Source organism: Pseudomonas sp. LPB4.O, from assembly GCF_038383825.1.
GTDB lineage: Bacteria > Pseudomonadota > Gammaproteobacteria > Pseudomonadales > Pseudomonadaceae > Aquipseudomonas > Aquipseudomonas putida.
Map to the genome: position 1 here is coordinate 5011554 of NZ_CP151298.1, position 112893 is coordinate 5124446.

General features: G+C 62.9%; 100 protein-coding genes and 1 pseudogene (2 of these 101 running past the window's edge). 48 read left to right on the top strand and 53 right to left on the bottom strand.

All coding sequences use genetic code 11. From position 1 onward, the window contains the following. The 5 genes from bglX to MRBLPB4O_RS22665 form a co-directional block, all read left to right on the top strand. On the top strand, positions 1–1815 hold the 3' portion of the coding sequence (gene bglX / locus MRBLPB4O_RS22645) for a beta-glucosidase BglX (protein WP_341796659.1). Its footprint begins 477 nt before the window's first position; only the last 1815 of its 2292 coding nucleotides appear in the window; its start codon lies beyond the left edge, outside the window; it ends in the stop codon at positions 1813–1815. 85 nt (positions 1816–1900) lie between these two features. After that, positions 1901–3658, top strand: a complete 1758-nt coding sequence (locus tag MRBLPB4O_RS22650; RefSeq protein ID WP_341796660.1) for an ATP-binding protein — start codon at positions 1901–1903, stop codon at positions 3656–3658. Continuing rightward, on the top strand, positions 3652–4986 hold the full coding sequence (locus tag MRBLPB4O_RS22655) for a sigma-54 dependent transcriptional regulator (RefSeq protein ID WP_341796661.1): 1335 nt from the start codon (positions 3652–3654) through the stop codon (positions 4984–4986). The genes MRBLPB4O_RS22650 and MRBLPB4O_RS22655 overlap by 7 nt, the downstream gene beginning before the upstream one ends. A gap of 230 nt (positions 4987–5216) precedes the next feature. Continuing rightward, positions 5217–6536: an MFS transporter gene (locus MRBLPB4O_RS22660; RefSeq protein ID WP_201205935.1), complete on the top strand. Its 1320-nt coding sequence runs from the start codon at positions 5217–5219 to the stop codon at positions 6534–6536. 190 nt (positions 6537–6726) lie between these two features. Then, on the top strand, positions 6727–7866 hold the full coding sequence (locus MRBLPB4O_RS22665; RefSeq protein WP_341796662.1) for a Fic family protein: 1140 nt from the start codon (positions 6727–6729) through the stop codon (positions 7864–7866). Here MRBLPB4O_RS22665 and MRBLPB4O_RS22670 read toward each other — a convergent pair. After that, a pseudogene (locus tag MRBLPB4O_RS22670) lies at positions 7845–8111 on the bottom strand (hypothetical protein); the annotation flags it as partial. The gene MRBLPB4O_RS22665 and the pseudogene MRBLPB4O_RS22670 sit on opposite strands and share 22 nt — an antisense overlap. Positions 8112–8491: 380 nt before the next feature. Between MRBLPB4O_RS22670 and MRBLPB4O_RS22675 the strand changes: the two are divergent. Both MRBLPB4O_RS22675 and MRBLPB4O_RS22680 read left to right on the top strand, forming a co-directional pair. Continuing rightward, positions 8492–8818, top strand: coding sequence for a hypothetical protein (locus MRBLPB4O_RS22675; protein ID WP_341796663.1), 327 nt, complete (start codon positions 8492–8494; stop codon positions 8816–8818). A gap of 118 nt (positions 8819–8936) precedes the next feature. Continuing rightward, positions 8937–9542 carry a flavin reductase family protein gene (locus tag MRBLPB4O_RS22680; RefSeq protein ID WP_341796664.1) on the top strand — a complete coding sequence of 202 codons (606 nt, stop codon included), beginning with the start codon at positions 8937–8939 and terminating at the stop codon, positions 9540–9542. Here the strand turns inward: MRBLPB4O_RS22680 and MRBLPB4O_RS22685 are convergent, their stop codons facing one another. Further along, a complete protein-coding gene (locus MRBLPB4O_RS22685) occupies positions 9543–9776 on the bottom strand; it encodes a hypothetical protein (protein ID WP_041167964.1) in 234 nt (77 codons plus the stop codon). It lies immediately after the preceding gene. 49 nt (positions 9777–9825) lie between these two features. Then, on the bottom strand, positions 9826–10119 hold the full coding sequence (locus MRBLPB4O_RS22690) for an antibiotic biosynthesis monooxygenase family protein (protein ID WP_049278214.1): 294 nt from the start codon (positions 10117–10119) through the stop codon (positions 9826–9828). Positions 10120–10321: 202 nt separating this feature from the next. On the opposite strand from MRBLPB4O_RS22690, the gene MRBLPB4O_RS22695 reads away from it, so the two are divergent. Next, a complete protein-coding gene (locus MRBLPB4O_RS22695; RefSeq protein ID WP_341796665.1) occupies positions 10322–11242 on the top strand; it encodes an AraC family transcriptional regulator in 921 nt (306 codons plus the stop codon). 72 nt (positions 11243–11314) lie between these two features. On the opposite strand, the gene MRBLPB4O_RS22700 is transcribed toward MRBLPB4O_RS22695, so the two are convergent. After that, a complete protein-coding gene (locus MRBLPB4O_RS22700; protein ID WP_341796666.1) occupies positions 11315–12952 on the bottom strand; it encodes a 5-guanidino-2-oxopentanoate decarboxylase in 1638 nt (545 codons plus the stop codon). Between the two features lie 114 nt (positions 12953–13066). Between MRBLPB4O_RS22700 and MRBLPB4O_RS22705 the strand changes: the two genes are divergently transcribed. Next, complete coding sequence (locus tag MRBLPB4O_RS22705) at positions 13067–13942, top strand: LysR substrate-binding domain-containing protein (RefSeq protein WP_341796667.1); 876 nt, start codon at positions 13067–13069, stop codon at positions 13940–13942. A gap of 98 nt (positions 13943–14040) precedes the next feature. On the opposite strand, the gene MRBLPB4O_RS22710 is transcribed toward MRBLPB4O_RS22705, so the two are convergent. Both MRBLPB4O_RS22710 and MRBLPB4O_RS22715 read right to left on the bottom strand, forming a co-directional pair. After that, positions 14041–14655, bottom strand: coding sequence for an NAD(P)-dependent oxidoreductase (locus MRBLPB4O_RS22710; RefSeq protein ID WP_341796668.1), 615 nt, complete (start codon positions 14653–14655; stop codon positions 14041–14043). Positions 14656–14683: 28 nt separating this feature from the next. Continuing rightward, positions 14684–15559 carry an MBL fold metallo-hydrolase gene (locus tag MRBLPB4O_RS22715; protein WP_016498135.1) on the bottom strand — a complete coding sequence of 292 codons (876 nt, stop codon included), beginning with the start codon at positions 15557–15559 and terminating at the stop codon, positions 14684–14686. Between the two features lie 102 nt (positions 15560–15661). Here MRBLPB4O_RS22715 and MRBLPB4O_RS22720 point away from each other — a divergent pair, with 102 nt between their 5' ends. Beyond that, on the top strand, positions 15662–16567 hold the full coding sequence (locus MRBLPB4O_RS22720; protein ID WP_341796669.1) for a LysR family transcriptional regulator: 906 nt from the start codon (positions 15662–15664) through the stop codon (positions 16565–16567). A 252-nt stretch (positions 16568–16819) separates the two neighbouring features. On the opposite strand, the gene MRBLPB4O_RS22725 is transcribed toward MRBLPB4O_RS22720, so the two are convergent. Continuing rightward, positions 16820–17689 carry an oxaloacetate decarboxylase gene (locus tag MRBLPB4O_RS22725; RefSeq protein WP_016498133.1) on the bottom strand — a complete coding sequence of 290 codons (870 nt, stop codon included), beginning with the start codon at positions 17687–17689 and terminating at the stop codon, positions 16820–16822. A gap of 362 nt (positions 17690–18051) precedes the next feature. Between MRBLPB4O_RS22725 and MRBLPB4O_RS22730 the strand changes: the two genes are divergently transcribed. Then, the gene (locus MRBLPB4O_RS22730) at positions 18052–19503 is read left to right on the top strand and encodes an MDR family MFS transporter (RefSeq protein ID WP_341796670.1); all 1452 of its coding nucleotides are present in this window, start codon (positions 18052–18054) and stop codon (positions 19501–19503) included. A gap of 99 nt (positions 19504–19602) precedes the next feature. Here the strand turns inward: MRBLPB4O_RS22730 and ttgR are convergent, their stop codons facing one another. Then, positions 19603–20235: an efflux transport transcriptional regulator TtgR gene (gene ttgR, locus MRBLPB4O_RS22735; RefSeq protein WP_016488872.1), complete on the bottom strand. Its 633-nt coding sequence runs from the start codon at positions 20233–20235 to the stop codon at positions 19603–19605. A 257-nt stretch (positions 20236–20492) separates the two neighbouring features. On the opposite strand from ttgR, the gene ttgA reads away from it, so the two are divergent. The 6 genes from ttgA to MRBLPB4O_RS22765 all read left to right on the top strand — a co-directional run bounded on the left by ttgA (position 20493) and on the right by MRBLPB4O_RS22765 (position 29611). Next, a complete protein-coding gene (ttgA, locus tag MRBLPB4O_RS22740; protein WP_341796671.1) occupies positions 20493–21647 on the top strand; it encodes a toluene efflux RND transporter periplasmic adaptor subunit TtgA in 1155 nt (384 codons plus the stop codon). A gap of 3 nt (positions 21648–21650) precedes the next feature. Then, the gene (gene ttgB, locus MRBLPB4O_RS22745) at positions 21651–24803 is read left to right on the top strand and encodes a multidrug efflux RND transporter permease subunit TtgB (RefSeq protein WP_341796672.1); all 3153 of its coding nucleotides are present in this window, start codon (positions 21651–21653) and stop codon (positions 24801–24803) included. Continuing rightward, positions 24800–26254 carry an AdeC/AdeK/OprM family multidrug efflux complex outer membrane factor gene (locus MRBLPB4O_RS22750; protein WP_016498128.1) on the top strand — a complete coding sequence of 485 codons (1455 nt, stop codon included), beginning with the start codon at positions 24800–24802 and terminating at the stop codon, positions 26252–26254. Before ttgB ends, MRBLPB4O_RS22750 begins: the two co-directional genes overlap by 4 nt. A gap of 318 nt (positions 26255–26572) precedes the next feature. After that, complete coding sequence (locus MRBLPB4O_RS22755; RefSeq protein WP_016498127.1) at positions 26573–27829, top strand: OprD family porin; 1257 nt, start codon at positions 26573–26575, stop codon at positions 27827–27829. A 202-nt stretch (positions 27830–28031) separates the two neighbouring features. Next, entirely contained in the window at positions 28032–28955 is a 924-nt protein-coding gene (locus tag MRBLPB4O_RS22760; protein WP_341796673.1) for a LysR family transcriptional regulator, read from the top strand. Between the two features lie 131 nt (positions 28956–29086). Further along, positions 29087–29611 carry an Mpo1-like protein gene (locus MRBLPB4O_RS22765; RefSeq protein ID WP_341796674.1) on the top strand — a complete coding sequence of 175 codons (525 nt, stop codon included), beginning with the start codon at positions 29087–29089 and terminating at the stop codon, positions 29609–29611. A gap of 113 nt (positions 29612–29724) precedes the next feature. On the opposite strand, the gene pcaC is transcribed toward MRBLPB4O_RS22765, so the two are convergent. From pcaC to pcaR, 7 genes are all read right to left on the bottom strand, one after another. Continuing rightward, positions 29725–30120 (bottom strand): 4-carboxymuconolactone decarboxylase, encoded by a 396-nt coding sequence (pcaC, locus tag MRBLPB4O_RS22770; RefSeq protein WP_016498124.1) that lies wholly within the window; start codon positions 30118–30120, stop codon positions 29725–29727. Between the two features lie 10 nt (positions 30121–30130). Continuing rightward, positions 30131–30922: a 3-oxoadipate enol-lactonase gene (gene pcaD, locus MRBLPB4O_RS22775; protein WP_341796675.1), complete on the bottom strand. Its 792-nt coding sequence runs from the start codon at positions 30920–30922 to the stop codon at positions 30131–30133. Between the two features lie 11 nt (positions 30923–30933). Further along, positions 30934–32286, bottom strand: a complete 1353-nt coding sequence (locus MRBLPB4O_RS22780; RefSeq protein WP_341796676.1) for a 3-carboxy-cis,cis-muconate cycloisomerase — start codon at positions 32284–32286, stop codon at positions 30934–30936. A 9-nt stretch (positions 32287–32295) separates the two neighbouring features. Continuing rightward, positions 32296–33585: an MFS family transporter gene (locus tag MRBLPB4O_RS22785; RefSeq protein WP_341796677.1), complete on the bottom strand. Its 1290-nt coding sequence runs from the start codon at positions 33583–33585 to the stop codon at positions 32296–32298. Positions 33586–33770: 185 nt separating this feature from the next. Beyond that, positions 33771–34973: a 3-oxoadipyl-CoA thiolase gene (gene pcaF / locus MRBLPB4O_RS22790; protein ID WP_016498120.1), complete on the bottom strand. Its 1203-nt coding sequence runs from the start codon at positions 34971–34973 to the stop codon at positions 33771–33773. A gap of 260 nt (positions 34974–35233) precedes the next feature. Beyond that, positions 35234–36580: an MFS transporter gene (locus MRBLPB4O_RS22795; protein WP_016498119.1), complete on the bottom strand. Its 1347-nt coding sequence runs from the start codon at positions 36578–36580 to the stop codon at positions 35234–35236. A 326-nt stretch (positions 36581–36906) separates the two neighbouring features. Next, positions 36907–37782, bottom strand: a complete 876-nt coding sequence (gene pcaR / locus MRBLPB4O_RS22800) for a pca regulon transcriptional regulator PcaR (protein ID WP_016498118.1) — start codon at positions 37780–37782, stop codon at positions 36907–36909. Between the two features lie 473 nt (positions 37783–38255). Between pcaR and MRBLPB4O_RS22805 the strand changes: the two genes are divergently transcribed. From MRBLPB4O_RS22805 to MRBLPB4O_RS22815, 3 genes are all read left to right on the top strand, one after another. Continuing rightward, the gene (locus tag MRBLPB4O_RS22805) at positions 38256–38456 is read left to right on the top strand and encodes a hypothetical protein (protein WP_016488886.1); all 201 of its coding nucleotides are present in this window, start codon (positions 38256–38258) and stop codon (positions 38454–38456) included. A 311-nt stretch (positions 38457–38767) separates the two neighbouring features. After that, the gene (locus MRBLPB4O_RS22810) at positions 38768–40240 is read left to right on the top strand and encodes an inorganic phosphate transporter (protein WP_341796678.1); all 1473 of its coding nucleotides are present in this window, start codon (positions 38768–38770) and stop codon (positions 40238–40240) included. Positions 40241–40400: 160 nt separating this feature from the next. Then, positions 40401–41761 (top strand): IS3 family transposase gene (locus tag MRBLPB4O_RS22815; RefSeq protein WP_341796297.1). Its coding sequence is split into 2 segments (ribosomal slippage): positions 40401–40869 and positions 40869–41761, totalling 1362 coding nucleotides; the frame shifts between segments, so codons are not numbered across the junction. 73 nt (positions 41762–41834) lie between these two features. Here MRBLPB4O_RS22815 and MRBLPB4O_RS22820 read toward each other — a convergent pair. Continuing rightward, positions 41835–43310, bottom strand: coding sequence for a helicase HerA-like domain-containing protein (locus MRBLPB4O_RS22820; RefSeq protein WP_341796679.1), 1476 nt, complete (start codon positions 43308–43310; stop codon positions 41835–41837). Positions 43311–43480: 170 nt separating this feature from the next. Here MRBLPB4O_RS22820 and MRBLPB4O_RS22825 point away from each other — a divergent pair, with 170 nt between their 5' ends. The 4 genes from MRBLPB4O_RS22825 to MRBLPB4O_RS22840 all read left to right on the top strand — a co-directional run bounded on the left by MRBLPB4O_RS22825 (position 43481) and on the right by MRBLPB4O_RS22840 (position 48460). Next, on the top strand, positions 43481–45355 hold the full coding sequence (locus tag MRBLPB4O_RS22825; RefSeq protein WP_341796680.1) for a methyl-accepting chemotaxis protein: 1875 nt from the start codon (positions 43481–43483) through the stop codon (positions 45353–45355). A gap of 237 nt (positions 45356–45592) precedes the next feature. After that, positions 45593–46714 (top strand): glycosyltransferase family 1 protein, encoded by a 1122-nt coding sequence (locus MRBLPB4O_RS22830; protein ID WP_341796681.1) that lies wholly within the window; start codon positions 45593–45595, stop codon positions 46712–46714. Further along, complete coding sequence (locus MRBLPB4O_RS22835) at positions 46707–47471, top strand: DUF2334 domain-containing protein (protein ID WP_341796682.1); 765 nt, start codon at positions 46707–46709, stop codon at positions 47469–47471. The genes MRBLPB4O_RS22830 and MRBLPB4O_RS22835 overlap by 8 nt, the downstream gene beginning before the upstream one ends. Beyond that, entirely contained in the window at positions 47468–48460 is a 993-nt protein-coding gene (locus tag MRBLPB4O_RS22840) for a lysylphosphatidylglycerol synthase transmembrane domain-containing protein (RefSeq protein WP_341796683.1), read from the top strand. The genes MRBLPB4O_RS22835 and MRBLPB4O_RS22840 overlap by 4 nt, the downstream gene beginning before the upstream one ends. Before the next feature lie 187 nt (positions 48461–48647). Here MRBLPB4O_RS22840 and purU read toward each other — a convergent pair whose 3' ends face one another. Then, on the bottom strand, positions 48648–49499 hold the full coding sequence (gene purU / locus MRBLPB4O_RS22845; protein ID WP_063422272.1) for a formyltetrahydrofolate deformylase: 852 nt from the start codon (positions 49497–49499) through the stop codon (positions 48648–48650). A 285-nt stretch (positions 49500–49784) separates the two neighbouring features. Between purU and mvaT the strand changes: the two genes are divergently transcribed. Next, on the top strand, positions 49785–50162 hold the full coding sequence (mvaT, locus tag MRBLPB4O_RS22850) for a histone-like nucleoid-structuring protein MvaT (RefSeq protein WP_016498109.1): 378 nt from the start codon (positions 49785–49787) through the stop codon (positions 50160–50162). A gap of 73 nt (positions 50163–50235) precedes the next feature. On the opposite strand, the gene sbcB is transcribed toward mvaT, so the two are convergent. The 3 genes from sbcB to MRBLPB4O_RS22865 form a co-directional block, all read right to left on the bottom strand. Continuing rightward, the gene (gene sbcB, locus MRBLPB4O_RS22855; RefSeq protein ID WP_341796684.1) at positions 50236–51669 is read right to left on the bottom strand and encodes an exodeoxyribonuclease I; all 1434 of its coding nucleotides are present in this window, start codon (positions 51667–51669) and stop codon (positions 50236–50238) included. A 42-nt stretch (positions 51670–51711) separates the two neighbouring features. Next, positions 51712–52071 (bottom strand): PilZ domain-containing protein, encoded by a 360-nt coding sequence (locus tag MRBLPB4O_RS22860; RefSeq protein ID WP_016498107.1) that lies wholly within the window; start codon positions 52069–52071, stop codon positions 51712–51714. Positions 52072–52194: 123 nt separating this feature from the next. After that, positions 52195–52581, bottom strand: coding sequence for a hypothetical protein (locus MRBLPB4O_RS22865; RefSeq protein WP_016498106.1), 387 nt, complete (start codon positions 52579–52581; stop codon positions 52195–52197). A 179-nt stretch (positions 52582–52760) separates the two neighbouring features. Between MRBLPB4O_RS22865 and pyk the strand changes: the two genes are divergently transcribed. Then, positions 52761–54215: a pyruvate kinase gene (gene pyk, locus MRBLPB4O_RS22870; RefSeq protein ID WP_016498105.1), complete on the top strand. Its 1455-nt coding sequence runs from the start codon at positions 52761–52763 to the stop codon at positions 54213–54215. A 35-nt stretch (positions 54216–54250) separates the two neighbouring features. Here pyk and MRBLPB4O_RS22875 read toward each other — a convergent pair whose 3' ends face one another. Next, positions 54251–55171 carry an iron-sulfur-binding ferredoxin reductase gene (locus MRBLPB4O_RS22875; RefSeq protein ID WP_063422274.1) on the bottom strand — a complete coding sequence of 307 codons (921 nt, stop codon included), beginning with the start codon at positions 55169–55171 and terminating at the stop codon, positions 54251–54253. A 296-nt stretch (positions 55172–55467) separates the two neighbouring features. On the opposite strand from MRBLPB4O_RS22875, the gene MRBLPB4O_RS22880 reads away from it, so the two are divergent. Further along, a complete protein-coding gene (locus MRBLPB4O_RS22880) occupies positions 55468–56991 on the top strand; it encodes a fumarate hydratase (RefSeq protein ID WP_016498103.1) in 1524 nt (507 codons plus the stop codon). 43 nt (positions 56992–57034) lie between these two features. On the opposite strand, the gene MRBLPB4O_RS22885 is transcribed toward MRBLPB4O_RS22880, so the two are convergent. Together MRBLPB4O_RS22885 and MRBLPB4O_RS22890 are read right to left on the bottom strand one after the other, a co-directional pair. Next, a complete protein-coding gene (locus tag MRBLPB4O_RS22885; protein ID WP_341796685.1) occupies positions 57035–57907 on the bottom strand; it encodes a carbon-nitrogen hydrolase family protein in 873 nt (290 codons plus the stop codon). After that, positions 57904–58494 carry a GNAT family N-acetyltransferase gene (locus MRBLPB4O_RS22890; protein WP_016498101.1) on the bottom strand — a complete coding sequence of 197 codons (591 nt, stop codon included), beginning with the start codon at positions 58492–58494 and terminating at the stop codon, positions 57904–57906. The genes MRBLPB4O_RS22885 and MRBLPB4O_RS22890 overlap by 4 nt, the downstream gene beginning before the upstream one ends. Before the next feature lie 115 nt (positions 58495–58609). Here MRBLPB4O_RS22890 and MRBLPB4O_RS22895 point away from each other — a divergent pair, with 115 nt between their 5' ends. Further along, a complete protein-coding gene (locus MRBLPB4O_RS22895; protein ID WP_016498100.1) occupies positions 58610–59008 on the top strand; it encodes a nuclear transport factor 2 family protein in 399 nt (132 codons plus the stop codon). A gap of 126 nt (positions 59009–59134) precedes the next feature. Here MRBLPB4O_RS22895 and MRBLPB4O_RS22900 read toward each other — a convergent pair whose 3' ends face one another. The 6 genes from MRBLPB4O_RS22900 to MRBLPB4O_RS22925 all read right to left on the bottom strand — a co-directional run bounded on the left by MRBLPB4O_RS22900 (position 59135) and on the right by MRBLPB4O_RS22925 (position 63909). Next, a complete protein-coding gene (locus tag MRBLPB4O_RS22900) occupies positions 59135–59713 on the bottom strand; it encodes a DJ-1/PfpI family protein (RefSeq protein ID WP_016498099.1) in 579 nt (192 codons plus the stop codon). Positions 59714–59757: 44 nt separating this feature from the next. Beyond that, on the bottom strand, positions 59758–60915 hold the full coding sequence (locus tag MRBLPB4O_RS22905) for a phosphatidylserine/phosphatidylglycerophosphate/cardiolipin synthase family protein (RefSeq protein ID WP_341796686.1): 1158 nt from the start codon (positions 60913–60915) through the stop codon (positions 59758–59760). A 1-nt stretch (position 60916) separates the two neighbouring features. Further along, entirely contained in the window at positions 60917–61498 is a 582-nt protein-coding gene (locus MRBLPB4O_RS22910; protein ID WP_016498097.1) for a YceI family protein, read from the bottom strand. Between the two features lie 44 nt (positions 61499–61542). Next, entirely contained in the window at positions 61543–61848 is a 306-nt protein-coding gene (locus MRBLPB4O_RS22915) for an amidase (protein ID WP_341796687.1), read from the bottom strand. Then, on the bottom strand, positions 61845–62927 hold the full coding sequence (locus MRBLPB4O_RS22920) for a serine hydrolase (protein WP_341796688.1): 1083 nt from the start codon (positions 62925–62927) through the stop codon (positions 61845–61847). Before MRBLPB4O_RS22920 ends, MRBLPB4O_RS22915 begins: the two co-directional genes overlap by 4 nt. A 94-nt stretch (positions 62928–63021) precedes the next feature. After that, a complete protein-coding gene (locus MRBLPB4O_RS22925) occupies positions 63022–63909 on the bottom strand; it encodes an acyl-CoA dehydrogenase (protein ID WP_341796689.1) in 888 nt (295 codons plus the stop codon). 157 nt (positions 63910–64066) lie between these two features. Here MRBLPB4O_RS22925 and olsB point away from each other — a divergent pair, with 157 nt between their 5' ends. Both olsB and MRBLPB4O_RS22935 read left to right on the top strand, forming a co-directional pair. Then, a complete protein-coding gene (gene olsB / locus MRBLPB4O_RS22930) occupies positions 64067–64822 on the top strand; it encodes an L-ornithine N(alpha)-acyltransferase (protein WP_341796690.1) in 756 nt (251 codons plus the stop codon). Continuing rightward, positions 64822–65610 (top strand): lysophospholipid acyltransferase family protein, encoded by a 789-nt coding sequence (locus MRBLPB4O_RS22935; protein ID WP_341798923.1) that lies wholly within the window; start codon positions 64822–64824, stop codon positions 65608–65610. The genes olsB and MRBLPB4O_RS22935 overlap by 1 nt, the downstream gene beginning before the upstream one ends. A 264-nt stretch (positions 65611–65874) precedes the next feature. On the opposite strand, the gene MRBLPB4O_RS22940 is transcribed toward MRBLPB4O_RS22935, so the two are convergent. After that, positions 65875–66462: an ACP phosphodiesterase gene (locus MRBLPB4O_RS22940; protein ID WP_341796691.1), complete on the bottom strand. Its 588-nt coding sequence runs from the start codon at positions 66460–66462 to the stop codon at positions 65875–65877. Positions 66463–66612: 150 nt separating this feature from the next. On the opposite strand from MRBLPB4O_RS22940, the gene MRBLPB4O_RS22945 reads away from it, so the two are divergent. Then, a complete protein-coding gene (locus MRBLPB4O_RS22945; RefSeq protein ID WP_016498090.1) occupies positions 66613–66915 on the top strand; it encodes a helix-turn-helix transcriptional regulator in 303 nt (100 codons plus the stop codon). 17 nt (positions 66916–66932) lie between these two features. Continuing rightward, the gene (locus tag MRBLPB4O_RS22950; RefSeq protein ID WP_016498089.1) at positions 66933–67982 is read left to right on the top strand and encodes an alkene reductase; all 1050 of its coding nucleotides are present in this window, start codon (positions 66933–66935) and stop codon (positions 67980–67982) included. A 115-nt stretch (positions 67983–68097) separates the two neighbouring features. Here MRBLPB4O_RS22950 and MRBLPB4O_RS22955 read toward each other — a convergent pair whose 3' ends face one another. From MRBLPB4O_RS22955 to MRBLPB4O_RS22965, 3 genes are all read right to left on the bottom strand, one after another. Beyond that, on the bottom strand, positions 68098–68967 hold the full coding sequence (locus MRBLPB4O_RS22955; RefSeq protein ID WP_341796692.1) for an ATPase: 870 nt from the start codon (positions 68965–68967) through the stop codon (positions 68098–68100). An 87-nt stretch (positions 68968–69054) separates the two neighbouring features. After that, positions 69055–70050 carry an NAD(P)-dependent oxidoreductase gene (locus MRBLPB4O_RS22960; protein ID WP_341796693.1) on the bottom strand — a complete coding sequence of 332 codons (996 nt, stop codon included), beginning with the start codon at positions 70048–70050 and terminating at the stop codon, positions 69055–69057. Between the two features lie 49 nt (positions 70051–70099). Then, entirely contained in the window at positions 70100–70990 is an 891-nt protein-coding gene (locus tag MRBLPB4O_RS22965; protein ID WP_016498086.1) for a LysR family transcriptional regulator ArgP, read from the bottom strand. Positions 70991–71089: 99 nt separating this feature from the next. Here MRBLPB4O_RS22965 and MRBLPB4O_RS22970 point away from each other — a divergent pair, with 99 nt between their 5' ends. The 9 genes from MRBLPB4O_RS22970 (at position 71090) to MRBLPB4O_RS23010 (ending at position 84698) form a co-directional block, all read left to right on the top strand. Next, a complete protein-coding gene (locus MRBLPB4O_RS22970) occupies positions 71090–71689 on the top strand; it encodes a LysE/ArgO family amino acid transporter (RefSeq protein ID WP_049273246.1) in 600 nt (199 codons plus the stop codon). A 238-nt stretch (positions 71690–71927) separates the two neighbouring features. Then, on the top strand, positions 71928–72524 hold the full coding sequence (locus tag MRBLPB4O_RS22975; RefSeq protein ID WP_341796694.1) for a Fe-Mn family superoxide dismutase: 597 nt from the start codon (positions 71928–71930) through the stop codon (positions 72522–72524). A gap of 248 nt (positions 72525–72772) precedes the next feature. After that, complete coding sequence (locus MRBLPB4O_RS22980) at positions 72773–74827, top strand: GGDEF domain-containing phosphodiesterase (protein ID WP_016498084.1); 2055 nt, start codon at positions 72773–72775, stop codon at positions 74825–74827. Between the two features lie 158 nt (positions 74828–74985). Further along, entirely contained in the window at positions 74986–76323 is a 1338-nt protein-coding gene (locus MRBLPB4O_RS22985) for an imelysin family protein (protein ID WP_341796695.1), read from the top strand. A 277-nt stretch (positions 76324–76600) separates the two neighbouring features. Continuing rightward, positions 76601–78028: a di-heme oxidoredictase family protein gene (locus MRBLPB4O_RS22990; RefSeq protein WP_016498082.1), complete on the top strand. Its 1428-nt coding sequence runs from the start codon at positions 76601–76603 to the stop codon at positions 78026–78028. Positions 78029–78048: 20 nt separating this feature from the next. Further along, entirely contained in the window at positions 78049–79113 is a 1065-nt protein-coding gene (locus MRBLPB4O_RS22995) for an imelysin family protein (protein ID WP_341796696.1), read from the top strand. Positions 79114–79115: 2 nt separating this feature from the next. Then, positions 79116–80213: a DUF1513 domain-containing protein gene (locus tag MRBLPB4O_RS23000; RefSeq protein ID WP_341796697.1), complete on the top strand. Its 1098-nt coding sequence runs from the start codon at positions 79116–79118 to the stop codon at positions 80211–80213. Positions 80214–80492: 279 nt separating this feature from the next. Then, on the top strand, positions 80493–81641 hold the full coding sequence (locus MRBLPB4O_RS23005; RefSeq protein ID WP_341796698.1) for an efflux RND transporter periplasmic adaptor subunit: 1149 nt from the start codon (positions 80493–80495) through the stop codon (positions 81639–81641). Between the two features lie 12 nt (positions 81642–81653). Continuing rightward, positions 81654–84698: a multidrug efflux RND transporter permease subunit gene (locus tag MRBLPB4O_RS23010; protein ID WP_341796699.1), complete on the top strand. Its 3045-nt coding sequence runs from the start codon at positions 81654–81656 to the stop codon at positions 84696–84698. Positions 84699–84866: 168 nt separating this feature from the next. Here the strand turns inward: MRBLPB4O_RS23010 and MRBLPB4O_RS23015 are convergent, their stop codons facing one another. From MRBLPB4O_RS23015 to colR, 5 genes are all read right to left on the bottom strand, one after another. Further along, positions 84867–85100 carry a hypothetical protein gene (locus MRBLPB4O_RS23015; RefSeq protein WP_341796700.1) on the bottom strand — a complete coding sequence of 78 codons (234 nt, stop codon included), beginning with the start codon at positions 85098–85100 and terminating at the stop codon, positions 84867–84869. Continuing rightward, positions 85100–85798, bottom strand: coding sequence for a lipopolysaccharide kinase InaA family protein (locus MRBLPB4O_RS23020; protein ID WP_341796701.1), 699 nt, complete (start codon positions 85796–85798; stop codon positions 85100–85102). Before MRBLPB4O_RS23020 ends, MRBLPB4O_RS23015 begins: the two co-directional genes overlap by 1 nt. Before the next feature lie 6 nt (positions 85799–85804). Next, positions 85805–86485 carry a class I SAM-dependent methyltransferase gene (locus tag MRBLPB4O_RS23025; RefSeq protein WP_341796702.1) on the bottom strand — a complete coding sequence of 227 codons (681 nt, stop codon included), beginning with the start codon at positions 86483–86485 and terminating at the stop codon, positions 85805–85807. Between the two features lie 108 nt (positions 86486–86593). Next, a complete protein-coding gene (locus MRBLPB4O_RS23030) occupies positions 86594–87898 on the bottom strand; it encodes a HAMP domain-containing sensor histidine kinase (RefSeq protein WP_084966573.1) in 1305 nt (434 codons plus the stop codon). Further along, positions 87888–88571: a two-component system response regulator ColR gene (gene colR / locus MRBLPB4O_RS23035; RefSeq protein WP_016488935.1), complete on the bottom strand. Its 684-nt coding sequence runs from the start codon at positions 88569–88571 to the stop codon at positions 87888–87890. The genes MRBLPB4O_RS23030 and colR overlap by 11 nt, the downstream gene beginning before the upstream one ends. A 183-nt stretch (positions 88572–88754) precedes the next feature. On the opposite strand from colR, the gene MRBLPB4O_RS23040 reads away from it, so the two are divergent. Continuing rightward, a complete protein-coding gene (locus tag MRBLPB4O_RS23040) occupies positions 88755–89483 on the top strand; it encodes a phosphatase PAP2 family protein (RefSeq protein ID WP_341796703.1) in 729 nt (242 codons plus the stop codon). A gap of 185 nt (positions 89484–89668) precedes the next feature. On the opposite strand, the gene groL is transcribed toward MRBLPB4O_RS23040, so the two are convergent. The 5 genes from groL to MRBLPB4O_RS23065 all read right to left on the bottom strand — a co-directional run bounded on the left by groL (position 89669) and on the right by MRBLPB4O_RS23065 (position 94356). Continuing rightward, entirely contained in the window at positions 89669–91312 is a 1644-nt protein-coding gene (gene groL, locus MRBLPB4O_RS23045) for a chaperonin GroEL (RefSeq protein WP_016498071.1), read from the bottom strand. Positions 91313–91360: 48 nt separating this feature from the next. After that, on the bottom strand, positions 91361–91654 hold the full coding sequence (locus MRBLPB4O_RS23050) for a co-chaperone GroES (RefSeq protein ID WP_016488938.1): 294 nt from the start codon (positions 91652–91654) through the stop codon (positions 91361–91363). A 242-nt stretch (positions 91655–91896) separates the two neighbouring features. Continuing rightward, the gene (locus MRBLPB4O_RS23055; RefSeq protein ID WP_341796704.1) at positions 91897–92358 is read right to left on the bottom strand and encodes an FxsA family protein; all 462 of its coding nucleotides are present in this window, start codon (positions 92356–92358) and stop codon (positions 91897–91899) included. Positions 92359–92423: 65 nt separating this feature from the next. Next, complete coding sequence (locus tag MRBLPB4O_RS23060) at positions 92424–93155, bottom strand: DUF2470 domain-containing protein (protein WP_016498069.1); 732 nt, start codon at positions 93153–93155, stop codon at positions 92424–92426. A 190-nt stretch (positions 93156–93345) separates the two neighbouring features. Next, the gene (locus MRBLPB4O_RS23065; RefSeq protein WP_041167566.1) at positions 93346–94356 is read right to left on the bottom strand and encodes a DUF481 domain-containing protein; all 1011 of its coding nucleotides are present in this window, start codon (positions 94354–94356) and stop codon (positions 93346–93348) included. A 151-nt stretch (positions 94357–94507) separates the two neighbouring features. On the opposite strand from MRBLPB4O_RS23065, the gene MRBLPB4O_RS23070 reads away from it, so the two are divergent. Next, on the top strand, positions 94508–94861 hold the full coding sequence (locus MRBLPB4O_RS23070; protein WP_016498067.1) for an MGMT family protein: 354 nt from the start codon (positions 94508–94510) through the stop codon (positions 94859–94861). Between the two features lie 43 nt (positions 94862–94904). Beyond that, positions 94905–96452, top strand: a complete 1548-nt coding sequence (locus MRBLPB4O_RS23075; RefSeq protein ID WP_016498066.1) for an AmpG family muropeptide MFS transporter — start codon at positions 94905–94907, stop codon at positions 96450–96452. A gap of 135 nt (positions 96453–96587) precedes the next feature. On the opposite strand, the gene MRBLPB4O_RS23080 is transcribed toward MRBLPB4O_RS23075, so the two are convergent. From MRBLPB4O_RS23080 to MRBLPB4O_RS23090, 3 genes are all read right to left on the bottom strand, one after another. Further along, positions 96588–97832 (bottom strand): MFS transporter, encoded by a 1245-nt coding sequence (locus tag MRBLPB4O_RS23080; protein WP_341796705.1) that lies wholly within the window; start codon positions 97830–97832, stop codon positions 96588–96590. Between the two features lie 200 nt (positions 97833–98032). Next, positions 98033–98875: a mechanosensitive ion channel family protein gene (locus MRBLPB4O_RS23085; RefSeq protein WP_016498064.1), complete on the bottom strand. Its 843-nt coding sequence runs from the start codon at positions 98873–98875 to the stop codon at positions 98033–98035. 114 nt (positions 98876–98989) lie between these two features. Next, positions 98990–99475, bottom strand: coding sequence for a YajQ family cyclic di-GMP-binding protein (locus MRBLPB4O_RS23090; protein ID WP_016498063.1), 486 nt, complete (start codon positions 99473–99475; stop codon positions 98990–98992). Between the two features lie 100 nt (positions 99476–99575). Here MRBLPB4O_RS23090 and MRBLPB4O_RS23095 point away from each other — a divergent pair, with 100 nt between their 5' ends. From MRBLPB4O_RS23095 to MRBLPB4O_RS23105, 3 genes are read left to right on the top strand one after another with little or no spacing between them, the layout of a single operon-like run. Beyond that, on the top strand, positions 99576–100493 hold the full coding sequence (locus MRBLPB4O_RS23095; RefSeq protein WP_341796706.1) for a putative 2-dehydropantoate 2-reductase: 918 nt from the start codon (positions 99576–99578) through the stop codon (positions 100491–100493). Between the two features lie 38 nt (positions 100494–100531). Then, the gene (locus MRBLPB4O_RS23100; RefSeq protein ID WP_341796707.1) at positions 100532–102556 is read left to right on the top strand and encodes an ATP-binding protein; all 2025 of its coding nucleotides are present in this window, start codon (positions 100532–100534) and stop codon (positions 102554–102556) included. A 1-nt stretch (position 102557) separates the two neighbouring features. Further along, complete coding sequence (locus tag MRBLPB4O_RS23105) at positions 102558–103124, top strand: cob(I)yrinic acid a,c-diamide adenosyltransferase (protein ID WP_016498060.1); 567 nt, start codon at positions 102558–102560, stop codon at positions 103122–103124. A gap of 31 nt (positions 103125–103155) precedes the next feature. Here the strand turns inward: MRBLPB4O_RS23105 and MRBLPB4O_RS23110 are convergent, their stop codons facing one another. The 4 genes from MRBLPB4O_RS23110 to secA all read right to left on the bottom strand — a co-directional run bounded on the left by MRBLPB4O_RS23110 (position 103156) and on the right by secA (position 108932). Continuing rightward, positions 103156–104100, bottom strand: coding sequence for a Nudix family hydrolase (locus MRBLPB4O_RS23110; protein WP_341796708.1), 945 nt, complete (start codon positions 104098–104100; stop codon positions 103156–103158). Beyond that, positions 104097–104729 carry a glutathione S-transferase family protein gene (locus MRBLPB4O_RS23115; RefSeq protein WP_341796709.1) on the bottom strand — a complete coding sequence of 211 codons (633 nt, stop codon included), beginning with the start codon at positions 104727–104729 and terminating at the stop codon, positions 104097–104099. Before MRBLPB4O_RS23115 ends, MRBLPB4O_RS23110 begins: the two co-directional genes overlap by 4 nt. A gap of 54 nt (positions 104730–104783) precedes the next feature. Further along, positions 104784–106001 carry a bifunctional glutamate N-acetyltransferase/amino-acid acetyltransferase ArgJ gene (argJ, locus tag MRBLPB4O_RS23120; RefSeq protein WP_132842384.1) on the bottom strand — a complete coding sequence of 406 codons (1218 nt, stop codon included), beginning with the start codon at positions 105999–106001 and terminating at the stop codon, positions 104784–104786. Between the two features lie 195 nt (positions 106002–106196). Further along, positions 106197–108932, bottom strand: a complete 2736-nt coding sequence (gene secA, locus MRBLPB4O_RS23125; RefSeq protein ID WP_341796710.1) for a preprotein translocase subunit SecA — start codon at positions 108930–108932, stop codon at positions 106197–106199. A gap of 302 nt (positions 108933–109234) precedes the next feature. Between secA and MRBLPB4O_RS23130 the strand changes: the two genes are divergently transcribed. Continuing rightward, entirely contained in the window at positions 109235–109690 is a 456-nt protein-coding gene (locus tag MRBLPB4O_RS23130) for a DciA family protein (RefSeq protein ID WP_043198044.1), read from the top strand. A gap of 47 nt (positions 109691–109737) precedes the next feature. On the opposite strand, the gene lpxC is transcribed toward MRBLPB4O_RS23130, so the two are convergent. From lpxC to ftsA, 3 genes are all read right to left on the bottom strand, one after another. Then, the gene (gene lpxC, locus MRBLPB4O_RS23135; RefSeq protein ID WP_003251873.1) at positions 109738–110649 is read right to left on the bottom strand and encodes a UDP-3-O-acyl-N-acetylglucosamine deacetylase; all 912 of its coding nucleotides are present in this window, start codon (positions 110647–110649) and stop codon (positions 109738–109740) included. Positions 110650–110761: 112 nt separating this feature from the next. Next, complete coding sequence (gene ftsZ, locus MRBLPB4O_RS23140) at positions 110762–111958, bottom strand: cell division protein FtsZ (protein WP_016488958.1); 1197 nt, start codon at positions 111956–111958, stop codon at positions 110762–110764. Between the two features lie 55 nt (positions 111959–112013). Beyond that, positions 112014–112893: the 3' portion of a cell division protein FtsA gene (gene ftsA, locus MRBLPB4O_RS23145; RefSeq protein WP_016488959.1), read on the bottom strand. 383 nt of this gene lie beyond the right edge of the window; only the last 880 of its 1263 coding nucleotides appear in the window; its start codon lies off the right edge, out of view; it ends in the stop codon at positions 112014–112016.

Consider the following 112893-nt stretch of genomic DNA (forward strand, 5'->3'; position numbering starts at 1 on the left):
CCGCGCTGGGGCCGTACCAGCGAAGGCTTCGGCGAGGACACCTACCTGACCTCGAAAATCGGCCAGGTGATGGTGCGGTCGTTCCAGGGCAGCAGCCCGGCCAACCCCGACAGCATCATGGCCATCGTCAAGCACTTCGCCCTATACGGCGCAGTGGAAGGCGGACGCGACTACAACACGGTCGATATGAGCCTGCCGAAAATGTACAACGACTACCTGCCGCCCTACCGCGCCGCGCTCGACGCCGGTGCTGGCGGGGTAATGGTGGCGTTGAACTCGATCAACGGTGTGCCGGCCACCTCCAACACCTGGCTGATGAACGACCTGCTGCGCAAGGAGTGGGGCTTCAAAGGCGTGACCATCAGCGACCACGGCGCTATCCAGGAACTGATCCGCCACGGCGTCGCCCGCGACGGCCGTGAAGCCGCCAAGCTGGCGATCAAGGCCGGCATCGACATGAGCATGAACGACACCCTGTACGGCGAAGAGCTGCCAGGCCTGCTGAAGTCCGGCGAAGTGACCCAGCGCGAACTGGACCAGGCGGTACGCGAAGTGCTCGGCGCCAAGTACGACATGGGCCTTTTCAAGGACCCCTACGTGCGCATCGGCAAAGCCGAAACCGACCTGAAGGACTATTACGGCAACGACCGCCTGCACCGCGAAGCTGCGCGTGACGTGGCACGCCGCAGCCTGGTGCTGCTGGAAAACCGCAACCAGACCCTGCCGCTGAAAAAGGCCGGCACCATCGCCCTGGTCGGCCCGCTGGCCGATGCCCCCATCGACATGATGGGCAGCTGGGCCGCCGACGGTAAACCGGTGCACTCGGTAACCGTGCGCGAAGGCCTGCGCCGCGCCGTGGAAGGCAAGGCCAAGCTGGTCTACGCCAAAGGCTCCAACGTCACGGGCGACAAGGCGATCCTCGATTACCTGAACTTCCTCAACTTCGATGCCCCGGAAATCGTCGACGACCCGCGCCCGCCTGCGGTGCTGATCGATGAAGCGGTCAAGGCGGCCAGGCAAGCCGATGTGGTGGTGGCAGTGGTCGGCGAGTCCCGCGGCATGTCCCACGAGTCGTCGAGCCGTACCACCCTGGAGATCCCGGCCAGCCAGCGCGAGCTGATCAAGGCCCTGAAGGCCACTGGCAAACCGCTGGTGCTGGTGCTGATGAACGGCCGGCCGCTGTCGATCAGCTGGGAGCGCGAGCAGGCCGACGCCATCCTCGAAACCTGGTTCGCCGGCACCGAAGGTGGTAATGCCATCGCCGACGTGCTGTTTGGTGACTACAACCCGTCCGGCAAGCTGGCCATCACCTTCCCGCGCTCGGTCGGGCAGATCCCGATGTACTACAACCACACCCGCATCGGTCGCCCGTTCACCCCTGGCAAACCAGGCAACTACACCTCGCAGTACTTTGAAGAGCCCAACGGCCCGCTGTACCCGTTCGGCTATGGCCTGAGCTACAGCAGCTTCGAGCTGTCGGGCCTGAAGCTGTCGAACAAGGACCTCAAGCGCGGCGACACACTGGAGGCCAAGGTGACGGTGGCGAACACCGGCAAGGTAGCCGGCGAGACCGTGGTGCAGCTGTACCTGCAGGACGTGTCGGCGTCGATGAGCCGCCCGGTCAAGGAACTCAAGAACTTCCAGAAGCTGATGCTCAAGCCGGGCGAGTCACGCACCTTGACCTTCCGCATCAGCGAGGACGACCTGAAGTTCTACAATGGCCAGCTGCAGCGGGTTGCCGAGCCAGGGGAATTCAATGTCCAGGTCGGGCTGGATTCCCAGGCGGTGCAGCAGCAGAGCTTCGAACTGCTGTAACTGAAAGGTCGCCTGTACCGGCCTTTTCGCGGGCTTGCCCGCGAAGAGGCAGGCCCCGATATCACAATCATCCGGATCCGCCCCGATGCCCTTTTCCTTTCGCGCCCTGCGTCTGGGGCTGATCACTCTGCTGATCGTGCTGGGTACCGCCCTCAGTGCTGGTTGGGCCATGCACCAGGCCAAGCGCCAGGCCATGGAAGACGACGCCCAGCGTGCCAGCCAGCAGTTGGGCCTGTACGCCAATACCCTGCACACCCTGATCGACCGCTACCGCGCCCTGCCCGCCGTGCTGGCGCTGGACCCGGAGCTGATCGCCGCCCTGCGTGGCCCGGCCAGCGAAGAGGTGCAGGACGCCCTGAACCGCAAGCTTGAACGCATCAACGGCGCCGCAAACTCCTCCACCCTCGAACTGCTCGACCGCACCGGCCTGGCCATCGCCGCCAGCAACTGGCGGCTGCCCAGCAGCTATGTCGGCTCCAACTACGGCTTCAGGCCCTATTTCAAGCAAACCCGCAGCCAGGGCAGTGGCCGCTTCTACGCCGTGGGCGTGACCAGTGGCGTGCCGGGCTACTTCCTCGCCAGCGCGGTGAACGACGAGCATGGCCGCTTCCTCGGTGCCATGGTGGTGAAGCTGGAGTTCCCGGAACTTGAACGCGAGTGGCGCCAGGGCAGCGACATCCTGCTGGTGAGCGATGCCCGCGGCATCACCTTCATCGCCAACCAGGACGGCTGGCGCTACCGCGAGCTGCAGCCGCTCAGTGGTGCCGACCGTGCCGAGCTTGCCGAAACCCGCCAGTACGACAAACAACCGCTGGTGCCGTTGCAGCATCAGGTGCTGACGCGCTTTGCCGCCAACAGCACCCTGAGCCGCGTGCAAGGCCCTGAGGGCAGCGCCGAATACTTGTGGGAAAGCCTGCCACTGGAAGGCGAAAACTGGACTTTGCACCTGCTGCGCAAACCGCAGGTCACTGCCGACGGCCGCAATGCCGCCTTGGGCGCCGCCGCCGTTTGGCTGAGCCTGGTGTTCGCCGCCCTGTTCGTCAGCCAGCGCCTGCGCCTGGCCCGTCTGCGCCAGCGCAGCCGCGAAGAGCTCAAGCGCCAGGTCGAGGAACGCACTCGCGAACTGCGCACGGCTCAAGAGGGCCTGGTGCAATCAGCCAAGCTGGCGGCGCTCGGGCAGATGTCGGCAGCCATGGCTCACGAAATCAACCAGCCGCTGACCACCCAGCGCATGCAACTGGAAACCCTGCGCCTGCTGCTCGACCATGGCCGCCATGACGAGGCGCGCCAGGCCCTGGAGCCGCTGGAGCAGATGCTGACGCGCATGGCCGCGCTCACCAGCCACCTGAAAACCTTTGCCCGCAACAGCCCGGTCGGCCTGCGCGAGCGCCTCGACCTGGCCACCGTGGTCGACCAGGCCCTGCACCTGCTGGAAACCCGCATTCGCAGCGAAGAGGTAGAGGTGGCCCTGTACCTGGCGCGCCCGGCTTGGGTACGCGGCGATGCCATTCGCCTGGAGCAAGTGCTGATCAACCTGTTGCGCAATGCTCTCGACGCCATGGCCGACAAGCGCTACAAACGCCTGGAGGTGCGCATCGAACCCGAGGGCGAGCGGTGGCGCCTGAGCGTGCTGGACTCGGGGGGCGGCATCCCCGAGGCCAACCTGGCCAAGGTCTTCGACCCGTTCTTCACCACCAAGCCGGTGGGTGAAGGCCTGGGCCTGGGGCTGGCCATTTCCTACGGTATCGTCCACGAGGCCGGTGGCCAGCTGCAGGTCGAAAACCTGCCCGGTGGTGCACGCCTGAGCCTTACCCTGCCCCGTGACCTGGAGCCTGTATGTTGAATTCAGTGATCGTCGTCGATGATGAACCCAGTATCCGCAGTGCGGTCGAGCAATGGCTGAGCCTGTCCGGCTTCAGCGTGCAACTGTTCGCGCGCGCCGAAGAGTGCCTGGCCCACCTGCCGCAGCACTTTCCCGGGGTCATCATCAGCGATGTGCGCATGCCGGGCATGGATGGCCTGCAATTGCTCGAACGCCTGCAGGCGGACGACCCCGACTTGCCCGTCATCTTGTTGACTGGCCACGGCGACGTGCCCATGGCAGTGGAAGCCATGCGCAGCGGTGCCTACGACTTTCTCGAAAAGCCCTTCACCCCGCAGCACTTGCTGGGCAGCCTGCGCCGGGCCTTGGAAAAGCGCCAGCTGGTGCTGGAAAACCGCCGGCTGCACGAACAGGCAGACCTCAAGTCACGCCTGGAAGGCACCCTGCTGGGCATGTCGCAGGGCCTGCAACAGCTGCGCCGACAAGTACTGGAGCTGGCCAGCCTGCCGGTCAATGTGCTGATCCGTGGCGAAACCGGCAGTGGCAAGGAGCGCGTGGCCCGCTGCCTGCACGATTTTGGCCCTCGCGCCGGTAAACCCTTCGTCGCACTCAACTGCGCGGCCATTCCCGAGTCGCTGTTCGAGGCCGAGCTGTTTGGCCACGAAAGCGGCGCCTTCACCGGCGCCCAGGGCAAGCGCATCGGCAAGCTGGAGTACGCCAACGGTGGTACGGTGTTTCTCGACGAAATCGAGAGCATGCCGCTGGCGCAGCAGGCCAAGCTGTTACGCGTGATCCAGGAGCAGAAGCTGGAGCGCCTGGGTGCCAACCAGAGCATCAGCGTCGACCTGCGTGTCATTGCCGCGACCAAGCCCGACCTGCTCGAAGAGGCCCGCGCCGGGCGCTTTCGCGAAGACCTTGCCTATCGCCTGAATGTGGCCGAGTTGCGCCTGGCGCCGCTGCGTGAGCGGCGTGAAGACATTCCTCTGCTGTTCGAGCACTTTGCCCGCGCTGCAGGCGAAAAGCTGGGCCGTGCTGCCCCGCTGCTGTCGGGCGCACAACTGGCACAGCTGCTGTCCCATGACTGGCCGGGCAACGTACGTGAGCTGGCCAATGCGGCGGAACGCCATGCGCTGGGGCTGAGTTCGCCGAACATCGAAGTGGCACCTGCCGGGCAGTCGCTGGGCGAACAGATGGAAGCGTTCGAGGCGCAATGCCTGCGCGCAGCCTTGCGCCAGCATGGGGGCGAGATCAAGTCGGTGATGGAGGCGTTGCAGTTGCCGCGGCGTACGCTTAACGAAAAGATGCAGCGGCATGGGCTGGTGCGCGAGGATTTTGTCGGGCGCGAATGAGCGGATTTCCGCTTACCTGCAATCGCTGATAGGCAAAAATCCGCTTATTTCAGAACGATCATGGGGCTGCTTCGCAGCCCTTCGCGGCGCAAGGCCGCTCCTACAGGCCAGCTATCACGCGGTTCTGCCCTCAAATGAATCAGCCTGCACCCATTTGGCACACCTTCTGCAACCGCCTTGGCAAGCTGCGCCACGGCGCGCTCCACAAAAACAACGAGAAGGTATCCCTGATGGATAACGCCACCTCCCTGCCCGCCGGGGCGGCCACTGCGCCCGCCGCGGAAAAAACCACCGCCAGCCGCCTGAAGTCGATCTTCAGCGGGTCCATCGGCAACATGGTCGAATGGTACGACTGGTACGTCTACGCCGCATTCTCGCTGTACTTCGCAAAGGCCTTTTTCCCGGCCGGTGATTCCACCGCACAATTGCTCAATACCGCCGCGATCTTCGCCGTGGGCTTCCTCATGCGCCCGATCGGGGGCTGGCTGATGGGCCTGTACGCCGACCGCAAAGGCCGCAAGGCCGCGCTGATGGCCTCGGTACTGCTGATGTGCGCAGGCTCGCTGGTCATTGCCCTGACCCCGGGCTACGAAACCATCGGCGTCGCCGCACCGATCCTGCTGGTCATCGCCCGCCTGCTACAAGGCTTGTCGGTGGGTGGCGAGTACGGCACCTCGGCCACCTACCTCAGCGAAATGGCCAGCAAGGAACGCCGTGGCTTCTTCTCCAGCTTCCAGTACGTGACCCTGATCTCCGGCCAGCTCATCGCCCTGGCGGTACTGATTGTCCTGCAGCAGACCCTGACCACAGAGCAGCTGTATGCCTGGGGCTGGCGCGTGCCGTTCGTGATCGGTGCACTGTGCGCAGTGGTGGCCCTGTACCTGCGTCGCGGCATGGAAGAAACCGCCTCGTTCACCAAGAAGGAAAAGGCCAAGGAAAGCCTGATGCGCACCCTGCTGCGCCACCCCAAGGAACTGATGACCGTGGTCGGCCTGACCATGGGCGGCACCCTGGCCTTCTACACCTACACCACCTACATGCAGAAGTACCTGGTCAACACCGTGGGCATGAGCATCAGCGACTCGACCACCATCTCGGCCGCTACGCTGTTCCTGTTCATGTGCCTGCAGCCGGTGATCGGTGGCCTGTCGGACAAGATCGGCCGACGTCCGATCCTGATCGCCTTCGGTGTGCTCGGCACTCTGTTCACCGTACCGATCCTCAGCACCCTGCACACCATCCAGACCTGGTGGGGCGCATTCTTCCTGATCATGGCGGCGCTGATCATCGTCAGCGGCTACACCTCGATCAATGCCGTGGTCAAGGCAGAGCTGTTCCCAACGGAAATTCGCGCCCTGGGCGTTGGCCTGCCGTACGCCCTGACCGTATCGATCTTCGGCGGCACCGCCGAGTACGTGGCCTTGTGGTTCAAGAGCGCAGGCATGGAAAGCGGCTTCTACTGGTACGTCACCGCCTGTATCGCCTGCTCGCTGCTGGTTTACGCGACCATGAAGGACACCAAGCAACACTCGCGGATTACTACTGACTGACGCTGGTTGGCAACACTGAAAGGGGGCGCTCCATTACATGGGCGCCCCCTTTTTCATGACGCACGACAACCTGTGAGCCGATTAGCGGCATTATTCGGCTCACAGTTTGAGCCGAATAGCGCTATTATTCGGCTCACCCAATGAGCCGAATAGCCGGCTTATTCGGCTCACAGGATGGACCGGCACAATCATGAACAGCCCTTTGTGGATCTGGCAGCAACCAGCCTGGCCCCAATTTACCTGGCAAAACGAAGCCATTGCCCCGCTCCTGCGCAACTGCATCAGCATGCAAGGTCGTCTGCTGGGCAAGATCGGCAGCATCGATGGGCTCAGCGAGTGCCAGAACATGCTGGATACGCTGCTGCAGAACATCGTCACCTCCTCGGCAATCGAAGGTGAACAGCTGAATGTGGGCTCGGTGCGCTCTTCTCTTGCCCGTCGGCTGGGCATGGATGAACCGGGAGCCACCAGTGCCCGCAGTGAAGGGCTGGCGGAACTGATGCTGGATGCAACACAAGGGTATGACCGACCACTGACCCTGCAACGCCTGTTCACTTGGCACCAGTGGCTATTCCCGGAAGTACAAGGCGCCTTGAGCAAGGCGGTACTGGTCGGCCGGTTACGTGATGAAGTGCCCATGCAGGTGATCTCCGGCCGTCTCGACAAGCCCACCGTGCATTTCCAGGCACCACCGCGCGAGGGTCTTGAAACACAGCTCGCGGCGTTTCTCGACTGGTTTGCCAACAGCCTCGATATCGCTGGTCTGGATCCGCTGTTACGCGCCGGTATTGCGCACTTCTGGTTTGTCACGCTGCACCCGTTCGATGATGGCAATGGTCGGCTGACCCGGGCGATCACCGACCTGGCGCTGGCCCAAGCTGAGCGCCAGGCCATTCGCTTCTATGCCATGTCCGCCAGCATCCTCGAGGACAGGGCCGGCTATTACCAGGTCCTGGAGAGCAGCCAGAAAGGGGACCTGGATATCACCCGCTGGTTGTCCTGGTTCCTTGCCACATTGCTGCGCAGCCTCGAACAGGCACTGGCAAACATCGACCGGATACTGGCCAAGGCCAGGTTCTGGCAGGCGCATCGCGCAGATGGCTTGCTGCCTGAACAGGTCAAGGTGCTCAACAGGTTGCTTGATGGCGGCCCCCACGGTTTCGAGAAGGGCATCAGCGCCACGCAGTACCAGGCAGTGGCGAAGGTTTCCAAGGCCACTGCGACCCGCCACCTTACCGACCTGCTCGACAAGGCTTGCCTGGTTCGCCTGCCAGGCGGGGGCCGCAGTACCCGCTATCGCATCAACACTCAGGACATCTCCAACGCCTGACGCGGCTCACGGCGCTGGTACCAGGTGGCCATCAGCACGAGCACCAGCAGCACCCCGCCCAGCACGGCCGACGAACCGATTGTGCCGAAGTCCAGGCCGCCCTTTTCATGTGGCTTGGTGAGGAAGTCGCCCAAGGTGGCGCCAAACGGGCGGGTGAGCACGAACGCCACCCAGAACAACACCACGCCGGGGATGCGCGTCCAGTAACGGGCCACGACCACCAATGCGATGGCGCTGCCGATCATGACCCAGAAGGCCAAGGTGATTTGCGGGAGTTTGTTCATTGTTTTGCCGCTCCAGTTTGAGGTGCGGCGATGGTGCTGAGCAGCGTCTGAAAAATCGGTTGGCGATGTATGAAAAAAGCGTGGAGCGGACTTTGAAACAAGATAATTCGCTGTTAACGCCCCATTAATTCCCGACCTTCAAGCTGCAATGGCTGACAAAACGACGATGCGAGGGCTTGCGGCTACTGACTGACACCGCTGCCTGACCCACGCGAAGCCTGCCCAAACACATCGATTTATTCGATTTTTAAACGCTATTTTTTGCGCTTTTTAATCAAATAAATCGGCGTAGGATTAAACCCATAGAAACAAACAACTTCTCGAACCCCGGAGCAACGACCATGAAAAACAAACTGATCCTCACCCTGGCCCTCTCGGTTTTCGCAGCTGGCGCCTTCGCCGAAGATGGCTTCGACCGTACCAGCGCTCACACCTTTGCTGCGGCTCAAACCCAGTCCGCCAGCTACGCTGAAGACGGCTTTGACCGCACCGGAGGCCAACGTTTCGCTGAAGACGGTTTCGACCGCACCAACGGCCAGCGCTTTGCTGAAGACGGTTTCGACCGCACCAACGGCCAGCGCTTTGCTGAAGACGGCTTCGACCGCACCGGCGGCCAGCGCTTTGCTGAAGACGGCTTCGACCGCACCAACGCCCACCGCATCAGCTGATACCTGATGCGAGCACCCAGCCCGGCTTCGGCCGGGCTTGATCATTTGCAGGCGAGCACAGGCTTGGCACACTAGGCACCTTGTCCACCAGGAGGTAGGGCCAACAAGCCCAGCACAGATGTATTACTACGAACCTGCCAAAGGCCACGGCCTGCCCCACGACCCGTTCAACGCCATCGTCGGCCCCCGCCCTATCGGCTGGATTTCCTCGCATGACCGCGAAGGCCGCCTGAACCTGGCGCCCTACAGCTTCTTCAACGCCTTCAACTACATCCCGCCGATCATCGGTTTCTGCAGCGTCGGGCGCAAAGACAGCCTGAACAACATCGAGCAGACCGGCGAATTCGTCTGGAACCTGGCCACCCGCCCACTGGCCGAGCAGATGAACCAGAGCTGCGCGCCGGTTGCTGCCCAGGTGAGCGAGTTCGAGTTGAGCGGCCTTACCGCCACGCCGTCGAGCATCGTCAGCGTGCCCCGCGTAGGCGAAACCCCGGTGGCGTTCGAGTGCAAGGTCAGCCAGATCGTCCAGCTCAAGCGGGCCGACCAGGCACTGGTGCCCAGCTGGCTGATCCTCGGTGAGGTGGTGGCGGTGCACATTGCCGAGCACCTGCTGAAAAACGGCATCTACGATACCGCGGCCGCCGAACCGATCCTGCGTGGCGGTGGCCCGGCGGACTATTTCGAGCTGGGCAACCTGTTCAAGATGGGACGCCCGCCGGCCTGATCACCAGATCAGTTCACCCTCTTCGCTGACGCCTTGCAGGCGCTGCAGCTCGGCCGTGGCCGCTTCGTCGGCGGCCACGGCGCCCTTGAACACCTGCCCGTCCAGGACCTTGTGAAAGCGCGGCGCGCCGCCCATGGCCAAGGCCTTGACCGCAATGGCCGCGTTGTAGCCGCCACCTTCCACCGGCACCATCGCCGATACCGCTTCGAAATGAGTGAATTCCCTACGTGCCATGTTGCTATCCGCGTGGTTGAACAAGGGCGCTACTTTACCTCATCCACCCTCAATCGAAGGTGTGCAAGTCCAGGCTGCTGACCACCTGTGCCTGCACCAGCTCGCCAAACACATCCAGTGTCGGCGAAGCAAAGTAGCCACTCATCGCTTGCTGATCCTGCCAGCTGCCACTGAGCAACCACAGGTCGGCATCGGCCTGGGAGCGCTGTACCGTGAAGCTCAGGCAGCCCGGCGCACGCAGCGAGGGCTCGAGCAGGTCGCGCAGGCGCGCGCCCAGTTCTGCCGAGCGCCCGCTGCTGGCACGGATGAAAGCAAGATGGGTGACCGGTTGTTTTAGGGTCATTGCACAATCTCCTTGAAGCAGGCGGACGAAAAAGCCAGGCTGCCAAGGTTAGGGGCTCACCCGCGCGCCGCGTTAGGCCATTACTGCTCGCCGATTGCCTGATCCTGCTGCGCGGCAGGATCAGGCAAGCGACGTGCAGCTTTCGACTAGCGCCCCTCTTTGCCCAAACCTATGCTGCGTCGGTCAGCAGAGGAAAGCCATCATGACCACCGTCACGTCCATCGACCCGACCCTGGAACTGCAGCGCCTGGAACTGGCCGAGCTGATCCGCCGCCATGCCGGCGACCCCCATGGTCCCGCATCGGCCATCGATGACCTATATCTGGTGCGCTACACCGAGAACGTGCGCTCGGTGCCGACCCTGGCGCAACCGGCGCTGTGCATCCTTGCCCAGGGCAGCAAAAGCCTGTTCCTTGGTGACGAGCAGTACGCCTACGACCCCCTGCACTACATGGTGGTGTCGGTGACCTTGCCGCTGAGCGGGGTGAGGCTCGACGCCAGCCCGGAAAACCCCAGCCTGGGCCTGCGCATGGACCTGGACCCGGCCGAGATCAGCCAGCTGATCGCCGAGAGCGGGCCGATGCTGGTACCCAACCGGCCTTCAGGCCGTGGTTTGTATGTGGAAAGGACCGATGCCGCATTGCTCGACGCCTTGCTGCGGCTGCTACGCCTGCTGGATACCCCGCGCGACATCGCCATGCTCGCGCCACTGTTCCGCCGCGAGATTCTCTATCGCCTGCTGCGTGGGCCGCAGGGTTGCCGGCTGTATGAAATTGCCTTGGCCAACAGCCAGACTCACCGGGTGTGCCAGGCCATTACCTGGCTCAACAACAACTACCAGTTGCCCCTGCGCATCGAGGACCTGGCCCGGGAGGTCAACCTCAGCACTTCGACCTTGCACCATCGCTTCAAGGCCGTGACGTCGATGAGCCCGTTGCAGTACCAGAAGCAGCTGCGCCTGCAGGAGGCGCGGCGGTTGATGCTCAACGACGGGCTAGAGGCGGCGGTGGCAGCCTACAGGGTGGGGTATGAAAGCCCGTCGCAGTTCAGCCGTGAATACAGCCGGCTGTATGGCGCACCACCGATTCGGGATGTGGCGCGGCTGCGGGCTACTGCTGGCTGAGTCCTGTTTTTCCTGTACCGGCCTCTTCGCGGGCTTGCCCGCGAGAGGGCCAGTACAGGCAATAGCTTGACTTCAACCCGCCACGGTTTCCTGCCACTGATTCTGGTCAACCTGGATCAAGGTCGGCCCCTTGCGCTCCACCGCCTGCCCCAGCGCCGCCTGCAGCTGCTTCACGTCGGTCACATGCTCCGCCGCAGCCCCCAGCGCCCGCGCCACGCCGATGAAGTCCGGGGTATGGATATCTACCCCGACCGGCTCGATCGCCCGGTTGACCATGTACTTCTTGATCTCCTCGTACCCCTGGTTATTCCACAGCAGCACGATCAGCGGCACCTGCGCCTCCACCGCACTGGCCAGCTCCGGCAGGGTGAACTGCAAGCCGCCGTCACCAATCAGGCACACCGCAGGCGCGCGCTGGCCGATTTGCTCCGCACTCCCCAACCACGCGCCCATGGCCGCAGGCAGCGCATAACCCAGGGTGCCGTAGCCGGTTGAGGCATTGAACCAGCGACGTGGCTGGTGCATGTCCAGGGTCAGGTTGCCGGTGTACACCGGCTGGGTCGAATCGCCCACCAGCACGGCATTGGGCAGTCGCTCCAGGATCGCGCTCAGCAGACGCGTCTGGCTCAGGGTTGGCTGGTCCCAACCTGCCGCCAGTGTCTGGCGCAGGTTGGACACGCGAGCCACACCCCAGGTGCTTTCGCGCACAGGTTGCGGCTGGGCCTGCAAGGCAGCGAGCAATGCCTCGGCGGCCAGCTCGGCATCGGCTACCAGCGCCAGCTCCGGCAGGTAGTTACGCACGGTCTGGTCCGGATCGATATCGATGCGCAGCAGGCTACCCGGGATCTCGAAGCCACCCTTGAAGGTCACGTCATAATCGGTTTCAGCCAGTTCGGTACCGATCGCCAGCACCACGTCCGCTTCAGCCACCAGCTCTCGAGTAGCCGGCAGTGACTGGGTCGAACCGATCTGCAGCGGGTGGCTGGCCGGGAGCAAACCCTTGGCATTGATGGTCAGGGCCACCGGGGCCTGAAGGTGTTCGGCCAGGCGCGCCAGCGCAGCACCCGCGGCCAACGCGCCACCGCCCGCCAGGATCAACGGCCGCTTGGCACCTGCCAGGCGCTCGGCCATCTGTGCCACGGCCTGCGGCGCTGCCCCTGCCCGGCTGCCACGCACCGGGCGGCCCGGCAGCAGGAAGTCGGCCGGTTCGACCAGCACGTCCAGCGGGATTTCGATATGCACCGGGCGTGGCCGGGCGCTCTCGAACACGGCAAATGCCCGCGCCAGCACCTGCGGCAGGTCTGCAGCACTCATCAAGGTGTGAGAAAACGCGGCCACTCCCGACACCAGCGCCGACTGGTTGGGCAGTTCGTGCAGCTTGCCGCGGCCACCGCCCAGCTGATCACGGGACTGCACACTGGAAATCACCAGCATCGGGATCGAGTCGGCATACGCCTGGCCCATGGCAGTGGTGATATTGGTCATGCCAGGGCCGGTAATGATGAAGCAAACCCCAGGTTTGCCACGGGTGCGCGCATAGCCGTCAGCCATGAACCCTGCACCCTGCTCATGGCGCGGGGTGATGTGGCGAATGGACGAGCCCGCCAGGCCACGGTAGAGCTCAACGGTATGTACACCGGGAATGCCGAAGACATGGTCGACGCCATAGCCTTCAAGGAGATTGACCAGTACTTCGCCGCAGGTTGCCATCGGGTTTCACCATGAATCTTGTTGGAGTATGCCCTTATTGGACCCAAGCCACGGCTATCGCCACAATGCAAAAAAACACATACTAGCCATGTCCTGTCATCATGGCTTAGTGCGATGAAACGCCTCCCGCCCCTGCCCGCCCTGCACACCTTTCTGGTCACCGCCCAGCACTGCAACTTCACCCGTGCAGGGCAACAGCTGCACATCACCCAAGGCGCCGTCAGCCGCCAGATCGCCGCCCTCGAAGAGCACCTGGGTTATGCCCTGTTCCAGCGCCAGGCCCGCGGGCTTAGCCTGACCCGTGAAGGGCAGGACTGGCTGCCTCGGGTGCAGCAGGTGTTCGCGCTCATCGAGCAAGGCGTGCGTGAAGTGGGTGGGCGCAGCACGACCTTGCAGCTCAAGGCCCCGACGTGCGTGATGCGCTGGCTGCTACCGCGCCTGATGGAATGGCAGGCACTGCGCCCGGATGTACCGGTGGAATTGACCACCACGGTGCAGCATGGGGTGGATTTTCGTCGCGAGGGCTTCGATGCGGCGGTGGTCTACGGCGATGCGCCGAACCACGGGCTGCAGGTGCGCAAGCTGTTCGATGAACAACTTACGCCAGTGTGCGCCCCCTCGCTGCGTGAGGGGCCGATACCGTTGCGCCAGGTGGAAGACCTGGCGCGACACATGCTACTGCACCCCTCGCGGGATGAACATGACTGGCAATTGTGGCTACAGGCCGCTGGGGTGACGTTGGCCACTCATGGGCCGAAGCAGCATTTCGAGACACTGGACATGGCGATGGCCATGGCCTCGCAGGGGACAGGCGTGGCCATCGGCGACTGGTCGCTGATTGGCGATGACTTGCGCGGGGGGCGGCTGTGCATGCCGTTTGCGCTGAAGGTGGTGACCGGGAAAGGGTATTACCTGGTGAGCCAGGCCAGAAGCTTGCCGCCGGGGTTGGTGGAGTTACTGGACTGGCTGGAGAGCCAGGCTAGCCAATAAGGGTCTCTTCGCGGGCGCGCCCGCTCCCACAGGTACAGCCAGGGCCTCGGAGTCTGTGCTGTACCTGTGGGAGCGGGCATGCCCGCGAAGCAGGCGACTCAATACCCGACGGTGAACCGCTGCCGCGAATGCGCCGGCTTTTCCAGCTCGTCGAGCATGGCAATCGCATAGTCGGCAAAGGTGATCCAGCTTTTGCCATCCGCACCGATCAGCAGATGATCCTTGCCCACTTTGTAGCGCCCGCTGCGCTCACCTTCAACAAACTCCGCCGACGGCGAGAGGAAGGTCCAGTCCAGGTTCGGGTCGCGCTGCAACGCTTCCAGAAAACGTACCCCGGCCGTGGCCTCGGCCTTGTAGGCTTCCGGGAAGTCCGGGCTATCGATCACCCGATGCCCCGACGGCAGCAACAAGCTGCCGGCCCCCCCCACCACCAGCAGGCGCTTTACCCCGGCCCGCTTGACCGGCTCGATGATGGCATGCGGCTCGATGGTCGAGAAATGCGCCGCGCTCACCACTACGTCCACACCCGTTACCGCCGCTTGCAGGGCGGCACTGTCCTTGGCATCCAGCGCCTTGACGGTCACCCCTTCACGCCCCTGCAGTGGCGAAGGGTCGCGGGCGATGGCCAGCACACTGTGGCCACGGCGCAGGGCTTCTTCCAGCAACTGGCTACCAGCGCGGCCAGTGGCACCGATGATTGCGATCTTGCTCATGGGAACACTCTCCATCAATTGAACGGAATTACCACTTCATCTCGCCCTTGGCGACCTTGGCCCCGAGCTCCAGCGAGCTTTCATCGGCCAGGCCCGGGTAACGCTGCTTCATGGCCTCGATCAGCGCGTTGGCGTCTTTCGCCTTGGCGGTTTCAGCATCGAACCCACGAATGTAGTCTGCAGTGAAGCGAACAGCTTTCAGTGAACGGCTGCTGTCTCCCAGGTAGTGCCCAGGGATGACCGTGCGTGGCCCCAGCGCTTCGATATGCGCCAATGTGCCAAGCCAGTCGGCGTGGGACTTGGCCGATTGAGTATCGGCCATCCACACATGAATGTTCTCGGCCACCACCACGCCACCCACCACCGCCTTGATTGACGGGATCCACACGAAGCTGCGGTCTGGCTGCGGGCCGTCCAGGCCAACCACGTCGAGGGCTTGCCCTTCCAGTGTCAGGCGCTGGCCTTCGAGCACCTGCGGCACCACCAGTCGCGCCGGTTTGTCTGCCCCCATCTGCGGCCCCCAGTACGCCAGCTTGGCATCCATGGTCTGGCGGATATGTGCAACCGTGGCGGCAGAGGCCAGCACCTTGGCGTCGGGGAAGGCCTGGGTCAGGGTGTCCAGGCCAAAGTAATAGTCCGGGTCGCCGTGACTGATGTAGATGGTGGTCAGGTGTTTGCCGCCAGCCTGCAGGCGCTGCACCAGTTGCTGGGCCTGGGCCTTGCCGAACTGGGCATCGACCAGCACGGCATCGTGCTCGCCACTGACAATCACCGAGCTGACCGGGAAAATGGCCGCGTGCCCGGGGTTGTAGACGTCCAGTTGCAACGGTTCGGCAGCCAGCGCCGGGCCGGCCAGGGTCACGCAGGCCAGTAGCAGGCCACGCAGGGGGGTGAACAGGGACATGGGCAAGGCCTTCAGTTGAACGATGCCCAACAGCTTAGTTGCCCGATCCGTCGCAAAAAATGCGATGCTCGAACATAGTTTGTTTCTAAAACCGGGCAAATCATGGACCGTCTCAACGCCATGCGCGTTTTCGTCACCGTCGTCGACCTGGGCAGCCAGTCAGCAGCGGCAGACCATCTGCAGCTGTCTCGCCCCGTGGTGTCGCGTTACCTGGCAGAGCTGGAGGACTGGGTTGGCGCGCGGCTCATGCAGCGCACCACTCGCAAACTCAGCCTCACCGCAGCCGGCCAGGAAACCCTGCCCCGCTGCCGGCAACTACTGGAACTGGCCGGCGACCTGCAGGCCGCAGTGCAGCAGCCGGATGACGCGCCAAAAGGCGCGCTGCGCATCAGCGTCAGCACCTCGTTCGGCCAGGCGCAGCTGGTGGACGCGGTGGCTGCCTATGTGCGGCGCTATCCTGGGGTGAAGGTGGAACTGCAAATGCTCGACCGCACCGTCAACCTGGTGGATGAACGCATCGACCTGGCCATCCGCACCAGCAACGAGCTGGACCCCAACCTGATCGCCCGGCGCCTGAGCGTGTGCCGCTCGGTGGTGTGCGCGTCCCCGGCCTACCTGAGCGAGCACGGCGTGCCGCAACGGGTCGAGGACCTGAGCCGGCACAACTGCCTGACCCATGCCTATTTCGGCCATAGCCTTTGGCAGTTCGAGGTAGCCGGCCAGCCGGTCGCCGTACCGGTCGCGGGAAACATCAGCGCCAACGAAGCAATGACATTGCAGAAGGCGGCACTGGCCGGCGCTGGCATCGCCATGCTGCCGAGCTACCAGACCGCCGACGCCCTGCGCAGGGGCGAACTGGTGCGCCTGCTGCCCGAAGCGCAGCCGCGTACCCTGAACCTGAATGCGGTTTATACGTCGCGCAAGCACATGCCGGCGACCTTGCGCAGCATGCTGGATTTTCTGGTGCAGCGGTTCAAGGACGAACCGGAGTGGGATCGGCATCTGTGACGCTTGAATTGGCCTAAGCTGGAAGGTATCACCTAGCGCTGTAACAGGAGGTGAGTACCATGGGCATCAAGTCCAGAAGAGTCGCTCTCGTCATGGCCCTGACGGCCGTCGCAGGGCTGTACGGTTCTGCCTGCTGGCGCGCCGAGCTGCTACGCAGCCAGCCCAGCGCCGCAGCCAGCTGCGAGCAGGCACATTGCGTGCCTCACACTGCAACCTTGAGCGCCGTCCGTTGAGTTGACGGCGCCCTGCCGGTCACTCTTCGACGCTCATGTATTCCTTGGCCCAGCGGATGTAATCCTCGGGCTGGGTGTAGGTGTGCGAGAGTTCGGTGGCGCTCAGGTTTTCCGACTTGTTCTGCTTGCCACGCTGCAAGCGCAGGCAATCGTAAGTGGCCTTGATCGCAGCGAAGTAGGCGCCATGGCCGTCGACTGCGATACGCACACCCAGGCGCGCCAGGCGTTCATCGTCATGCAGGTTGGGGTTGCCATAGGTGACCAGCATCAGCGGCACCGTCAGGTGCTCGGCAATCTGCTCGAGCTGCTCGAAGTCCTTCACGCCCACCATGCAGATGCCATCGGCACCGGCCTTCTGGTAGCTCTGGGTGCGCACGATGATTTCTTCGGTGGTGAGCACGCCAGCGTTGGTGCGGGCGATGATCGACAACGACGAATCGACCCGTGCCTCCAGCGCCGCACGAATCTTGCCAACGCCTTCCTCGACCGGGATCAGGTCAGTGGACTTGCGCCCGAACTGGGCAGGCAGCAGGGTGTCCTCGATGGTCAGCCCGGCCACGCCGGCGCGCTCCAGTTCGATCACCGTGCGCATCACGTTCAGCGCGTTGCCGTAGCCGTGGTCGGCATCAGCCAGCACGGGCAATTGCGCTACCCGGCCAATACGGGTGGCCTGCTCGACGAACTCGCTGAGGGTAATCAGGGCGAAGTCCGGCGCGGCCAGTACCTGCAACGAAGCGACAGACCCCCCCAGGATGCCGACCTCGAAGCCCAGGTCTGCGGCAATGCGTGCCGACATCGGGTCGAACACCGATGCCGTGTGGTAACAGGAACCTGAAGCGAGCAGTTCGCGGAAGGCAAAACGCAGATCTTGATGGGAAGCCTTGGGCATGATCACTCCGCAAATAAGTTGAAATTTGAACGGTAACTACCGACCCCTGTAATCGGGTCTACCTGACCTGTTCCAACCGTCGCCATCTGGGCGGTCATGCTCGACATGCAGGCAGAGGAATAAAAGGTGTGGGAGACAGCGGGCTGAAAAACCTGCGGCATATTGTTGCACCAAGCTGGTGCAAGCCCCGGATTTCAGCCCCTGTGGCATACCAACGATATCACGCAGCCATGCTGCACTGGATGAATGCGCCAATGCCGATTCGGCATAGGGGATGCAGATAGTACATAGGAAGCTACCTAACTCAGGTTACAATCCGACTTGCCCGCGAAGAGGCCGCCACAGATAAACAAGGTATTCCCGTGACCGCCGCCCTGCCCCCCACCACACTGCGCAATGTGCTGACCGCCCTGATGCTGGCGATCTTCCTCGGCGCACTGGACCAGACCATCGTCGCCGTTTCGCTGCCCGCGATCTCGGCTCAGTTCAACGATGTCGGCCTGCTGGCGTGGGTCATCTCCGGGTACATGGTGGCCATGACCGTGGCCGTGCCGATTTACGGCAAGCTGGGTGACCTCTACGGGCGGCGGCGGATGATCCTGACCGGCATCAGCCTGTTCACCCTGGCCTCGATCGCCTGCGCCCTGGCCCAGGACATGCAGCAACTGGTGCTGGCCCGGGTACTGCAGGGCATTGGCGCGGGCGGCATGGTTTCGGTCAGCCAGGCAATCATCGGCGACTTCGTGCCCCCGCGTGAACGCGGCCGCTACCAGGGCTATTTCAGCAGCATGTATGCAGTGGCGAGTGTCGCCGGGCCGGTGCTGGGAGGATGGTTGACCGAGTACCTGTCATGGCGCTGGGTGTTCTGGATCAACCTGCCGCTGGGGCTGGTTGCCTTGTGGGCGATCCACCGGGCCCTGGGCGGCATGCCGGCGCAGCGCCGCGAGGCACAGGTGGACTACCTCGGCGCCGTGCTGCTGATCCTCGGCCTGGGCAGCCTGTTACTGGGCATCACCCTGGTCGGCCAGGGCCACGCCTGGGTTGACCCGGCCGTAGTGGCCCTGTTCGCCTGCGCCGTGCTTGGCCTGGCGCTGTTCATCGTTCATGAGCGCCGCTGCCCGGAGCCGCTGCTGCCCTTGGGCCTGTTCGGCAACCGGGTGGCGGTGCTGTGCTGGGGCGTGATCTTTTTCGCCAGCTTCCAGTCGATTTCGCTGACCATGCTCATGCCGTTGCGCTACCAGGGCATCACCGGCGCCGGTGCCGACAGCGCCGCCCTGCACCTGCTGCCACTGGCGATGGGGCTGCCCCTGGGCGCCTTCACCGGCGGGCGCATGACCAGCCGCACCGGGCGCTACAAGCCGCAGATTCTGGCGGGCGCACTGCTGATGCCAGTGGCCATTTTTGCCATGGCGCTGACCCCGCCGCAGTCTGGGTGGCTCAGTGCATTGTTCATGCTGCTGACCGGCATTGCCTGCGGGTTGCAGTTCCCGACATCGCTGGTGGGCACGCAAAGCGCGGTGGACAGCAAGGACATCGGGGTGGCCACCAGCACCACCAACCTGTTCCGTTCGCTGGGCGGGGCGATGGGCGTGGCCTGCATGTCCAGCCTGCTGCTGGCGCTGCTGCACCAAGGCGGGTTCGAAATGCTGGGGAATCCATTGCTGGGGAGCCTGAAGGCCGGGGAGGTGGACCTGGTGACGCAGGGCCGGTTGACGGAGACGTTCCGGCATTTGCTGATGGGGAGTGCACTGGTTGCGGTGCTGGGGGTGTTTGCGGCATTTGCGCTGCCCGACCGGCAATTACGCGGCCGCTGAAGGGTGCGCTGTTCCTGTGCTTCGTTCAGGGCACCCCGGAAGTATTAATCCTCTCTTAATACAGACGGGAAACACTCCCTCACAATCCTTAACAAAGTGTCATTTGCGCAGCGCCGGGCTCAAGCGCAGCATATCCAGCCCGGTGTCGACCCATTTTTCGACATCACCCAACAGATCGACACTGTCCGGCAGCAACAACCAGCGCCCGATCAGGCCATCGACATAGGCAAACATGGCCACCGCCGCGCGCTCCACGTCCAGCTCGCCAGGCAACTGGCCCCGGCGCACCGCATTGGCCAACGCCAGGGCAATGCCCTTGTGGCAATCCAGCACTGCGCCCTGGCGCTGCTGGCGAATTTCACACATGTCATCGGTGAACTCGCACTTGTGATGCAGGATTTCATTGATACGCCGGGTTCGGGCATCGAGCACCAGCTCGTTGAACACTTGCAACAGCAGCTTGCGCATGCAGCCAAGCGGGTCGACTTCGTCCTCGCTTTCACTCGCCCGCGCCAAGTGGTCATGGGTTTCGTGCAGGCTGTCGAGCAACGCCTGCACCAGCTCTGCCTTGTTGTTGAAATGCCAGTAGATCGCCCCGCGCGTCACACCCGCCAGCTCGGCGATGTCGGCCAGGGTGGTTCGCGCAACCCCGCGCTTGTAGAAGGCCTTTTCCGCCGCCTCGATGATCTGGGCGCGGGTTTCCTGGGCTTCTTCTTTGGTTCGACGGACCATGGCAGTACAACCTCATCTGGCCCGAACGCGCGGCGCGTGCGGGGGACGCTCCGGGGCTCCTCTGCAGGGAACCTCGCGGATGAGCTAATCAAGAGCTGTGGCAGTACCTGAGTACAACCCAGCGGTATTTACAAACAACCATGAATGTAAGTATATTCCTTAGCAAGCTATTTATCCACCGGATAGCAATTTTTCCAGATCAAGATCTCTTCCATTACTCTTGAGCGTCTCCCTGCTCCAGCGACCCGAGGATCCTCATGCAATTCAAGCCAGCCGTTACCGCTCTGGTTTCCGCCGTCGCCCTGGCAACCCTGCTCAGTGGCTGTAAGAAAGAAGAAGCAGCGCCAGCGGCGCAGGCTCCTCAGGTCGGCGTGGTTACCCTTCAGCCGCAAGCCTTCACCCTGACCTCGGAACTGCCGGGGCGTACCAGTGCCTACCGGGTCGCCGAAGTGCGCCCGCAGGTCAACGGCATCATCCTCAAGCGCCTGTTCAAGGAAGGCAGTGAGGTGAAGGAAGGCCAGCAGCTGTACCAGATCGACCCTGCCGTGTACGAAGCCAACCTGGCCAACGCCCAGGCCAACTTGCAAGCTACTCGCTCCCTGGCCGAGCGCTACAAGCAGCTGATCGACGAACAGGCGGTGTCCAAGCAGGAATACGACGACGCCAATGCCAAACGATTGCAGGCCGATGCTTCGCTCAAAAGCGCCCAGATCGACCTGCGCTACACCAAGGTGCTGGCGCCCATCAGTGGTCGCATCGGCCGCTCGTCGTTTACCGAAGGCGCGCTGGTGAGCAATGGCCAGACCAACGCCATGGCCACCATCCAGCAGCTCGACCCGATCTACGTCGACGTCACCCAGTCCACCGCCGAGCTGCTGAAGCTGCGCCGTGAACTGGAAAGCGGCCAACTGCAGAAGTCTGGCGCCAACACCGCATCGGTTCAGCTGGTGCTGGAAGACGGCAGCCTGTTCAAGCAGGAAGGTCGCCTGGAGTTTTCCGAAGTGGCGGTCGACGAGACCACCGGCTCGGTGACCCTGCGTGCCATCTTCCCCAACCCGGACCACACCCTGCTGCCAGGCATGTTCGTGCATGCGCGGCTCAAGGCCGGGGTCAACAGCCAAGCCATCCTGGCACCGCAACAGGGCGTGACGCGCGACCTCAAAGGCGCCCCAACCGCCCTGGTGGTCAACCAGGAGAACAAGGTCGAACTGCGCCAGCTGAAGGCCAGCCGTACCCTGGGCAGCGACTGGCTGATCGAGGAAGGCCTCAACCCAGGCGACCGCCTGATCACCGAAGGGCTGCAGTACGTGCGCCCGGGCGTCGAGGTCAAGGTCAGCGAAGCCACCAACGTCAAGAAGCCGGGCAGCCCTGATCAGGCCAACGCGGCGAAAGCAGACGCCAAAGCGGAGTAAACCATGTCGAAGTTCTTTATCGATCGCCCGATCTTCGCCTGGGTGATCGCCTTGGTGATCATGCTGGTCGGCGCCTTGTCGATCCTGAAGCTGCCTATCAACCAGTACCCCAGCATCGCGCCGCCGGCCATCGCCATCGCTGTGACCTACCCGGGCGCCTCGGCGCAAACCGTGCAGGACACCGTGGTGCAGGTGATCGAGCAGCAGCTCAACGGTATCGACAACCTGCGTTATGTGTCGTCGGAAAGCAACTCCGACGGCAGCATGACCATTACTGCCACCTTCGAACAAGGCACCAACCCCGACACTGCCCAGGTCCAGGTACAGAACAAGCTGAACCTGGCCACCCCATTGCTGCCGCAGGAAGTGCAGCAGCAAGGTATCCGCGTCACCAAGGCAGTGAAAAACTTCCTGCTGGTGATCGGCCTGGTGTCCGAAGACGGCAGCATGACCAAGGACGACCTGGCCAACTACATCGTCTCCAACATGCAGGACCCGATCTCGCGTACTGCGGGTGTGGGTGACTTCCAGGTGTTCGGTGCGCAGTACGCCATGCGTATCTGGCTCGATCCGGCCAAGCTGAACAAGTTCCAGCTGACCCCGGTCGACGTAAAGACCGCCGTGGCCGCGCAGAACGTGCAGGTTTCGTCCGGCCAGCTCGGCGGCCTGCCAGCCCTGCCTGGTACCCAGCTGAACGCCACCATCATCGGCAAGACCCGCCTGCAAACCGCCGAGCAGTTCGAGAAGATCCTGCTCAAGGTCAACAAGGATGGCTCCCAGGTACGACTGGGTGACGTCGCGCAAGTGGGCCTGGGCGGTGAAAACTACGCGGTCAGCGCCCAGTTCAACGGCAAGCCGGCTTCCGGCCTGGCCGTAAAACTGGCTACCGGCGCCAACGCGCTGGACACCGCCAAGGCACTGCGCGAGACCATCAAAGGCCTGGAACCGTTCTTCCCGCCTGGCGTGAAAGCGGTATTCCCGTACGACACCACCCCGGTGGTCACCGAATCGATCAGCGGTGTGATCCACACCCTGATCGAAGCCGTGGTCCTGGTGTTCCTGGTGATGTACCTGTTCCTGCAGAACTTCCGCGCCACCATCATCACCACCATGACCGTACCGGTGGTGTTGCTGGGTACGTTCGGCATCCTTGCCGCCGCAGGCTTCAGTATCAACACCCTGACCATGTTCGCCATGGTCCTGGCCATCGGCTTGCTGGTGGACGACGCCATCGTCGTGGTGGAGAACGTCGAACGGGTCATGTCCGAGGAAGGGTTACCGCCCAAGGAGGCGACCAAACGTTCGATGGAACAGATCCAGGGCGCCCTGGTGGGTATTGCCCTGGTACTGTCGGCGGTACTGCTGCCCATGGCGTTCTTCGGTGGTTCCACAGGTGTGATCTACCGGCAGTTCTCCATCACCATCGTGTCGGCCATGGGCCTCTCGGTGCTGGTAGCGCTTATCTTCACCCCGGCACTGTGCGCCACCATGCTCAAGCCGCTGAAGAAAGGTGAGCACCACACTGCCAAAGGCGGGTTCTTTGGCTGGTTCAACCGCAACTTCGACCGCAGCGTGAACGGCTACGAGCGCAGCGTGGGCACGATCCTGCGCAACAAGGTACCGTTCCTGCTCGGCTACGCGCTGATCGTGGTCGGCATGATCTGGCTGTTCGCCCGCATCCCTACTGCTTTCCTCCCGGAAGAAGACCAGGGCGTACTGTTTGCCCAGGTACAGACCCCGGCCGGCTCCAGTGCCGAACGTACGCAGGTTGTGGTTGACCAGATGCGTGAGTACCTGTTGAAGGAAGAGGCCGACACCGTGGCATCGGTGTTCACTGTCAACGGCTTTAACTTCGCCGGCCGCGGCCAGAGCTCGGGCATGGCGTTCATCATGCTCAAGCCGTGGGGTGAGCGCTCCAAGGAAAACAGTGTGTTCGCCCTGGCCGAACGTGCCCAGAAGCACTTCTTCACCTTCCGCGACGCAATGGTGTTCGCCTTCGCGCCGCCTGCGGTACTCGAACTGGGTAACGCTACCGGCTTCGACGTGTTCCTGCAGGACCGCGGTGGTGTCGGCCATGCCAAACTCATGGAAGCGCGCAACCAGTTCCTGGCAAAGGCCGCACAAAGCAAGGTGCTCAGCGCCGTGCGCCCGAACGGCCTGAACGATGAGCCGCAGTACCAGCTGACTATCGATGACGAACGTGCAAGCGCCCTGGGCGTGACCATTGCCGACATCAACAACACCCTGTCGATTGCACTGGGTGCCAGCTATGTCAACGACTTCATCGACCGTGGCCGAGTCAAGAAGGTGTACATCCAGGGCGAACCAAACGCGCGGATGAGCCCGGAAGACCTGCAGAAGTGGTACGTGCGCAACGGTGCAGGCGAAATGGTCCCGTTCTCGTCGTTCGCCAAAGGCGAGTGGACGTACGGTTCGCCCAAGCTGTCCCGGTACAACGGTGTCGAGGCGATGGAAATCCTGGGTGCTCCGGCCCCGGGCTACAGTACCGGTGATGCTATGGCCGAGGTGGAACGCATCGCGGGCGAGTTGCCGGACGGTATCGGCTTCTCCTGGACCGGCATGTCTTACGAGGAAAAACTCTCCGGCTCGCAGATGCCGGCACTGTTCGCCCTCTCTGTGCTGTTCGTGTTCCTGTGCCTGGCTGCACTGTATGAAAGCTGGTCGATCCCGATCGCCGTCGTGCTGGTAGTACCGCTGGGTATCATCGGTGCACTGATCGCCACCAGCCTGCGCGGGCTGTCCAACGACACGTACTTCCTGGTCGGCCTGTTGACCACCATCGGTCTGGCGGCGAAAAACGCCATTTTGATCGTCGAGTTCGCCAAGGAACTGCACGAGCAAGGCCGCAGCCTGTACGACGCAGCGATCGAAGCGTGCCGCATGCGTCTGCGCCCGATCATCATGACCTCGCTGGCGTTCATCCTCGGCGTGGTACCGTTGACCATCGCCAGCGGCGCCGGCGCCGGCAGCCAGCACGCCATTGGTACTGGCGTGATCGGCGGCATGATCAGTGCGACCGTGCTTGCTATCTTCTGGGTACCACTGTTCTTCGTCGCAGTGTCGTCGCTGTTCGGCAGCAAAGAGCCGGAAAAAGACGCCACCCCTGAAACTCCACGTTATGAGGCTGGGCAATGACCAAGTCTTTGTTGTCCCTGGCGGTAACCGCTTTCATTCTTGGCGGCTGCTCGCTGATCCCTGACTACCAGACCCCGGAAGCGCCGGTGGCAGCGCAGTGGCCGCAAGGCCCTGCGTACTCGCCGACGCAATCGGCAGACGTTGCTGCCGCCGAACAGGGCTGGCGCCAGTTCTTCCACGACCCGGCACTGCAACAGCTGATCCAGACTTCGCTGGTCAACAACCGCGACCTGCGCGTCGCGGCGCTGAACCTCGACGCTTACCGCGCGCAGTACCGCATCCAGCGTGCCGACCTGTTCCCGGCGGTTTCGGCCACCGGCAGCGGCAGCCGCCAACGCGTACCGGCGAACATGTCGCAAACCGGCGAATCTGGCATCACCAGCCAGTACTCGGCCACCTTGGGCGTCAGCGCTTATGAGCTGGACCTGTTCGGCCGTGTGCGCAGCCTGACCGAGCAGGCGCTGGAAACCTACCTGTCCAGCGAGCAGGCGCGTCGCTCCACGCAAATCGCCCTGGTGGCCAGCGTGGCCAACGCCTACTACACCTGGCAGGCCGACCAGGCCCTGTTCAAGCTGACCGAAGAAACGCTTAAGACCTACGAGCAAAGCTACAACCTCACCCGTCGCAGCAATGAAGTCGGCGTGGCTTCTGCCCTCGACGTCAGCCAGGCGCGCACCGCTGTGGAAGGCGCCCGGGTCAAGTACTCGCAGTACCAGCGCCTGGTCGCCCAGGACGTCAACAGCCTGACCGTGCTGCTGGGTACCGGCGTTCCTGCCAACCTGGCGAAGCCGCTGGAGCTCAACGCCGACCAGCTGGCCGAAGTGCCGGCCGGCCTGCCGTCGGACATCCTCCAGCGTCGCCCGGACATCCAGGAAGCCGAGCACCTGCTCAAGGCCGCCAATGCCAACATTGGTGCCGCCCGTGCAGCGTTCTTCCCGAGCATCAGCCTGACCGCCAACGCTGGCAGCCTGAGCCCCGACATGGGTCACCTGTTCGCCGGTGGCCAAGGCACCTGGCTGTTCCAGCCGCAGATCAACCTGCCGATCTTCAACGCCGGCAGCCTGAAGGCCAGCCTGGACTACTCGAAGATCCAGAAGGACATAAACGTCGCCAAGTACGAAAAAACCATCCAGACCGCCTTTCAGGAAGTCTCCGATGGCCTGGCGGCGCGCAAGACCTTCGAAGAGCAGCTGCAGGCCCAGCGCGACCTGGTGCAGGCGAACCAGGATTACTACCGCCTGGCTGAGCGCCGTTACCGCATTGGGATCGACAGCAACCTGACCTTCCTCGACGCCCAGCGCAACCTGTTCAGCGCCCAACAGTCGCTGATTACCGACCGCCTTTCGCAGCTGACCAGCGAGGTCAATCTGTACAAGGCGCTCGGCGGTGGCTGGTATGAGCAGACCGGGCAGGCCAACCAGCAGGCATCGGTGCAAGCACCGAAAGGCTGATTGAGTTTGTAGCAGCATCGAGCCCACCTTTACGGTGGGCTTTTTGTTTGTCGCTGCCAGTGCAGGGCTCGTAGGCAAGGGTTCATCGAGGCATCGAACCGCCGCGAAACGTCTGTCAAAGCAAAACAATTAACCAGCTGGAACATTCCGTTCGATTATCGCCCCGTTCCGTTTGCGGCGAATTGCCTCACCCCCGCACTACCCCGCAACATCCGCTTACGCAACGTTGCCCAAGTTCATCAAAAAAAAGACCCGCACCTGCAGGCTTGATCCAGCAGTGCACCGGCTCGCCCCATAAAAACAAGAGATCCACGACAGATGAGCACTTTGCAACCCGCACGCCAGCTGCTGCCCGGCCTGTTGGCCATGTCCTGCGCCCTCCCCGTCTTCGCCGCCAACGAAGGTGGTTTCATGGAAGACGCCAAGGCCACCCTCAACCTGCGCAACTTCTATATCAATCGCAATTTCGTCGACCCGGCCAACCCGCAGGGCAAGGCCGAAGAATGGACGCAAAGCTTCATTCTTGACGCCCGCTCCGGCTTCACCCAAGGCACCGTCGGTTTCGGGGTGGACGTGCTGGGCCTGTACTCGGTCAAGCTCGACGGCGGCAAAGGCACCACCAACACACACCTGCTGCCCGTGCATGACGACGGCCGCCCGGCCGATGACTTCGGCCGCCTGGGTGTGGCACTGAAAGCCAAGTTGTCCGAAACCGAGCTGAAAGTCGGTGAATGGATGCCGGTACTGCCCATCCTGCGCTCGGACGATGGCCGCTCGCTGCCGCAAACCTTCCGCGGTGGCCAGTTGACCTCCAAGGAAATTGCCGGCCTGACGCTGTACGCCGGGCAGTTCCGCGGTAACAGCCCGCGCAACGACGCCAGCATGGAAGACATGTCGATGAACGGCAAAGGCGCGTTCACCTCCGATCGTTTCAACTTCGGCGGTGGCGAGTACACCTTCAACGACAAGCGCACCATGATCGGCCTGTGGGATGCCCAGCTCAAGGACATCTACCGCCAGCAATATCTCAACCTGACGCACAGCCAGCCGCTGGGCGACTGGACCCTGGGCGCCAACCTTGGCTACTTCATCGGCAAGGAAGACGGCGCAGAGCGCGCCGGCAAACTGGATAACCGCACCGCCTCGGCCATGCTTTCGGCGCGTTACCAGGGCCACACCTTCTACGTCGGCCTGCAAAAGGTCAGCGGCGACGACGCCTGGATGCGGGTCAACGGTACCAGCGGCGGCACCCTGGCCAACGACAGCTACAACTCCAGTTTCGACAATGCCAAGGAGCGTTCCTGGCAAGTGCGCCATGACTTCAACTTCGCTACCGTTGGCGTGCCTGGGCTGACCCTGATGAACCGCTACATCAAGGGTGAAAACGTCACCGTGGGCAGCGTGGATGATGGCAAGGAATGGGCTCGCGAGACCGAACTGGCCTATGTGGTGCAGTCGGGCAGCTTGAAGGACCTGTCGGTGAAATGGCGCAACTCCACCATGCGCCGGGACTTCAGTACCAACGCCTTTGACGAGAACCGGCTGATCGTGAGTTACCCGCTGAATCTCCTTTGAATGCTTCGCGGGCACGCCCGCTCCCACAGGGATTGCACCAGCCTTGAATTCTGCGCCCTACCTGTGGGAGCGGGAATGCCCGCGAAGAGGCCAGAAGCCCTTTCAAATAACCAAAAGAAATAACCAAATCCATAAACCTTCTTGGACGACATAAGCTGTAACAGCTTGAATAGGGCCCTGATCCCCGCCCCAGAGCCGTGACATGGACCTCCGCCAGCTGCGTTACTTCATCGCCCTCACCGAATACCGCAGTTTCGTCCGTGCCGCCGAGGCCATGGGCATCACTCAACCCGCCTTCAGCCGCGCCATCCAGGGCCTCGAACACACGTTCGGCTGCCCGCTGGTGGACCGCGCCAGCAAAGCCCTGCTGCCAACCCCCGAGGGCCTGGTGGTACTGCAGCACGCCCGCCGCCTGGTGCAGGGTGCCGCGCAACTGAGCAACGAAGTACTGCAAATGACCAAGCTCGACGCCGGCGAGCTGCATTTCGGCAGTGGCCCGGCGCTGGCCGTGCGCCTGGTCCCCGACGCCTTGCGCCATTTCATCGAACGCCACCCGGGCATCCGCACCTCGCTGCTGGTAGATAATGCCGAACGCCTGGGCCAGGCCCTGCGCCGTGAACAGATCGAGTTTTTCGTCGACGATGTCCGACCGTTCGAAGCCGACCCCAATTTCCACACCGAGCCCCTGTCGCCACGGCCCGGCCTGTTCTTCTGCCGGCCTGGCCACCCGTTGCTGGCCAAGGACAGCCTGTCGACCAACGACCTGTTCAGCTACCCGCTGGCCAGCGCCCTGCTCGCCCCCGGCGTGCGCAAGCGCCTGGCCAACCTGAGCGGACGCAGCGACTTCATCCCGCACCTGCAGACCGAGCACCTGGCGATACTGCGCAGCGTGGTGCAGGCCAGCGACGCCATTGGCACGGCCAGCGAGGAGGCCGTGGCCGAAGACCTGGCCACCGGCACACTGGTGCGCCTGCACTGGCGCAACCTGCCGCCGGCGCTGGAGGTACTGAGCGTGCGCTGCGGCGTGGTCAGCCGTAGCGGTTACCGGTTGTCGCCGGCGGCGCGGGCGATGATCGAGACACTGGTGGGGCTGGATACGCCGGTACGGGCTGCTGCCATTCGCTGAGCTGATGATAGTAGTAGCTGCGGGCTATCCTGAGCTATATGGGTTACCAGTGCCGGCCCTTTCGCGGGTTCACCCGCGAAGGGCCGGTACAGGCAATACACCTAGATCAGGCACACCAGGGAGGCACAACAATGAAAACCCTCGTCGACCACCTGAGCCAATACGCCAGCTACCACCGCGACCCACGCAACATCGCCACCCACTTCGTAGGCATCCCGATGATCGTGTTGGCAGTCACCATCCTGCTGTCACGCCCAGGCTGGGAAATAGTTGGCATGTGGCTGTCCCCTGCCCTGCTGGCAGCGGCGGCTTCGGTGTGGTTTTACCTGCGCCTGGACCTGCGCTTCGGGCTGGTGATGGGGCTGTTGCTGGGACTGTGCCTGTGGGTCGGCCAGGTGCTGGCAGTACAGACGACAACACTGTGGCTCAGCGCCGGGCTGGGGGCATTCCTAGTGGGCTGGATCATCCAGTTCGTCGGCCATTACTACGAAGGCCGCAAACCTGCATTTGTCGACGATGTCAGCGGCCTGATCATCGGGCCGCTGTTCGTGGTGGCAGAAGCGGCATTCATGCTCGGCCTGTGCCCGAACCTGAAACACGCCGTAGAAAACAACGCAGGCCCGGTAGCCATGCGTCAGAAGAATACGGTCATGTAAACATTCCATGGCCCTATCGCCGGCAAGCCAGCTCCCACAGGGAGTGCACTGCCCTCAGGCCTGATGCAATCCCTGTGGGAGCTGGCTTGCCGGCGATAGGGCCAGTGCAGGCATTACTGCTGTCGAGACTCTACACCTAGTTCATCCCACACCGACTCAGCCAAGTGGAACGTGGCATTGGCCGCCGGGATGCCGCAATAGATCGCGCTCTGCATCAGCACTTCCTTGATCTCTTCGCGGGTCACGCCATTGTTGGCTGCGGCGCGCAGGTGCAGTTTCAGTTCATCATTGCGGTTCATGCCGATCAGCATGGCGATGGTGATCAGGCTGCGGGTATGGCGCGGCAGGCCGGGGCGGGTCCAGATATCACCCCAGGCGTGGCGGGTGATCATCTCCTGGAACTCGCCGTTGAAGTCATTGAGCTTTTCCAGGCTACGGTCCACGTGGGCATCGCCAAGTACCGCACGGCGCACTTGCATGCCCGCGTCGTAACGTTGTTTCTCATCCATGGCGTTGTCCTCAGTGAGCCAGCAGGAAGTCGAGCACGCGGCGGCTGAACACCTCACCGATTTCGACGTTGGACAGGTGCGCTGCCGGGAAGTCGACGTACTCGGCACCTTTGATACCGGCCTGCATGAAGCGGCCATGTGCAGGGGTGGTGACCACGTCTTCGGTGCCAGCAACGATCAGCGCGGGCACCTGGATGCGGCCCAGTTGCTCACGGTAATCGGCATCACGCACCGCTGCGCAGTTGGCGGCATAACCTTGCGGGCTGGTGTGCGCCAGCATCTGGCAAATGCGCTGGGCTTGCTCAGGCTGGGCCTGGACGAAGCCCGGGGTGAACCAGCGGGCGATAGAGCCATCGCGCAGGTCGACCATGGCCTGCTGGCCACCCTTGAGCACGGTGTCGATACGGGGGTTCCACACCTCGTCACTGGCGATCTTGGCGGCGGTGTTGCACAGGGTCAGGCTGTGCAGGCGCTCACCGGCGTTGATGCCCAACCACTGGCCGATCAGGCCACCCATCGACAGGCCGACGAAATGCGCTTTCTGGATGTCCAGGCCATCGAGCAGGGCCAGCACGTCACCGCCCAGCTGTTCGATGGTGTAAGGGCCTTCGGTGACCAACGATGCGCCGTGGCCACGGGTGTCGTAGCGCAGCACGCGAAAGTGCTGGCTCCACAGCGGAATCTGGGTGTCCCACATGCCCAGGTCGGTGCCCAGCGAGTTGGACAGGACCAGCACCGGGGCGTTTTCCGGGCCATCGATCTGGTAGTTCAAAACGCCATCGGCCAGTTGCAAATGCGCCACAGCAGTCTCCTTCAGGCAGTGAAATGTTGATGTTCGGATACGGCGCGCGCGACCCAGACGCGGGCTTGGCCCAGGTAATGGGCAGGGTCGAGCAGGCGATCAAGTTCTTCGGCAGACAGCTCGGCACTGACCTGTGGGTCATCACCCAGCACCGCACGCAGGTGGCGCTGTTCGGCCACGGCGCGCTGGCAGCATTGTTCCAGCAAGTGGTGGGCACGGTCGCGGCCCAGGCGTTGGGCCAGGACGATACTCACCGCTTCTGCCAGCACCAGCCCTTGGGTCAGGTCGAGGTTACGGCGCATGCGCGCTGCGTCCACTTCCACGCCCTCGGCAATCACCTGGGCCTGGCGCAGCGCGCCGGAGACCAGGCAGCAGATGTCCGGGAGGGTTTCCCATTCGGCATGCCACAGGCCCAGGCTGCGCTCGTGCTCCTGGGGCATGGCGGCGAACAGCGTCGATACCAGCCCCGGCACGCGGGTCGCGGCACCGATCAGCACCGCAGCGCCCACCGGGTTGCGCTTGTGTGGCATGGTCGAAGAGCCGCCCTTGCCTGGTGCGGAAGGCTCGAATACCTCCCCCGCCTCGGTTTGCATCAGCAGGCTGACATCGCGGCCGAACTTGCCCAGGCTGCCGGCCACAAGGCCAAGCACCGAGGCAAACTCTACCAGGCGATCACGCTGGGTGTGCCAGGGTTGCTCGGGCAGGGTCAGCTTCAGTTGCTCGGCCAGGGCCTCGGCCACCGGCATCGCCTTGCTGCCCAGAGCGGCCAGGCTGCCCGAGGCGCCGCCGAACTGCAGCACCAACAGGCGCGGGCGCAGCTCTTGCAGGCGCTGACGGTGGCGGGTCAATGCCCCCAGCACGCCAGCCAGTTTCATGCCCAGGGTCACCGGGGTAGCGTGTTGCAGCCAGGTGCGGCCCACCATTGGCGTATCGGCGTGCTTCAAGGCCTGCTGCGACAGGGTATCGGCCAGTTTGCCCAGGTCCGCTTCGATCAGGTCGAGGGCATCGCGCAACTGCAACACCAGACCGGTGTCCATCGCGTCCTGGCTGGTGGCGCCCAGGTGCACATAGCGCTCGGCCTCGGGCACGCCACTGGCAATCACCCTGCCCAACGCCTTCACCAGCGGGATTGCCGAGTTGCCAGCGGTTGCGATGGCATTGGCCAGCGCCCCCACGTCATAGCGCTCGGCCTTGCATGCCGCCTCGATGGCGGCCACGGCGCTGTGCGGGACCAGCCCCACAGCAGCTTCGGCACGGGCCAGCGCGGCTTCGAAATCGAGCATGCCCTGTAAGCGGCCACGGTCGGAGAAAATCTCGCGCATGGCCGGCGCGGTGAAGTAGGCGTCGAACAGTTGGTTGGTCATGCCACGTCCTTAGTCATCGTGGTGCAGGTACGCGGCCTGCCTCGGCAGGCGCAGGCTGAACAGGAAGGCAATCGCCATCATGGCCGTCACGTACCAGTAGAAAGTGTTTTCCATGCCCAGGGTCTTCAGGCCCAAGGCCACGTACTCGGCGGAGCCGCCAAATGCCGCGTTGGCCACTGCGTAGGCCAGGCCTACACCCAGCGCACGTACTTGTGGCGGGAACATCTCGGCCTTCACCAGGCCGCTGATCGAGGTGTAGAAACTGACAATACACAACGCCAGGCTGATCAGCACGAAGGCCATGAACGGACTGGTGACTGTTTTCAGCGCCATCAGCAGCGGCACGGTGCACAAGGTCCCGAGCGCGCCAAACAGCAGCATCGAATTGCGTCGGCCGATGCGGTCGGACAGCATGCCGAAGAACGGCTGCACCACCATGAACAGGAACAGCGCGCCGGTCATCACGTAGCTGGCGTTTTTCGCCGTCATACCCGCGGTGTTGACCAGGTACTTCTGCATGTAGGTGGTGAAGGTGTAGAAGATCAGCGAGCCGCCGGCGGTGTAGCCAAGCACGGTGATGAAGGCCGCCGCATGGTTGCGGAACAGGCCCTTGATGGTGCCTGCATCTTTGTCGTTGCGGGTTTCGGCGCTGCTGGTCTCGTGCAGCGAGCGGCGCAACATCAACGAGATCAGCGCGGCGATGGCCCCTACCACGAATGGAATGCGCCAGCCCCAGGCACGCAGTTCATCCTCAGTCAGCAACTGCTGCAGGATCACCACCACCAGCACCGCCAGCAACTGCCCACCAATCAGGGTGACGTACTGGAACGAGGCAAAGAAGCCACGCTGCCCACGCAGGGCCACTTCACTCATGTAGGTGGCGGTGGTGCCGTATTCGCCACCCACCGACAGGCCCTGGATCAGGCGGGCCAGCAACAGCAGCGCCGGGGCCCAGGTGCCGATGCTGTCATAGGTGGGCAGGCAGGCGATCATCAGGGAGCCGAAGCACATCATCAGCACCGAGATCATCAGGGAATTCTTGCGACCATGGCGGTCAGCGAGGCGGCCGAAGATCCAGCCGCCGATGGGGCGCATCAAAAACCCTGCGGCGAACACACCAGCCGTGTTCAACAGCTGGACGGTAGGGTCGTCGGAGGGGAAGAAGGCCGGGGCGAAGTAGATAGCGCAGAAGGCGTAGACGTAGAAGTCGAACCATTCCACCAGGTTGCCTGACGAGGCACCGACGATAGCGAAGATGCGCTTGCTGCGTTCTTCGCCGGTGTAATAGGTTGAGGTCATGACGGTTTTACTCCTGGAGGGTCCTAGGTAAGTCTAGACATACCTGGTAACACACTCGTTCCGCTATCTGGCTGGCAATTGGCCTTATGTCGAAGCTACCGGCCCTATCGCGGGCAAGCCCGCTCCTACAGGGAGAGCGTGGTTCCTTGTAGGAGCGGGCTTGCCCGCGATAGGGCCGGTACAGGTCAAACCCGCTCGATGGCCAGCGCCAGACCTTGGCCGACACCCACACACATGGTCGCCAGGCCCTTGCGCCCGCCACTTTTCTCCAGCTGATGCAGCGCAGTCAGCACCAGGCGCGCACCGCTCATGCCCAGCGGGTGCCCCAGGGCGATTGCGCCGCCATTAGGGTTCACCTGCGGCGCATCGTCGGCCACACCCAGCTCACGCAGCACTGCCAGGCCTTGGCTGGCAAAGGCTTCGTTGAGCTCGATCACGTCGAAATCACTTACCGCCACACCCAGGCGCTCGGTCAGTTTACGCACCGCCGGCACCGGGCCAATGCCCATCACCCGTGGTGCAACACCGCCGCTGGCCATGCCCAGTACCCGGGCACGCGGGGTCAGGCCGTGCTTCTTCACCGCTTCTGCCGACGCCAGGATCAGCGCCGCAGCACCGTCGTTCACGCCCGAGGCGTTGCCGGCGGTGACCGTCTTGTCCGGGCCGTTGACCGGCTTGAGCTTGGTCAGCGCCTCCAGCGTGGTTTCCGGGCGCAGGTGCTCGTCACGCTCGACGATGGTTTCGCCCTTCTTGTGGGCAATGCGCACCGGCACGATCTCTTCGGCGAAGAAGCCGGCAGCCTGGGCGGCTGCAGCCTTCTGCTGGCTGCGCAGGGCGAAAGCGTCCTGGTCAGCGCGCGAAACCTGGTAATCATCGGCTACGTTATCGGCGGTTTCCGGCATGGAGTCCACACCGTACTGGCTCTTCATCAGCGGGTTGATGAAGCGCCAGCCGATGGTAGTGTCTTCCAGCTTCATGTTGCGCGAATAGCCGCTTTCAGCCTTACCCATGACGAACGGAGCGCGCGACATCGACTCGACGCCGCCGGCAATCGCCAGCTCCATTTCGCCGCTGGCGATGGCGCGGAAGGCAGTGCCGATGGCATCCATGCCCGATGCGCACAGGCGGTTCAGGGTGACGCCCGGGATGCTCTCCGGCAGGCCGGCCAGCAGCAGCGCCATGCGCGCCACGTTGCGGTTGTCTTCACCGGCCTGGTTAGCGCAGCCGAAGAACACTTCATCAACCTGGTCCCACTGCACCGCAGGGTTGCGCTCGATCAGCGCTTTCAGCGGCACGGCAGCCAGGTCGTCGGCACGCACACCCGCCAGGGCGCCGCCGAAGCGGCCGATGGGGGTGCGGATGGCGTCACAGATAAATACGTCGCGCATTAGGCTTCTCCTGCCACTGGCCATGGGCCGCGGCGGTACGTGTGGAGGCTACTGGTCAGGGTGCTTCGATGAGCTCAGATTAAGGAGAGTAGCGGTAGGCTTACAATCCGATAATCGACTATTTGTGCGATTATCGAACTATTTGTTGCGCTGCTACTTATCTGCAGGCCGGGCTGCTGCGCAGCCCTATCGCGACACAAGGCCGCTCCCTGTAGGAGCAGCCTTGTACTGCGAAGGGTCCACAAAGTGGCCCCCGCTTCTCAGGTCGCGTCGGCGTGGCTGACCAACCCTTTGACGATCACACCTACGGTCGCCAGCGCCGCAGGCACCAGCAACGCGGTCAGCACCTGCTCGAAGTTCCAGCCCAGGCCCAGTAGCGTTGCGCCGCTCCAGGCCCCCAGAATCGCACCAAAGCGGCCGATACCCAGCATCCACGATACACCCGTGGCACGGCCCTGGGTCGGGTAGAAGCGTGCCGCCAGCGACGGCATTGCCGATTGCGCGCCGTTCACGCACATGCCGGCGATCAGCACCAACGTGGCCAACACGGTGATGTTGCCCAGGCTCTGCCCCACGGCGTAGGCGAACACCCCAGCCAGCAGGTAGAAAATGCCGATCACCTTGTGTGGGTTGTAACGGTCCATGGCCCAGCCCACACCCACGGCACTCAGCACGCCGCCGAACTGGAACAACGCACCGATGAATGCGGCCTGCTCCATGCTCGCGCCGCTATCACGCATCAGGGTTGGCAACCAGCTGGTCAGGAGGTAGACGATTACCAGGCCCATGAAGTAGGTCAGCCACAGCAGCATGGTGCCCAGGCCATAAGTGCCGGAGAAAATCACCGCAAACACGCTGCGCGCGGCCACGGCCTTTTGCTCTGGCACGCTAAAGCTGCCCGCCTCGGCCACCACCTGCGGCGCAATGGGCGAGAGGGTCTTGCGGATCTTGTCGGTACCACGGTTGCGCACCACCAGGAACCGCGCCGACTCCGGCAACCACACCATCAACACCAGCGCCAGCAGCAGTGGCAGCACGCCGCCGATCACCAGCAGGCTGTGCCAGCCATAGGCCGGGATCATCTTGGCGGAAATGAAGCCACCACCGGCCATGCCCAGGTTGAAGCCGCAGAACATGCTGGTCACCAGCAGCGACTTGAGGCGTTCGGGGGTGTATTCGGACAGCAGCGTGGTGGCATTGGGCATGCCGGCACCCAGGCCCAGGCCAGTCAGGAAGCGCAGCACCAGCAACTGGTCGACGTTGGTGGCATAGGCCGAGGCCAGGCTGAAACCGCCAAACACCAGCACCGCGCCCACCAGCACACCTTTGCGGCCGAAGCGGTCAGCCAACGGCCCGGAGCCCAGGGCACCGAACACCATGCCGATCAATGCGGCGCTCATCACCGGGCCAAGGCTGGCCCGGTCGATGCCCCACTCCTGCGACAGCGCCGGGGCGATGAAGCCCATGGCGGCCGTGTCCAGGCCGTCGAGGAAGACGATCAGAAAGCACAGCAACACGACCCGCCACTGGTAGCGGGACAGCGGCTGCTGGTTGATGAATGACTGGACGTCGAGGCTTTTGCCGACGCTGTTTTGTGCTTGGTTCATTGTTGTTATCCAGAATGTAGGGCACAGCCAGACCACTGCACACGGGCAACCGGTACAGGGGACGATGATTGGGGAATATGGCCTGCGTCAGCCTGGATACAACGGTACTGCGTGCGGGTGCGGCCGCAGCAATAAGTGGACAGTATTCATGGTAAGTGCCTCTTGTATTTTTTGTTCGGTCGGCTTGGCCGACCGTTGCGAGAGACATTAATCAGCGGGCGGCGGTGGCGCAATTCGCCCGGAGCGACACTGTGCGTTTATCGCACAAGAAACCGTTTTGCCTGTTCTAAATGTGAAAGGGGGCCGCTTGGCGCCCCCCTGCAATCTCAGCCAAACAACTGATGGCAAAGGTCCCGGCTGGCCGCCAGCAGGATCGGCAGGAAGCGCTGTTCCAGCTCGCTACGCGTCACCCGACCCACATGGGTGCTCACGTTCAGCGCCGCCAACACCTGCCCCGACGCGTCGTAGATCGGCACGGCAATCGAACGCAGCCCCTGCTCCAGCTCCTGGTCCACCACGCACCAGCCCTGGGCGCGCACCTGCTGGATGCAGGCGAACAGTGACTCAGGGTCATGCAGCGTACGGCTGGTGCGCGCTTTCAGGTCGGCACGCTCCAGGTATTCACGCAGGCTGGTGTCGTCCATCGCCGCCAGCAGGATGCGCCCCATCGATGTGCAATAGGCCGGCAGGCGCCCGCCCACCGACAAGTCGACCGATATCAGCCGCTCCACCGTGGCCGAACGGGCTATATAAAGAATGTCGTCGCCTTCGAGGGTGGCCATGTTGGCCGCTTCGTGCAGTTGGTCACTGATACGGTCCAGATAAGGCTGGGCAGAAATCGCCAACGGCGTCGACGACAGGTAGGCATGCCCCAACGTCAATACTTTGGGCAGCAGCGAATAGGTACGCCCGTCGGAGGTGGCGTAACCCAGCTTGATCAGCGTGTGCAGGCAACGGCGCACCGCTGCGCGAGGGATTTCGGTGCGGTGGCTGATCTGGGCGATGGTCAGGTGGCGCTTGCGCTCCTGAAAGGCCTGGATCACGGCCAGGCCACGTGCCAGGGAGGTCATGAAGTCGGGATCGCCGGTAAACGCCTGGATGCGCTTGGCCGGGGAAGCCACGATCGGCGGCGCCATGGCGGCCGAAGCGGGTCGCGCCGGCTCTGGATTGACCGGATCGTTGACCAGGGTTTCGTCACTCATCGCACACCTCAAAAAAAACGCCCGTTCGTGCGATTATCGAACAAACGGCCGATAATCGCAATTGACCGCTGACACTTTTGCTTATACCTTTCTCCTGCCACTTGTGGCTTCTTTGGAGAGACTGGTCAGGTACCCACCGTAGAAGTCCCCAGGCAACGGCCTCGCCTTTTGGCGAGGCCGTTTTTCATTCGGGCCTCACCCCGGCGTTGCATCGAACTATCCGCCATGCCTTTCAAACTTGTACGAAACGTCCAAACTGTTTGCCGACACCTGCCACTACTTGCGTCAGATGATGTCAGGGCTGTTAAATAACGATGTTCGGCGAATTATCGGTTGCTATAATCGATTGCGCAGGCCCCGACGCTAGCGTAGTAATGGAACCTTCCGTTGTATCTAGCCGTTGCGGCCAGCGAGGCATGTGCATGCTGCACAATGCATAACAACAGTCATCACACTTAATTCAGGTACTGCATGTGACGAAAGATGAACTGCGCGCAGAACTCGAGCGCCAGGCTGAACGTTACAAGGATGTTTACGGTGGTGAAGTCACCACTTACGCCGCACAACCGGATCCAGAGCGCAAACCTTGGCGCAAACGTGCCAGCGTGCGCGACCAGGCGTTCAACCAGGAACTGGAACGCATTGAAAAGGAACTGCGCAGCGACAATCCCTGACCCTGGACCACGCCAGCGCGTCGTCGCCCGGCCAGCCCGGGCGCGGTCGATCTTTACCATCTGACCGATGATGAAATGGAATTACACAAATTTCATACGCCCGTTTGAATGATGGCGAATCGGCCATTTCTTCGTTTTTCTGCCTGATTTAGCCACGCTTTGCGCTTTTTAGCCGATATTTCCCTGCCTCAGCGCCCCTACGTGCACCGTGCGCTCACCCCATGAAGATTGCCATCGGTCTGTAGCAGGTGCATCGATTGCCAAGGTTTTCTGGCATAATCCCGCCCCCCTATACCCGCCAGACAACCTTCATGATCGATTTATTCAGCGGACTGGATGCCTGGGTGTTGGTGAGCCTGCTGCTCGCCTTGACCTTCGTACTCGCCTTCGAGTTCATCAATGGCTTTCATGACACCGCCAACGCGGTAGCTACCGTCATCTACACCAAAGCCATGCCGCCGCACCTCGCCGTGTTCTTCTCCGGCGTGTTCAACTTCCTTGGCGTTCTGCTCGGCGGTGTCGGGGTGGCCTATGCCATCGTGCACCTGCTGCCGGTAGAGCTGCTGATCAATGTGAACACCGGACACGGCCTGGCCATGGTCTTCTCGTTGCTGGCTGCGGCCATCACCTGGAACCTGGGCACCTGGTACTTTGGTATCCCCGCCTCCAGTTCGCACACGCTGATCGGCTCCATTCTCGGTGTCGGCCTGGCCAACGCCCTGATCAACGACATCCCGCTGGCCGATGGCGTCAACTGGCAGAAGGCGATCGACATCGCGATGTCGCTGGTGGTTTCGCCAATGGCCGGCTTCGCCGTCGCAGCCCTGGTGCTGATCGGCCTTAAGTGGTGGCGCCCGCTGTCGAAGATGCACAAGACCCCCGACCAGCGCCGCAAGCTCGACGACAAGAAGCACCCGCCATTCTGGAACCGCATGGTACTGGTGGTTTCGGCCATGGGCGTGAGCTTCGTGCACGGTTCCAACGACGGTCAGAAAGGCATCGGCCTGATCATGCTGGTGCTGATCGGTATCGTCCCGGCCAAGTTCGTCCTCGACCTGAACAGCACCACCTACCAGATCGAGCGTACCCGCGACGCTACCCTGCACATGAGCCAGTTCTACCAGCGCAACGCCGCCACCCTTGGCGAGTTCCTGGCACTGGGCAAGGCCAAGTCCAACGACCTGCCGGAGCAGTTCAGCTGCAACCCGCAGCAGACCGAGCCGACCATCGCCGCGCTGCAGTCCTCGCTTCAGGGCGTGACCGACTACCACAGCCTGGATACCGACAAGCGCGTTGAAGTGCGTCGCTATCTGCTGTGCCTGGATGACACCGCGAAGAAGGTTGGCAAGCTGCCAGGCCTCGACGCCCGTGAAAAGGCCGACCTGGAAAAACTGCGCAAAGACCTGACCGCCACCACCGAATACGCACCGTTCTGGGTGATCGTGGCCGTCGCCCTGGCCTTGGGCCTGGGCACCATGGTTGGCTGGAAGCGTGTGGTACTTACCGTTGGCGAGAAGATCGGCAAGCAGGGCATGACCTATGCCCAGGGCATGTCGGCACAGATCACCGCGGCCTGCGCCATCGGCATGGCCAACGTGTTCGCCCTGCCGGTATCGACCACCCACGTGCTGTCGTCAGGCGTGGCCGGCACCATGGTCGCCAACAAGAGCGGCCTGCAAGGCGGCACGGTGAAGACCATCCTGCTGGCCTGGATCCTGACCCTGCCGGCCTCGATGGGCCTGGCCGCCGGCCTGTTCTGGCTGGCATCCAAAGCCATTGGCTGAGTGACACTGCTCTCAGTATAAAGGCGCCTTGGGGCGCCTTTTTCATTTGTGCTTTTCTGCACCGGCCTCTTCGCGGGTAAACCCGCTCCCACACGGGCAGCGAGATCCCTGGACTGCCCCCAGGAAGTTGGACACCAATCCAATTTCTTGGGGTGTTCACATGAGCAAGTACTCAGATCAATTCAAGCTCACCGCCGTCCAGGCCTACCTGGAGGGTGGTGAAGGATTTAGAACAGTAGCTCGGCGATTTGCAGTGGACTTCAGCCTGCTGCGGCGCTGGTTCTCCGCTTTCCAGAAGCATGGTCAGTTCAGCCTGCGCAAAACCGGCCAGCGGTACAGCACGGCCTACAAGCGCTCAGTCCTTGAGTACATGCACAAGCATCAGCTTTCCTTGCGCCAGACCGCCGCCCATTTTGGTCTTGGTCAGTCCTCGCAGATAGGCATTTGGGCGCGGCAGCACTACAGTGGGAGTCTGGATTTACCTGCTCCCAAGAGAAGAAAACCCGCTGCCATGTCGAAAAAGCCTTACCCCATAAAACCTACGACGTCCGATGACACCGATAAAAGCCGCGACCAGTTGCTGGCTGAGCTTGAGTGGCTGCGTATGGAGAACGCTTACCTAAAAAAGCTGGAAGAACTGAAGAAGCAGGAGCGAAGTCAGCCCAAAAAGCCCTGATCGTGTCGGCGCTCAAGGACAGGTTTCCCTTGGCCGCCGTTCTGCAACTGGCTGACTTACCTCGCAGCACGTTCTATTACCAACTTCAGGCGCAGGCCAAACCTGACAAGCATGCTGTCCTGAAACAGCTGATTCAGCGTGTCTATCACGAGGAAAAAGGGCTCTACGGTTACCGGCGTGTGACGGCGGTGATCCGCAACGCCGGCACCTTGGTTAACAAGAAGGTCGTAGAACGCTTGATGGTCGCGCTTGATCTTCGCTCACTCGTACGGCCCAAAAAGTATCGGTCGTACAAGGGCGTCGTCGGCACTATCGCGCCTAACCTGCTGGAGCGAAACTTCCTCGCGCAGCGCCCGAATCAGAAGTGGGTGACCGATGTGACCGAGTTTAAAGTAGCTGAGAAAAAGGTCTATCTCTCTCCTGTGATGGACTTGTACAACGCCGAAATCGTGGCATACGAAGTGGCCAGCAGGCCTTGCCTCGGGCTGGTTACCAACATGCTGGACAAGGCCTTCAAGCGCCTGGGAAACAAGCCGAAGCTGGTGCTTCACTCGGATCAAGGGTGGCACTACCAGCACTCCCAGTACCGCCATAAGCTGGCAGAGCGAGGACTGAACCAGAGCATGTCACGCAAAGGAAACTGCCTGGACAATGCGGCAATGGAGAGCTTTTTTGGTACGCTTAAGTCCGAGTTTTTCTACCTGAAGCGTTTCGAGAGCGTTGAAGAACTGAAAGCCGGTCTGGACGAGTACATCCACTACTACAACCATGACCGCATCAAGCTAAAGCTCAATGGCATGAGCCCTGTGGAATACAGGGCCCATGCTGCTGAGTCTGCTAGCTGAAACTGTCCAACTTTTGGGGGGCAGTCCACCCTGTGGGAGCTGGCTTGCCGGCGATAGGGCCGGTACAAGCAAACTACCTTTTCTTGCCCCCCAGCAACGACCCCATCAACCCGCGCACCAGTTGCCGCCCCAACTGGTTGGCGGCTTGGCGCACAGCCGACTTGATAGCCTGCCCCGCCGCACTCTGCAGGAAGTCACCGGCCTTGTCGGCAAAGCTCTCCTCATCCGCCTTCGGCTGCGGGGCTGGCTCCACCGCCTCGCCCTTGCGCTGGGTCAGCATTTCATAGGCCGACTCACGGTCCACCGGCTTGTCATAGCGCCCCGCCAGCGGCGAAGCGGCAATCAGCGCACTGCGCTCGGCCGCACTCAGCGGCCCGATACGCGACTGCGGCGGTGCAATCAGCACCCGCTGCACCATGGCAGGCGTACCCTTCTCTTCCAGTGTCCCCACCAACGCCTCGCCAATCCCCAGCTCGGTCAGCACCGCCAGGGTTTCGAACGCGGGGTTCGGGCGAAAGCCATCGGCCACTGCCCTCAGCGACTTTTGCTCCTTGGCGGTAAAGGCCCGCAGGCCATGCTGAATGCGCAACCCCAACTGGGCCAGCACCGCATCCGGCAAGTCACCCGGTGACTGGGTGACGAAGTACACCCCCACGCCCTTGGAGCGGATCAGCCGCACCACCTGCTCCAGGCGGTCCTGCAGCGCCTTGGGCGTACCGTTGAACAGCAAGTGCGCTTCATCGAAGAACAAGGCCAGTACCGGCTTGTCGGCATCTCCACGCTCGGGCAATTGCTCGAATAGCTCGGCCAGCAGCCACAGCAGGAAGGTTGCGTACACCTTGGGTGCCTCATGCACCAGCCGGCTGGCGTCGAGCAGGTGGATGCGCCCACGGCCATCCGAGCCCGGCCGCAGCAGGTCTTCAAGCTGCAATGCCGGCTCGCCAAACAGCGCCTCGGCGCCCTGCTGCTCCAGGGTCGCCAGCCGCCGCAACAAGGCCTGGGTAGAGGCCGTGGTCATCAGTGCACTGTCTTCACCCAGCAATTGCGGGTTGTCCTTCAGGTGCGCCAGCAGCGCCTTGAGGTCCTTGAGGTCCAGCAGTAACAGGCCCTCTCGGTCGGCAACCTTGAAGGCCGCATACAGCGCCGCCTGCTGGCTGTCGGTCAGCTCCAGGAGGTTGCCCAGCAGCAACGGCCCCATTTCACTGAGGGTAGTGCGCAGCGGGTGGCCGGACTGCCCGGCGATGTCCCACAGGCTTACCGGGTAGGCCTGGGGCGTGTGCCCGAGCCAAGGCATACCGGCGATTCGCTCGGCCACCTTGCCCTGTGGTGTGCCAGCGGCACCCAGGCCACACAAGTCACCTTTGACATCGGCCGCGAATACGGCAACCCCTGCGTCGCTGAACACTTCCGCCAAGTGCTGCAAGGTCACGGTCTTGCCGGTGCCCGTCGCGCCCGCCACCAGGCCATGGCGGTTGGCCAGCCGCATCGCTTGCCCGACTGGCTGGCCATCCGGGCCAGCACCTACAACTATGGTCGATGTTTCCGACATCTCTGTAATCCTCTGCTCAAGCTTTACCTTAATTCGGCCGATACCTTTGGGTGATATTCGCCTTAATTAGAGAGGAACAACCGAAAAGGGACTTTTCGGGATGTTGCACTGCTTTGCGGCTCCACCCGTGCGAACGCCTGATATAACACCTTAGCGGAACCGATTACGCCATGAACAAAAGCCTTCGTTTCAGCCACAAGATTCTTTTGGCAGCATCATTGATCGTGATACTCGCCTTCAGCCTTTTCACGCTCTACAACGATTACCTCCAGCGTAATGCGATCCGCGAGGACCTGGAAAACTATCTGGCTGAAATGGGCGCCTCCACTTCGACCAACATCCGCAACCTGTTCGACGGCCGAATCAAGCTGGTGGAAAACCTGGCACAGAACATTGCCCAGGACCCCACCAACGCCGAAACCCTGATGGCCCAGAACGCGCTCATTTCCAGCTTCCTCACCGTTTACCTGGGCAAGGTGGACGGCGGTTTCAGCGTACGCCCGGACGCAAAAATGCCCGATGGCTACGACCCGCGCACGCGCCCCTGGTACAAGGACGGCATGAGTGCCGCCGGCGCGACACTGACCGAACCGTACATCGACATGACCACCAACAAGATGGTCATTGGCATCCTCAGCAAGGTTTCCAGCAGTGTCGGCGTGGTCGGTGGCGACCTGGCCTTGGACGGCCTGGTGCAGATCATCAACTCGCTGAACTTCGGCGGCATGGGCTACGCCTTCCTGGTCAACGACCAGGGCAAGGTCCTGGTGCACCCTGACAAAGACCTGGTGATGAAGTCGCTGTCGGACCTGTTCCCGCAGCACACGCCAAAACTGACCGGTGAGCTGACCGAAGTGCAAAGCGATGGCCAGGCCCGCCTGCTGACCTTCACCCCGATCACCGGCCTGCCTTCGGCCAACTGGTACATCGGCCTGTCGGTGGACAAGGACAAGGCCTTCTCGATGCTCAGCACCTTCCGCACCTCGGCGGTGATCGCCACGGTAGTGGCGGTGGTGATCATCATCGGCCTGCTCGGGCTGCTGATAAACGTGCTGATGCAGCCGCTGCACACCATGACCCGCGCCATGGAAGACATCGCCGAAGGTGAAGGCGACCTGACGAAACGCCTGCGCATTCACAACCACGACGAGTTCGGCATCCTGGGCACCGCCTTCAACCGTTTCGTCGAGCGCATTCACAGCTCGATCAGCGAGGTGTCCTCGGCCACCGAACAAGTCAACGAAGTAGCCCTGCGTGTCATCAGCGCCTCGAACTCGTCGATGACCAACTCTGACGAGCAGTCCAACCGGACCAACAGCGTGGCGGCCGCCATCAACGAACTGGGCGCCGCCGCACAGGAAATCGCGGGCAACGCCGCCCAAGCGTCGCAACATGCCAGTTCGGCTCGCCTGCTGGCCGAAGAGGGGCAACAGGTGGTCGAGCGCAACATTGCGGCGATGAACCGCCTGTCCGACCTGATCGTCAGTTCCAGCGGGCACATCGAGACGCTGAACAACAAGACCGTCAACATTGGCCAGATCCTCGAAGTGATCACCAGCATTTCCCAGCAAACCAACCTGCTGGCGCTGAACGCCGCCATCGAAGCGGCCCGTGCCGGTGAAGCCGGCCGTGGTTTTGCGGTGGTGGCCGATGAAGTGCGCAACCTGGCGCACCGCACCCAGGAATCGGCGCAGCAAGTGCAGACCATGATCGAAGAGCTGCAGGTTGGCGCCCGCGCGTCGGTCGAGACCATGGACCAGAGCCAGCGCCACAGCCAGGACAGCGTGCAGATCGCCAACCAGGCCGGTGAGCGGCTGGACAGCGTTACCGTGCGCATCAGCGAGATCGACGGCATGAACCAGTCGGTGGCCACCGCCACCGAAGAGCAGACCGCCGTGGTCGAGGCGATCAACATGGACATCAACGAGATCAACATGCTCAACCAGGAAGGCGTGGAGAACCTGCAAGCCACCCTGCGCGCCTGCTCGGACCTTGAGCAGCAGGCCGGCCGCCTGAAGCAACTGGTGGGCAGTTTCCGCATCTGACCGGAGCTACACCCTCCTCTGCAGGAGCAACCTTGTGTTGCGAAGAGGCCAGTACAGGCAGTACTGCCATGTTGCCTTCACCGGCCTCTTCGCAGCACAAGGCTGCTCCTACAAGGATTCCGAACTCCCCCTCTCCTCAAACCGATCGAACAAACTATCCTTCTGAAAGGTCCACCTTTAGGCGCGTCATCGCCGGCAGTTACCGCCGAATGACAGACCGAAGATGATCCCGGAGGGATGCTGATCGTGCACATCGCCGACATCACCATGTTCTACGCCCCGGCCAGCGGCGGCGTACGTACCTATCTTGATGCCAAACACCGCCGCCTTGACGCCATGCACGGCGTACGCCACAGCCTGCTGATCCCCGGTGCCAGTGCACAGCACGCCGATGGCATCTATCAAGTGCCCGCCCCGCCTCTGCCATTCGGCAAGGGTTACCGCTTCCCGGTACGCCTGGCCCCCTGGTGCAGTGAACTGCGACGGCTCAAGCCCGACCTGATCGAAGTCGGCGACCCCTACCTGACCGCCTGGGCAGCGCTGGAGGCACGGCGTCAACTGGATGTGCCGGTGATCGGCTTCTACCATTCCGACCTGCCGTTGCTGGTCAGCAACCGTATGGGCAACTGGTTCACGCCCAATGTCGAGGCCTATGTCAGCAAGCTGTACGGCAATTTCGACCGGGTGCTCGCGCCCAGCCAGGTAATGGCCGACAAATTGCGCCGCTTGGGCGTTCGCGATGTGCATGTGCAGCGCCTGGGCGTGGACCTGGCCACCTTCAACCCCGGCCAGCGCGACCCGCACCTGCGCGCAGAACTGGGCATTGCCGACACCAGCCGTTTGCTGATCTATGCCGGCCGCGGCTCGCGGGAAAAGAACCTGCCGGTGCTGCTCGACTGCATGAAGCAGCTGGGTGCCCCCTACCACCTGCTGCTGGTGGGTTCGAACATGCCGGCCAACGTGCCGCGCAACGTCAGCGTGATCGACCACTTCTGCCCGGCCCCGGAAGTTGCCCGGCTGCTGGCCAGCGCCGACCTGCTGGTGCACGCCGGAGACCAGGAAACCTTCGGCCTGGTCATCCTCGAAGCGATGGCCAGCGCCACCCCCGTGGTGGCCGTGCGCGCCGGCGCCTTCGGCGAAATCGTCAACGAACAGTGCGGGCGCCTGTGCCGCCCCAACGATGGCCAGGCCATGGCAGCGGCCGTGCGCGAAGCGTTCGAGGCCGGCGTACGCTCACTCGGGGCGCAGGCTCGCCGCCACGTGGAGCAGCACTATTCATGGGACAACGTGGTCTGCGGCCTGCTGCAACACTATCAGGCCGTGCTCGGCCACCCGCCGCAGGTGCGCGCTCATGGTTGAGGCACGGCCGGCGTCACGTAGCCTGATGCTGGTGCTGCATGATGTTGCGCCCGAGACCTGGCCGGACTACCAACCCTTCGTCGAAGCCGTCGACAGCCTCGGCGGCGTCCCGATGACCTGGCTTGTGGTGCCGGACTTCCACCAGCGCAACCTGCTGCTGCGTTCTCCCACCTTCTGCCGCTTGCTTGACCGGCGCCTGGGTCAGGGCGACGAACTGGCCTTGCACGGCTATTACCATGCCGACAACGGCCCGCCGCCCCGCACGCCCGGCGACTACTTCATGCGCCGTATCTATACCCACGAAGGTGAGTTCTACGGCCTCGACCAGCAGCAGGCCCTGCAACGGCTGGAGCGCGGCCTGGCAATGTTCCACCAGCAGGGCTGGCCTGTGGCCGGTTTTGTCGCGCCAGCCTGGCTGATGAGCGAGGGCACCCGCCAGGCCTTGCGCCGCCTGCCGCTGCGTTACACCAGCACGCCACAGCACCTGTACCGCTTACCGGACTTCACCGCGATCGAAGCCCCGGGGCTGGTGTGGAGTGCCCGCAGCGCCTGGCGCCGAGGGCTTTCAAGGGTGTTGTGCGACTGGCAATGCCGCCGTTGGCGCGATGCCGAGACCCTTCGCCTGGGCTTGCACCCGGTGGACATGCGCCACCGCACCTCCCGTGAATACTGGCTGAACACCTTGCGCAGCCTGCTGGCTCAAGGCCGCGAGCCACTGACCAAGTCGACCTGGCTGGACCGCCAGGCCAGCGCATGAACCGCCTGGCCTGGCTGGGCCTGGCACTGTTCGCGGCATTGCTGGTGCCGATCCTGCTCGGTGGCAGCGAGCTGCTGCCGAGGCTGCAACGCTTCGACCCTGTGCTGATGCTCACGCTGCTGGGCATGATCCTGCTGTGCTGGGCGATCAACGCCATTCGCTTGCGCCTGTTGCTCGGCCAGCAAGGTGCCAGGCTTGGGCCACTGCGCAGCCTGGGCGTGGTCATGGCCACCGAATTCGCCATCTGCACCACCCCCGGCGGCAGCGGCGGGCCCTTGACCCTCATGGCCCTGCTGGCGCGTGACCGCATCAGCCCGGCACGCAGCGGCGCGGTATTCGCCATGGACCAGTTGAACGACCTGGTGTTTTTCTTCTGCGCAATGCTGGCGATAGCCGGTTACGCACTGTTCCACAGCCTGGCCCGCAGCCAGGAAAGCATGTTGCTGGGCAGTGCGCTGCTACTGTGCACAGCACTGGCCGGGGTGGCCGGGCTGCTGCGCTATCGCCGCCAGGTCATGCGGTTGAACGGCAGGCTGCTGCGGCGCCTGGGCATGAGCCAGCAGCGCAAACGACGCTGGGCACGCAAGCTGTTGCACTTCATGCACGCGCTGGCGCAGACCTGGCAGTTGCCCAAGCGCACGTTAAGCCTGGTGTTCACCTTGACCTGCCTACACTGGGGCCTGCGCTACAGCGTTTTGTATCTGGTATTGAGGGGGTTGGGGGTGGACCTGGCATGGATCCCCAGCTTTCTGGTGCAGATGCTGTCGCTCAGTGCCGGCCAGTTCAGCCTGCTGCCAGGGGGCGCCGGTGCCGCCGAGCTGACTTCGGCCAGCCTGCTGACGCCATGGGTGGGCAGTTCTACCGCAGCGGCGGCGATCCTGATATGGCGGGCGGTTACTTACTACTTTTATCTGCTGGCGGGCGGCCCGGTGTTCGTGTGCCTGCTGGCGCGTCCGTTGCTGGAGCGCTGGCGGCGTCAGGCGGGTTGAGCTGTTGCCAGAGTTCGGCAGCGCCGGGGAAGTCGGTGCCGTCGGTGTCATCCAGGGCTTCGGGGTCGTAGCGGGCCAGGCAACCTTCGCCGAGAGTGGGAGGTGGTGAGGCGGTAGGGGTGTTGCGTTGTTTGGCCATCAGTGTTCCTTTCAAGATTGCCGGGGGCGCTTTGCGCCCCCTGCATCATCAATCGAAAACGACAGTCTTGTTGCCATGCACCAGCACCCGGTCTTCCAGGTGATAACGCAGGCCACGGGCCAGCACCATCTTCTCCACATCACGGCCAAAGCGGACCATGTCCTCGATGCTGTCGGCATGGCTGACACGCACCACGTCCTGCTCGATGATCGGGCCGGCGTCGAGCTCTTCGGTGACGTAGTGGCAGGTCGCGCCGATCAGTTTCACCCCACGCAGGGAGGCCTGGTGGTAAGGCTTGGCGCCGACGAACGACGGCAGGAAGCTGTGGTGGATGTTGATCACCTTTTCAGCAAAGTCCCGGCACAGTTGCGGCGGCAGGATCTGCATGTAACGGGCCAGCACCACCACATCGGCGGCGTGCTCCTGGACCAGGCGCGACACTTCGGCAAAGGCCGGTGCCTTGTCCTTGGGGTCGACCGGTACATGGAAGAACGGAATGCCATGCCACTCGACCATGCTGCGCAGGTCGTCGTGGTTGGAAATCACGCAAGGGATCTCGCAATCCAGTTCATCGGTGTGCCAGCGATGCAGCAGGTCGGCCAGGCAGTGCGACTCACGGCTGGCCATCAGTACCACACGCTTTTTCTGCGCCGAGTCGGTAATGCGCCAGGTCATGGAGAACTCTTCGGCGATCGGCGCAAACGCCTCGCGGAAGGCTTCGATACCGAACGGCAGCGATTCGGCACGGATTTCATGGCGCATGAAGAACCAACCGCTCTGCTCATCAGAGTGGTGGCTGGCTTCGTTGATCCAGCCATTGTACAAGGCCAGGAAATTACTGACTTTCGCCACGATGCCTACACGGTCGGGGCAGGCGATCACGAGACGATAGGTGCGCATGAATGAGACTCCAGAACTTCGCAAAGGCGCCTATTCTAGCGGTCCGCCAGAAAAAACGCAGTATTGATCGCAGCGGCGATGGCGTATGCCGACCCGCATACCCGGCGCAGGCATTGCCTGACAGAGATGACGAAATGCAGGGTTTGTAAGTAAATTTTTGTTCACGTAGCGAAATGTTGTCACAGCTTAATTAACAGTTAATCGCGGAATATCATGTTTACTTGCGAGTATGGCCTGTCTATTATTGCCCCACACATTTCTGAACACGCATTAAAGGAACACTCCATGTCCCTGATCAACGAGTACCGCGCCACCGAAGAAGCCATCAAGGAACTTCAGGCCCGCCTGGCCAACCTGTCGCAGGATGACAAGCTGAAGAAAGAACTGGAGTTCGAAGGCAAACTGCGCACTCTGATGGGCGAGTACTCCAAGTCGCTGCGCGACGTGATTGCCCTGCTCGACCCAGAGTCGAAACTGAGCAAGGCACCTCGCGGCGCGGTCAAACCTACTGCCACCAAACGTGCGCGCAAGGTCAAGCAATACAAAAACCCGCACAACGGTGAAGTGATCGAAACCAAAGGCGGCAACCACAAGACCCTGAAAGAGTGGAAAGCCACTTGGGGTGGTGATGTGGTTGAGAGCTGGGCAACCCTGCTGGACTGATTGTCAGCATTTGCCTTTTGCTTAACGCAACAAAAACGCCGGCACATTGCCGGCGTTTTTGTTTGCGCCGCTGTCAGTCAATTGCAAATTGTGTCTGCAATTGCCGGGCATGCATTTGCCAAGCCTCCAGTACACGCCGGCCAGCCTCGTCAGCGCCTTCCCAGGCTTGCTGACGCGCCTGCTCGAAGTCGCCCAGCGTATTGGGTGCTCCCCACTGCGGGTCACTCAGTCGTTGCTGACAGAAGCCATACCAGCGCTGGCGTTCTTCGCTGGTCAAGGTCTCAGGGAAGTTGCGCGCCCGATAGCGGAACAGCAATTCCGGTAAACGCGGGTCATCGAACATCCACTGGCCACGGCCCAACTGCGCGGGTTCCAGCGCACGCACTTGCTCACATAAGCGGCGGTCTCGGTCCCCCACAAAACCGTCATACAACTGCTGTTCCGGGTCTTCACTCGGGGCGAAGTCTTCCTTGCCGTAGATGTGCTCCAGCTTGTCTTGCCATTGCGCCTGTTGATTAGCCAACTGTTCGCCGCGCAATTGTAACAACGTCAAGTCCAGGCCCAATCGTTGTTGATCGGCCGGGCGCAATACCGACAATGGCGCCAGTACCGGGCAGCGATTGATCTGCACCAATTTGAGCGGCACCGGTAATTCACCCTCGGCCAGCGCATCGTGACGGGTATACAAGCGCTGGCGTAGAACCTCAGCACTTTCCCTCAGTAACGGTAGGGATTCCTGATGCAAGTCGCAGACGATCAGCGCATTGCGATTACGCGGGTGCCAGGCTAATGGCAATACGACACCCAGGTAATTACGCGCCGCCGAAAAGCGCCCGGATATATGCACCAGTGGCTGCAACAAACGGATCTGTTCCATCACCTTATGCTTGCTGCGCAACTGGAAGAGCCAGTCATACAACTTGGGCTGTTTTTGCCGAATCAGACGGGCCAGGGCAATGGTTGCCCGCACGTCGGAAAGCGCCTCGTGGGCATGCCCATGGTCAATGCCATTGGCCTTGCTCAACAGTTCAAGGCGCAGGCTGGTGCGCCCATCCTGTTGTGGCCATTGAATACCGTCAGGACGCAAGGCGTAGGCGGTCCGCACGATGTCGATCAGGTCCCAGCGGCTGTTGCCGCCCTGCCACTCCCGGGCATACGGGTCGAAAAAGTTACGGTACAAACTGTAGCGGGTCACTTCATCGTCGAAGCGCAGGGTGTTGTAGCCAGCGCCACAGGTACCCGGCTGCGCCAGTTGCGCATGCACCCGGGTCATGAACTCGGCCTCGCACAGGCCTTGCTCGGCCAGCAACTGCGGGGTGATGCCTGTCACCAGGCAAGCCGCCGGGTGCGGCAGGATGTCGTCGGAAGGCCGGCAATAAAGGCTGATCGGCTCGTCGATTTCGTGAAGGTCGAAATCGGTGCGCACGCCGGCCACCTGCAGTGGCCGGTCGCAACGCGGGTTGATGCCGGTGGTTTCGTAGTCGTGCCAGAAAATGCTTGAGGTCACGGGGTCTTCCTGTATCAAGGTCGACCCGATTCTAGCGCAGCCTCAGACAGAAGCGTTGGCAGGAAGGAAACTGAAATAATCACGCAGTGAGCGCACGAACTCGTCGAATTCGCGGGGGGCCTGCAACAGCATGAAGCCCGAATCGTAGTGCCCGGGCGTCTGGTCTTCGCGGCACCACAGGCAACTGGCGGTCAGGTTGACGAACTGATGCCCGCCGCCGACCAGCGGCAAGCGCAATTGCAGTTCGTAATCGGGCCCTACCAGCACAGGCAGCTGGCTGATTACCATCAGGCCGTCCTCGGAGGCATTACCCAGCTGGCCGATTTCCTGACCGGTAAAACGGTTGAATACCTTGAGGACACAAGGCAGTTGATGGCGTTCGATGTGGCGCTTGTTGAACATGATCGCGAGTGTATTCCGTACCTGATGCCAGGAATACAAGGTACTGGCGGTTGTTGTAACAGCTGAGTTACAGATTAGCGCAGGGCGCGCCGCAAATCTCGTGAAATAAACCACACCTTGGTGTTATCGCCAAGGTGTGGTCGTCACCGGGTTGGCCACAGCCGCTTCGCCGCTACGGGCATGACCAAGTTTTTCAAGGGTCTGCAGGCGCGCCCGGGCACGATAGGCGTACTCGTTGCCCGGGTATTTCTGGATCAGGTACTGGTAAGTCTGCGCGGCATCCACGTAAAGCGCCTGGCGCTCCAGGCACTGGCCACGCAGCAGCGACACCTCCGGATGGATGAACGGCCGCGAACGGCTGGTGCGATCGACCTGCGACAGCTCCAGCATGACCCGTGCGCAGTCGCCACGATCATAGGCGCGGTAGGCATTGTTCAGGTGGTGGTCCATGGACCAGCGGGTGCAGCCGACGGCGCTGGCCGCCAGGGCTAAAACGATCAGGGCTCGCATGGGGATCTCCTTTGATGCCTGTGTATCGGCCAACGCCAACAAATCTTCACAGGCTTTTGCAAGGATACCCCGACCGTTCAAATGCCACCCTGCCTTGGTCGCAGGTAGTGCAACGGAACAATGACTACAGCGAGATTCAGGAGTAGCCTTTCGCTGCGCTTCACTATAGGAGTCTGTGCATGACCATCCGCCGTACCAAAATCGTCGCCACCCTTGGCCCCGCCAGCAACTCGCCGGAAGTGATCGAGCAACTGATCCTTGCCGGCCTGGACGTGGCACGCCTGAACTTCTCCCACGGCACTCCGGACGAGCACAAGGCCCGCGCCCGCCTGATCCGTGACATCGCCGCCAAGAACGGCCGCCATGTCGCGCTGCTGGGCGACCTGCAGGGTCCGAAGATCCGCATCGCCAAGTTCGCCAACAAGCGCATCGAATTGAAGATCGGTGACAAGTTCACCTTCTCCACCGCCCACCCGTTGACCGAAGGCAACCAGGACATCGTCGGTATCGACTATCCCGACCTGGTCAAGGACTGCGGCGTCGGTGACGAACTGCTGCTCGACGATGGCCGTGTGGTCATGCGCGTCGAAACCGCCACTGCAGACGCCCTGCACTGCGTGGTGATCATCGGTGGCCCGCTGTCGGACCACAAAGGCATCAACCGTAAAGGTGGCGGCCTGACCGCGCCGGCCCTGACCGAAAAAGACAAGGCCGACATCAAACTGGCTGCGGAAATGGACCTGGACTACCTGGCCGTTTCCTTCCCGCGTGACGCCAGCGACATGGAATACGCACGCAAGCTGCGTGACGAGGCCGGCGGCAGCGCCTGGCTGGTGGCCAAGATCGAACGCGCCGAAGCGGTTGCCGACGACGAGACCCTCGACAAGCTGATCGCCGCCTCCGACGCGGTGATGGTTGCCCGTGGCGACCTGGGTGTGGAAATCGGCGACGCCGAGCTGATCGGCATCCAGAAAAAGATCATCCAGCACGCCCGCCGCAACAACAAGGCGGTGATCGTGGCGACCCAGATGATGGAGTCGATGATCCAGAACCCGATGCCGACCCGCGCTGAAGTGTCCGACGTGGCCAACGCCGTGCTGGACAACACCGATGCGGTGATGCTGTCGGCCGAAAGTGCTGCCGGTTCCTACCCGATCGAAGCCGTACAGGCCATGGCGCGGATTTGCCAAGGTGCCGAAAAGCACCCGACCAACCAGAAGTCCAGCCACCGCCTGCACACCACCTTCGAGCGTTGCGACGAAAGCATCGCCCTGGCGGCCATGTACACGGCCAACCACTTCCCGGGCGTGAAGGCGATCATCGCCCTGACCGAAAGCGGCTACACCCCGCTGATCATGTCGCGCCTGCGTTCGCACGTGCCGATCTTCGCCCTGTCGCCGCACCGCGCCACCCAGGCTCGCGTCTCGATGTTCCGCGGCGTCTACCCGATCGCCTTCGACCCGGCCTCGCTGCCGGCCGACAAGGTAAGCCAGGCGGCAGTCGACGAACTGCTCAAGCGCGGCCTGGTGGAACAGGGTGACTGGGTGATCCTGACCAAAGGTGACAGCTACCACACCATCGGTGGCACCAACGGCATGAAGATCCTGCATGTCGGTGATCCGCTGGTCGGCTGATCTACCCCGGGGGCCGCTTTGCGGCCCCTTTTTGTTCAAGCATGCTCGACAAACACATCGGCAAACACCTGGTTCCTGGGCACCCCTGCAATAAACAGCCGCCGTGCAAACTGCTCCACGCTCGCCGGCGAGCCACATACCAGTGCAACCGTCTGCCGTGATGTCGGCCGCAATGCCGCAAGCGCTTCATCCAACTGCTCCGCCAGCACCAGCTCGACACTCACGCCTTCAATCCCCTGCAACGGCTCAGCCAGGTAGTGCTGAACGTGGCCATGCGCCACATGCATCACCTTGATTTCCCCCTGATGCCCCTGCCGCATCGCCTCGCGCAAAATGCCCCACAAAGGCGCAAGCCCGGTACCCGCAGCCAGCAACCAGAGCGGTCGTCCTTGCCAGTCCGGGTCGTAATGCAACGCTCCGCCCCTGAGCTCCCCCAAGCGCATGGAGTCGCCAACCTTGAACCCGCGAGCCTTGCTGCAAAAAGCACCGGGCCGCTCGCAGTCGATATGAAATTCAAGGAAGTCGTCTTCACCCGGCAGGCTTGCCAGGGAATAGGGCCGCGCTACCGCCCCGCTCCACAACACCACATGCTGGCCCGCCTGATATCGCACTGCGCGCTCTGGGCGCAGGCGCAGGCGCAGCACGTCACCGAACCAGTCGAGCGCGCAAACCTGTGCGGGAATGCCATCCTGCTGCGGGTCGAACACCGCCACACGCAGGTCACCTACTACCCGACACTGGCAAGCCAGTCGCCAGCCCTGGGCGTGTTTCTCCAGCGCCAATGCCTCGGGCAAGGCGTCCGCTGGCAGCCCGTCCAGGCAATGCACCAGGCAGGCATGGCAGCTACCGGCGCGGCAACTGTAGGGCACATTCAACCCGGCCTCGTTCAAGGCATCGAGCAGGTTGCTGCCGGTCGGCACCGCCCAGCGGCGCTCGCCCACGCATATTTCGGGCATTGTCAGCTATCTCTCCTGGCTCTATATCTTGCCGGGGCCGCTTTGCGGCCCAATCGCCGGCAAGCCAGCCCCCGTCAAGCATCCTATCTCTTCAGCCAGACAGCAAGAACAGTGCCTGCCCGCGGCCGACCATGGTCCAGACCGGCCGAAGGTGTGCCCGGCACAGATGCGCGCTATACTGCCGCGCCTTTTTCCGCCGGCCTGACCTGCCGGCGCCTTGCAAGGCGTTTCGACATGCTGGTCGGCACCGTCGAGCGTCTTTATGAATGTTCCCGTCTTTAAGAGGAGCGCGCTGCATGACCGTGATCAAGCAAGACGACCTGATTCAGAGCGTCGCCGACGCCCTGCAATTCATTTCGTACTACCACCCCGTCGATTTCATCCAGGCCATGCACGAGGCCTATCTGCGTGAAGAGTCGCCTGCTGCGCGTGACTCCATCGCCCAGATCCTGATCAACTCGCGCATGTGCGCCACCGGCCACCGCCCGATCTGCCAGGACACCGGTATCGTCACCGTGTTCGTGCGCGTGGGCATGGACGTACGCTGGGACGGCGCCACCCTGAGCGTCGACGACATGATCAACGAAGGTGTGCGTCGCGCCTACAACCTGCCTGAAAACGTGCTGCGTGCTTCGATCCTGGCCGACCCGGCCGGTGCCCGCAAGAACACCAAGGACAACACCCCGGCAGTGATCCACTACTCCATCGTCCCTGGCGACAAGGTCGAGGTCGATGTCGCAGCCAAAGGCGGCGGCTCGGAGAACAAGTCGAAGATGGCCATGCTCAACCCGTCCGACTCGATCGTCGACTGGGTGCTGAAGACCGTTCCGACCATGGGCGCTGGCTGGTGCCCGCCTGGCATGCTCGGCATCGGCATCGGCGGTACGGCCGAGAAGGCCGCCGTCATGGCCAAGGAAGTGTTGATGGAGTCCATCGACATCCACGAGCTGAAAGCCCGTGGTCCGCAGAACCGTCTGGAAGAAATCCGCCTGGAGCTGTTCGAGAAGGTCAACCAGCTGGGCATCGGTGCCCAGGGCCTGGGTGGCCTGACCACCGTGCTCGACGTCAAGATCATGGACTACCCGACCCACGCCGCGTCGCTGCCGGTGTGCATGATCCCCAACTGCGCCGCCACCCGTCACGCCCACTTCGTGCTCGATGGCTCCGGCCCGGCCGAACTGGAAGCGCCGTCGCTGGACGCCTACCCGGAAATCGTCTGGGAAGCCGGCCCAAGTGCCCGCCGCGTCAACCTCGACGACATCACCCCGGAAGAAGTCGCCAGCTGGAAACCGGGCGAAACCATCCTGCTCAACGGCAAGATGCTGACCGGCCGCGACGCCGCGCACAAGCGCATGGTCGAAATGCTCAACCGTGGCGAAGAGTTGCCGGTGGACCTGAAAGGCCGCTTCATCTACTACGTAGGCCCGGTCGACCCGGTCGGTGACGAAGTGGTAGGCCCTGCCGGCCCGACCACCGCTACCCGCATGGACAAGTTCACCCGCCAGATCCTTGAGCAGACCGGCCTGTTGGGCATGATCGGCAAGTCCGAGCGTGGCCCGACCGCCATCGAAGCGATCAAGGACAACAAGGCCGTGTACCTGATGGCCGTTGGTGGCGCTGCCTACCTGGTGGCCCAGGCCATCCGCAAGTCGAAGGTCCTGGCCTTCGCCGAACTGGGCATGGAAGCGATCTACGAGTTCGACGTCAAGGACATGCCGGTTACCGTTGCCGTAGACAGCAACGGTGAATCGGTACACATCACTGGCCCTGCCCTGTGGCAGAGCAAGATTGCCGAGAGCCTGGCAGTCGAAGTGAAGTAAGCCTGATGTAACAGTGGCGCATGCTTTGCGGGCGCCACTGTTTTCACAAGACTCTGTCAAACTGCTCCGGCCAGTCCCTGCGGGTAAACACCTGCCCTTCCCGCCTCACCCGCCGCACTTCCTCCAGGTCCACCTCACACACCAGCCACTGGCTGCACGCCGGGCTCAGTGCCTCGCTCAACGCCACCACTCCATCCCCCGGCATCCCGTGATCCGGCGGAACGAACAACCCTGCCCGCCCGATATTCTCGTCCAACGCAGGCGACCATGGCGCATGCCCCACCGTAGGGCTCTGCAACACGGCAATCTGGTTCTCCAGTGCCCGCGCCTGGGCGCCGATACGTACCCGGTGGTAACCCGCCTCGGTATCGGTACAGCTGGGCGCCAGGATCAGGTCGGCACCCGCCTCTGCCAAGCCCCTGGCCAGCATGGGGAATTCGTTGTCATAACAGATCAAAATCCCCAGGCGCCCCAACTCGGTGTCAAACACCTGTAGCCCCTGGCCCGCCGCGATGTCCCACTGCTCTCGCTCGAACCGGGTCATCATCAGCTTGTCCTGGTAACCCAGCACACCCTTGGGGCCGAACAGCCAGGCACGGTTGCGGTACCGCCCATCGCTGTCCAGCACCGGCACGCTGCCCGGTTGCAGGTAGATTCCCCAGCGCCGCGCAAGGCTCTCGCACAGCGCCCTCCACGGCTCGATCAACGGCTGGATGCCGGCAATCGAAGCCTTCAGGTCACCCCGCTGCTCGGCACTCAGTTGGCCGCTCAATACCAGACCGGCGTATTCCGGCAGCAGCAGCAAGCCTGCGCCCGCCTCCACGGCCTCGGCGCACAGGCCCTGCAGGTGGTCGGCGTAGGCGTCCCAGGTTTCATGCAGTTCGATGGCGTACTGGCAGGCCGCCAGGCGGATCATATCGGCAGTTCCTTCAGCCAGAACGACATCAGTTTGTCGGAGCTTTCCTGTTCATCCAGGTCGCGCCAGGCGTAGGTGGTACGCAATGACGGGTCATGCAGGAAGCCGCGGTTGCGCCAGAAACCGTGCAAAGGTTTGTAGTCTGCCGGCCGTCGCGGGTGCACACCTGGCCGCTCCACCGCGCAGAACGCGCAGTAATCGAACTCGGCCAGTTTGTGCGCATAGGACTCGCGTTCGATGAAGAAGCGCACGCCCAGGCCCTGGCCACGGTACTCCGGCAGCACCAGCGACTCACCGAAGTAATACACGCTGGCCGGGTCGCGGCCCTGGGCCAGGAACGGCTGCTGGAACTCGGGGGCGACATCCACCAGCGGCAGGCCGGTGGAAGCGCCTACCACTTTGCCATCGTCCAGCGCCAGCACCACCAGGCTACGCCCGGAGCGCGCATAGGCGGCCAGGTAGTCAGCCTCGTACTCCGGGGTACCGTCATACAGGTAGGGAAACTCGCGGAACACGCTAAGGCGCAGGCGAGCGAGGTCATCGATGTATGGCGCGATAGCGGCGCCGTGCAACAGGCGTATTTCCATGCGTGGCGGTCGTTTTGTCGATGTGGATGACGCGCTCGGCTAAGCCGGGCTTGAAGGGAAACCCTATCATCCGAGGCAGCGACCCGCCTTTTCCCTACACGACAGGTACTGTTCCATGACCGCTACCGAACTGGTAAATGCTTACTACGCCGCGTTCAACGCCGGCGACATGCCGGGCTTTCTCGCCCTGCTGAGCGAGGACGTGATCCACGACATCAACCAGGGCGAGCGGCAAATGGGCAAGGCCCGGTTTGCCGCGTTCATGGACAAGATGAACCGCTGCTACCGCGAACGCCTGGCCGATATCGTGGTGATGCAGAATGCCGACGGCAGCCGCGCGGCGGCGGAGTTCACCGTGCATGGCGAGTATCTGGCGGATGACCAAGGGTTGCCGGCAGCCAACGGGCAGACCTATGTGCTGCCGGCGGGGGCGTTTTTCTATATCCACTGCGGCAAGATTGCCCGGGTGACCAACTACTACAACCTCAATGACTGGGTTGAGCAAGTAGCCTAAGCCTGAGAGAGCTGCATTGCCTGTACCGGCCTCTTCGCAGCACAAGGCTGCTCCTACAGGGCCAGCACAAGCCCTGAGTGTTGTGGGGTCCCTGTAGGAGCAGCCTTGTGCTGCGAAGGGGCCCGGTCAGACGATACGGGTACCCAGCACTTTCAGGAAGGCCGCCAGCCACGCCGGGTGGGCTGGCCAGGCCGGTGCAGTCACCAGGTTGCCATCCACATGGGCCTGGTCCACCGCGATGTCGATGAACGTGCCGCCCGCCAGACGCACTTCCGGCGCACACGCGGGGTACGCGCTGCATTCGCGCCCCTCCAGCACACCCGCCGCCGCCAACAGCTGGGCACCATGGCACACCGCCGCAATCGGCTTGCCGGCCTGGTCGAACGCCCGCACCAGCTCCAGCACTTTCTCATCCAGGCGCAGGTACTCCGGCGCACGGCCACCCGGGATCAGCAGCGCGTCGTAACTCTCGGGCCGCACCCGCACGAAGTCGTAATTCAGGGCAAAGTTGTGCCCCGGCTTTTCGCTGTAGGTCTGCTCACCCTCAAAATCATGGATGGCAGTGCGCACGGTCTGCCCCGCCAATTTCTCCGGGCACACCGCATGCACGGTATGGCCCACCATGCTCAAGGCCTGGAACGGCACCATCGCTTCGTAATCCTCGACGTAGTCGCCCACCAGCATCAGAATCTTCTTCGCCGTCATCGCACCCACTCCTTCGGTAAACAGTCAATGCACGATAGCCGCTGTCAGTCACGGCGGTCGAGCACGTTGACCACCAGTCGGTCGATCCAGCCCCAGATCCGCTGCTTCACCCTGCGCCAGAGGGGGCGGGCATGCCAGTGGTCGAGGTCGACTTCCTGGCTCAAGGCAAAGTCGCGCTCGAAGCTGGCCACCACCGCCGCTGTCAACGGCGGGTCCAGCGCCTCGATGTTGGCCTCAAGGTTGAAGCGCAGGTTCCAGTGGTCGAAGTTGCACGACCCGACGCTGACCCAGTCGTCTACCACGGCCATTTTCAGGTGCAGGAAGCACGGTTGGTATTCAAAAATTCGCACGCCGGCGCGCAGCAGGCGTGGGTAATAGCGGTGCCCTGCATAGCGGACCGACGGGTGGTCGGTGCGTGGACCGGTCAGCAACAGGCGCACATCAAGCCCCTTGCTGGCGGCACGGCGCAAAGAACGGCGCACGCTCCAGGTCGGCAGGAAGTACGGCGTGGCCAGCCATACCCGTTGCTTGCCACTGTTCAGCGCCCGCACCAGCGAATGCAGGATGTCCTGGTGCTGGCGGGCGTCGGCATAGGCCACCCGGCCCATGCCCTGCCCATGGGCCGGCACCTTGGGCAGGCGCGGCAGGCCGAAGCCTTCGGCAGGGCGCCAGGCGGTGCGGCGGTTGTTGGCGGACCACTGGCGATCGAACAGCAGTTGCCAGTCGGTTACCACCGGCCCCTGAATCTGCACCATCACCTCATGCCATTCGCTGGTCGCGTCGCCCGGCTTCCAGAACTCGTCGGTTACGCCCGTGCCGCCCACCACCGCCCAGCGTTCGTCCACCAGCAAAAGCTTGCGGTGGTCGCGGTACAGGTTGCGCAGGCCACGCTTCCAGCGTAGGCGGTTGTACCAGCGCAGGTACACACCGGCTTCCAGCAGGCGCTGGCGCAGGGCGCTGTTGAAGGCCAGCGAGCCATAGTCATCGAACAGGCAACGCACCCGCACACCACGCCGGGCGGCCTGCTCCAGCGCTTCGACCACGGCCTCGGCACAGGCCCCGGCCTCGACCAGGTACAGCTCCAGGTCAACCTGAAACTCTGCACCCACGATTGCCTCCAGCATGCGCGGAAAGAACTCGGGGCCGTCGATCAGCAGTTCGAACTGGTTGCCATCCCGCCAGGGGAAGACCGGCCCCGGCATGTCAGCGGGCGGTGAAAATCAGCACCGCGCTAACCGGCACCGACGGGTTGATGGACTTGAGCCCGGCAAACTTGCGCAGGCTTTCCAGCCCCGGCAGCAAACCGAAATCCTCGGCGCGCAGCAGCAGCGGTTCCAGGGTCACAACCTGGAACCGCCGCGCATCCAGGCGAGTGGCCAGCAGCAAGGCGTTGTAGCTGTGCGACTGGCCATGCAACGTGACCGTCAGCGGCAGGCGCAACTCGATCTGTGCACCATCGGCCAGGTCATTGATCGGCCGCAGATCGATCTGCGCCTTTACCGTGGCCTCGGCGAAGCGCCCGACCTCGAACAGGTTGTCGCGCATTTGCTCATCACGCAGCGGGATGCCGCTGCTGACAGAGTCCATCTCGATGCTCAGCCCCGCCACGCCTTTGCGGTCGACCGTACCGTGCAGCACCAGGAAGCGGTGCACTTCGGCGGTGTCACCGTTCTTGCCGGTAATGAACGACAGGCGCGACGATTCGCCATCGAGGTGCCAATTGGCGTGGGCGGGCAGGCACAAAGCCAGCAACAAGGCGGGCAGTAGACGGGGCAGTTTGAACATGACAAATCTCGTGAAACCAAGCCGCCAACCTTACCCGCCCGCCTTCATGGCAGCAAGCGGCAACCCTCGCGCAGGCCCTGCCAGGCAGCCTGGTTGCGCCGCCCAAGCCCCTCGGCAGTGACTAGCCGCTGCTGGCTGTTTTCCTCCAGCAGGCTCAGCGGCAGCCACTGCTTTACATAACCTTGGCAGTAGGCCTGCTCGAAGCCCATGACGAAGCGGCACGAGCAGTATTCCTTGGCCGAGTAGGCCGAGAGGATGCCGGGAAAATCCGCCAAGGCCTGACGCTCCTGCCAGGCCCAGAACAACAGGCCCAGCAGCATCACCAGTAGCAGCAACAAGGCCCGCTTCATGTGCCCTCCCGGGCCATGGCCGCCAGTACCCGCTTAAGCAGTTCGTCATGCTGGTAACTGCCGTCGCGGTCATCGGCATAGCGCACGACCACCAGCTTTTGCGCGGGCAGCACGTACAGCGCCTGGCCCCAGTGGCCAAGGGCGGCGTAGGTGTCTTCGGGCGCACTTGGCCAAGGCCGCGCGGCGCCGGCCAGCGGCTGGTTGAGCCACCAGTGGCCGCCAGGGTTGGCCTCACCCGGCACAGGCTCGGCATGGTCAAACGCTGTGCGGTTGAAGGCCACCCAGTCCTTGGGCAGCAGTTGCCGGCCTTGCCAACGGCCGTCGCGCTGCATCAGCAAGCCGATACGCGCCAGGTCACGGGCGCTGAGGTACAGATAGGAAGAGCCCACGTAGGTGCCCGCCCGGTCACGCTCCCACACTGCGCTGTCGATACCCAGCGGGGTGAACAGCGCGTGCCAAGGGTAATCGGGATATTGCCCGGCATCCAGCATGCCGCGCAGCGCGGCGGCCAGCAGGTTGCTGTCGCCACTGGAGTAGAGGAATCGCTGACCGGGGCTGGCCGACGCGCCCCGCGCCGCCGTATAGGCCGCCATGTCCTCGCGGCCACGGGTATACAGCATGGCCACCACCGAGGACTTGAGCGGGGCGTATTCGTAGTCTTCCTGCCAGTCCAGGCCACTGGCCCAGTGCAGCAGATCGGCCATGCGTATGCCGGGATGGCCGCGCATGGCGGGGTAGAAACGGGTGACCGGATCTTCGAGCTGGAAGCGCCCTTCGCCTTGGGCCACGCCCATCAGCGTGGCGAGTACGCTCTTGCTTACCGACCAGGTCAGGTGCGCGGTGGCGGCAGTAGTGGGGGCGGTGTAGCGCTCGTGGAGGATACGGCCGTCGCGGATGATCAGCAGCGCGTCGGTGCGGATGCCGCTGCGGTCGGGGGCAGTGCGAGGGGGGAAGGCGTAGGCGTCGACGGCTTGCCAGTCGAACGTGGCAGGGTCGTTCTGCCAGGCAGGGTCAGGCCAGTCCTCGGCTTCGGCGGTTGCCAGGGCCAGGCAAAGAACCAATAGCAGACCTTTCAGCATTGCGTTTCAGGCTCGCAGTTTTGGGGCTGCTGCGCAGCCCATCGCCGGCAAGGCGGCCCCCGGTATCATCGGTTCACAAAAACCTATCAGGCCTTCATGACAATCCCGCAGCAGCCCAAGCCTTGTTCAGCCGCTTCTCTCTCGCCGCCGCGGCCAGCGTCATCACCCCTTGGTCACGCTGCCAGATTTGTGCCCAATGCACCGGCCCTGCCGCCAAGGCCGCATCGATCGCCCCCCGCAATGCCTGGAACTGCGCAAACAACCCGCCCAGCAACAAATGGCAACTCACGCTATCGGCACACTGCCGACTGCCCTCGGCGCACCCTGCCAGCAGCCCAAGCAGCTGCAGCCGTAAATCCTGGGGCCAGGCGCTTTCCTGCCCCACGCCATACAGCCAGGCCGTAAGCGACGTGAGCACATACAAGTCCTCCAGCGAGCGGAACGGCTTCACATAGGCATCCCAGCCGTCACCGGCCAGCAACTCGCACGTCGCCTGCTCCAGCAGCAAGCGCCCGTGGCCCACCTCCGGCATCAGCGGCAGGGTCGGCAATGGCTCCAGCGTCACGCCAGGCTCCCCGGGGTAGACCACCGCCAGGTTCAATTGTGGCGCCGCGCCTGCGGTTTCGCTGCGCGCCGCCACCAGCAGCCACTCCGCCTCCAGCCCGGCTGTGACGAAGTCCTTGCTGCCGCTCAGCCGCAAACCGTCCAGGCGCGTGTGCATGTCCGCCGGCCTTACGCTGCGCCGCTCGGTGGCGCACAGGGCGCCGAGGCTGGGCGGTGCACTGGGCCACAGCACGCGCAAGGCGGCCTGGTAACCCACCAGAAAAGCCAGGCCCGGCGTGGCCATCGCGCGCCCGCCCAGTGCCGCCAGTTCGAAGGGGGCAACCGGGCCGAGGCGCTCGAGCAGCGCGGCATAGGTTTCGCCCAGAGTGCCCGCCGGCGCGTGGCGAAGCGGGTCGTTCAATCGTTGCAACCAGGCCATGGGACGGCTCCTTGCTGGGGCTTTCTGGTCAAGGTTCGGGGGTGTCACGCAAGCATCACCAAAGATTCACAGGGGTGACACCGCGCCTACCTAGGCTGACTTTGCACAACAAAGCCGACCGGCCGCAACCCTCATGGCTGGCTTATGGAGACTCGTAATGACTCGGATCGCTCATTCTGGCGACAACAGCACTGAACGCCGTCTGCAAGCCGAACGCCTGGTTGGCGCCGCGGCGCTGCAAGAGGCCCAGGCCCTGCGTTTCAAAGTGTTCAGCGCAGAATTCAAGGCCAAGCTCAAGGGTGCCGAGCAGGGCCTGGACATGGACGACTACGACGTGCACTGCCGCCATATTGGTGTGCGTGACCTGAGCACCGGCGAGCTGGTGGCCACCACCCGTCTGCTCGACCACCAGGCCGCCAGCAGCCTGGGCCGCTTCTACAGCGAAGAAGAATTCCGCCTGCACGGCCTGTTGCAGCTGCAGGGCCCGATCCTGGAGCTGGGCCGAACCTGCGTAGCCCCCGACTACCGCAACGGCGGCACCATCGCCGTGCTGTGGGGTGAACTGGCCGAGGTGCTCAACGAGGGCCGCTACAGCTACCTGATGGGCTGCGCCAGCATCCCCATGCAGGATGGCGGCATACAGGCCCATGCCGTGATGCAGCGCCTGCGTGACCGCTACCTGTGCAACGAGCACCTGCGTGCCGAACCGAAGAACCCGCTGCCAAGCCTGGCCCTGCCGGGTAACGTCATCGCCGAAATGCCACCGCTGCTCAAGGCCTACATGCGCCTGGGCGCGAAGATTTGCGGCGAACCGTGCTGGGACGAGGACTTCCAGGTGGCCGACGTGTTCATCCTGCTCAAGCGCGACGACCTGTGCCCGCGCTACGCCCGCCACTTCAAGGCAGCGGTGTGATGCCGAAGCTGCGGGTAGTAGCCCGCCTGAGCAGACTGCTGCTGGTACTGTTGCTGGGCATGTTGATGGCCAGCCTTATCGCCCTCGGTGAACGCCTGGGCTTCAAGGCCCCCATCGAACGCCGCCAGCGCTGGACCTGCCTGTTCATGAAACGCCTGGTCGCCGCCCTGCCCTTCGATGTGCGGGTGGTGGGTGAGTTGCCGCAACGGCCGATGCTGTGGGTCAGCAACCATGTCTCGTGGACCGATATCCCCCTGCTCGGCATGCTGCTGCCGCTGTCATTCCTGTCCAAGGCCGAGGTGCGTCATTGGCCGGTGGCGGGTTGGCTGGCGGAAAAAGCCGGCACGCTGTTCATTCGCCGTGGCGGGGGTGACAGCCAGCGCCTGCGCGAACAGATCGCCGGGCAACTGGGGCTGGCCCGGCCGCTGCTGATCTTCCCCGAAGGCACCACTACCAGCGGTCGCACCTTGCGCACCTTCCATGGCCGCCTGCTGGCAGGTGCCATCGATCGCGGCGTGGCGGTGCAGCCGGTGGCTATCCAGTATTTGCGGGATGGCCAGATCGACCCGATTGCGCCGTTCATTGGCGATGATGACCTGGTGTCGCACCTGATGCGCCTGTTTGCCCAGCCGCGGGGCGAGGTGTGCATTCACCTGCTGCAACCTGTCGGCAGCGTGGGCAAGGAACGGGCGGTGCTGGCGTTGCAGGCGCAGCAGGCAATTCACCTGGCGTTGTTCGGGGTTGAGGAAGTTGAAGCAGTGCCAAGGCGGCAGGCGCGGGCTGCCTGAGCCTGGCGTGGGCAAGCTGGCGCCTGCGAGATCGAGCGCCGCCCGCGCGGCGCTTCGCAGCACAAGGCTGCTCCTACATCTGTTTCGGGCCAGTTATTCCTGGGGCATAGGCGCGCGGTCCCTTGGTGTTCACCTCGATATCGTGTCGGACAAACAAGGCGGTCGCGCGCATTGGTACAGGCGTAATTGGCCCGAAACAGATGTGGGAGCAGCCTTGTGCTGCGAAGCGAAGCGACGCGCGGGCGGCGCTCGATCTCACAGGCGCTACAGGTCCTCAGCCCTACGCTGCGCCGCTGCAAAGGCCTGCAGCTGCGGATAGAACTCGCGAAAATCCGCCAGCAGCGGCTCATACAGCCGCTCAAGCTCCCCCATCACCCCCGCCATGCCCTCAGGTCGCGACAAACGCCGGGCAATGCCGTTGAACACATGCTCCAGGGTGGCAAAATCGCCATACGCCCCTAGCCAGTCATCCGCTGCCATGAACGGTGCAATCCGCGCCAGCCGCCCCGGCAGCTCTGGCTCCGCCAGCAGCACCCGATAAAACGCGCCAGTAAACTGCTCAAGGGGCTGCTCGGCGTAGTTGCCCCAATCCCGCGCCAGGCAATGGTCGAAGAATACATCCAGGACGATGCCGGCAAAGCGCCGCCGCTCACGCGGAAAGCGCGCCAGTGCGGCCAGCACCAACGGGTGCCGATCGGTGTAGCTGTCGATATGCCGGTGCAGCCGGATAGCCGCCTCCAGCGCAGGTGGAAAGCGCCCTTCCAGCGAGCCTTTGACGAAGTCGCCATACAGGCTGCCAAGCAGTTGTTGCGGCGCCGGGCCGCCCAGGTGCAGATGTGCGAGGTAGTTCATGGGCGCAGTCTAGCACCGCTCACCAGCATATCGTTATAACGCGATATAGCGATTCGTACTCAGCTCAGAACCTCTTCGTATTTGTGTATCGGGATCGGGCGATTTACATTTCGCCCTATCGCGATATACCGCTACAACGAGCCTCAACCCATGCCTCTCGATCTCGACGAAATCATAAAAGCGCTGGCCCATCCGGTCAGGCGAGAAATCCTCAGCTGGCTGAAAGACCCGGCAACGCAGTTCCCCGACCAGTACCACAGCACCGAAAACGGTGTGTGTGCCGGGCAGATCGACCAACGCTGCGGCTTGTCGCAGTCGACCGTCTCCGCCCACCTGGCCACCTTGCAGCGCGCCGGGCTGATCAGCAGCCAGAAGATTGGCCAATGGCACTTCTTCAAACGCAACGAAGCCACCATCGAGGCGTTCCTCGAACAACTGCGCCAAGCACTTTGACAAGGCAGGTAACCGCTATGACCACGCTTTTCGATCCGATCACCCTGGGCGACCTGCAACTGCCCAACCGCATCATCATGGCCCCGCTCACCCGCTGCCGGGCCGACGAAGGCCGCGTGCCCAATGCGCTGATGGCCGAATACTATGTGCAGCGCGCCAGCGCCGGGCTGATCCTCAGCGAGGCGACTTCGGTCAGTGCCATGGGCGTCGGCTACCCGGATACCCCCGGCATCTGGAACGATGAGCAGGTGCGTGGCTGGAACAACGTCACCAAGGCCGTGCATGCCGCCGGCGGGCGCATCTTCCTGCAACTGTGGCACGTTGGCCGTATTTCCCACCCCAGCTACCTGAACGGCGAGCTGCCGGTTGCCCCTAGCGCGATCCAGCCCAAGGGCCATGTAAGCCTGGTGCGCCCGCTAAGTGACTATCCCACCCCGCGCGCGCTGGAAACCGAGGAAATCAACGACATCGTCGAGGCCTACCGCAGCGGTGCCGAGAACGCCAAGGCTGCCGGTTTCGATGGTGTAGAGATTCACGGCGCCAACGGTTACCTGCTCGACCAGTTCCTGCAAAGCAGCACCAACCAGCGCACCGACCGCTATGGCGGGTCGCTGGAAAACCGTGCACGCCTACTGTTGGAGGTGACCGATGCGGCCATCGAAGTGTGGGGCGCGAACCGCGTAGGCGTGCACTTGGCGCCGCGTGCCGATGCTCACGACATGGGTGATGCCGACCGCGCCGAAACGTTCAGCTATGTGGCTCGCGAGCTGGGCAAGCGGGGCATTGCCTTTATCTGCTCGCGGGAGCGGGAAGCGGATGACAGCATCGGCCCATTGATCAAAGAAGCGTTCGGCGGCTTGTACATCGTCAACGAGCGGTTTGACAAAGCCAGCGCCAATGCGGCCCTGGCCAGTGGCAAGGCCGATGCGGTGGCGTTTGGCGTGCCGTTCATCGCCAACCCCGACCTGCCGGCGCGGCTGGCGGCGGATGCGCCGTTGAACGAGGCGCGGCCTGAGACTTTCTATGGCAAGGGGCCGGTGGGGTATATCGATTATCCGCGGTTGTAATCACGATTGCCGGGGCCGCTTTGCGGCCCTATCGCGACGCTCCTACAGGGGAACGCGATCTCCGGTAGGAGCGGCCTTGTGTCGCGATAGGAGGGCAACGCCCTCCCCTGCCATGTCAGGGCCTGGCACTGATCTGCTGCTGCAAGTTCTGGATCTGGCTCTGCAAGGTATTCAGGTTGCGGGTCATCTGCGCCCGGAAGGCATCGAACTCCTGCACCGACGCACCACCGGACGCTGCCGCAGCCGGGCGGTTGTCGATCTGGCTCTTCAACACAAGGATATCCTGTTCCAGGCCCTGGATTGCCGCGCTCGGGTTGCCCTGCTTCTTCAGTGCCGCCACTTCGCTGCCCAGGCTCTTGAGCTGCCCGTCCAGCTTGCCGCCATCCACCTGCGCGGCCTTCAGCGCGGCAACCTGCTCGTTCAGGCCTTTGAACTGGGCATCCAGCTTGCCGCCATCAACCTGACCCGAACGCAACGCGGCCAGCTCGCCGTTCACCAGCTTCAGCTGCGCCTGCAGCTGGCTTTGCAGCTCGGTCACAGCCTTCTGCTGTTCACGGGTATCAGCCAACACTTGCTCCAGGCGTTTACCCAAGTCACCGGTCTGACCGGCCACACCCTTCTGCAACTGGCGCAACTGCAGCTTCAGCGCCTCGCTACTGCTAGTAACGCCGGATTCGCTGGCCTCCACCTTGCCACTGATCGCCTGCAAACGCCCGGCGGCTTCTTCACTGATGCGGGCAAAGCTCTCCTGGGTCGCCACCAGCTGCTGCTCCATCAGCGAGATCTGCTGGAAGCTCCACCAGCCCAGGCCCGCCAACGCGATGAACGAAGCGCCGAGCAGCGCCCACAACGGCGCCGTGCTGGCCCCGCGGGCGGCTTTCTGGCGGCTGCGCACCACGTGCGCCGGCATCAGTTCGTCATCATCAACGGTGCCCGCCCGCAAGGTAGGCACGTCATCGTAGTCATCGTGAGCATGGTTACGCATGGATACATTCAACCGCGGTAGTCGCAAAGAGGCACGAGTATAAACCGCAAGCGCGGCGTGTTGATGACCATTGTCACGCCAGCGGCTTTACTGCCCAGGCGGCAAATGCTTCCACCAACCGCAGAATTCATCCAGCGCCGTCCACAGGCTGACCTTGGGCTGGTAGTCCAGGTACTGCCGCGCACGGCTGATATCCAGGGTGAAATCACGGCTCATCACCTGCATCCCCAGGCGCGACAGGGTGGGTTGCGGGCGCCCTGGCCACAGCATGCAGGCGGCCTCGTTCACCGCGGCCAGGCTGTAGGCCAGGCCATAGGAACGGTAGCGGGTAACCTGCGGCAGCTGCATCTGGCGCATCACGTAGTTGACCACGTCCCACAGCGGCAACGGCTGGCCATTGCTGATGTTGTAGGCCTGGCCCAGCGCACGGTCATCGGCGAACAAGGCGCTGAGCAGTGCCTCGTTGAGGTTGTGCACGCTGGTGAAGTCGACTTTGTTCAGGCCGTTGCCGATGATTGCCACGCGGCCTTTGCGCTGCATCTGCATCAGCCGCGGGAAGATACTGGCATCGCCGGCACCTGTGACGAAGCGCGGGCGCAGCGCCAGCACTTCAAGGCCGAACTCCTGGGCCCCGAACACTTTTTGCTCCGCCAGGTGCTTGGTTTGCCCATAGTGGTCGTGAAAACGACGCGGCACCTGGTCTTCACGGATGTCCAGGCGCGAGCGGCCATTGAAGTAGATCGACGGCGACGACAGGTGCACCAGGCGCCGCACATGTTCCTTCAGGCAGCCCTCGACCACGTTTTCGGTGACGACCACATTGCCTTGGTAGAAGTCCTGGTAGCGCCCCCAGTTGCCCACCGCGCCGGCACAGTGCACCACAGCCTCCATGCCCTGGCACAGGCGGCGGGCCAGCTCGGGATCACCCAGGTCGCCTGGGATGAACTGGGCGCCGCGCCTGACCAGGTGCTCGACCCCTTCGGCGCGGCGGCCGCTGACCCGCACGTCCAGGCCCTGCTCCAGGGCGAAGCGCGCAAAGCGCCCGCCAATGAAGCCACTCGCGCCGGTGACCAGAATTCGCATGTAAGACTCCGTCTTGCCAAATTTCAGATGCAACTGACGCCAGCCGTGGCTACAAGGGCACCAGCCATTGCTGCGCGGTGTGCCGCAGGTGGTCGGTCAGTTGCGCGAGCAATTGCCCGCCATTGCGCCAATGATGCCAGTACAGCGGCACGTCGATGGGGGTATCGCTGCAGATTTCCACCAACTGCCCGCTGGCCAGCTGCTCCCGAGCCTGCAGTTCGGGCACCAACCCCCAGCCCAGCCCGGCCTCGGTCATGCGCAGGAAGCCTTCGGACGACGGGCACAGGTGGTGCAGGAAACCGTCCTCGATGCCCAGTGATGCCAGGTAACGATGCTGCAGGAAATCATCCGGGCCGTACACGATAGCGGGGGTTCGGGCCAAGCGGCTGGCGACAAAACCCTGGGGGAAATGCCGCGCCATGAAGCCGGGGCTGGCCAACGCCCGGTAGCGCATGGCCCCCAGCAGCAGGCTGCGCGCCCCGGCAACCGGGCGTTCACTGCCACACAGGCAGGCCGCCACCTCGCCGGCACGCATGCGTTTCAGGCCCACTTCCTGGTCTTCTACCACCAGGTCGGTCAGCACGTTCTGCTGCGCACAGAAGTTGCCCACCGCACCCGCCCACCAGGTGGCCAGGCTATCGGCGTTCAGGGCGATGCGCAGGCGCTCCGGCATGCCCTCTTCGTCCAGCGCCGGCACCTGGCGCTGCAAGTCACGTTCAAGCAGGCGCACCTGCTGCACATGGTTGAGCAACTGGCGGCCGACTTCGGTCGGGCTGGGCGGCGTGGCACGCACCAGCACCGGTTGCCCGACCCGCGCTTCAAGCAGCTTGATGCGCTGGGAGATGGCCGACTGCGACAAACCGAGCACTTGCGCGGCACGCTCGAAACCACCCTGTTCGATCACCGCCGCCAAGGCGGCGAGCAACTTGTAGTCGAACATCGATTTTCCTAATGCCTGATCAGCTTTATTTGTTTTTCTTATACAGCGCCAACCACCACAATGGCCAGCATCTTTAGTTTCCTTTATGGAGGGCACGCCATGTGGCAAAGCTATCTCAACGGCATGCTGGTGGCCTTCGGCCTGATCATGGCCATCGGCACCCAGAATGCCTTCGTCCTCGCCCAGAGCCTGCGCCGCGAGCATCACCTGCCGGTAGCGGCGCTGTGCATTGTCTGTGACGCTCTGCTGGTGGCTGCCGGGGTATTCGGCCTGGCCACGGTGCTGGCGCAAAACCCGACCTTGCTGGCCGTTGCGCGCTGGGGCGGCGCGTTGTTCCTCATCTGGTACGGCGCCAAAGCCCTGCGCAGTGCCTTTTCCAAACAAAGCCTGCAGCACCAGGAAGGCCAAGGCATGCGCTCGCGCCGTGCCGTACTGCTCAGTGCGCTGGCGGTAACGCTGCTGAACCCGCACGTCTACCTTGATACGGTGTTGCTGATCGGCTCGCTGGGCGCCCAGCAGACCGAGCCTGGCGCCTATGTGGCCGGGGCGGCCAGTGCCTCGCTGCTGTGGTTCTCGACCTTGGCGATCGGTGCGGCCTGGCTGGCACCGTGGCTGGCCCGCCCGGCGACCTGGCGCATGCTCGACCTGATGGTGGCGGTGATGATGTTCGCGGTGGCGGCGCAATTGATCTTCAACTGAGCTCTGGCCTGCATGGCCCGGCACACATCGGTTGGCCTGGAAACGACCACCACTGGTCGGTACCCGCCAACCGCTGCGGAACCTCTATTCCCTATGTTTGTTGCGTGGTTATGCGCCGGGGCTGGTGCTATGATCGCCCCCTTGCGTCGCAAAGAGTACAAACTCGCCGACGCTCAGAGGGCCGCCCGTGATCGGCCCTGCGCAAACCGCGAACTAGACCTGAATCAGGAGATCCACCATGGCTTTTGAATTGCCGCCGCTGCCGTACGCCCACGATGCCCTGCAGCCGCACATCTCCAAGGAAACCCTGGAGTATCACCACGACAAGCACCACAACACCTATGTCGTGAACCTGAACAACCTGGTCCCAGGCACCGAATTCGAAGGCAAGACCCTGGAAGAGATCGTCAAGACCTCTTCGGGTGGCATCTTCAACAACGCCGCTCAGGTCTGGAACCACACCTTCTACTGGAACTGCCTGTCGCCAAACGGCGGCGGCCAGCCTACCGGTGCCCTGGCTGAAGCCATCAACGCCGCTTTCGGTTCCTTCGACAAGTTCAAGGAAGAGTTCACCAAGACTTCGGTTGGCACCTTCGGTTCCGGCTGGGGCTGGCTGGTGAAGAAAGCTGACGGTTCCCTGGCCCTGGCCAGCACCATCGGCGCCGGTTGCCCGCTGACCAGCGGCGACACCCCACTGCTGACCTGCGACGTCTGGGAACACGCCTACTACATCGACTACCGCAACCTGCGTCCGAAGTACGTCGAGGCGTTCTGGAACCTGGTCAACTGGGCCTTCGTTGCCGAGCAGTTCGAAGGCAAGACCTTCAAGGCCTGAGTCCTTCAGCCCTGAACGTAAAGACCCGGCCATGTGCCGGGTTTTTTTATGCCTGTGCCCGCGCAGAGGCCGGCACGGTTTTGCTTGCTCAGCCCGTATACCGCGCTAACATCAAACCTCTGGAAGATTGACACAGCGCACTCAAGTTGCGGGGTCAGGCAACCGATACACTGCTCATGATCGGCCGGTAGTGTATCGTCATCGTTGATGGCAAAATGATGCCATGCGCATGGATTAAGGAAACCCCATTGAAGCTGGAATTGCGGAACAGCTTGTCGGTCAAGTTGCTCAGGGTCGTGCTGCTGTCGGCGTTGGCGGTTGGCGTCGTGCTCAGCTGTGCGCAAATTGTCTACGACACTTACAAGACCCGCCAGGCCGTGAACAACGATGCCCAGCGCATCCTCGACATGTTCCGCGACCCCTCCACCCAGGCGGTGTACAGCCTCGACCGCGAAATGGGCATGCAGGTGATGGAAGGCCTGTTCCAGGACGAGTCGGTGCGCATGGCGTCCATCGGCCACCCCAACGAAACCATGCTGGCAGAAAAGTCCCGCCCGCTGCAGGACATGTCCATGCGCTGGCTGACCGACCCGATCCTCGGCCAGGAACGCACCTACACCACGCAACTGGTCGGCCGCGGCCCCTACAGCGAATACTACGGCGACCTGAGCATTACCCTGGACACCTCATCCTACGGCGAAGACTTCCTGATCAACGCGGTGATCATCTTCATTTCCGGCGTACTGCGGGCCTTGGCCATGGGCCTGGTGCTGTACCTGGTCTACCACTGGCTCCTGACCAAGCCGCTGTCCAAGATCATCGAGCACCTCACCCAGATCAACCCCGACCGCCCCAGCCAGCACCAGATACCGCTACTCAAGGGCCACGAAAAGAACGAACTGGGCCTCTGGGTCAATACCGCCAACCAGCTGCTGGCATCGATCGAGCGCAATACCCACTTGCGCCATGAAGCCGAAAACAGCCTGCAGCGCATGGCCCAGTACGATTTTCTCACCGGCCTGCCCAACCGCCAGCAACTGCAGCAGCAACTGGACAAGATTCTCGTCGACGGCGGCCGCCTGCAACACCGTGTGGCGGTGCTGTGCGTGGGCCTGGACGACTTCAAGGGCATCAACGAGCAGTTCAGCTACCAGGTCGGTGACCAGTTGCTGCTGGCCCTGGCCGACCGCCTGCGGGCCCACAGCGGCCGCCTGGGCGCTTTGGCGCGGCTGGGCGGTGACCAGTTTGCCCTGGTGCAGGCCAATATCGAGCAGCCCTATGAGGCGGCCGAACTGGCGCAAAGCATCCTCGACGACCTGGAAGTGCCCTTCGACCTCGACCACCACCAGCAGATCCGCCTGCGCGCCACCATCGGCATCACCTTGTTCCCCGAAGACGGCGACAGCACCGAGAAGCTGCTGCAGAAAGCCGAACAGACCATGACCCTGGCCAAGGCCCGTTCGCGCAACCGCTACCAGTTCTACATCGCCAGCGTCGACAGCGAGATGCGTCGCCGGCGCGAGCTGGAAAAGGACCTGCGCGAAGCCCTGCCGCGCAACCAGCTGTACCTGGTGTACCAGCCACAGATCAGCTACCGCGACCACCGCGTGGTCGGCGTCGAGGCGCTGCTGCGCTGGCAGCATCCGGAGCTGGGCATGGTCCCGCCGGACCAGTTCATTCCGCTGGCCGAACAGAACGGCAGCATCATCAGCATCGGCGAATGGGTACTGGACCAGGCCTGCCGGCAACTGCGCGAATGGCACGACCAAGGCTTCAGCGAGCTGCGCATGGCGGTCAACCTGTCCACCGTGCAGCTCCACCACAGTGAACTGCCGCGGGTGGTCAACAACCTTCTCCAGGCCTACCGCCTGCCGCCACGCAGCCTGGAGCTGGAAGTGACCGAGACCGGCCTGATGGAAGACATCAGCACGGCCGCCCAGCACCTGCTGAGCCTGCGCCGCTCCGGGGCGCTGATTGCCATCGACGACTTCGGCACAGGCTATTCGTCGCTCAGCTACCTGAAATCACTGCCGCTGGACAAGATCAAGATCGACAAGAGCTTCGTCCAGGACCTGCTCGACGACGATGACGACGCCACCATCGTTCGGGCCATCATCCAGCTGGGCAAGAGCCTGGGCATGCAGGTGATTGCCGAAGGGGTGGAAACCGCCGAACAGGAAACCTACATCGTTGCCCAGGGATGCCACGAGGGCCAGGGCTATCACTACAGCAAGCCGCTGTCGGCCCGTGAGCTGACCAGTTTCCTCAAGCAGGCGCAGCGGAATCAGGTTTCGATGCTCTGAGCCGGCCTGCCCGGTTACAGGCTGTGACCGGCAATTACATGAATTGCACGCCCGCCCCTTTACAGCAAATGCAAATCTTTCGCATGATGTTGCGGTTTCGCGTGCCACGGCGCACGGTCCACCCCTTGGTCCAACCACACGATGCAGGAAAACCAATAATGATTCGAATGCCTCTGGCCTCCGCCAGTCTGCTGGCCATTGCCATCGCTCTCGCCGGTTGCGGTGAAAAGGACGACAAAGCCGCCGCGCCGCAAGCCCAGGCACCTGCTGCTGCCGCCAGCACCACCGCTGCTGCGCCAGGGGCTGTCGACGAAGCCGCCGGCAAAGCCGTGGTCAAGCACTACGCCGAAATGGTCTACGCCGTGTACAGCGACTCGCTGAGCACCGCCAAGGCCCTGCAGACTGCAGTCGACGCGTTCCTGGCCAAGCCCAACGACGAAACCCTGAAGGCCGCCAAGGAAGCCTGGTTCGCCTCGCGCGTACCGTACCTGCAGACCGAGGCCTTCCGCTTCGGCAACACCATCATCGACGACTGGGAAGGCCAGGTGAACGCCTGGCCGCTGGACGAAGGCCTGATCGACTACGTCGACAAGAGCTACGAGCACGCCTTGGGCAACCCGGCCGCCGGCGCCAACATCATCGCCAATACCGAGATCCAGGTGGGCGAAGAGAAGGTCGACGTCAAGGACATCACCCCCGAGAAGCTGGCCAGCCTGAACGAACTGGGCGGTTCTGAAGCCAACGTCGCCACCGGCTACCACGCCATCGAGTTCCTGCTCTGGGGCCAGGACCTGAACGGCACCGGCCCAGGCGCTGGTAATCGCCCTGCGTCGGACTACCTGGAAGGCCAGGGCGCCACTGGCGGCCACAACGATCGCCGCCGTGCCTACCTGAAAGCGGTCACCGACCTGCTGGTCAAGGACCTCGAAGAGATGGTCGGCAACTGGGCGCCGAACGTTGCCGACAACTACCGTGCCAAGCTGGAAGCAGAGCCTGTCAACGACGGCCTGCGCAAGATGCTGTTCGGCATGGGCAGCCTGTCGCTGGGCGAACTGGCTGGCGAGCGCATGAAAGTTTCGCTGGAAGCCAACTCGCCGGAAGACGAGCAGGACTGCTTCAGCGACAACACCCACTACTCGCACTTCTATGACGCCAAAGGCATCCGCAACGTCTACCTGGGCGAGTACACCCGCCCGGACGGCACCAAGGTGGCCGGCCCGAGCCTGTCGTCGCTGGTCGCCAAGGCTGACCCGGCCGCCGACGCCACCCTCAAGGCCGACCTGGAAGCCACCGAAGCCAAGATCCAGGTGATCGTCGACCACGCCCTCAAAGGCGAGCACTACGACCAGCTGATCGCCGCCGACAACGCAGCCGGCAACCAGATCGTGCGTGACGCCATCGCCGCCCTGGTCAAGCAGACCGGTGCGATCGAGCAGGCTGCAGGCAAGCTGGGTATTGCCAACCTGAATCCGGACACCGCAGATCACGAATTCTGATCTTGCTGTAGCGGTTCTCAGAAAAGGCGGCCTTCGGGTCGCCTTTTTGGCATCTGGCCCTATCGCAGGCAAGCCAGCGCCCACAGGTACTCAACAGGTTTTGAGGCTGGTGGTTTACCTTTGGGAGCTGGCTTGCCGGCGATAGGGCCCGACCAGGCCATCAAAAACACTGGCCAACTGACACCGATTTCATCCAGCAATTGCAAATTGCTCTTATTCAAACACCCCCACTTTGCTAAGCTTGCACGCCGGTTTTCGCTCACGCCCAGGATCCTTGATGTCCTCGTCGCTGTCCCGACTTTCCCCCCTGCTGCTAACCCTTGCCCTCGCCGCCTGTGACGACGCCCCGCGTTTCACCCAGGCCGAGCCCGGCGAAGCGTTGTCGGGTGGCAAGGCGACCGTGCAGCGCAGCGACCGCAACGCCTATTCATTGCCCTCGGCCAACCTCTCGCCCGAGCGGCGCCTGGACTTCGCCGTGGGCAACAGCTTCTTCCGCAACCCCTGGGTGATCGCCCCGTCCACCACCACCGCACGTGATGGCCTGGGCCCGCTGTTCAACACCAACGCCTGCCAGAACTGCCATGTGCGCGATGGCCGTGGCCACCCGCCAGAGCCGGATGACAGCAACGCGGTGGGCATGCTGGTACGCCTGTCGATCCCCGACCAGCCCTACCTGGCCAAAGTCATCGAGCGCCTCGGCGTGGTGCCGGAGCCGGTGTACGGCACCCAGTTGCAGGACATGGCCATCCCTGGCGTGGCGCCAGAAGGCAAGGTGCGGGTGAGTTACACCCAGGAAACCGTGTCGTTCAAGGACGGCCACCAGGTCGAGCTGCGCAAGCCAACCCTGCAGATTACCCAGCTCGGCTATGGCGTGATGCACCCCGACACCCGTTTTTCGGCGCGGGTAGCCCCCCCGATGATCGGCTTGGGCCTGCTCGAAGCCATCCCCGAAGCCGACCTGCTGGCCAACGAAGACCCGGACGACCACAACCGCGACGGCATTCGCGGGCGGGCCAACCGGGTGTGGGACGACGCCCAGGGCAAGACCGTGGTCGGTCGCTTCGGCTGGAAGGCCGGGCAGCCCAACGTCAACCAGCAGAACGTGCACGCCTTTGTCGGCGACATGGGCCTGACCAGTACCCTGCAACCCAAGGACGATTGCACCCCTGCCCAGGCCGACTGCCTGGCCGCGCCCAACGGTGACGGTGCCGATGGCGAAAAGGAAGTCAGCGACAACATCCTGCGCCTGGTCACCTTCTACACCCGCAACCTGGCCGTACCGGCCCGCCGCGATGTGAACGCGCCGCAGGTGCTGGCGGGCAAGAACCTGTTCTACCAGGCCGGCTGCCAGGGCTGCCACACTCCGCAGTTCACCACCGCCGCCGATGCCGCCGAGCCAGAGCTGGCCAACCAGGTCATCCGCCCTTACACCGACCTGCTGCTGCATGACATGGGCCCGGGCCTGGCTGACGAACGCACCGAATTTGCCGCCAACGGCCAGGACTGGCGGACCCCGCCCCTGTGGGGCGTGGGCCTGAACGAAACGGTCAGCGGCCACAGCCAGTTCCTGCACGACGGCCGCGCCCGCAACCTGCTTGAAGCCGTGCTCTGGCATGGTGGCGAAGCCGACGCGGCACGCAACTTCGTACTCACTTTCAATGCCGAGCAGCGCGCCGCGTTGCTGGCGTTCCTGAACTCACTTTAAAACGCGCAAAGGAGCCGGGCATGTTCCGACCCAAACTGTTGTTCACCAGCCTCGCCGCACTCGCCCTCGGTGCCTGCTCGCCGCAGGATCCGCAAGCAGTGACCTCTGCCGCCATCGCCAAACAGGTCATTCTGCCCACCTACAGCCGCTGGGTCGAAGCCGATCGCGCGCTGGCCGCCAGCGCCCTGGCCTACTGCGAAGGCAAGGAAAACCTGGACAAGGCCCGCGCCGACTTCCTCAACGCGCAAAAGGCCTGGGCCGAGTTGCAGCCGCTGCTGGTCGGCCCGCTGGCCGAAGGCAACCGCGCCTGGCAGGTACAGTTCTGGCCCGACAAGAAGAACCTGGTCGGCCGCCAGGTCGAACAGCTGGTCAATGGCGACAAGCCGGTCGATGCCACGACCCTGGGCAAGTCCAGCGTGGTGGTTCGTGGCCTGTCGGCCTACGAGTACATCCTGTTCGACAGCAAGCCGGACATCGCCACGGCCGAGCAGAAAGCCCGCTACTGCCCGCTGCTGGTGGCCATCGGTGAACACCAGAAGGTCCTGGCCGAGGAGATCCTCAAGGGCTGGAACAGCACCGACGGCATGCTTTCGCAGATGACCAAGTTCCCGAACCAGCGCTACGCCGATTCCCACGAGGCAATCGCCGACCTGCTGCGCTCCCAGGTCACCGCCCTGGATACCCTGAAGAAGAAGCTGGGTGCGCCGATGGGTCGCCAGAGCAAGGGCATCGCGCAGCCGCTGCAAGCCGAAGCCTGGCGCAGCCACAACTCGCTGAAAAGCCTGGAGGCCACCCTCAAGGCCGCCGAAACCGTTTGGGTCGGGGTCGACAACCAGGGCCTGCGTGGCCTGCTGCCCAGCGATCAGAAAGCGCTGGCGGACAAGATCGACGCCGCCTACGCTACCTCGCTCAAACTGCTGGCCGACAATCAGAAAACCCTCGGTGAGCTGTTGGCCGACGACGCTGGCCAGCAAACCCTCAACCAGATCTACGACAGCCTCAACGTCGTCCACCGCCTGCACGAAGGCGAGCTGGCCAAGGCGTTGAACATCCAGCTGGGCTTCAATGCCAACGACGGTGACTGATCATGCTGCGACGCCAGGCACTCAAAATCGGTAGCGTATTGCTCAGCGCCCTCACCTTGGGCGGCTGGAGCCTGTTCCGCAACAAAGGCAGCGAACCCTTGCTGCTCTCGGCGCGTGACGATGGCGACGGCAAGCACTATGCCGTCGGTTTCCGCCTGGACGGCACCCAGGTGTTCAGTACCCAGGTCGCACAGCGTTGCCATGCCATCATCCACCACCCCGAGCAGCCGATCGCCCTGTTCGTCGCCCGTCGCCCAGGTACCGAAAGCTACCTGGTCGACTTGCGCGACGGGCGCCTGCTGCAAACGGTAGCCTCGCAGCCGAACCGGCACTTCTACGGCCACGCCGTGGTGCACAAAGGCGGCGAATGGCTGTATGCCACCGAGAACGACACCACCGACCCGGGCCGGGGCGTGCTCGGCGTGTACCGCTTCGAAGGTGAACGCCTTGTACACACCGGCGAGATCCCGACCCACGGCATCGGCCCGCACGAGGTGGCCTGGCTGCCCGATGGCGAAACGCTGATCGTGGCCAACGGCGGTATTCGCACCGAAGCCGAAAGCCGGGTGGAGATGAACCTTGACGCCATGCAGCCGAGCCTGGTGCTGATGCAACGCGACGGCACCCTGCTGAGCAAGGAAACCCTGGCCCAGCAGATGAACAGCGTGCGCCACCTGGCGGTGGGCAGCGATGGCACCATCGCCGCCTGCCAGCAGTTCATGGGCGATGCCGATGAAACTGCCGAGCTGCTGGCGATCAAGCGCCCGGGCGAGCCGTTCAAGGCCTTCCCGGTGCCAGAGCGGCAGTTGCAGGCCATGGCCCAGTACACCGCAAGCGTTGCCATCCACAGCGAACTGCGGCTGGTGGCACTGACCGCGCCCCGGGCCAACCGCCTGTTTGTCTGGGACCTGGACAGCGGCGCAGTTCGCCTGGATGCACCCATGCCTGATTGCGCAGGGGTTGGCGCGGTGAAAGACGGCTTTATCGTCACCTCCGGGCAGGGCCGTTGCCGGTTCTACGATTGCCGCAAGGCCGAACTGGTCGGGCAACCGATGAACCTGCCATCCGGCTTCTGGGACAACCATCTGCATCTCGTCTGATTCCCACAGGCACACTCGGTCGTTGTAGGAGCGGCCTTGTGCCGCGAATGGGCCGCAAAGCGGCCCCAGGATTTCTGCATCTGCGTGTTGCTTTCCGGGGCCGCTATGCGGCCCATTCGCGGCGCAAGGCCGCTCCTACAAGGGGCTGTGCAGGCCGCGCCATCGCAATCCATTTCCCGGCCAGCCAAAAACAGTCAATACTTCCCCCATCCACACGTGGGCAGGATCGCCCGTTGTCGTGTCCAGGCTAATAACAACCGTATCCAAGGAACCGGACCTATGCTGCGCCGCCGCATGCTGATCATGTTGGCCGTGGTTCTGCTGATCGTGCTGGCCCTGGGGGGCTACAAGGCTTTCTCGATCTATCAGCAGATCCAGATGTTCACTGCCCCCAAGCCGCCCATCACCGTAGCGGCAGCCTTGGCCGAACAGCGCCAGTGGCAAGAGCGCCTGCCCGCCGTCGGCAGCCTCAAGGCACTGCAAGGTGTGGAGCTGAGCCTGGAGGTGGAAGGTATCGTCAAATCCTTGCACTTCGACTCGGGCCAGCAGGTCAAGGCCGGGCAACTGCTGCTGCAACTCAACGACGAGCAGGAAACTGCCCTGCTCGGCACCGCCCAGGCCGACCTGGGCCTGGCCAAAGTCGATTTTGGCCGTGGCAGCCAACTGGTCGGCGACTCGGCCATCTCCCGTGGCGAGTTCGACCGCCTTAGCTCCCAGTACCGCCGAAACCAGGCGGTGGTCGAGCAGCTCAAGGCGCAGAAGATCAAGAAGAGCATCAATGCCCCGTTCAGCGGCACTATCGGTATCCGCCAGGTGGACATCGGCCAGTACCTGGCCGCCGGCACGATGATCGCCACCCTGCAGGACACGTCCAGCCTGTACGTAGACTTCAATGTGCCGGAGCAGGCCCTGCCGAAGTTGAGCCTGGGCCAGCAGGTGCTGTTGCAGGTGGCCGCCTACCCGGGCCAGACCTTCCCCGCCAGCCTCAGTGCCATCAACCCCAAGGTCGAGGAAACCACGCGCAACCTGCTGGTGCGTGCCACCTTGGCCAACCCCGACGGCAAGCTGCTGCCCGGCATGTTCGCCAACCTGCTGATCCTGCTGCCCAACCCGCAACCGCAAGTGGTAGTGCCGGAAAGCGCCATTACCTACACCCTGTACGGCAACTCGGTGTACGTCGCCGCGCCGAAGAAGGACAAGGACGGCAAGCCAGAAAACGACGACAAGGGCCAACCCCAGCTGGTCGCCGAACAACGCACGGTCCAAACCGGCGAGCGCCGCGACGGCGTGGTGGTGGTCAGCAAGGGCCTGCAAGCCGGCGAACAGGTGGTCACCGCCGGGCAACTGAAGCTCACCCCCGGCGCCGCGATCCGCATCGGCCAGGACAAAGCCCTCAAGCCCGAACAGGGCGCGGCGGGCAAGGACTGACAGGAGGCTGGCATGGCGTTTACCGATCCGTTCATCCGTCGCCCGGTACTGGCCAGCGTGGTCAGCCTGTTGATCCTGCTGCTGGGCTTCCAGGCCTGGAACAAGCTGCAGATCCGCCAGTACCCACAAATGGAAAACGCCCTGATCACGGTAACCACCGCTTACCCCGGGGCAAACGCCGAGACCATCCAGGGCTACATCACCCAGCCACTGCAGCAAAGCCTGGCAAGTGCCGAAGGCATCGACTACATGACCTCGGTGAGCCGGCAGAACTTCTCGATCATTTCCATCTACGCGCGCATCGGTGCCGACAGCGACCGGTTGTTCACCGAGTTGCTGGCCAAGGCCAACGAAGTGCGCAACAAACTCCCTCAGGACTCCGAAGACCCAGTGCTGAGCAAGGAGGCCGCCGATGCCTCGGCGCTGATGTACGTGAGTTTCTACAGCAAGGAAATGAGCAACCCGCAGATCACCGACTACCTGTCACGGGTCATCCAGCCCAAGCTGGCCACATTGCCAGGCATGGCCGAGGCGGAGATTCTCGGCAACCAGGTGTTTGCCATGCGAATCTGGATCGACCCGGTGAAGCTGGCCGGCTTCGGCCTGTCGGCCACCGACGTGACCAATGCCGTACGCCGCTACAACTTCCTCTCTGCTGCCGGTGAGGTGAAAGGCGAATACGTGGTTACCAGTATCAACGCCAGTACCGAGCTGAAGTCGGCCGAAGCGTTCGCCGCCCTGCCGGTCAAGACCAGCGGCGACAGCCGCGTGCTGCTGGGCGATGTGGCGCGGGTAGAGATGGGCGCAGAAAACTACGACACGGTCAGCTCGTTCGACGGCACGCCATCGGTGTATATCGGCATCAAGGCCACCCCGGCCTCCAACCCGCTGGAAGTGATCAAGGAAGTGCGGCGTATCATGCCTGAGCTGGAAAGCCAGTTGCCCTCGGCGCTGAAGGTGTCGATCGCTTACGACGCCACGCTGTTCATCCAGGCCTCAATCGACGAAGTGATCAAGACCCTCGGTGAAGCGGTATTGATCGTGATCGTGGTGGTGTTCCTGTTCCTCGGTGCCCTTCGCTCGGTGCTGATCCCGGTGGTGACCATTCCCCTGTCGATGATCGGCGTGCTGTTCTTCATGCAGATGATGGGCTACTCGCTGAACCTGCTGACACTGCTGGCGATGGTGCTGGCCATCGGCCTGGTGGTGGACGATGCCATTGTCGTGGTGGAGAACATCCACCGGCACATGGAAGAAGGCAAGTCGCCGTTCGACGCGGCACTGGAGGGCGCCCGCGAGATCGCCATGCCGGTGGTGTCGATGACCATCACCCTGGCCGCCGTGTATGCACCCATCGGCTTCCTCACCGGGCTCACAGGGGCCTTGTTCAAGGAGTTCGCCCTGACCTTGGCCGGGGCGGTGGTCATCTCCGGCATCGTGGCCCTCACCCTGTCGCCGATGATGTGCGCCCTGCTGCTGCGCCAGGAGCAGAACCCCAGCGGCCTCGCCCATCGCCTGGACAAGATCTTCGAGCACCTGAAGGTGCGCTACCAGCGCCTGTTGCACGCCACCCTGGATAGCCGCCCGGTGGTGCTGGTGTTTGCGGTGATCATCCTGTGCCTGATCCCGGTGCTGCTCAAGTTCACCCAGAACGAACTGGCGCCCAACGAAGACCAGGGCGTGATCTTCATGATGAGCAGCTCGCCGCAGCCGGCCAACCTCGATTACCTCAACGCCTATACCGACGAGTTCACCACGCTGTTCAAGGCCTTCCCCGAATACTACTCATCCTTCCAGATCAACGGCTTCAATGGCGTGCAGACGGGTATCGGCGGCTTCCTGCTCAAACCCTGGAACGAGCGCGAGCGCACACAGATGGAGCTGTTGCCACTGGTGCAGGCCAAACTGGAGGAAATCGGCGGCCTGCAGATCTTCGGCTTCAACCTGCCCTCCCTGCCCGGTACCGGTGAGGGCCTGCCGTTCCAGTTCGTGATCAATACCGCAGGTGACTACCCGGCACTGCTGGAAGTGGCCCAGCGCATCAAGACCCGCGCCCAGGAGTCGGGCAAGTTCGCCTTCCTCGACATCGACCTGGCCTTCGACAAGCCCGAAGTGGTGGTCGACATCGACCGGGCAAAAGCAGCGCAGATGGGGGTGTCGATGGACGCCTTGGGCGGCACGCTGGCAACCTTGCTGGGCGAGGCGGAAATCAACCGGTTCACGCTGGAAGGACGCAGCTACAAGGTGATAGCCCAGGTCGAGCGGCTGTACCGTGACAACCCCGGCTGGCTGAACAACTACTACGTGAAGAACGACCAGGGCCAACTGCTGCCGCTGTCGACCCTGATCACCCTCACCGACCGCGCCCGCCCGCGCCAGCTCAACCAGTTTCAGCAGTTGAACTCGGCGATCATCCAGGGCGTGCCCATGGTCAGCCTGGGCGAAGCGCTGAAGACGGTGCAGGACATCGCCCGCGAAGAGGCCCCGGAAGGCTTTGCCTTCGACTACGCCGGCGTGGCCCGCCAGTACGTTCAGGAAGGCAGCGCGCTGTGGGTTACCTTCGGCCTGGCACTGGCGATCATCTTCCTGGTGCTGGCAGCACAGTTTGAAAGTTTCCGCGACCCACTGGTGATCCTGGTGACGGTGCCATTGTCGATCTGCGGGGCGCTGCTGCCGCTGTTCCTGGGTATATCGAGCATGAATATCTACACCCAGGTCGGGCTGGTGACCTTGATCGGGCTGATCAGCAAACACGGCATCCTCATCGTCGAGTTCGCCAACCAGCTGCGTGAGGAACGCGGCCTGAGCGTGCGCGAGGCGATCGAGGAAGCGGCGGCGATTCGCCTGCGGCCAGTGCTGATGACAACGGCGGCAATGGTGTTCGGCATGGTGCCGCTGATTCTGGCGACCGGCGCCGGGGCGGTCAGCCGTTTTGACATCGGGACGGTGATCGCCACCGGGATGTCGATTGGCACGCTGTTTACCTTGTTTGTGCTGCCTTGTATCTACACCCTGTTGGCACACAGGGCGGTGGCTAAAGAACCTGCTGTAGCCTGATCCGGCCCCTTCGCGGGTAAACCCGCTCCCACAGGTACTGCACAGGTTCCGTACCTGAGCTTTACCTGTGCGAGCGGGTTTACCCGCGAAGAGGCCGGTGAGGCAGACACAAAAATGCCAGAGGCCCCGCGATTGCGGGGCCTCTGGCGTTTCTAGCTCACACCGGGTTCAGCCAAATGGCCGCAACCCTTGACGCAGACCGAACAGGAACAACAAAAGGTCCTGATCCGGCGCGACCTTTGCCTGCTGCTGCGGTTTCGCTTCCCGCGGCAACGCGCACTGGTCGGCCATCTCAGCCTTGCTGAACACGGTCGGCCTCGGCTCTTCCCAGGCAGCCACCGCCACGGTGGTCACGGCCAGGCCAGCTACCAGGAACAAAGCTCGAGCTATTTCTAGTTTCATTACCCTAACCCTTTGACAGCGCTGCCAAACGCCATCTTGTAAAAGTAGAGCAGCGTCTGCCATTCCGCGTCATTGAGCGACGAATGGCGGCGCAGCTGGCGCAGGTCGTTACCTGCCGCACGCTGACAACTGATACGCCGCCGGCACTTTTCCAGGTCCAGCAGCGCCACTTCGACGCGCGCTTGCTCGCCTTCGCCAACCACCTTGATGAATACGTGCTTGCCATACAGGCAGCCGTGCTGCCAGTGCCCCAGGTGCATGCGCGCAAGGTTGTCCGCCAGGTCCTTGAGCATGCGCTCATGCACCACCTGCGGGTAACGCTCACGGGCACCTTCGGCATGCCAGTTGTCGAGTTCGATAAACCCGTCCAATGCTTCGCTCACCAGCAGCGCACGCCATTGGTGGTCGGCATCGCGTTCGGCACCACAGAAGACGATGCGCGGTACACGCACGCCCAGTTGCTCGAAGCTGTTCAGCGCATCGAGTTCACGCAATACGGTCGGCCGGCCAAAAGGGTGCAGCAGGCTGCGGTAGATATGCCCGACCTGACGCTTGGCATACAGCAGCTTGCCATTGGCATCGTTGAGACGTTGCACACCACTCTCACCACCGCGGCGCTGGTTAGGTTCCTCCACCCACTCGCCTTGCTGGCGCCAGTAAAAATCAAACCGCGACTCCCCTTTCTGGGCTACAGCCATCAAACACTACCCCTTACGCAATACGTAAACCCGCCACATGGCATAGAACGGCAGGAAGTCGAGGCGTTCCTGGATTCTGAAGCCTGCGGCCCTGAATTCTTCTTCGACCGTTTCGGCCGGTAACACAAAACGGTTCTGGTAATTGTCCTGGTCAGCCTTGGCACTGCGACGCTCTTCGAGTTTTTTTCGGCGCCAGGCCTTGAAGTTGCCATCCACCCACAGGGACAGAATCACACTATCACGGCTAACCCGCTGAAATTCCGAAAGAATGGTCTTTCTGTGGGCGGATTCGCCAATGTGGTGGAACAGTCGCATACAGAAAATGCTGTCCACCGAGTTGTCCGGCAGGTCAATGGCAAACGCAGAAGTCTGCAAAGGGCGTACCCGTGCCACCACTTCTGGCGGTTGGGCGGCGCACGCTGTCTCGATCATCGCCTCGGAGTTGTCGGCGCCGATGATTACCCGATTGGTTTTTTCCGCTAGCAGCGCCCAGAAACGGCCAGCACCGCACGGCAGGTCCAGTACCAGGCCAGGTTCGCCAGCCAATGCCAGGGCGCGACGCGCCAGTTGCTCATCTCGCTTGTGGGAAAGGCGTCGCGCCAGGCCGTCCTGGTGCTTGAGAAAGTACTCACGCGCATGGTCTTTGTCGTACTTCTCGGAAAATTCAAGCTTGATGGGGCTACGCATTGGGCATCTCCTGACTCCAGTGCTGCTCACCTTAGGTAAGCAAGCGTCGGAATCAGGTCATGCCAATGTGAAAAAAATGTTGCGCGCCAATTGACCTGTTACAAACCATTACTCGGCCATGCCGTCGCCTTTGGCAGCGGTATTGCTCAGGTCGACCTGGAAGCGGCAACCATGCGGCAGGGTAGACGTGAGGGTAACGCGCCAGCCCTGGTCATCACAGATCCGCTGCACCAGCGAAAGCCCCAGCCCCAGGCCCTCGCCGCGCCGCTCGTCGCCGCGTACAAATGGCTTGAACATGGCTTCGCGCTGCTCCTCGGGGATGCCCACACCGCTGTCCTCCACACTGAAGCCGTTGGCTTCCAGGCTCAGGCGGATATAGCCGCTGTCGGTGTAGTGCGCAGCATTGCGCAGCAGGTTGCCCATCACCGACTGCAGGAAAGTGGCGTTGTACAGCACCGGGCTCGCGCTGACGCGGCCATCGAAGTACAGGGTCAGGCCCTTTTGCTCAATGGTGTCGCGCCACACGCCGATCAGTTCGTCGGCCACTTCGCGAAGGGTCGCCTGCGAGGCCACCGCGCCCTCATCACGCTGCGCCCGCGCCAGCATCAGGAAGGTCTTGACCAGCTCGCGCATCTCTTCCGTGGCCCGCGCCACGCGCTCTACCTGGCTGCGCGCGCGGGTGTCGAGGTTGGGGTTTTCCATAAGCAGTTCGCAGGACGTTGCCAGCACCATCAACGGCGTGCGCAGCTCATGGCTGACGTCACTGGTGAACAGCCGTTCGCGGGTCAGCGCGTCGCGCAGGCGACCCAGGGTATCGTCGAAGGCCACTGCCAACTGGCCGACTTCGTCTGCGGCATAGTCCGGTGCCAGCGGCGGGGCCAGGCCCAGCAGCTGGTCGCGGTGACGCACCTGGCGGGCCAGGCGGATCACCGGCGCCATCACCCGGCGCGCCACCAGCCAGCCGAGGATGACGGCCAGCACCAGGCTGAGCACGAAGCCCACCACCACCACCGCGAACAGCACGCGCTCGCGCTCTTCGAAGTCGCTCTGGTCCTGCAGCAGTACATACCGGCGGCCATCGACGATCTCGACCATGGCGTGGTACGAGAGCTGGTCGCGAAACACCTCGTGGAAGCCCCGGTCGAGGTGGCGCAGATCCTTGGGCAGCTCGAAGTCGTCACGCCCGCCGCTGAAGTAGAACAGCTGATCGGGGCGTGGCCGGTGGCTCCAGTCGCTGACGCTGTCCATGCGCAGCAGGCGCTGCAGGTCACCGCCCAATACCGAGGAAATCAACCGTTCTTCGACCAGGTGCACAGTGGCAACGATTCCGAAGGCGAACGCCCCGGCCACCAGCGCGCTCATCAAGGCAAAGGCGATGATGATGCGCTGGGCAAGGCTTTGCTTAAACTCCATCGCGGCCCTCGGCGAGGCGATAGCCGACGCCATGGACGGTATGCAGCAACGGTTTTTCAAACGGTTTGTCGATCACCTGACGCAGCTGGTGCACATGGCTGCGCAGGCTGTCGCTGTCAGGGCAGTCGTCGCCCCACAAGGCTTCCTCCAGCACTTCGCGGCGCAGCACGTGCGGGCTTTTCTGCATCAACACTGCCAGCAGCTTGAGGCCGACAGGGTTGAGCTTGAGCAGGCGCCCCTGGCGGGTAACCTCCAGGGTGTCGAGGTCGTAGCTGAGGTCGGACACCTGCAGCGTACGGCGCCCGCCGCCTTGGGCACGGCGCAGCACCGCTTCGATGCGCGCCGCAAGCTCCGACAGCGCGAACGGCTTGAGCAGGTAGTCGTCGGCCCCGGAGCGGAAACCTTGCAGACGGTCGTCCAACTGGTCGCGGGCGGTAAGCATGATCACCGGCGTGTCGCGGCGGGCGTCTTCACGCAGGCGCTTGCACAGGGTGTAGCCATCGATGCCGGGCAGCATGATGTCCAACACGATCAGGTCGTAGTGTTCGGTGGCAGCCAGGTGCAGGCCGGACAAGCCATCCTGGGCGCAGTCAACGGTGTAGCCCTTCATGCCCAGGTAATCGGCCAGGTTGGCCAGGATATCGCGGTTGTCTTCAACCAAAAGAATGCGCATCGGTTTCTCCTGTGCGGCGCTTCTCGCTGTGGTGCGCGGCAGGCGCAGCTTAAGGCCTATACCTGCACGGTGCCAGCCCCCGGAAAAATTCACCGCACTTGACGGTTTTTTCACTGATCCTTCACGGACACAGGATAGCGGGCAGCCGACAATGCCCGATCTTTTTCGTGCCCTGGAGCCGTCATGCCGCAACGAACCCGCCCTCGCCCGATCAACCACTGGCTGTACCTGGGCATACCCTTGGCGACCGCGCTGGCCTTGATCCTGCTGGAGCTGACTTCGGTCGACATGGATGTGGCCAACCTGTTCTTCGACCCCGCTGCCGGACAGTTCATTGGCCGCCACAGCTACCTGCTGGAAAACATCCTGCACGACCGGGTCAAGCAGGTGGTGATCTTGCTCGGGGTGTTGTCGCTGCTGGCGTTTGCCGCCAGTTTCTTCTGGAAGCGCCTGTTCGGCTGGCGCCGCGAGCTGGGCTGCCTGGTGCTGGCACTGGGCCTGTCCACGGCGTTTGTCACGCCGCTGAAAAAAGTCACCCAGGTGCAGTGCCCATGGAGCCTGACCCAGTTTGGCGGCACCGAAACCTACAGCAAGTTGCTGGAGCCGCGGCCAGCCACCGACAAGCCAGGGCTGTGCTGGCCGGGTGGGCATGCAGCGACCGGGTTCTGCCTGTTCGGCCTGTTCTTCATGCTGCGTGATCGCAAGCCACGGTTGGCGCGGGTGGCGCTGGTGGTGGCGTTTGTCGCCGGGTCGGTGCTGTCGGTGGGCAGGATGATGCAGGGGGCGCACTTCCTGTCGCACAATGTGTGGACGGCGGTGTTCTGCTGGTTGATCGGGTTGGGGTCGTATTACCTGGTTCTGTATCGGCGGGGCGTGGTGGAAGCGCCAGCTGTCGAGCGTAGCGTCGCCTGACAGAGGGGCCGCTTTGCGGCCCATTCGCAGCACAAGGCTGCTCCTACAAGGGTACGCGTCGGTGCCGGACTGTACGCGATACCTGTAGGAGCAGCCTTGTGCTGCGAAGAGGCCCTCCCAGAAAACAAAACAGCCCCGGTTCTCACGAACCGGGGCTGTTTTATGGTGCAGGGGGTAAGGCTGGCTTACATCATGCCGCCCATGCCACCCATGCCGCCCATGTCTGGCATGCCGCCGCCAGCTGGGGCTTCGCTCGGAGCGTCAGCAATCATGGCTTCGGTGGTGATCATCAGACCGCCAATCGAAGCAGCAGCTTGCAGGGCCGAACGGGTGACCTTGGCTGGGTCCAGGATGCCCATCTCGATCATGTCGCCGTATTCGCCGGTAGCAGCGTTGTAACCGAAGTTACCCGAACCTTGCTTGACCTTGTCAGCGACAACGCTTGGCTCGTCGCCGGCGTTGGCAGTGATCTGGCGCAGCGGCGCTTCAACAGCGCGACGCAGCAGGGCGATACCGACGTTCTGGTCTTCGTTGTCGCCTTTCAGGTCAACGATCGCGTTCAGGGCGCGAACCAGTGCAACACCACCGCCAGGCACCACGCCTTCTTCAACGGCTGCACGGGTAGCGTGCAGGGCGTCTTCAACGCGGGCTTTCTTCTCTTTCATTTCAACTTCGGTGCCGGCACCGACCTTGATCACGGCAACACCGCCAGCCAGCTTGGCCAGACGCTCTTGCAGCTTCTCACGGTCGTAGTCCGAGGAAGTCTCTTCGATCTGGGCACGGATCTGCTTGACGCGAGCCTGGATGTCATCTTCAACGCCAGCGCCGTCGATGATGGTGGTGTTTTCCTTGGACAGGATGACGCGCTTGGCGTTACCCAGGTGCTCCAGGGTAGCGGTTTCCAGGGACAGGCCGATTTCTTCGGAGATGACCTGGCCGCCGGTCAGGACAGCGATGTCCTGCAGCATGGCCTTGCGGCGGTCGCCGAAGCCTGGTGCCTTGACAGCTGCAACCTTGACGATGCCGCGCATGTTGTTGACTACCAGGGTAGCCAGCGCTTCACCTTCAACGTCTTCGGCAACGATCAGCAGTGGGCGGCCGGCCTTGGCAACGGCTTCCAGAACTGGCAGCAGCTCACGGATGTTGGAGATTTTCTTGTCGACCAGCAGCAGCAGCGGGCCTTCCAGCTCGGCAACCATGGTGTCCGGCTTGTTGACGAAGTACGGCGACAGGTAGCCACGGTCGAACTGCATGCCTTCTACGACGGACAGTTCGTTATCCAGGCCCGAGCCTTCTTCAACGGTGATCACGCCTTCTTTACCGACTTTTTCCATGGCTTCGGCAATGATGTTGCCGATGGAGTCGTCAGAGTTGGCGGAGATGGTGCCTACCTGGGCGATGGCCTTGGAGTCGGCGCATGGCTTGGACAGGTTCTTCAGCTCGGCAACAACGGCGGCGGTAGCCTTGTCGATGCCGCGCTTCAGGTCCATCGGGTTCATGCCGGCAGCGACGGCTTTCAGGCCTTCGTTGACGATGGCCTGAGCCAGAACGGTAGCGGTGGTGGTGCCGTCACCGGCAGCGTCGTTGGCCTTGGAAGCAACTTCCTTGACCAGCTGGGCGCCCATGTTTTCGAAGGCGTCTTTCAGCTCGATTTCTTTGGCGACGGAAACGCCGTCCTTGGTGATGGTTGGCGCGCCGAAGCTCTTGGCCAGTACCACGTTACGGCCTTTCGGGCCCAGGGTCGCTTTTACCGCGTCAGCCAGAACGTTGACGCCAACCAGCATTTTCTTACGAGCGGAATCGCCAAATTTTACGTCTTTAGCAGCCATGATCGTTTAATCCTTGGAATTCTTTGGAGTAACGGGAAGTCGGGGAAATCAGCCTTCGACAACGGCGAGGATTTCGTTCTCGGCCATGACCAGCAGGTCTTCGCCATCGACTTTCACGGTGTTGCTGCCCGAGTAAGGGCCGAATACCACTTTGTCACCCACTTTCACGGCCAGCGCGCGAACTTCGCCGTTGTCCAGGATGCGACCGGTGCCGACGGCAACAACTTCGCCGCGGTTTGGTTTTTCAGCGGCCGAACCCGGCAGGACGATACCGCCAGCGGTTTTCGATTCTTCTTCGCTGCGACGGATGACTACGCGGTCATGCAGAGGACGAAGCTTCATTGTCGATCTCTCCCAAATTGTGGTTTTCATCGGCCGGTATCGACACCGGCGGGTTGATGCTGTCCGGCGTTGCCGGGAAGTGGCCCGCGATGGGCGAACCACTTGTGTAATGTCTGGCGTTGCCACCAGAAACCTTGCGGTGACCACATACATGAGGCCGCCAGATTCAATTACAAGGCTTGATATACAAAATTTTTGATCCGGCTGAAAAGATCGGGGCCGCTTGCGCGGCCCCGGAGGTTTTACTTGTCGCGGCGCTCATACTCGCCTTCGATCACGTTTGGACGGTGGCCCCCCTCACGCGGCTGCGCCTGGAACGGGTCGTCCTGAAACGCACGCTGGCGCATGGCCTGCGCCTCGGCACGCTCGCGCATCTTGCGCGCGGCCAGGCGGCGGGTGAACGGCAGCAGGCACAGCAGGCCCAGCACGTCGCTGATGAAGCCTGGCAGCAGCAGCAGGCCGCCACCGACGGCCAGCATCATGCCCTGGAACATGTCCTCGGCGGGCAACTCGCCGCGCTGCAGGCTTTCACGGGCGCGCAGTGCGGTGGCCAGGCCGGCCACCCGCATCACCAGCACACCCAGGGCGGAGCCAGCGATGATCAGCAGCAGAGCCGGGAAGAAACCGATTGCCGCGCTGACCTTGACGAAGACGAAAAGCTCCAGCACAGGAAAAACCAGAAACAGCAGTAGAAAAGCACGCATCAAGGGTTCCTCGACGGAAGATAACCTTCCAATAAGACCTCAAATGGATGCCGGCGCTCCGGATTTCAACCCTCGACTTGCGTCGCATGCGGCCATTGGTCGGCCCGAGCCAGCAAAACCAAGGCTTCCCGGACTTGTGTCGGCGTGTTGCAAGTAGCCGGAAAAGGCAGCCAGTGCACGGCCTGACCAATGCGAAGGTGCATGCCTTCGCTGTCTACCCCAGCCATCTGCGCCGGTGCATGCCGTGGCAAGTCGGTCAGTTCGACGTAATGAGCAATAGCGTTGGCATGATCGCTGTTCATATGCTCGACCATGCTCGCCTCGGCCTTGCCGGCGAACGGGTTGGCCAAGGTCACCTGATCGAGCCAGTGGATCGCGCCAAAGCCACCAATGTAGCGGTGACGCACTGGCTGCAGCACCCAGAAGTCGAAGTCGTGGGCCTTGTGGTAGTTGGCGGCGTCCGGGAAATAGCGGTAGTAGCGCTCGGCAGCCGCTTCGACAGCAGCCTCGTCGACCAGCTTGTGCGCTTCGGCCATCACGGTCAGGCGCCCTACGGCCTGCACATCCTCAGCCTCGCGCTCACCCACCAGCAGCGAACACTTGGGGTCTTTCTGCAGGTTGTGGGTGTGCTGGGCGATACGGCTGATGAGGATCAGCGGGTTGCCGTTGGCATCGAGGCAATACGGCACGACCGAGCCGAACGGGTAGCCGGGCATCGACTTGGAATGGGTCGAGAGCACGCCGCGGTATTCCTTGAGCAGCAATTCCCGGGCTGGGCGGATGGCGTTGGTACTCACTTGAGGGCGGCTCCTGGCGGCAGACTGGATGGGCACAAGATAGCATTATCAGGCCCACTGCCAATGGGGCTGCTGCGCTGCCCTTTCGCCGGCAAGCCAGCTCCCATAATGACCGCGAAATGGCCAAGCCTGTTCGGTGCCTGTGGGAGCTGGCTTGCCGGCGAAAGGGGCGCAAGGCGCCCCCGGCGATCTACCAGGTAACGCCGAACCCTGCGGTGTAGCGGGTCTTGTCCAGGTCACTTTCACGCGTGCCGGTAATGATGTCCTTCTCGGCCTTGAGGTTGAGCGAGGCCCACTCGGTGACCTTGTAGCGCAGGCCAACCTCGGCATCCAGCGAGTAGTCGGCTACGCCGCCCAGCGGCTTGGCGAACTCGCCATTGGTGAACAGCTGCACGTTCTTGCCGATCAGGTAGCGGGTGTAGTCCCACTTCACCGCCGCGGAATAGAAGTTGTCCTTGCCGCCATCCTGGTATTCGAAGTCGGTACGGTTGATCAGCGAGCCCAGCGAGAACGCCCCCAGCTCATCGTCCCAGAACTGGTAACCCGGGCCGGTACCGACGGTGCGCTGGCGGGCCAAGTCTTCGATGCGGTCACGCTTGTATTCCGCACGCCCCTGCCAGAACCACTTCTCGGTGATGAAGCGGTCCAGGGCGTACTCGGCGCTCCAGTTGTCGGTGGTGGTGACGTCGTCCTTGGTCTCGCGGTTGTATTCACCTTCGGCATTGTGCCGCCAGCGGCCATGGCGAGCGGTGGTCTTGAACCCTACGTCGTAATCGTCGGTGTCGTTCTCGGCACGCTTGTAGTCCAGCGCCACATCGACGTTGCCTTTCCACACGAAGTCCTCGACCAGCGGCTTGGGCTTCATGATCTGCTCGATGCTGGCCAGTTCCACGGTCTTGGGCGCTTCGCCATTGGCCAGCGTTACCTTGCCAGGCTCGGCGGCTTTCAGCGACTTGGCTTTTTCACCGGTGTAGGCGTCTTGCTTGACCAGCATCTCCTGGTCGCTTTCCAGGGTCTGGACCTCTTTCCAGTCCAGCGCGATGGAACCGCCATAGGGGGTTTCCAGCAGCAGCTTACCGCCGTCGAAGACTTTGATCTTGCCGCTGAGCCGGTCACCGTTCTTCATCCACACGGTATCGGCCAACACCGGGGAGGCGCACAAGGAGGCAGCTAGCAGGCACAACAAGGATCTAGAATACATAGGCGGACTACGGGTTCGTTTTGACAAAAAAGCCGGGCATTATCCAGATACCGACGACCAGAGCAAGGACAGACCGGTCATACGGCGTTGAGTTCAACTCTCATTTGCCGGACCATCGGTCCAGTTTCATCTACAGCCCAAGGGGGGCGTGATGTCTGATGGATACGAGCACGCCCTGGACAGCGCCGAGGGCCGACGAACGGTGCTGTATTCGGTACTCGGCCAAGTGCCGCCCGGCAAGGTGGTGAGCTACGGCCAGCTGGCCGAGCAGGCGGGACTGGGCCGCGCGGCACGCTGGGTTGGCCGCACGCTTGGCCAGTTGCCGGCAGATACCCGGCTGCCCTGGCACCGGGTGCTTGGCGCAGGTGGGCGGTTGAGCCTGGCATCAGGGACGCCGTCAGGGGATGAACAACGGGCGCGTTTACGCGCGGAGGGTGTGAATGTAACCAACAATCGTGTGGATATGACGCGCCATGGCTGGCGCCCAATGGAGCACAGCGGTTAGAGTGCGCGCTTTGTTTTCGCAAACTTGAGGCAGATGTTGGCCCATGCCCCGTAAAACCTGGCGCGCTGCGCTTGCTGCCTATGCCAGCCCGTCAACCTTGGTACTTTTGCTGCTTGGTTTCGCCGCCGGCCTGCCCTACATGCTGGTGTTCTCGACCCTGTCCGTGTGGTTGCGCGAAGCTGGCGTTGCCCGTGAGACCATTGGTTACGCCAGCCTGATTGGCCTGGCTTACGCCTTCAAGTGGGTGTGGTCGCCGCTGCTCGACCAATGGCGCCTGCCACTGCTCGGCGGCCTGGGCCGACGGCGGTCGTGGTTGCTGCTGTCGCAAGCGCTGGTGGTGGTCGGGCTGGTTGGCATGAGTCTGTGCGACCCGCAACAGCACCTGTCGTGGTTGATCGCAATGGCGGTGCTAGTAGCGTTCGCCTCTGCCACCCAGGATATCGCCGTCGACGCCTATCGCCTGGAAATCGCCGACGACCAACGCCAGGCCGCGCTCGCCGCCAGCTACATGGCCGGCTACCGGGTGGCAGCGTTGCTCGCCACGGCCGGCGCGCTGTTCTTTGCCGAGTGGTTCGGCTCCACCGGTTTCAGCTACCTGCACAAAGCCTGGGCCGGCACTTATGTCATGTTCGGGGTGATGATGCTCCCCGCCCTGTTCACCACGCTGGTGATGCGCGAGCCGCCAGTGCCCATGCGCACGCAGTTGTCTGCAGCGCGCTACGGCCTGGTGCACCAGTTGGCGTCGGTGTTCGTGCTGATCATCCTGCTGGTGTCGGTACCGGCCAGCTTTACCCAGATGTTCAATACCGGCTGGTCCAGCGTCATTTCCGGTGACGCAACGCCACTCGACCTGCTGCTGGAAGATCGCGCCTTCCTGCGCCTGATCCTTTATGTGCTGCTGAGCTGGGCGTGCCTGTCCAGCCTGGGCCGTCGCGGCCTGGCCCCGGTGCTGACCCCGGTCAACGACTTCATCACCCGCTACCGCTGGCAGGCCCTGTTGCTGCTTGGCCTGATCGCCACGTATCGCATGTCGGACACCGTGATGGGCGTGATGGCCAACGTGTTCTACATCGACATGGGCTTCACCAAGGACCAGATCGCCAGTGTCAGCAAGATCTTCGGCCTGATCATGACCCTGGTCGGCGCCGGGGTCGGCGGCCTGCTGATCGTGCGCTTCGGCATCATGCCGATCCTGTTCATCGGCGGTGTCGCCTCGGCCGGTACCAACATCCTGTTCCTGATGCTGGCCGACATGGGGCCGAACCTGGAAATGCTGGTGGTGACCATCTCGCTGGACAACTTCAGCTCGGGCATGGCCACGTCGGCCTTTGTGGCCTACCTGTCGAGCCTGACCAACCTGAAGTTCTCGGCGACGCAGTACGCGCTGCTCAGCTCGATCATGCTGCTGCTGCCGCGGCTTATCGGCGGGTATTCAGGGGTTATGGTGGAGAAATTCGGCTACCACGACTTCTTCCTGATCACCGCATTGCTGGGCGTGCCTACGCTGATCCTGATCGCCCTGCAGTGGCGTCAGGAGGCTGGTCGGGGTACGCCGGTGGCAGAGGACAGTTCAGCGGCCGAGCGGCCCTGAAAGGCTTCTATAGCCTGTACCGGCCTCTTCGCAGCGCAAGGCTGCTCCTACAAGTACACCACAGCGTTCAAAACCTGTGACGTGCTTGTAGGAGCAGCCTTGCGCTGCGAAGAGGCCGGGACAGGCAATCAAACATTACTGCGCGACAGCCCCCTCATCAGGCCGCCCACCTACCACAAACCACAGCGGCCACAACGCCAATGCCCCCGCCACACCCGCCGCCAGGGCAAAGTGCAGCAAGCTGGCCCCGGCGCCGATCATCGCCAGCACCGCTCCGCCCAACCCCAGCAAGGCAATGGTGATCATCCCCAGCATGGCCGAGACCAGGCCTTTGCTCTGCTCGCTGGAGAACAGCGTCATGCGGTACAGCACCGCGTTGGCCACACCCAGCCCCAGCGCGTACAGCGACATGCCCGCCACCACACTGGTAACGCTCGGCCAGTACCAGGTCGCCAGCACCATCAGGCACAGGCCGGCCAGGTAGGGCCACAGCGCGCCCCGCACCAGGGCAGGCAGCGGGTAGCGATCGGCGATGCGGTTGATGATCAGGTTACCGAGGATCAGCCCGCCAAATACCGGCAGCTGCCACAAGGCGTAAGCCATCGTGCTCAGCCCCTCATCGTGAATGAGCAGCACCGGCGACAGGCCGATCCAGCCAATCAGCGGCAAACCGACCAGGCCCAAGGCAGCGCTGCCCGCGACAAAACGGCGGTTGGCCAGCAACTGACCATAGCCAGCCAGCAGTGGCAGCAGGTGAATCGGCGTAAACGCCAGGCGCGAGCCGTCACGGCGTTCCACACCGAGGGTTTCCGGCATCAGGCGGTACAACAGCCCCCAGACCAGCACTGAGCCGATTGCAAAGGCCACGAACAGCCAGCGCCAGTCCAGCCACTGCAGCAGCAAGGTGCCCACCAGCGGCCCGAGCAGGGGTGACAGCAAGGCGATATTGGCCAGCAAAGCCATCATGCGCACGGCGTCAGCCTCGCTGAAAGCTTCGTTCAGGGCGGGATAGCTGACTGTGACCACAAAGCCCAGGCCGATGCCCTGCAGCAGGCGCAGCAGGTTGAACAGGCCAATGTCGTGGACCCAGAAGCTGGCCAGGCAGGCCAGGCCGAAGAATGCGCAGCCAACCAGCAGGAGCGGGCGCCGGCCATACCGGTCGGCCAGCGGGCCGATCAACCATTGCAGTACCACGCCCCCCAGCAGGTACAGGTTGAGGGCATGGGGAATGTATTCGGGGCTGGCGTTCAGGTCGCTCACCACCACCGGCATGGCGGGCATGACCGCGTCGCTGGCCAGGTAGGTGAGCAGTTCGAACAGGGCCAGGGTCAGGCCGAACAGCAAAGCGCGCAGCGGGGTGATGTACAGCAGTGGTTTCATGATGGCATATCGGGTGTGGCAGGTGGGGCCAGGGTATATGCCAGAAAAGCCGAGCAATTGCTGTGAACAAGTGTAAAAACTGGGGCCGCTTCGCGCCCCTTCGCGGGCTTGCCCGCTCCCACACGGATTGCGGAATCTCTGTGGGAGCGGGCAAGCCCGCGAAGGGGCGCGAAGCGGCCCCGGTCGATGACAAAGCGGTATTACTGCGCTGCAGTCTCTTGCACCACACGGATCACCCGCTGTGGAAACGGAATGTCGATCCCTTCGGCCTTCAACCGGTCACGCGCATGCTCGTTGAGCATGAACATCACGTCCCAGTAATCGGACGTCTTGGTCCACAAGCGCAGCGAGACGGTAATCGAGCTGTCGCCCAGCGTCGCCACTACAGCCTGCGGTGCCGGGTCGGGCAGGACACGCGGATCCTTGGCCAGCTCCAGCAGCACGTTGCGGGCCTTTTGCAAGTCGGCCTCGTAGTCCACACCCACATCGAACACCACCTTGCGCGTCGGCTGGCGGTTGGTGTTGGTGATGATGCCGTTGGACAGGCTGCCGTTAGGCATGATCACAGTCTTGTTGTCACCGGTACGCAGCACGGTGTGAAAGATCTGGATGCTGTCGACGGTGCCGGCAACGCCCTGCGCCTCGATCCAGTCACCGATACGGAACGGGCGGAACATCAGAATCAGCACACCGCCGGCGAAGTTCGCCAGGCTGCCCTGCAAGGCCAGGCCGATGGCCAGACCAGCGGCACCGATGGCGGCAACGAACGAGGTGGTCTCGATGCCGATCATCGACGCCACGCTGACCATCAGCAGCACCTTCAGCACGATGTTCGCAAGGGTGCTGATGAAGCCCTGCAGCGCCAGGTCGGCGTTGCGCAGGCCAACCAGCTTGCCGAGGCGGGCGCTGACCTTGTTGATGATCCACCAGCCGACCGCCAGGGTCAGCAGCGCCAGCAGCACGCGGCTGCCGTACTCCATGATCAACGGGATCCAGGTCTGGGATTGGCGGACGAGCTGATCGACTTCAGCGTTCAAATCCATATTCATCTCCTGATGCCGAGCGGCAAGTACACGGTAGAACAGGCTGCGCGCATTTACACAGTCCCGGCCCCCATGGACATCATTACGCCATCGGGGTTCCGGGCAGCACCTGCATTAGTCGCGGAAGTTGTTGAACTGCAGCGGCATGTCGAATTCCTTGGTGCGCAGCAGAGCAATGGCTTCCTGCAAGTCGTCACGCTTCTTGCCAGTTACACGCACCTGCTCGCCCTGGATGGCGGCCTGTACTTTCAGCTTGCCATCCTTGATGGTGGCAACGATCTTTTTCGCCAGGTCCTTGTCGATGCCTTCGCGGAACTTGGCTTCCTGCTTCTTTTCCTTGCCGGATGGGTACGGGTCCTGGGTTTCCAGGCATTTCACGTCGATCTTGCGCTTGACCAGTGCAAGGCGCAGGATTTCCAGCATCGCTTCGAGCTGAAACTCTTCCTCGGCGGTCAGCAGAACGGTCTGATCTTTTTCCTTGAACTCGAAGGTGCCCTTGCCTTTCAGGTCGTAACGGCGATCAAGTTCCTTGATGGCGTTATCAACGGCGTTCTGCACTTCGTGCTTGTCCAGTTCCGATACCACGTCGAACGAAGGCATGGTTGTTCTCCAAAAAATAAAGCGCGCTCGGTCTGAAGATGGAGCACGCTGAGTTAGACGGTTAAAATGCGGGCTCATTATAACGGGTTGCGAAACGCATATGAGCAGCACCTGGCATATTCTCGGCGCCGGCAGCCTCGGTAGCCTGTGGGCCTGCCGCCTGGCGCGCGCGGGTAAGGCCGTGCGCCTGATCCTGCGTGACGGGCAACGCCTGCACGCCTATCAGCAGTCCGGCGGCCTGACCCTGGTCGAACAGGACCAGCCCCGCCACTACGCCATCCCCGCCGAAACCGCCCAGGCGCAGGGCCCCATCCACCGCCTGCTGGTGGCCTGCAAGGCCTACGACGCGGCGCAGGCCATTGCCGGTGTGGCACCGCGGCTGGCCGAGGGTGCCGAAGTGCTGTTGCTGCAGAACGGCCTGGGCAGCCAGGACGAAGTGGCCGACCTGGTACCCCACGCACGCTGCATCTTCGCTTCCAGCACCGAAGGTGCCTTTCGCGAGGGGGAGTGGCAGGTGCGCTTTGCCGGCCACGGTTTCAACTGGCTGGGCGACCCACGTAACCCTGCAATGCCCGCCTGGTTCGATGACCTGCACGAAGCCGGTATCCCTGCCGAATGGACGGTGGACATCCTCACCCGCCTATGGCGCAAGCTGGCCCTCAACTGCGCCATCAACCCGCTGACCGTGCTGCACGAATGCCAGAACGGCGGCCTGCTGGGGCACCTGGGAGAAGTCGATGCGCTGAGCGCCGAACTGGTCCAGTTGCTGCGGCGCTGCGGCCAGCCGGAAGCGGCAGATGAGCTGAGCGAAGAAGTACAGCGGGTGATCCTTGCCACCGCGGCCAACTACTCTTCCATGTACCAGGACGTCCGCGCGGGCCGACGCACCGAGGTGCACTACCTGCTCGGCCATGCCTGCCGAGCGGCCGGGCGCCATGGCCTGCAATTGCCACTGCTGGAACGCTTGCAACAGCGCCTGGTCGATAACTTGCGCACGCGTGGCTTGCCCTGCGACTGACGCGGCCCTTTCAACCGGATACGGACATTGCCTAGCCCATGACCTTGCGCCAACGCCTGGAAAACCTCCCGGTCGGGCAGAAGCTGCTGGCGGCCCTGCTGGTATTGCTGGTGACCATCCTGCTGGTGGCCAACCTCACCTTCATCAGCGCCGCCTACTGGATCACCCAGGAAAGCATGGCCCCCCAGGCACTGCAGACCATCGGCCGGCTGGTAGCCAACCCGCAGCTTGCCGCCCGCGCCGGCGACACTCCGGAAACCGCCAGCGCCCTGCTCAAGGAACTGGACAGCTACACGCCACTACGCGCCGCCGCCGTCTACGGCGGCGATGGGCGTATGCTGGCGCAGTTGCAGCATGGCGAGCCGCTGGCCCTGCCCAAGCGTTTTCGCAACATCGACGGCTGGCGCCTGATGGAGTTTCGCAGCACCCAGCTGATCCGCATACCGCGCGACGCCAACCCGCCGGCGCACATGCTGCTGGTGGCCAGCAGCGAGCTGCCCACGGCGTTCTACACCGGCACCCTGAGCGCCAGCATGGGCATCCTGGTGTTCAGCATCCTGCTGTGGATTGTGGTCGCCCGGCAGATAAAGCGCCTGATCACCCAGCCGATCAACCAGCTTGAAGAGCTCAGCCGCCAGGTTACCCGCGAAGAGAGCTATGCCCTGCGCGCCAAGCGCGGCAACGACGACGAAATCGGCAGCCTGGCCGAAGCCTTCAACACCATGCTCTCGCGCATCGAAGGCCGCGAGCAGCAGCTGAAACGCGCGCGGGACGAATTCCAGAGCGCCTACGACCAGGCCCAGGGCCTGGCCGAGGAAACCCGCCATACCAACCGCAAGCTTGAGCTGGAAGTGCAGGTGCGCAGCAAGATCGAGAAAAAACTCACAGGCTTCCAGAACTACCTCAACAGCATCATCGACTCGATGCCCTCGGCGCTGATCGCCCTCGACGAACAGCTTTACGTGACCCAGTGGAACCACGAAGCCACGGTGCTTTCCGGTACGCCACTGGACGAAGCGCTGAACCAGCCGGTGTTCATCGCCTTCGAGCCGCTAAAGCCGTTTTTGCCGCAGTTGAAGGAAACCGTGGAAAAGCACCGGGTAGCGAAGATCGAGCGGGTCACCTGGGCCAAGGGCGATGACCTGCGCCACTACGCCCTGACCTTCTACCCGCTGACCGGCGGCGGTGGGCGCGGGGTGGTCATCCGCATCGACGACATTACCCAGCGCCTGTCGCTGGAAGAGATGATGGTGCAATCCGAGAAGATGCTCTCCGTCGGTGGCCTGGCAGCAGGCATGGCCCACGAGATCAACAACCCGCTGGGCGCCATCCTGCACAACGTGCAGAACATTCGCCGGCGCCTGTCGCCCGAGTTGCCGCGCAACCAGGAGCAGGCCGAAGAACTGGACATCGACCTGGCCACGGTCAACCGCTACCTGGAAAGCCGCGAGGTGCCACAACTGCTCGATGGCATTCAGCAGGCAGGCGCCAGGGCAGCGAAGATCGTCACCCACATGCTCAGCTTCAGCCGCCGCAGCAACCGCCAGCTGGCGCCGTGCGACCTGCCGGCACTGATCGACCAGGCGGTGGACATTGCCGGCAATGACTTTGACCTGACCATCGGCTTCGACTTCAAGGGCCAGGCCATCGTGCGCCAGTTCGACCCTGAACTGGGGCCCGTGCCCTGCACGGCCAACGAACTGGAACAGGTACTGCTCAACCTGCTGAAAAACGCGGCGCAGGCCATCCACGTGCGGCCACAGCCCTGCGAGCCCGGGCGCATTACCCTGCGCACCCGGCTAAACCCGCCATGGGCGGAAATCCAGGTTGAGGACAACGGCGTCGGCATGCCCGAGGCCGTGCGCAAACGCACCTTCGAGCCGTTCTTCACCACCAAGGAAATCGGCCAGGGCACTGGCCTGGGCCTGTCGGTTTCGTATTTCATCATCACCAACAACCACAAGGGGCAGATGGAAGTGCAGTCCACGCCCGGCCAGGGCACCTGCTTTACCCTGCGCCTGCCCCTCGTCCAGCCGGCGACGCCGGCCAACACGGAGAAGTGACATGGGCTATCGCCTGTCGAAGATCTACACACGCACCGGCGACAAGGGCGAAACCGGCCTGGGCGACGGACGCCGGGTGCCCAAGGACCACCCACGGATCGAGGCGATTGGCGAGGTGGACAGCCTGAACAGCCAGTTAGGCCTACTGCTGGCGGGCCTGGACGAGCAAGGCCTGGACGAGGTGAGCACCGTGCTGGTGCCGTGTCAGCACCGCTTGTTCGACCTAGGGGGTGAGCTGGCGATGCCGAGCTACCAGGCGTTGACCCTGGCAGAGGTGGAGCGCCTGGAGGCGGCCATCGATGTGTGGAACGAAGAGCTGGGGCCGTTGAAGAACTTCATCTTGCCCAGTGGTTCGGCGCTGGTGGCGCAGGCGCATGTGTGCCGCAGCCTGGCGCGCAGTGCGGAGCGGCGGTGCCAGCAGTTGAATGCCGTGGAGCCACTGGAAGGCGTTGGCTTGGCGTATATCAACCGGCTTTCCGATCTACTGTTCGTGGCGGCGCGGATCATCGGGCGGCGCCAGGGGGTGGCTGAGGTTTTGTGGCAGCCTGCGCCAAAGCCTGAGGGCTGATATTACCGGGGCTGCTTTGCAGCCCCCTTACTCAGGCCTCGGGCCAGAACGCCCGGATACCGGCTACACCCTGTGCACCGGCTTCCCAGGCATGCTCGCGCTCACCCGGCCCTACCCCACCCAGCAGGTAAACCGGCTTGTTGAACCCGGCAATCAACCGCTGCGCCTCATCCCATCCCAACGGCACCGCCTCTGGGTGAGTCTGAGTCGCCTGCAACGGCGACAAAGTGACAAAGTCCACGCCCATCTGTTCAGCAAGCGCCAGCTCCTCGGCGCTGTGGCAGGACGCCGCCAGCCAGCGCTCCTTGGGGAACGGCCGGCCCTTGGCAGCGTACTTGCGCAACTGCGCTGCCGTCAGGTGCCAACCGGCCGACGGGAAATCACCCAGCCATTCCAGCGGCCCCTTTAGCATCAGTTGCGCCTTGCCCCCACACAACCCCACGGCATCCACCGCCACATCACGGTACTTGGGGTCGTACATGTCCGGCGCCCGCAACTGGATCAGGCGAGTACCATTGGCCACCGCCTTCTGGATGCCCTTGAGCATCTGTGGCACTTCCAGGCCATCCGGGGTAATCAGGTATTGGTCCGGCAGACGCGCGGCAGCCACGATCGGCTTGTTGGCCTCGGGGAACTCGTATTGCGCCAGGTCCCGTGGCGACACCCACTCCAGCGGCTGCCCTTCTGCGCCATGAGGCTCGCCCGTGAACGCTTCGACTTCGCGCACGTCCAGCAGCACCTGTTTATCCGGGTAGTCATGGCTGACCTTGATCAGCGCACGCGAGCGGGTCACCTCGATGCCCAGCTCCTCGCGCAACTCACGGGCCAGCGCCGCTTCCACGCCTTCACCCTCTTCCACCTTGCCACCGGGAAACTCCCACAGGCCGCCCTGGTGCTGGGTATCGGCCCTGCGTGCAATAAGAATGCGGCCATCAGTACCGCGAATGACCGCCGCTACAACATGTATCCGTTTCACCCTTCACGCTCCGCCAGGCCGGCCTGCTGCCACGCCTGGAAGGCTGGCCACTGATAAATGGTTTCGATGTAGGCTGCCGCCTCTGCCGGCACCTCCACGCGGTAGGTGCGCAGGCGCACGGCCACCGGGGCGAAGAAGGCATCGGCCAGGCTCGGCTTGCCGAACAGGAACGGGCCGCTGTCCTTGGCCACCACGCGGCATTCGGACCACAGCGCGACGATACGGTCGATGTCGACCTGCACGTCCAGCGGCATATTGTCCAGGGCCTGGTCACGCGACAGGTCGAACGGCATGGCACCGCGCAGGGCGAAGAAACCGCTGTGCATCTGCGCGCAAGCCGAACGGGCCTGGGCGCGGGCGGCTGCGTCGACAGGCCACAGCTGGGCCTCGGGGTGCTGTTCGTTGAGGTATTCGGCGATGGCCAGGGAATCGGCGATCACACCGTGCTCGCTCTTGAGCAGCGGCACCTTGCCGGTGGAGGAAAAAGCGAGGATGCGCTGGCGGGTATCAGGCTGGTTCAGCTTGATCAGGGTTTCTTCGTAGGGCACGCCAGCCAGCTCGAGGGCCAGGGCGCCACGCAGCGACCAGGAGGAATACAGCTTGTCGCCGATGATCAGGTGATAGCTCATTGTTCGGCTCCATCGGTTTGGAATGCTGGGGCTGCTTTGCAGCCCCTTTTTCGATCAGGTACGGTACTCGGCGTTGATCTTCACGTACTCGTGGGACAGGTCGGTGGTCCAGATGGTTTCGCTGCACTGGCCACGGCCCAGCTCGATGCGGATGGTGATCTCTTCCTGGGCCATCACTGCCGAACCCTGCGCTTCGGTGTAGCTCGGGTTGCGGCCGCCTTTGCTGGCGATGCATACGCTGTCCAGGTACACGTCGATCAGGCTGACATCCAGCTCCGGCACGCCAGCGCGGCCAACGGCGGCCAGAATGCGGCCCCAGTTCGGGTCGGAGGCGAACAGTGCGGTCTTGATCAGTGGCGAGTGGGCCACGGCATAGCCGACGTCCAGACATTCCTGGTGGTTGCCACCACCGTTGACCTGCACGGTCACGAACTTGGTCGCGCCTTCGCCGTCACGGACGATGGCCTGGGCCACCTCCATGCACACTTCGAACACGGCCTTTTTCAGGGCTTCGAACAGCGCGCCGCTGGCTTCGGTCACTTCCGGCAGGTTGGCCTTGCCAGTTGCAATCAACATGCAGCAGTCGTTGGTCGAGGTGTCGCCGTCGATGGTGATGCGGTTGAACGACTTGTTGGCGCCGTCCAGCATCAGGTCCTTGAGCACTGCCGGGGCAACCTTGGCGTCGGTAGCGATGTAGCCGAGCATGGTGGCCATGTTCGGGCGGATCATGCCTGCACCCTTGCTGATGCCGGTGACGGTAACAGTCACGCCATCGTGCTGGAACTGACGGCTGGCGCCCTTGGGCAGGGTATCGGTGGTCATGATGCCGGTGGCAGCTTCAGCCCAGTGGTTTTCCGACAGGTTGTCGAGGGCGGCCTGCAGTGCACCTTCGATCTTCTCGACCGGCAGTGGCTCGCCGATCACGCCGGTAGAGAACGGCAGTACCGACTCGGCCGGCACGCCAGCCAGCTCGGCCAGCTTGGCGCAGGTACGTTCGGCGGCGGCCAGGCCTGGCGCGCCGGTGCCTGCGTTGGCGTTACCGGTGTTGGTCAGCAGGTAGCGCACGGTGCCCTGTACACGCTGCTTGGACAGGATCACCGGCGCTGCGCAGAAGGCGTTGAGGGTGAACACGCCAGCCACGCTGGAGCCTTCGGCACAGCGCATGACCACCACATCCTTGCGCCCCGGGCGCTTGATGCCGGCAGAAGCGATGCCGAGTTCAAAACCCGGAACCGGGTGCAGGGTAGGCAAAGGACCAAGACCAACAGCCATTAGAGCGCTCCTAGAAAAACGGTGAAGTGATGATGGAAGAGCGGGGCCGCTTCGCGCCCCATTCGCGGCACAAGGCCGCTCCTACAGGGGCATCGCAACCATTGGGTCGGGCGCGGTCCCTGTAGGAGCGGCCTTGTGCCGCGAATGGGCCGCAAAGCGGCCCCCGGTTTGTGACGTTACAGCAAATGAATCAGATCACTCGATCTGCCCGTGGCAATGCTTGAACTTCTTGCCCGAACCGCACCAGCACGGCTCGTTGCGGCCCAGCTTCTGGTCGTTGCGCACTGGCGCTGCGACGACCGCCGCTTCGGCGCCCTCCTCGCTCAGTTGCTCGCTTTCCAGACCCGGGGCAGGGGCATGCTGGAACTGCATGCGGCTGGCCAGTTCCTCGGCCTCGCGGCGCAGGCGGGCTTCTTCTTCGATCGGATCTTCGCGGCGAACCTGAACGTGCGACAGCACGCGGATGGTGTCGCGCTTGATCGACTCGAGAAGCTCTTGGAACAGGCTGAACGACTCGCGCTTGTACTCCTGCTTCGGGTTCTTCTGCGCATAGCCACGCAGGTGAATACCGTGACGCAGGTGGTCCATGGTCGACAGGTGGTCTTTCCACAGGTCGTCCAGCACGCGCAGCAGAATCTGCTTCTCGAAGGTACGCAGGGCGTCGATACCGGCCTGGTCTTCCTTCTCGGTGTAGGCGGTGGTGATCTCGTTCAGCAGCTTCTCGCGCAGGGTCTCCTCGTAGAGGTGATCGTCCTCGTCGAGCCACTGCTGGATCGGCAGCTTAATGGCGAAATCGCTGGCCAAAGCAGCTTCCAGGCCGACCACATCCCACTGCTCGGGCAGCGACTGCGGCGGGATGTGCTGGCTGATGGTAGCGTCCAGTACTTCCTGGCGGAATTCTGCGATGGTGTCGCCGATGTTCTCGGCGGCCAGCAGGCTGTTGCGCATGTGGTAGATCACCTTGCGCTGCTCGTTGGCCACGTCGTCGTATTCGAGCAATTGCTTACGGATGTCGAAGTTACGGCCTTCGACCTTGCGCTGGGCCTTCTCGATGGCGTTGGTGACCATGCGGTGTTCGATGGCCTCGCCCGACTGCATGCCCAGTGCCTTCATGAAGTTCTTCACCCGGTCAGAGGCAAAGATGCGCATCAGGCTGTCTTCCAGCGACAGGTAGAAGCGGCTGGAACCCGGGTCACCCTGACGGCCCGAACGGCCACGCAGCTGATTGTCGATACGGCGCGATTCGTGGCGCTCGGAAGCGATCACGTGCAAGCCGCCCGACTCGATCACTTGCTGGTGACGTTTCTGCCAGTCCGACTTGATCTGGGCGATCTGCTCGGGTGTCGGGTTTTCCAGGGTGGCCACTTCAGCCTCCCAGTTACCGCCCAACAGGATGTCGGTACCACGACCGGCCATGTTGGTGGCGATGGTCAGTGCGCCTGGCGCACCGGCCTGCGCGATGATCTCGGCTTCCTTCTCGTGGTACTTGGCGTTCAGTACCTTGTGCTCGATGCCTTCCTTGAGCAGCAGGTTCGACATGTGCTCGGAGGTTTCGATGGTGGCAGTACCCACCAGCACCGGGCGGCCGTGGGTCATGCTTTCCTTGATGTCGGCGATGATCGCGGCGTATTTCTCGTCGGCAGTCAGGTACACCAGGTCGTTGAAGTCTTTACGTGCCAGCGGCTTGTTCGGCGGGATCACCATCACGTTGAGGCCGTAGATGGACTGGAACTCGAACGCTTCGGTGTCGGCGGTCCCGGTCATGCCGGACAGCTTGGTGTACAGGCGGAAGTAGTTCTGGAAGGTGGTCGAAGCCAGGGTCTGGCTCTCGGCCTGGATATTCAGGTTCTCTTTCGCCTCGATGGCCTGGTGCAGGCCCTCGGACAGGCGACGGCCTGGCATGGTACGGCCGGTGTGCTCGTCAATCAGCAGGACCTGGCCGTCCTGGACGATGTATTCGACGTTGCGGTGGAACAGCTTGTGCGCGCGCAGGCCAGCGTAAACGTGGGTCAGCAGGCCCAGGTTGTGCGAGGAATACAGGCTCTCGCCCTCGGCCAGCAGGCCGGCCTGGGTGAGCATCTCTTCGATGAACTGGTGACCGGCTTCGTTGAGCTCGACCTGGCGGCTCTTCTCGTCGATGGTGAAGTGGCCTTCCTGGGTGACCTGGCCTTCGACTTCTTCGATGTGCTGGGTCAGGCGCGGGATCAGGCGGTTGATCTCGATGTACAGCTTGGAGCTGTCTTCAGCCTGGCCGGAAATGATGAGCGGGGTGCGCGCCTCATCGATGAGGATGGAGTCGACTTCGTCGATTACCGAGAAGTTGAGTTCACGCTGGAACTTCTCTTCCTGGCTGAACGCCATGTTGTCGCGCAGGTAGTCGAAACCGAATTCGTTGTTGGTGCCGTAGGTAATGTCGGACGCATAGGCGGCGCGCTTTTCTTCCGGCGGCTGGAAGGCCGAAACGATACCTACCGACAGGCCGAGGAATTCGTACAGCGGGCGCATCCAGTTGGCGTCACGGCGAGCCAGGTAGTCGTTGACGGTGACCACGTGCACGCCCTTGCCGGACAGTGCGTTGAGGTACACGGCCAAGGTACCGACCAAGGTCTTGCCTTCACCGGTACGCATTTCTGCGATCATACCCTCGTGCAGGGTCATGCCACCGATCAGCTGCACATCGAAGTGGCGCATGCCCATTACGCGCTTGCCGGCCTCTCGGGCCACGGCGAAGGCTTCAGGCAGCAATTGGTCCAGTGTCTCGCCTTTGGCCAAACGCTCCTTGAACTCTGCGGTCTTGCCCCGCAGTTGCTCGTCGGAGAGGGCCACCATCTTCTCTTCGAAGGCATTGACGATACTCACCGTCTTGAGCATGCGTTTCACTTCACGCTCGTTCTTGCTTCCAAAAAGTTTTTTTAACAAAGGCGCAAACATATCGGCAGGATCTTCCACACGTAGGGATGGAGGGCGGCCCCATGAGTCGCCCGTGCAGCCCTGAGGCCGCATGCGAACGAGCATTCTACCCGGAAACGATGGTGAGGAAAGTGGTGGATTTCCACGATGCTATTACAGCGTTTTGGCAGGGGCCTGTCTTAGATAGGGGCATTTTCCCTGAGTTCAAGCCTTGGCAACATGAAAGCTATCGAGAATTAGTCTTATCTTCTATTACCCGCGAAGAGGCCGGCACAGGCTATAGAGGTGTTAAACTGCTGCCCTTGCAACCTCATGCGTACCCCATGGCCTACAAACCCTCCCCTGCCCAGCCACCCTCCGCACTGCTGCGCCAGGTGCGCCCGTTGCGCCTGCTGCTGAACCAGGCCGAACGCCTGGAGCACCTGCAGCGGCTGCTGGAAAGCCAGCTGCAACCAGCTGCCCGGGAGCACTGCCATGTGGCATCGTGGCGCGATGGCACTTTGTTGCTGGTGGTTACCGACGGCCATTGGGCAACCCGCCTGCGCTACCAGCAGAAGCGCCTGCTGGCAGCATTACAAGCCATGGAAGCATTCGGCAACCTCAGGCGCATCCTCTACAAGGTGCAGCCACCGCTGGTGCCAGCCAAGCGAGGTGGGCATGCTGCAGAGCTGTCGATCAGCGCCGCCGAAAGCCTGCGCGACACCGCCGAGGGCATCACCGACCCCAAGCTGCGCGCAGCGCTGGAACGGTTGGCCGCCCACGCCAGGAACAAGCCATAAAAAAGGCCACCCGAAGGTGGCCTTAATGAACTAGAGAGTGTTCGAACTTACACGGCCGCAACAGGGCGCATGTACGAGATCGGTGCCGTGCTGGCATCTTCGAAAGTGACCACTTCCCAGGCATCGGTTTCTGCAATCAGCTTGCGCAGCAGCTGGTTGTTCAGCGCGTGGCCGGACTTGAAGCCCTTGAACTCGCCAATCAGGCTGTTGCCCAGCAGGTAAAGGTCGCCAATGGCGTCGAGGATCTTGTGCTTGACGAATTCGTCTTCGTAACGAAGGCCGTCCTCGTTGAGCACGCCGTCCTCATCGACCACGATGGCGTTCTCGACACTGCCACCCAGCGCAAGGTTGTGCTTGCGCAGGTACTCGATGTCACGCATGAAGCCGAAAGTACGCGCGCGGCTGACTTCTTTCACAAACGAGGTGCTGGAGAAATCGACGCTGGCGCTCTGGGTCCGGTTGCGAAGCACCGGGTGATCGAAGTCGATCTCGAAGCTCACCTTGAAACCTTCGAAAGGCAGGAACGTGGCGCGCTTGTCGCCCTCTTCCACGGTTACCTCACGCAGGATGCGGATGAACTTCTTGGCTGCGTCCTGTTCTTCCAGGCCGGCAGACTGAATCAGGAATACAAAGGGTCCGGCGCTGCCATCCATGATCGGCACTTCCGAGGCGGAGAGCTCGACGTAGGCGTTATCGATGCCCAGGCCCGCCATGGCGGAGAGCAGGTGCTCGACCGTATCGACCTTGACGTCACCGTTGACCAGCGTCGTCGACATGGTTGTCTCGCCGACGTTGGCCGCACGCGCAGGGATTTCGACCACAGGGTCGAGATCGGCGCGGCGGAAGACGATGCCGGTGTCAACAGGTGCAGGCTTGAGGGTCAGGTAAACCTTCTCCCCGGAGTGCAGACCGACACCTGTGGCACGGATGGTATTCTTCAGGGTGCGTTGTTTAATCATGGCATTGGCCGCTTCAGCGCAAATTGCGAACAGGTATCAACAAAGGCTGGGGATGATAACAGACCCAACCTTTGATGAATACCAATCACCTTTATACCCCTGATAAATTCCATTAATCAGCCTGACGACGCAGGAATGCCGGGATATCGAGGTAGTCCAGGTCATCCTGAGGGTTCAGTTTAGCGGCTGCGGCAGCACCTGCATGCGCCTGGTTGCGCATCACGGTCGGGCGCTCCAGGTCGCGGTAGTTGACCGCTGGCTGCTCCTGGCGCACCGGCGCAGGATTGGACGCTTCGTACGCTTGCTGGGCAGTCTGCAGGGTATTGTCGACCACCTTCACAGGCTTCTCGATGCGCGCGCCCAGACCAGTGGCCACCACGGTCACGTGCAGTTCGTCACGCATGTCCGGGTCGATCACGGTGCCGACCTTGACCATGGCGTGGTCAGAGGCGAAGGCTTCGATGATGCTACCCACATCGGAGTACTCACCCAGCGACAGGTCCGGGCCTGCGGTGATGTTCACCAGGATGCCACGGGCGCCCTGCAGGTTGACGTCTTCCAGCAGCGGGTTGCGAATCGCCGCCTCGGTGGCTTCACGCGCACGGTTCGGGCCGCTGGCACAGCCAGTACCCATCATCGCCATGCCCATTTCACCCATCACGGTACGCACGTCGGCGAAGTCGACGTTGATCATGCCAGGGCGTTTGATGATGTCGGAGATACCGCGAACGGCACCGGCCAGTACATCGTCGGCCTTGGCGAAGGCGGACAGCAGGCTGGCATCCTTGCCCAGGATTGTCAGCAGTTTCTCGTTGGGAATGGTGATCAACGAGTCGACGCTTTCAGCCAGCATGCGGATGCCTTCATCGGCGATCTGCATACGTTTGCGGCCTTCGAACGGGAACGGACGGGTCACCACGGCTACGGTGAGAATGCCCATTTCCTTGGCCACTTCGGCAATGATCGGCGCTGCACCTGTACCGGTACCGCCACCCATGCCAGTGGTGATGAACACCATGTTGGTGCCCTGCAGCACTTCGGCGATGCGCTCACGGTCTTCCAGCGCAGCCTGACGGCCGACTTCCGGATTGGCACCGGCACCCAGGCCCTTGGTCACACCAGTGCCCAATTGCAGGATGGTGCGCGCGCCAATACTTTTCAGCGCCTGGGCATCAGTGTTGGCGCAGATGAATTCCACGCCTTCGATGCTGCTCTTGACCATGTGGTTGACGGCGTTGCCGCCACCACCACCAACGCCGATCACCTTGATGACCGGACTTTGCGGGACGTTGTCTACGAGCTCGAACATTTTCCCTCTCCTTACAGTTCTCTAGTTGTTGCGCCTACCACTACTGCTTTGAAACTTAGAAGTTGCCCTGGACCCACTTCTTGAAGCGCTCAAGCACTGGGGCCTTCGGTTCATCGCCATAGCTGTTGTTGCTGCTGTTGGTGTTACCGGTCAGGATCAGGTCCTCGGACTGCTTCAGCAGACCGTAAGTGAGCAAGCCCACACCGGTGGAATAGATCGGGTTGCGAACCACGTCGCTCAGCCCCCGAACGCTGTGCGGTACGCCCAGGCGTACCGGCATGTGGAAGATTTCCTCGGCCAGTTCCACGGCACCTTCCATCTTCGCGGTGCCGCCGGTGAGGACGATGCCGGCTGGCACCAGGTCCTCGTAGCCGCTGCGGCGCAGCTCGGCCTGGATCAGGGTGAAGAGCTCGTCGTAACGTGGCTCCACCACCTCGGCCAGGGCCTGGCGCGACAGCTCGCGCGGTGGGCGGTCGCCCACGCTCGGCACCTTGATGGTCTCGCCGGCGCCAGCCAGTTTGGCCAGGGCGCAGGCGTAGCGGATCTTGATTTCTTCGGCGTACTGGGTAGGGGTACGCAGGGCCATGGCGATATCGTTGGTCACCTGGTCGCCAGCAATCGGGATGACTGCGGTGTGACGGATGGCGCCCTCGGTGAAGATGGCGATGTCAGTGGTGCCGCCACCGATGTCCACCAGGCACACGCCCAGTTCTTTTTCATCGTCGGTCAGCACCGAGTAGGCCGAGGCCAGCTGCTCAAGGATGATGTCGTCGATTTCCAGGCCGCAGCGGCGTACGCATTTCTCGATGTTCTGCGCCGCGTTGACTGCGCAGGTGACCACGTGGACCTTGGCTTCCAGGCGCACGCCGGACATGCCCAGCGGCTCGCGCACGCCTTCCTGGTTGTCGATCACGTAGTCCTGCGGCAGGGTGTGC

What these genes read in the sequence shown, in the direction of transcription:
- MRBLPB4O_RS22650 (WP_341796660.1), top strand. Translation starts at nt 1,901, where the DNA reads ATGCCCTTTTCCTTTCGCGCCCTGCGTCTGGGGCTGATCACTCTGCTG.
- MRBLPB4O_RS22655 (WP_341796661.1), top strand. Translation starts at nt 3,652, where the DNA reads ATGTTGAATTCAGTGATCGTCGTCGATGATGAACCCAGTATCCGCAGT.
- MRBLPB4O_RS22660 (WP_201205935.1), top strand. Translation starts at nt 5,217, where the DNA reads ATGGATAACGCCACCTCCCTGCCCGCCGGGGCGGCCACTGCGCCCGCC.
- MRBLPB4O_RS22665 (WP_341796662.1), top strand. Translation starts at nt 6,727, where the DNA reads ATGAACAGCCCTTTGTGGATCTGGCAGCAACCAGCCTGGCCCCAATTT.
- MRBLPB4O_RS22675 (WP_341796663.1), top strand. Translation starts at nt 8,492, where the DNA reads ATGAAAAACAAACTGATCCTCACCCTGGCCCTCTCGGTTTTCGCAGCT.
- MRBLPB4O_RS22680 (WP_341796664.1), top strand. Translation starts at nt 8,937, where the DNA reads ATGTATTACTACGAACCTGCCAAAGGCCACGGCCTGCCCCACGACCCG.
- MRBLPB4O_RS22685 (WP_041167964.1), bottom strand. Translation starts at nt 9,776, where the DNA reads ATGGCACGTAGGGAATTCACTCATTTCGAAGCGGTATCGGCGATGGTG.
- MRBLPB4O_RS22690 (WP_049278214.1), bottom strand. Translation starts at nt 10,119, where the DNA reads ATGACCCTAAAACAACCGGTCACCCATCTTGCTTTCATCCGTGCCAGC.
- MRBLPB4O_RS22695 (WP_341796665.1), top strand. Translation starts at nt 10,322, where the DNA reads ATGACCACCGTCACGTCCATCGACCCGACCCTGGAACTGCAGCGCCTG.
- MRBLPB4O_RS22700 (WP_341796666.1), bottom strand. Translation starts at nt 12,952, where the DNA reads ATGGCAACCTGCGGCGAAGTACTGGTCAATCTCCTTGAAGGCTATGGC.
- MRBLPB4O_RS22705 (WP_341796667.1), top strand. Translation starts at nt 13,067, where the DNA reads ATGAAACGCCTCCCGCCCCTGCCCGCCCTGCACACCTTTCTGGTCACC.
- MRBLPB4O_RS22710 (WP_341796668.1), bottom strand. Translation starts at nt 14,655, where the DNA reads ATGAGCAAGATCGCAATCATCGGTGCCACTGGCCGCGCTGGTAGCCAG.
- MRBLPB4O_RS22715 (WP_016498135.1), bottom strand. Translation starts at nt 15,559, where the DNA reads ATGTCCCTGTTCACCCCCCTGCGTGGCCTGCTACTGGCCTGCGTGACC.
- MRBLPB4O_RS22720 (WP_341796669.1), top strand. Translation starts at nt 15,662, where the DNA reads ATGGACCGTCTCAACGCCATGCGCGTTTTCGTCACCGTCGTCGACCTG.
- MRBLPB4O_RS22725 (WP_016498133.1), bottom strand. Translation starts at nt 17,689, where the DNA reads ATGCCCAAGGCTTCCCATCAAGATCTGCGTTTTGCCTTCCGCGAACTG.
- ttgR (WP_016488872.1), bottom strand. Translation starts at nt 20,235, where the DNA reads ATGGTCCGTCGAACCAAAGAAGAAGCCCAGGAAACCCGCGCCCAGATC.
- ttgA (WP_341796671.1), top strand. Translation starts at nt 20,493, where the DNA reads ATGCAATTCAAGCCAGCCGTTACCGCTCTGGTTTCCGCCGTCGCCCTG.
- ttgB (WP_341796672.1), top strand. Translation starts at nt 21,651, where the DNA reads ATGTCGAAGTTCTTTATCGATCGCCCGATCTTCGCCTGGGTGATCGCC.
- MRBLPB4O_RS22750 (WP_016498128.1), top strand. Translation starts at nt 24,800, where the DNA reads ATGACCAAGTCTTTGTTGTCCCTGGCGGTAACCGCTTTCATTCTTGGC.
- MRBLPB4O_RS22755 (WP_016498127.1), top strand. Translation starts at nt 26,573, where the DNA reads ATGAGCACTTTGCAACCCGCACGCCAGCTGCTGCCCGGCCTGTTGGCC.
- MRBLPB4O_RS22760 (WP_341796673.1), top strand. Translation starts at nt 28,032, where the DNA reads ATGGACCTCCGCCAGCTGCGTTACTTCATCGCCCTCACCGAATACCGC.
- MRBLPB4O_RS22765 (WP_341796674.1), top strand. Translation starts at nt 29,087, where the DNA reads ATGAAAACCCTCGTCGACCACCTGAGCCAATACGCCAGCTACCACCGC.
- pcaC (WP_016498124.1), bottom strand. Translation starts at nt 30,120, where the DNA reads ATGGATGAGAAACAACGTTACGACGCGGGCATGCAAGTGCGCCGTGCG.
- MRBLPB4O_RS22780 (WP_341796676.1), bottom strand. Translation starts at nt 32,286, where the DNA reads ATGACCAACCAACTGTTCGACGCCTACTTCACCGCGCCGGCCATGCGC.
- MRBLPB4O_RS22785 (WP_341796677.1), bottom strand. Translation starts at nt 33,585, where the DNA reads ATGACCTCAACCTATTACACCGGCGAAGAACGCAGCAAGCGCATCTTC.
- pcaF (WP_016498120.1), bottom strand. Translation starts at nt 34,973, where the DNA reads ATGCGCGACGTATTTATCTGTGACGCCATCCGCACCCCCATCGGCCGC.
- MRBLPB4O_RS22795 (WP_016498119.1), bottom strand. Translation starts at nt 36,580, where the DNA reads ATGAACCAAGCACAAAACAGCGTCGGCAAAAGCCTCGACGTCCAGTCA.
- pcaR (WP_016498118.1), bottom strand. Translation starts at nt 37,782, where the DNA reads ATGAGTGACGAAACCCTGGTCAACGATCCGGTCAATCCAGAGCCGGCG.
- MRBLPB4O_RS22810 (WP_341796678.1), top strand. Translation starts at nt 38,768, where the DNA reads ATGATCGATTTATTCAGCGGACTGGATGCCTGGGTGTTGGTGAGCCTG.
- MRBLPB4O_RS22820 (WP_341796679.1), bottom strand. Translation starts at nt 43,310, where the DNA reads ATGTCGGAAACATCGACCATAGTTGTAGGTGCTGGCCCGGATGGCCAG.
- MRBLPB4O_RS22825 (WP_341796680.1), top strand. Translation starts at nt 43,481, where the DNA reads ATGAACAAAAGCCTTCGTTTCAGCCACAAGATTCTTTTGGCAGCATCA.
- MRBLPB4O_RS22830 (WP_341796681.1), top strand. Translation starts at nt 45,593, where the DNA reads ATGCTGATCGTGCACATCGCCGACATCACCATGTTCTACGCCCCGGCC.
- MRBLPB4O_RS22835 (WP_341796682.1), top strand. Translation starts at nt 46,707, where the DNA reads ATGGTTGAGGCACGGCCGGCGTCACGTAGCCTGATGCTGGTGCTGCAT.
- MRBLPB4O_RS22840 (WP_341796683.1), top strand. Translation starts at nt 47,468, where the DNA reads ATGAACCGCCTGGCCTGGCTGGGCCTGGCACTGTTCGCGGCATTGCTG.
- purU (WP_063422272.1), bottom strand. Translation starts at nt 49,499, where the DNA reads ATGCGCACCTATCGTCTCGTGATCGCCTGCCCCGACCGTGTAGGCATC.
- mvaT (WP_016498109.1), top strand. Translation starts at nt 49,785, where the DNA reads ATGTCCCTGATCAACGAGTACCGCGCCACCGAAGAAGCCATCAAGGAA.
- MRBLPB4O_RS22860 (WP_016498107.1), bottom strand. Translation starts at nt 52,071, where the DNA reads ATGTTCAACAAGCGCCACATCGAACGCCATCAACTGCCTTGTGTCCTC.
- MRBLPB4O_RS22865 (WP_016498106.1), bottom strand. Translation starts at nt 52,581, where the DNA reads ATGCGAGCCCTGATCGTTTTAGCCCTGGCGGCCAGCGCCGTCGGCTGC.
- pyk (WP_016498105.1), top strand. Translation starts at nt 52,761, where the DNA reads ATGACCATCCGCCGTACCAAAATCGTCGCCACCCTTGGCCCCGCCAGC.
- MRBLPB4O_RS22875 (WP_063422274.1), bottom strand. Translation starts at nt 55,171, where the DNA reads ATGCCCGAAATATGCGTGGGCGAGCGCCGCTGGGCGGTGCCGACCGGC.
- MRBLPB4O_RS22880 (WP_016498103.1), top strand. Translation starts at nt 55,468, where the DNA reads ATGACCGTGATCAAGCAAGACGACCTGATTCAGAGCGTCGCCGACGCC.
- MRBLPB4O_RS22885 (WP_341796685.1), bottom strand. Translation starts at nt 57,907, where the DNA reads ATGATCCGCCTGGCGGCCTGCCAGTACGCCATCGAACTGCATGAAACC.
- MRBLPB4O_RS22890 (WP_016498101.1), bottom strand. Translation starts at nt 58,494, where the DNA reads ATGGAAATACGCCTGTTGCACGGCGCCGCTATCGCGCCATACATCGAT.
- MRBLPB4O_RS22895 (WP_016498100.1), top strand. Translation starts at nt 58,610, where the DNA reads ATGACCGCTACCGAACTGGTAAATGCTTACTACGCCGCGTTCAACGCC.
- MRBLPB4O_RS22900 (WP_016498099.1), bottom strand. Translation starts at nt 59,713, where the DNA reads ATGACGGCGAAGAAGATTCTGATGCTGGTGGGCGACTACGTCGAGGAT.
- MRBLPB4O_RS22905 (WP_341796686.1), bottom strand. Translation starts at nt 60,915, where the DNA reads ATGCCGGGGCCGGTCTTCCCCTGGCGGGATGGCAACCAGTTCGAACTG.
- MRBLPB4O_RS22910 (WP_016498097.1), bottom strand. Translation starts at nt 61,498, where the DNA reads ATGTTCAAACTGCCCCGTCTACTGCCCGCCTTGTTGCTGGCTTTGTGC.
- MRBLPB4O_RS22915 (WP_341796687.1), bottom strand. Translation starts at nt 61,848, where the DNA reads ATGAAGCGGGCCTTGTTGCTGCTACTGGTGATGCTGCTGGGCCTGTTG.
- MRBLPB4O_RS22920 (WP_341796688.1), bottom strand. Translation starts at nt 62,927, where the DNA reads ATGCTGAAAGGTCTGCTATTGGTTCTTTGCCTGGCCCTGGCAACCGCC.
- MRBLPB4O_RS22925 (WP_341796689.1), bottom strand. Translation starts at nt 63,909, where the DNA reads ATGGCCTGGTTGCAACGATTGAACGACCCGCTTCGCCACGCGCCGGCG.
- olsB (WP_341796690.1), top strand. Translation starts at nt 64,067, where the DNA reads ATGACTCGGATCGCTCATTCTGGCGACAACAGCACTGAACGCCGTCTG.
- MRBLPB4O_RS22935 (WP_341798923.1), top strand. Translation starts at nt 64,822, where the DNA reads ATGCCGAAGCTGCGGGTAGTAGCCCGCCTGAGCAGACTGCTGCTGGTA.
- MRBLPB4O_RS22940 (WP_341796691.1), bottom strand. Translation starts at nt 66,462, where the DNA reads ATGAACTACCTCGCACATCTGCACCTGGGCGGCCCGGCGCCGCAACAA.
- MRBLPB4O_RS22945 (WP_016498090.1), top strand. Translation starts at nt 66,613, where the DNA reads ATGCCTCTCGATCTCGACGAAATCATAAAAGCGCTGGCCCATCCGGTC.
- MRBLPB4O_RS22950 (WP_016498089.1), top strand. Translation starts at nt 66,933, where the DNA reads ATGACCACGCTTTTCGATCCGATCACCCTGGGCGACCTGCAACTGCCC.
- MRBLPB4O_RS22955 (WP_341796692.1), bottom strand. Translation starts at nt 68,967, where the DNA reads ATGCGTAACCATGCTCACGATGACTACGATGACGTGCCTACCTTGCGG.
- MRBLPB4O_RS22960 (WP_341796693.1), bottom strand. Translation starts at nt 70,050, where the DNA reads ATGCGAATTCTGGTCACCGGCGCGAGTGGCTTCATTGGCGGGCGCTTT.
- MRBLPB4O_RS22965 (WP_016498086.1), bottom strand. Translation starts at nt 70,990, where the DNA reads ATGTTCGACTACAAGTTGCTCGCCGCCTTGGCGGCGGTGATCGAACAG.
- MRBLPB4O_RS22970 (WP_049273246.1), top strand. Translation starts at nt 71,090, where the DNA reads ATGTGGCAAAGCTATCTCAACGGCATGCTGGTGGCCTTCGGCCTGATC.
- MRBLPB4O_RS22975 (WP_341796694.1), top strand. Translation starts at nt 71,928, where the DNA reads ATGGCTTTTGAATTGCCGCCGCTGCCGTACGCCCACGATGCCCTGCAG.
- MRBLPB4O_RS22985 (WP_341796695.1), top strand. Translation starts at nt 74,986, where the DNA reads ATGATTCGAATGCCTCTGGCCTCCGCCAGTCTGCTGGCCATTGCCATC.
- MRBLPB4O_RS22990 (WP_016498082.1), top strand. Translation starts at nt 76,601, where the DNA reads ATGTCCTCGTCGCTGTCCCGACTTTCCCCCCTGCTGCTAACCCTTGCC.
- MRBLPB4O_RS22995 (WP_341796696.1), top strand. Translation starts at nt 78,049, where the DNA reads ATGTTCCGACCCAAACTGTTGTTCACCAGCCTCGCCGCACTCGCCCTC.
- MRBLPB4O_RS23000 (WP_341796697.1), top strand. Translation starts at nt 79,116, where the DNA reads ATGCTGCGACGCCAGGCACTCAAAATCGGTAGCGTATTGCTCAGCGCC.
- MRBLPB4O_RS23005 (WP_341796698.1), top strand. Translation starts at nt 80,493, where the DNA reads ATGCTGCGCCGCCGCATGCTGATCATGTTGGCCGTGGTTCTGCTGATC.
- MRBLPB4O_RS23010 (WP_341796699.1), top strand. Translation starts at nt 81,654, where the DNA reads ATGGCGTTTACCGATCCGTTCATCCGTCGCCCGGTACTGGCCAGCGTG.
- MRBLPB4O_RS23015 (WP_341796700.1), bottom strand. Translation starts at nt 85,100, where the DNA reads ATGAAACTAGAAATAGCTCGAGCTTTGTTCCTGGTAGCTGGCCTGGCC.
- MRBLPB4O_RS23020 (WP_341796701.1), bottom strand. Translation starts at nt 85,798, where the DNA reads ATGGCTGTAGCCCAGAAAGGGGAGTCGCGGTTTGATTTTTACTGGCGC.
- MRBLPB4O_RS23025 (WP_341796702.1), bottom strand. Translation starts at nt 86,485, where the DNA reads ATGCGTAGCCCCATCAAGCTTGAATTTTCCGAGAAGTACGACAAAGAC.
- MRBLPB4O_RS23030 (WP_084966573.1), bottom strand. Translation starts at nt 87,898, where the DNA reads ATGGAGTTTAAGCAAAGCCTTGCCCAGCGCATCATCATCGCCTTTGCC.
- colR (WP_016488935.1), bottom strand. Translation starts at nt 88,571, where the DNA reads ATGCGCATTCTTTTGGTTGAAGACAACCGCGATATCCTGGCCAACCTG.
- MRBLPB4O_RS23040 (WP_341796703.1), top strand. Translation starts at nt 88,755, where the DNA reads ATGCCGCAACGAACCCGCCCTCGCCCGATCAACCACTGGCTGTACCTG.
- groL (WP_016498071.1), bottom strand. Translation starts at nt 91,312, where the DNA reads ATGGCTGCTAAAGACGTAAAATTTGGCGATTCCGCTCGTAAGAAAATG.
- MRBLPB4O_RS23050 (WP_016488938.1), bottom strand. Translation starts at nt 91,654, where the DNA reads ATGAAGCTTCGTCCTCTGCATGACCGCGTAGTCATCCGTCGCAGCGAA.
- MRBLPB4O_RS23055 (WP_341796704.1), bottom strand. Translation starts at nt 92,358, where the DNA reads ATGCGTGCTTTTCTACTGCTGTTTCTGGTTTTTCCTGTGCTGGAGCTT.
- MRBLPB4O_RS23065 (WP_041167566.1), bottom strand. Translation starts at nt 94,356, where the DNA reads ATGTATTCTAGATCCTTGTTGTGCCTGCTAGCTGCCTCCTTGTGCGCC.
- MRBLPB4O_RS23070 (WP_016498067.1), top strand. Translation starts at nt 94,508, where the DNA reads ATGTCTGATGGATACGAGCACGCCCTGGACAGCGCCGAGGGCCGACGA.
- MRBLPB4O_RS23075 (WP_016498066.1), top strand. Translation starts at nt 94,905, where the DNA reads ATGCCCCGTAAAACCTGGCGCGCTGCGCTTGCTGCCTATGCCAGCCCG.
- MRBLPB4O_RS23080 (WP_341796705.1), bottom strand. Translation starts at nt 97,832, where the DNA reads ATGAAACCACTGCTGTACATCACCCCGCTGCGCGCTTTGCTGTTCGGC.
- MRBLPB4O_RS23085 (WP_016498064.1), bottom strand. Translation starts at nt 98,875, where the DNA reads ATGGATTTGAACGCTGAAGTCGATCAGCTCGTCCGCCAATCCCAGACC.
- MRBLPB4O_RS23090 (WP_016498063.1), bottom strand. Translation starts at nt 99,475, where the DNA reads ATGCCTTCGTTCGACGTGGTATCGGAACTGGACAAGCACGAAGTGCAG.
- MRBLPB4O_RS23095 (WP_341796706.1), top strand. Translation starts at nt 99,576, where the DNA reads ATGAGCAGCACCTGGCATATTCTCGGCGCCGGCAGCCTCGGTAGCCTG.
- MRBLPB4O_RS23100 (WP_341796707.1), top strand. Translation starts at nt 100,532, where the DNA reads ATGACCTTGCGCCAACGCCTGGAAAACCTCCCGGTCGGGCAGAAGCTG.
- MRBLPB4O_RS23105 (WP_016498060.1), top strand. Translation starts at nt 102,558, where the DNA reads ATGGGCTATCGCCTGTCGAAGATCTACACACGCACCGGCGACAAGGGC.
- MRBLPB4O_RS23115 (WP_341796709.1), bottom strand. Translation starts at nt 104,729, where the DNA reads ATGAGCTATCACCTGATCATCGGCGACAAGCTGTATTCCTCCTGGTCG.
- argJ (WP_132842384.1), bottom strand. Translation starts at nt 106,001, where the DNA reads ATGGCTGTTGGTCTTGGTCCTTTGCCTACCCTGCACCCGGTTCCGGGT.
- secA (WP_341796710.1), bottom strand. Translation starts at nt 108,932, where the DNA reads ATGTTTGCGCCTTTGTTAAAAAAACTTTTTGGAAGCAAGAACGAGCGT.
- MRBLPB4O_RS23130 (WP_043198044.1), top strand. Translation starts at nt 109,235, where the DNA reads ATGGCCTACAAACCCTCCCCTGCCCAGCCACCCTCCGCACTGCTGCGC.
- lpxC (WP_003251873.1), bottom strand. Translation starts at nt 110,649, where the DNA reads ATGATTAAACAACGCACCCTGAAGAATACCATCCGTGCCACAGGTGTC.
- ftsZ (WP_016488958.1), bottom strand. Translation starts at nt 111,958, where the DNA reads ATGTTCGAGCTCGTAGACAACGTCCCGCAAAGTCCGGTCATCAAGGTG.